The organism is Agromyces sp. CCNWLW203, from assembly GCF_036576125.1.
In the GTDB taxonomy this organism is placed as follows: domain Bacteria; phylum Actinomycetota; class Actinomycetes; order Actinomycetales; family Microbacteriaceae; genus Agromyces.
The window spans coordinates 942,930-1,055,781 of the sequence record NZ_JAZHYX010000001.1; the positions used below are offsets into that span (position 1 = coordinate 942,930).

107 protein-coding genes, 3 tRNA genes and 1 pseudogene (2 of these 111 only partly in view) are annotated in these 112,852 nt (G+C 69.9%); 49 read left to right on the forward strand and 62 right to left on the reverse strand.

Annotation, left to right across the window (positions count from 1 at the left end):
* From VPH61_RS04300 to VPH61_RS04320, 5 genes are all read right to left on the reverse strand, one after another.
* Positions 1-911 carry the 5' end (the start) of an NEW3 domain-containing protein gene (locus VPH61_RS04300; protein ID WP_332062278.1) on the reverse strand. Its footprint begins 2,164 nt before the window's first position, so only the first 911 of its 3,075 coding nucleotides appear in the window; it begins with the start codon at positions 909-911; the stop codon falls past the left edge of the window.
* 134 nt (positions 912-1,045) lie between these two features.
* The gene (locus tag VPH61_RS04305) at positions 1,046-1,864 is read right to left on the reverse strand and encodes a carbohydrate ABC transporter permease (RefSeq protein WP_332062279.1); all 819 of its coding nucleotides are present in this window, start codon (positions 1,862-1,864) and stop codon (positions 1,046-1,048) included.
* Positions 1,861-2,766, reverse strand: a complete 906-nt coding sequence (locus tag VPH61_RS04310) for a carbohydrate ABC transporter permease (RefSeq protein WP_332062280.1) — start codon at positions 2,764-2,766, stop codon at positions 1,861-1,863. Before VPH61_RS04310 ends, VPH61_RS04305 begins: the two co-directional genes overlap by 4 nt.
* Positions 2,759-4,114 (reverse strand): ABC transporter substrate-binding protein, encoded by a 1,356-nt coding sequence (locus VPH61_RS04315; protein WP_332062281.1) that lies wholly within the window; start codon positions 4,112-4,114, stop codon positions 2,759-2,761. Before VPH61_RS04315 ends, VPH61_RS04310 begins: the two co-directional genes overlap by 8 nt.
* Positions 4,111-5,214 (reverse strand): PfkB family carbohydrate kinase, encoded by a 1,104-nt coding sequence (locus tag VPH61_RS04320; RefSeq protein WP_332062282.1) that lies wholly within the window; start codon positions 5,212-5,214, stop codon positions 4,111-4,113. The genes VPH61_RS04315 and VPH61_RS04320 overlap by 4 nt, the downstream gene beginning before the upstream one ends.
* Positions 5,215-5,331: 117 nt before the next feature.
* Between VPH61_RS04320 and VPH61_RS04325 the strand changes: the two genes are divergently transcribed.
* From VPH61_RS04325 to iolD, 7 genes are all read left to right on the forward strand, one after another.
* A complete protein-coding gene (locus tag VPH61_RS04325) occupies positions 5,332-6,081 on the forward strand; it encodes a DeoR/GlpR family DNA-binding transcription regulator (RefSeq protein ID WP_332062283.1) in 750 nt (249 codons plus the stop codon).
* Positions 6,078-7,406: a 6-phospho-beta-glucosidase gene (locus VPH61_RS04330; RefSeq protein WP_332062284.1), complete on the forward strand. Its 1,329-nt coding sequence runs from the start codon at positions 6,078-6,080 to the stop codon at positions 7,404-7,406. The genes VPH61_RS04325 and VPH61_RS04330 overlap by 4 nt, the downstream gene beginning before the upstream one ends.
* 148 nt (positions 7,407-7,554) lie before the next feature.
* Positions 7,555-8,874, forward strand: a complete 1,320-nt coding sequence (locus tag VPH61_RS04335; RefSeq protein ID WP_332062285.1) for an FAD-binding oxidoreductase — start codon at positions 7,555-7,557, stop codon at positions 8,872-8,874.
* Between the two features lie 179 nt (positions 8,875-9,053).
* Positions 9,054-10,115 carry a 5-dehydro-2-deoxygluconokinase gene (gene iolC / locus VPH61_RS04340; RefSeq protein WP_332062286.1) on the forward strand — a complete coding sequence of 354 codons (1,062 nt, stop codon included), beginning with the start codon at positions 9,054-9,056 and terminating at the stop codon, positions 10,113-10,115.
* Positions 10,105-11,013 carry a class I fructose-bisphosphate aldolase gene (locus VPH61_RS04345; protein ID WP_332062287.1) on the forward strand — a complete coding sequence of 303 codons (909 nt, stop codon included), beginning with the start codon at positions 10,105-10,107 and terminating at the stop codon, positions 11,011-11,013. The genes iolC and VPH61_RS04345 overlap by 11 nt, the downstream gene beginning before the upstream one ends.
* 23 nt (positions 11,014-11,036) lie before the next feature.
* Positions 11,037-11,990 (forward strand): 5-deoxy-glucuronate isomerase, encoded by a 954-nt coding sequence (gene iolB, locus VPH61_RS04350; protein ID WP_332062288.1) that lies wholly within the window; start codon positions 11,037-11,039, stop codon positions 11,988-11,990.
* Positions 11,991-12,016: 26 nt separating this feature from the next.
* The gene (iolD, locus tag VPH61_RS04355; RefSeq protein WP_332062289.1) at positions 12,017-13,900 is read left to right on the forward strand and encodes a 3D-(3,5/4)-trihydroxycyclohexane-1,2-dione acylhydrolase (decyclizing); all 1,884 of its coding nucleotides are present in this window, start codon (positions 12,017-12,019) and stop codon (positions 13,898-13,900) included.
* Between the two features lie 20 nt (positions 13,901-13,920).
* Here the strand turns inward: iolD and VPH61_RS04360 are convergent, their stop codons facing one another.
* The 11 genes from VPH61_RS04360 to VPH61_RS04410 all read right to left on the reverse strand — a co-directional run bounded on the left by VPH61_RS04360 (position 13,921) and on the right by VPH61_RS04410 (position 26,216).
* Positions 13,921-14,682: a GntR family transcriptional regulator gene (locus VPH61_RS04360; protein ID WP_332062290.1), complete on the reverse strand. Its 762-nt coding sequence runs from the start codon at positions 14,680-14,682 to the stop codon at positions 13,921-13,923.
* Between the two features lie 55 nt (positions 14,683-14,737).
* Entirely contained in the window at positions 14,738-17,545 is a 2,808-nt protein-coding gene (locus tag VPH61_RS04365) for a hypothetical protein (RefSeq protein WP_332062531.1), read from the reverse strand.
* A 61-nt stretch (positions 17,546-17,606) separates the two neighbouring features.
* Positions 17,607-18,863, reverse strand: a complete 1,257-nt coding sequence (locus tag VPH61_RS04370; RefSeq protein ID WP_332062291.1) for a CehA/McbA family metallohydrolase — start codon at positions 18,861-18,863, stop codon at positions 17,607-17,609.
* Positions 18,864-18,867: 4 nt separating this feature from the next.
* Positions 18,868-19,941 (reverse strand): ABC transporter ATP-binding protein, encoded by a 1,074-nt coding sequence (locus tag VPH61_RS04375; RefSeq protein WP_332062292.1) that lies wholly within the window; start codon positions 19,939-19,941, stop codon positions 18,868-18,870.
* A complete protein-coding gene (locus tag VPH61_RS04380) occupies positions 19,941-20,798 on the reverse strand; it encodes a carbohydrate ABC transporter permease (RefSeq protein WP_332062293.1) in 858 nt (285 codons plus the stop codon). Before VPH61_RS04380 ends, VPH61_RS04375 begins: the two co-directional genes overlap by 1 nt.
* Complete coding sequence (locus VPH61_RS04385; RefSeq protein ID WP_332062294.1) at positions 20,795-21,727, reverse strand: carbohydrate ABC transporter permease; 933 nt, start codon at positions 21,725-21,727, stop codon at positions 20,795-20,797. The genes VPH61_RS04380 and VPH61_RS04385 overlap by 4 nt, the downstream gene beginning before the upstream one ends.
* Before the next feature lie 3 nt (positions 21,728-21,730).
* Complete coding sequence (locus VPH61_RS04390) at positions 21,731-23,140, reverse strand: extracellular solute-binding protein (RefSeq protein ID WP_332062295.1); 1,410 nt, start codon at positions 23,138-23,140, stop codon at positions 21,731-21,733.
* Positions 23,141-23,214: 74 nt separating this feature from the next.
* Positions 23,215-24,450 (reverse strand): Gfo/Idh/MocA family protein, encoded by a 1,236-nt coding sequence (locus VPH61_RS04395; protein WP_332062296.1) that lies wholly within the window; start codon positions 24,448-24,450, stop codon positions 23,215-23,217.
* The gene (locus tag VPH61_RS04400; protein ID WP_332062297.1) at positions 24,447-25,355 is read right to left on the reverse strand and encodes a TIM barrel protein; all 909 of its coding nucleotides are present in this window, start codon (positions 25,353-25,355) and stop codon (positions 24,447-24,449) included. The genes VPH61_RS04395 and VPH61_RS04400 overlap by 4 nt, the downstream gene beginning before the upstream one ends.
* Before the next feature lie 146 nt (positions 25,356-25,501).
* Complete coding sequence (locus tag VPH61_RS04405) at positions 25,502-25,789, reverse strand: DUF1905 domain-containing protein (RefSeq protein ID WP_332062298.1); 288 nt, start codon at positions 25,787-25,789, stop codon at positions 25,502-25,504.
* A 43-nt stretch (positions 25,790-25,832) separates the two neighbouring features.
* Positions 25,833-26,216 (reverse strand): DUF1761 domain-containing protein, encoded by a 384-nt coding sequence (locus VPH61_RS04410; RefSeq protein ID WP_332062299.1) that lies wholly within the window; start codon positions 26,214-26,216, stop codon positions 25,833-25,835.
* Positions 26,217-26,306: 90 nt separating this feature from the next.
* On the opposite strand from VPH61_RS04410, the gene VPH61_RS04415 reads away from it, so the two are divergent.
* The gene (locus VPH61_RS04415; protein ID WP_332062300.1) at positions 26,307-26,957 is read left to right on the forward strand and encodes a TetR/AcrR family transcriptional regulator; all 651 of its coding nucleotides are present in this window, start codon (positions 26,307-26,309) and stop codon (positions 26,955-26,957) included.
* A 30-nt stretch (positions 26,958-26,987) separates the two neighbouring features.
* On the opposite strand, the gene VPH61_RS04420 is transcribed toward VPH61_RS04415, so the two are convergent.
* On the reverse strand, positions 26,988-27,374 hold the full coding sequence (locus VPH61_RS04420) for an ArsR/SmtB family transcription factor (RefSeq protein ID WP_332062532.1): 387 nt from the start codon (positions 27,372-27,374) through the stop codon (positions 26,988-26,990).
* A 93-nt stretch (positions 27,375-27,467) separates the two neighbouring features.
* Between VPH61_RS04420 and VPH61_RS04425 the strand changes: the two genes are divergently transcribed.
* Positions 27,468-28,862: an FAD-dependent oxidoreductase gene (locus VPH61_RS04425; RefSeq protein ID WP_332062301.1), complete on the forward strand. Its 1,395-nt coding sequence runs from the start codon at positions 27,468-27,470 to the stop codon at positions 28,860-28,862.
* 84 nt (positions 28,863-28,946) lie between these two features.
* Entirely contained in the window at positions 28,947-29,870 is a 924-nt protein-coding gene (locus VPH61_RS04430; protein WP_332062302.1) for a metalloregulator ArsR/SmtB family transcription factor, read from the forward strand.
* A gap of 15 nt (positions 29,871-29,885) precedes the next feature.
* Here the strand turns inward: VPH61_RS04430 and VPH61_RS04435 are convergent, their stop codons facing one another.
* Positions 29,886-30,638 carry an aquaporin gene (locus VPH61_RS04435; protein WP_442879052.1) on the reverse strand — a complete coding sequence of 251 codons (753 nt, stop codon included), beginning with the start codon at positions 30,636-30,638 and terminating at the stop codon, positions 29,886-29,888.
* Positions 30,639-30,740: 102 nt separating this feature from the next.
* On the opposite strand from VPH61_RS04435, the gene VPH61_RS04440 reads away from it, so the two are divergent.
* Genes VPH61_RS04440 through trxB form a run of 3 tightly spaced genes read left to right on the forward strand, consistent with a single transcriptional unit; the run spans position 30,741 to position 32,829 of the window.
* Positions 30,741-31,148: an arsenate reductase ArsC gene (locus VPH61_RS04440; RefSeq protein ID WP_332062303.1), complete on the forward strand. Its 408-nt coding sequence runs from the start codon at positions 30,741-30,743 to the stop codon at positions 31,146-31,148.
* 2 nt (positions 31,149-31,150) lie between these two features.
* Complete coding sequence (locus tag VPH61_RS04445; protein WP_332062304.1) at positions 31,151-31,816, forward strand: arsenate reductase ArsC; 666 nt, start codon at positions 31,151-31,153, stop codon at positions 31,814-31,816.
* Positions 31,813-32,829 carry a thioredoxin-disulfide reductase gene (gene trxB, locus VPH61_RS04450; RefSeq protein ID WP_332062305.1) on the forward strand — a complete coding sequence of 339 codons (1,017 nt, stop codon included), beginning with the start codon at positions 31,813-31,815 and terminating at the stop codon, positions 32,827-32,829. The genes VPH61_RS04445 and trxB overlap by 4 nt, the downstream gene beginning before the upstream one ends.
* Here the strand turns inward: trxB and VPH61_RS04455 are convergent.
* Positions 32,826-34,058, reverse strand: coding sequence for an MFS transporter (locus tag VPH61_RS04455; RefSeq protein WP_332062306.1), 1,233 nt, complete (start codon positions 34,056-34,058; stop codon positions 32,826-32,828). The genes trxB and VPH61_RS04455 overlap by 4 nt on opposite strands.
* An 86-nt stretch (positions 34,059-34,144) precedes the next feature.
* The gene (locus tag VPH61_RS04460; RefSeq protein WP_332062307.1) at positions 34,145-34,846 is read right to left on the reverse strand and encodes a hypothetical protein; all 702 of its coding nucleotides are present in this window, start codon (positions 34,844-34,846) and stop codon (positions 34,145-34,147) included.
* A 67-nt stretch (positions 34,847-34,913) separates the two neighbouring features.
* Here VPH61_RS04460 and VPH61_RS04465 point away from each other — a divergent pair, with 67 nt between their 5' ends.
* Positions 34,914-35,492, forward strand: a complete 579-nt coding sequence (locus VPH61_RS04465) for a GIY-YIG nuclease family protein (RefSeq protein WP_332062308.1) — start codon at positions 34,914-34,916, stop codon at positions 35,490-35,492.
* A 102-nt stretch (positions 35,493-35,594) separates the two neighbouring features.
* Here the strand turns inward: VPH61_RS04465 and VPH61_RS04470 are convergent, their stop codons facing one another.
* From VPH61_RS04470 to VPH61_RS04490, 5 genes and pseudogenes are all read right to left on the reverse strand, one after another.
* Positions 35,595-35,963 carry a hypothetical protein gene (locus VPH61_RS04470; RefSeq protein WP_332062309.1) on the reverse strand — a complete coding sequence of 123 codons (369 nt, stop codon included), beginning with the start codon at positions 35,961-35,963 and terminating at the stop codon, positions 35,595-35,597.
* Positions 35,964-36,043: 80 nt separating this feature from the next.
* Positions 36,044-36,472: pseudogene (locus VPH61_RS04475) on the reverse strand (class I SAM-dependent methyltransferase); the annotation flags it as partial.
* 15 nt (positions 36,473-36,487) lie between these two features.
* Positions 36,488-36,712, reverse strand: coding sequence for a hypothetical protein (locus VPH61_RS04480; RefSeq protein ID WP_332062310.1), 225 nt, complete (start codon positions 36,710-36,712; stop codon positions 36,488-36,490).
* A 32-nt stretch (positions 36,713-36,744) separates the two neighbouring features.
* On the reverse strand, positions 36,745-37,173 hold the full coding sequence (locus VPH61_RS04485) for a cupin domain-containing protein (RefSeq protein ID WP_332062311.1): 429 nt from the start codon (positions 37,171-37,173) through the stop codon (positions 36,745-36,747).
* Positions 37,174-37,206: 33 nt separating this feature from the next.
* Positions 37,207-37,434, reverse strand: coding sequence for a hypothetical protein (locus tag VPH61_RS04490; RefSeq protein WP_442879053.1), 228 nt, complete (start codon positions 37,432-37,434; stop codon positions 37,207-37,209).
* A 47-nt stretch (positions 37,435-37,481) separates the two neighbouring features.
* Here VPH61_RS04490 and VPH61_RS04495 point away from each other — a divergent pair, with 47 nt between their 5' ends.
* Positions 37,482-37,985 carry a MarR family winged helix-turn-helix transcriptional regulator gene (locus VPH61_RS04495; RefSeq protein WP_332062313.1) on the forward strand — a complete coding sequence of 168 codons (504 nt, stop codon included), beginning with the start codon at positions 37,482-37,484 and terminating at the stop codon, positions 37,983-37,985.
* A gap of 30 nt (positions 37,986-38,015) precedes the next feature.
* Here the strand turns inward: VPH61_RS04495 and VPH61_RS04500 are convergent, their stop codons facing one another.
* Both VPH61_RS04500 and VPH61_RS04505 read right to left on the reverse strand, forming a co-directional pair.
* Positions 38,016-38,933: an NAD(P)-dependent oxidoreductase gene (locus VPH61_RS04500; RefSeq protein WP_332062314.1), complete on the reverse strand. Its 918-nt coding sequence runs from the start codon at positions 38,931-38,933 to the stop codon at positions 38,016-38,018.
* Between the two features lie 144 nt (positions 38,934-39,077).
* The gene (locus VPH61_RS04505; RefSeq protein ID WP_332062315.1) at positions 39,078-42,221 is read right to left on the reverse strand and encodes an efflux RND transporter permease subunit; all 3,144 of its coding nucleotides are present in this window, start codon (positions 42,219-42,221) and stop codon (positions 39,078-39,080) included.
* Between the two features lie 126 nt (positions 42,222-42,347).
* On the opposite strand from VPH61_RS04505, the gene VPH61_RS04510 reads away from it, so the two are divergent.
* Positions 42,348-42,857 carry a MarR family winged helix-turn-helix transcriptional regulator gene (locus VPH61_RS04510; RefSeq protein WP_332062316.1) on the forward strand — a complete coding sequence of 170 codons (510 nt, stop codon included), beginning with the start codon at positions 42,348-42,350 and terminating at the stop codon, positions 42,855-42,857.
* Positions 42,858-42,930: 73 nt separating this feature from the next.
* Here the strand turns inward: VPH61_RS04510 and VPH61_RS04515 are convergent, their stop codons facing one another.
* Positions 42,931-43,662 (reverse strand): alpha/beta fold hydrolase, encoded by a 732-nt coding sequence (locus tag VPH61_RS04515; protein ID WP_332062317.1) that lies wholly within the window; start codon positions 43,660-43,662, stop codon positions 42,931-42,933.
* Between the two features lie 73 nt (positions 43,663-43,735).
* On the opposite strand from VPH61_RS04515, the gene VPH61_RS04520 reads away from it, so the two are divergent.
* On the forward strand, positions 43,736-44,437 hold the full coding sequence (locus VPH61_RS04520) for a helix-turn-helix transcriptional regulator (protein WP_332062318.1): 702 nt from the start codon (positions 43,736-43,738) through the stop codon (positions 44,435-44,437).
* Between the two features lie 31 nt (positions 44,438-44,468).
* Here VPH61_RS04520 and VPH61_RS04525 read toward each other — a convergent pair whose 3' ends face one another.
* Both VPH61_RS04525 and VPH61_RS04530 read right to left on the reverse strand, forming a co-directional pair.
* Positions 44,469-45,416, reverse strand: a complete 948-nt coding sequence (locus VPH61_RS04525; RefSeq protein WP_332062319.1) for an EamA family transporter — start codon at positions 45,414-45,416, stop codon at positions 44,469-44,471.
* 30 nt (positions 45,417-45,446) lie between these two features.
* On the reverse strand, positions 45,447-47,054 hold the full coding sequence (locus tag VPH61_RS04530; protein ID WP_332062320.1) for an FAD-dependent monooxygenase: 1,608 nt from the start codon (positions 47,052-47,054) through the stop codon (positions 45,447-45,449).
* 137 nt (positions 47,055-47,191) lie between these two features.
* Between VPH61_RS04530 and VPH61_RS04535 the strand changes: the two genes are divergently transcribed.
* On the forward strand, positions 47,192-48,382 hold the full coding sequence (locus VPH61_RS04535) for an AI-2E family transporter (protein WP_332062321.1): 1,191 nt from the start codon (positions 47,192-47,194) through the stop codon (positions 48,380-48,382).
* Positions 48,383-48,446: 64 nt separating this feature from the next.
* On the opposite strand, the gene VPH61_RS04540 is transcribed toward VPH61_RS04535, so the two are convergent.
* Both VPH61_RS04540 and VPH61_RS04545 read right to left on the reverse strand, forming a co-directional pair.
* Positions 48,447-49,247, reverse strand: a complete 801-nt coding sequence (locus VPH61_RS04540; protein WP_332062322.1) for a DNA/RNA non-specific endonuclease — start codon at positions 49,245-49,247, stop codon at positions 48,447-48,449.
* 46 nt (positions 49,248-49,293) lie between these two features.
* On the reverse strand, positions 49,294-50,046 hold the full coding sequence (locus tag VPH61_RS04545; protein WP_332062323.1) for a GAP family protein: 753 nt from the start codon (positions 50,044-50,046) through the stop codon (positions 49,294-49,296).
* Between the two features lie 67 nt (positions 50,047-50,113).
* Between VPH61_RS04545 and VPH61_RS04550 the strand changes: the two genes are divergently transcribed.
* On the forward strand, positions 50,114-51,883 hold the full coding sequence (locus tag VPH61_RS04550) for a cation:proton antiporter (RefSeq protein WP_332062324.1): 1,770 nt from the start codon (positions 50,114-50,116) through the stop codon (positions 51,881-51,883).
* Between the two features lie 29 nt (positions 51,884-51,912).
* On the opposite strand, the gene VPH61_RS04555 is transcribed toward VPH61_RS04550, so the two are convergent.
* The 5 genes from VPH61_RS04555 to VPH61_RS04575 form a co-directional block, all read right to left on the reverse strand.
* A complete protein-coding gene (locus tag VPH61_RS04555; protein WP_332062325.1) occupies positions 51,913-52,851 on the reverse strand; it encodes an NAD(P)/FAD-dependent oxidoreductase in 939 nt (312 codons plus the stop codon).
* 52 nt (positions 52,852-52,903) lie between these two features.
* Positions 52,904-53,458: a TetR/AcrR family transcriptional regulator gene (locus tag VPH61_RS04560; RefSeq protein WP_332062326.1), complete on the reverse strand. Its 555-nt coding sequence runs from the start codon at positions 53,456-53,458 to the stop codon at positions 52,904-52,906.
* An 80-nt stretch (positions 53,459-53,538) separates the two neighbouring features.
* Positions 53,539-55,626 (reverse strand): YhgE/Pip domain-containing protein, encoded by a 2,088-nt coding sequence (locus VPH61_RS04565; protein WP_332062327.1) that lies wholly within the window; start codon positions 55,624-55,626, stop codon positions 53,539-53,541.
* A complete protein-coding gene (locus VPH61_RS04570; RefSeq protein ID WP_332062328.1) occupies positions 55,626-56,369 on the reverse strand; it encodes an ATP-binding cassette domain-containing protein in 744 nt (247 codons plus the stop codon). Before VPH61_RS04570 ends, VPH61_RS04565 begins: the two co-directional genes overlap by 1 nt.
* A 304-nt stretch (positions 56,370-56,673) precedes the next feature.
* Positions 56,674-57,576, reverse strand: a complete 903-nt coding sequence (locus VPH61_RS04575) for an SMP-30/gluconolactonase/LRE family protein (protein WP_332062329.1) — start codon at positions 57,574-57,576, stop codon at positions 56,674-56,676.
* Positions 57,577-57,712: 136 nt separating this feature from the next.
* Between VPH61_RS04575 and VPH61_RS04580 the strand changes: the two genes are divergently transcribed.
* Entirely contained in the window at positions 57,713-58,606 is an 894-nt protein-coding gene (locus VPH61_RS04580; protein WP_332062534.1) for a dihydrodipicolinate synthase family protein, read from the forward strand.
* Positions 58,603-59,322: an SDR family oxidoreductase gene (locus VPH61_RS04585; protein WP_332062330.1), complete on the forward strand. Its 720-nt coding sequence runs from the start codon at positions 58,603-58,605 to the stop codon at positions 59,320-59,322. The genes VPH61_RS04580 and VPH61_RS04585 overlap by 4 nt, the downstream gene beginning before the upstream one ends.
* A 109-nt stretch (positions 59,323-59,431) precedes the next feature.
* Here the strand turns inward: VPH61_RS04585 and VPH61_RS04590 are convergent, their stop codons facing one another.
* On the reverse strand, positions 59,432-63,472 hold the full coding sequence (locus tag VPH61_RS04590; RefSeq protein ID WP_332062331.1) for a golvesin C-terminal-like domain-containing protein: 4,041 nt from the start codon (positions 63,470-63,472) through the stop codon (positions 59,432-59,434).
* A 109-nt stretch (positions 63,473-63,581) separates the two neighbouring features.
* On the opposite strand from VPH61_RS04590, the gene VPH61_RS04595 reads away from it, so the two are divergent.
* Positions 63,582-64,547, forward strand: coding sequence for an acetylxylan esterase (locus VPH61_RS04595; protein ID WP_332062332.1), 966 nt, complete (start codon positions 63,582-63,584; stop codon positions 64,545-64,547).
* Between the two features lie 108 nt (positions 64,548-64,655).
* On the opposite strand, the gene VPH61_RS04600 is transcribed toward VPH61_RS04595, so the two are convergent.
* From VPH61_RS04600 to VPH61_RS04610, 3 genes are read right to left on the reverse strand one after another with little or no spacing between them, the layout of a single operon-like run.
* Positions 64,656-65,963, reverse strand: coding sequence for an extracellular solute-binding protein (locus tag VPH61_RS04600; protein WP_332062333.1), 1,308 nt, complete (start codon positions 65,961-65,963; stop codon positions 64,656-64,658).
* A 53-nt stretch (positions 65,964-66,016) separates the two neighbouring features.
* Positions 66,017-66,874: a carbohydrate ABC transporter permease gene (locus VPH61_RS04605; protein ID WP_056006939.1), complete on the reverse strand. Its 858-nt coding sequence runs from the start codon at positions 66,872-66,874 to the stop codon at positions 66,017-66,019.
* Complete coding sequence (locus tag VPH61_RS04610) at positions 66,871-67,815, reverse strand: carbohydrate ABC transporter permease (protein WP_332062334.1); 945 nt, start codon at positions 67,813-67,815, stop codon at positions 66,871-66,873. Before VPH61_RS04610 ends, VPH61_RS04605 begins: the two co-directional genes overlap by 4 nt.
* 236 nt (positions 67,816-68,051) lie before the next feature.
* Here VPH61_RS04610 and VPH61_RS04615 point away from each other — a divergent pair, with 236 nt between their 5' ends.
* The 3 genes from VPH61_RS04615 to VPH61_RS04625 all read left to right on the forward strand — a co-directional run bounded on the left by VPH61_RS04615 (position 68,052) and on the right by VPH61_RS04625 (position 71,986).
* Entirely contained in the window at positions 68,052-68,855 is an 804-nt protein-coding gene (locus VPH61_RS04615) for an IclR family transcriptional regulator (RefSeq protein ID WP_332062335.1), read from the forward strand.
* Positions 68,856-68,983: 128 nt separating this feature from the next.
* Complete coding sequence (locus VPH61_RS04620; protein WP_332062336.1) at positions 68,984-70,144, forward strand: mandelate racemase/muconate lactonizing enzyme family protein; 1,161 nt, start codon at positions 68,984-68,986, stop codon at positions 70,142-70,144.
* A 408-nt stretch (positions 70,145-70,552) separates the two neighbouring features.
* On the forward strand, positions 70,553-71,986 hold the full coding sequence (locus VPH61_RS04625; protein WP_332062337.1) for a pyridoxal phosphate-dependent decarboxylase family protein: 1,434 nt from the start codon (positions 70,553-70,555) through the stop codon (positions 71,984-71,986).
* A gap of 8 nt (positions 71,987-71,994) precedes the next feature.
* Here VPH61_RS04625 and VPH61_RS04630 read toward each other — a convergent pair whose 3' ends face one another.
* Together VPH61_RS04630 and VPH61_RS04635 are read right to left on the reverse strand one after the other, a co-directional pair.
* Positions 71,995-72,915 (reverse strand): BadF/BadG/BcrA/BcrD ATPase family protein, encoded by a 921-nt coding sequence (locus tag VPH61_RS04630; RefSeq protein ID WP_332062338.1) that lies wholly within the window; start codon positions 72,913-72,915, stop codon positions 71,995-71,997.
* Between the two features lie 53 nt (positions 72,916-72,968).
* On the reverse strand, positions 72,969-73,193 hold the full coding sequence (locus VPH61_RS04635) for a hypothetical protein (RefSeq protein ID WP_332062339.1): 225 nt from the start codon (positions 73,191-73,193) through the stop codon (positions 72,969-72,971).
* Positions 73,194-73,329: 136 nt separating this feature from the next.
* Between VPH61_RS04635 and VPH61_RS04640 the strand changes: the two genes are divergently transcribed.
* The 5 genes from VPH61_RS04640 (at position 73,330) to VPH61_RS04660 (ending at position 77,525) form a co-directional block, all read left to right on the forward strand.
* Positions 73,330-74,208: a carbohydrate kinase family protein gene (locus VPH61_RS04640; protein ID WP_332062340.1), complete on the forward strand. Its 879-nt coding sequence runs from the start codon at positions 73,330-73,332 to the stop codon at positions 74,206-74,208.
* Positions 74,209-74,299: 91 nt separating this feature from the next.
* The gene (locus VPH61_RS04645) at positions 74,300-75,097 is read left to right on the forward strand and encodes a hypothetical protein (RefSeq protein WP_332062341.1); all 798 of its coding nucleotides are present in this window, start codon (positions 74,300-74,302) and stop codon (positions 75,095-75,097) included.
* 26 nt (positions 75,098-75,123) lie between these two features.
* Entirely contained in the window at positions 75,124-75,396 is a 273-nt protein-coding gene (locus VPH61_RS04650) for an HNH endonuclease signature motif containing protein (RefSeq protein ID WP_332062342.1), read from the forward strand.
* 118 nt (positions 75,397-75,514) lie between these two features.
* On the forward strand, positions 75,515-76,723 hold the full coding sequence (locus VPH61_RS04655; protein WP_332062343.1) for a hypothetical protein: 1,209 nt from the start codon (positions 75,515-75,517) through the stop codon (positions 76,721-76,723).
* Between the two features lie 457 nt (positions 76,724-77,180).
* The gene (locus tag VPH61_RS04660; protein ID WP_332062344.1) at positions 77,181-77,525 is read left to right on the forward strand and encodes a cupin domain-containing protein; all 345 of its coding nucleotides are present in this window, start codon (positions 77,181-77,183) and stop codon (positions 77,523-77,525) included.
* Positions 77,526-77,581: 56 nt separating this feature from the next.
* Here VPH61_RS04660 and VPH61_RS04665 read toward each other — a convergent pair whose 3' ends face one another.
* Together VPH61_RS04665 and VPH61_RS04670 are read right to left on the reverse strand one after the other, a co-directional pair.
* Positions 77,582-78,373, reverse strand: coding sequence for an NADPH-dependent F420 reductase (locus VPH61_RS04665; RefSeq protein WP_332062345.1), 792 nt, complete (start codon positions 78,371-78,373; stop codon positions 77,582-77,584).
* On the reverse strand, positions 78,306-80,618 hold the full coding sequence (locus tag VPH61_RS04670) for an LLM class flavin-dependent oxidoreductase (protein ID WP_332062346.1): 2,313 nt from the start codon (positions 80,616-80,618) through the stop codon (positions 78,306-78,308). The genes VPH61_RS04665 and VPH61_RS04670 overlap by 68 nt, the downstream gene beginning before the upstream one ends.
* 99 nt (positions 80,619-80,717) lie before the next feature.
* On the opposite strand from VPH61_RS04670, the gene VPH61_RS04675 reads away from it, so the two are divergent.
* Positions 80,718-81,128, forward strand: a complete 411-nt coding sequence (locus tag VPH61_RS04675) for a winged helix-turn-helix transcriptional regulator (RefSeq protein ID WP_332062347.1) — start codon at positions 80,718-80,720, stop codon at positions 81,126-81,128.
* A gap of 7 nt (positions 81,129-81,135) precedes the next feature.
* Here the strand turns inward: VPH61_RS04675 and VPH61_RS04680 are convergent, their stop codons facing one another.
* From VPH61_RS04680 to VPH61_RS04690, 3 genes are all read right to left on the reverse strand, one after another.
* Positions 81,136-81,687 carry a hypothetical protein gene (locus VPH61_RS04680; RefSeq protein WP_332062348.1) on the reverse strand — a complete coding sequence of 184 codons (552 nt, stop codon included), beginning with the start codon at positions 81,685-81,687 and terminating at the stop codon, positions 81,136-81,138.
* Positions 81,688-81,806: 119 nt separating this feature from the next.
* A complete protein-coding gene (locus tag VPH61_RS04685) occupies positions 81,807-82,724 on the reverse strand; it encodes a DNA-3-methyladenine glycosylase family protein (protein WP_332062349.1) in 918 nt (305 codons plus the stop codon).
* A gap of 288 nt (positions 82,725-83,012) precedes the next feature.
* Complete coding sequence (locus tag VPH61_RS04690; RefSeq protein WP_332062350.1) at positions 83,013-83,591, reverse strand: TetR/AcrR family transcriptional regulator; 579 nt, start codon at positions 83,589-83,591, stop codon at positions 83,013-83,015.
* Between the two features lie 73 nt (positions 83,592-83,664).
* Between VPH61_RS04690 and VPH61_RS04695 the strand changes: the two genes are divergently transcribed.
* Positions 83,665-84,765, forward strand: a complete 1,101-nt coding sequence (locus tag VPH61_RS04695) for an SDR family NAD(P)-dependent oxidoreductase (protein ID WP_332062351.1) — start codon at positions 83,665-83,667, stop codon at positions 84,763-84,765.
* A 158-nt stretch (positions 84,766-84,923) separates the two neighbouring features.
* Entirely contained in the window at positions 84,924-85,595 is a 672-nt protein-coding gene (locus VPH61_RS04700; protein ID WP_332062352.1) for a YbaK/EbsC family protein, read from the forward strand.
* Here the strand turns inward: VPH61_RS04700 and VPH61_RS04705 are convergent.
* Complete coding sequence (locus VPH61_RS04705) at positions 85,487-85,717, reverse strand: hypothetical protein (RefSeq protein WP_332062353.1); 231 nt, start codon at positions 85,715-85,717, stop codon at positions 85,487-85,489. The two genes, VPH61_RS04700 and VPH61_RS04705, sit on opposite strands and share 109 nt — an antisense overlap.
* Positions 85,718-85,803: 86 nt before the next feature.
* On the opposite strand from VPH61_RS04705, the gene VPH61_RS04710 reads away from it, so the two are divergent.
* The 3 genes from VPH61_RS04710 (at position 85,804) to VPH61_RS04720 (ending at position 89,600) form a co-directional block, all read left to right on the forward strand.
* On the forward strand, positions 85,804-86,466 hold the full coding sequence (locus tag VPH61_RS04710) for a pentapeptide repeat-containing protein (protein ID WP_332062354.1): 663 nt from the start codon (positions 85,804-85,806) through the stop codon (positions 86,464-86,466).
* A 128-nt stretch (positions 86,467-86,594) separates the two neighbouring features.
* A complete protein-coding gene (locus VPH61_RS04715) occupies positions 86,595-89,027 on the forward strand; it encodes a glycoside hydrolase family 5 protein (RefSeq protein WP_332062355.1) in 2,433 nt (810 codons plus the stop codon).
* Positions 89,028-89,036: 9 nt separating this feature from the next.
* On the forward strand, positions 89,037-89,600 hold the full coding sequence (locus tag VPH61_RS04720) for an RNA polymerase sigma factor (protein WP_332062356.1): 564 nt from the start codon (positions 89,037-89,039) through the stop codon (positions 89,598-89,600).
* A gap of 77 nt (positions 89,601-89,677) precedes the next feature.
* On the opposite strand, the gene VPH61_RS04725 is transcribed toward VPH61_RS04720, so the two are convergent.
* Both VPH61_RS04725 and VPH61_RS04730 read right to left on the reverse strand, forming a co-directional pair.
* Positions 89,678-90,058: a YybH family protein gene (locus tag VPH61_RS04725; protein WP_332062357.1), complete on the reverse strand. Its 381-nt coding sequence runs from the start codon at positions 90,056-90,058 to the stop codon at positions 89,678-89,680.
* Positions 90,059-90,220: 162 nt separating this feature from the next.
* Positions 90,221-90,307: transfer RNA gene (locus VPH61_RS04730), tRNA-Leu, on the reverse strand.
* A gap of 565 nt (positions 90,308-90,872) precedes the next feature.
* Here VPH61_RS04730 and VPH61_RS04735 point away from each other — a divergent pair.
* The 9 genes from VPH61_RS04735 (at position 90,873) to pknB (ending at position 103,062) form a co-directional block, all read left to right on the forward strand.
* Positions 90,873-91,604 (forward strand): HAD family hydrolase, encoded by a 732-nt coding sequence (locus VPH61_RS04735; protein ID WP_332062535.1) that lies wholly within the window; start codon positions 90,873-90,875, stop codon positions 91,602-91,604.
* Positions 91,601-94,111: a glycoside hydrolase family 65 protein gene (locus tag VPH61_RS04740; RefSeq protein WP_332062358.1), complete on the forward strand. Its 2,511-nt coding sequence runs from the start codon at positions 91,601-91,603 to the stop codon at positions 94,109-94,111. The genes VPH61_RS04735 and VPH61_RS04740 overlap by 4 nt, the downstream gene beginning before the upstream one ends.
* Before the next feature lie 96 nt (positions 94,112-94,207).
* Positions 94,208-94,957, forward strand: a complete 750-nt coding sequence (locus VPH61_RS04745; protein WP_332062359.1) for a DUF3662 and FHA domain-containing protein — start codon at positions 94,208-94,210, stop codon at positions 94,955-94,957.
* Positions 94,954-95,529: an FHA domain-containing protein FhaB/FipA gene (locus tag VPH61_RS04750; RefSeq protein ID WP_332062360.1), complete on the forward strand. Its 576-nt coding sequence runs from the start codon at positions 94,954-94,956 to the stop codon at positions 95,527-95,529. The genes VPH61_RS04745 and VPH61_RS04750 overlap by 4 nt, the downstream gene beginning before the upstream one ends.
* 3 nt (positions 95,530-95,532) lie before the next feature.
* Positions 95,533-96,765: a PP2C family protein-serine/threonine phosphatase gene (locus VPH61_RS04755; RefSeq protein WP_332062361.1), complete on the forward strand. Its 1,233-nt coding sequence runs from the start codon at positions 95,533-95,535 to the stop codon at positions 96,763-96,765.
* Positions 96,766-96,778: 13 nt separating this feature from the next.
* Positions 96,779-98,176, forward strand: coding sequence for an FtsW/RodA/SpoVE family cell cycle protein (locus tag VPH61_RS04760; protein WP_332062536.1), 1,398 nt, complete (start codon positions 96,779-96,781; stop codon positions 98,174-98,176).
* On the forward strand, positions 98,173-99,627 hold the full coding sequence (locus tag VPH61_RS04765; RefSeq protein WP_332062362.1) for a peptidoglycan D,D-transpeptidase FtsI family protein: 1,455 nt from the start codon (positions 98,173-98,175) through the stop codon (positions 99,625-99,627). The genes VPH61_RS04760 and VPH61_RS04765 overlap by 4 nt, the downstream gene beginning before the upstream one ends.
* Positions 99,624-101,309, forward strand: coding sequence for a protein kinase domain-containing protein (locus VPH61_RS04770; protein ID WP_332062363.1), 1,686 nt, complete (start codon positions 99,624-99,626; stop codon positions 101,307-101,309). Before VPH61_RS04765 ends, VPH61_RS04770 begins: the two co-directional genes overlap by 4 nt.
* Before the next feature lie 58 nt (positions 101,310-101,367).
* Positions 101,368-103,062, forward strand: coding sequence for a Stk1 family PASTA domain-containing Ser/Thr kinase (pknB, locus tag VPH61_RS04775; protein WP_332062364.1), 1,695 nt, complete (start codon positions 101,368-101,370; stop codon positions 103,060-103,062).
* A 45-nt stretch (positions 103,063-103,107) separates the two neighbouring features.
* Here the strand turns inward: pknB and VPH61_RS04780 are convergent, their stop codons facing one another.
* The 3 genes from VPH61_RS04780 to VPH61_RS04790 are packed head-to-tail and all read right to left on the reverse strand — an operon-like array spanning position 103,108 to position 104,721.
* The gene (locus tag VPH61_RS04780) at positions 103,108-103,764 is read right to left on the reverse strand and encodes an anthranilate synthase component II (RefSeq protein ID WP_332062365.1); all 657 of its coding nucleotides are present in this window, start codon (positions 103,762-103,764) and stop codon (positions 103,108-103,110) included.
* A 6-nt stretch (positions 103,765-103,770) separates the two neighbouring features.
* Complete coding sequence (locus VPH61_RS04785) at positions 103,771-103,926, reverse strand: hypothetical protein (RefSeq protein ID WP_179551627.1); 156 nt, start codon at positions 103,924-103,926, stop codon at positions 103,771-103,773.
* Between the two features lie 3 nt (positions 103,927-103,929).
* Entirely contained in the window at positions 103,930-104,721 is a 792-nt protein-coding gene (locus VPH61_RS04790) for a class E sortase (RefSeq protein ID WP_332062366.1), read from the reverse strand.
* Positions 104,722-104,784: 63 nt separating this feature from the next.
* Between VPH61_RS04790 and VPH61_RS04795 the strand changes: the two genes are divergently transcribed.
* Positions 104,785-105,033, forward strand: a complete 249-nt coding sequence (locus VPH61_RS04795) for a cell division protein CrgA (RefSeq protein WP_332062537.1) — start codon at positions 104,785-104,787, stop codon at positions 105,031-105,033.
* A 256-nt stretch (positions 105,034-105,289) separates the two neighbouring features.
* On the opposite strand, the gene VPH61_RS04800 is transcribed toward VPH61_RS04795, so the two are convergent.
* Both VPH61_RS04800 and VPH61_RS04805 read right to left on the reverse strand, forming a co-directional pair.
* The gene (locus VPH61_RS04800; protein WP_332062367.1) at positions 105,290-105,955 is read right to left on the reverse strand and encodes a rhomboid family intramembrane serine protease; all 666 of its coding nucleotides are present in this window, start codon (positions 105,953-105,955) and stop codon (positions 105,290-105,292) included.
* Positions 105,956-106,148: 193 nt separating this feature from the next.
* A complete protein-coding gene (locus tag VPH61_RS04805) occupies positions 106,149-106,688 on the reverse strand; it encodes a peptidylprolyl isomerase (protein ID WP_332062368.1) in 540 nt (179 codons plus the stop codon).
* Positions 106,689-106,807: 119 nt separating this feature from the next.
* Between VPH61_RS04805 and VPH61_RS04810 the strand changes: the two genes are divergently transcribed.
* Positions 106,808-107,326: a DNA helicase gene (locus VPH61_RS04810; protein ID WP_332062369.1), complete on the forward strand. Its 519-nt coding sequence runs from the start codon at positions 106,808-106,810 to the stop codon at positions 107,324-107,326.
* A 634-nt stretch (positions 107,327-107,960) separates the two neighbouring features.
* On the forward strand, positions 107,961-108,206 hold the full coding sequence (locus VPH61_RS04815) for a hypothetical protein (RefSeq protein WP_332062370.1): 246 nt from the start codon (positions 107,961-107,963) through the stop codon (positions 108,204-108,206).
* Positions 108,207-108,403: 197 nt separating this feature from the next.
* On the opposite strand, the gene VPH61_RS04820 is transcribed toward VPH61_RS04815, so the two are convergent.
* On the reverse strand, positions 108,404-108,853 hold the full coding sequence (locus tag VPH61_RS04820; RefSeq protein WP_332062371.1) for an NUDIX hydrolase: 450 nt from the start codon (positions 108,851-108,853) through the stop codon (positions 108,404-108,406).
* 80 nt (positions 108,854-108,933) lie between these two features.
* Between VPH61_RS04820 and VPH61_RS04825 the strand changes: the two genes are divergently transcribed.
* Positions 108,934-109,332: a DUF1801 domain-containing protein gene (locus tag VPH61_RS04825; protein ID WP_332062372.1), complete on the forward strand. Its 399-nt coding sequence runs from the start codon at positions 108,934-108,936 to the stop codon at positions 109,330-109,332.
* 18 nt (positions 109,333-109,350) lie between these two features.
* Here the strand turns inward: VPH61_RS04825 and VPH61_RS04830 are convergent.
* The 5 genes from VPH61_RS04830 to gyrB all read right to left on the reverse strand — a co-directional run.
* A tRNA-Ala gene (locus tag VPH61_RS04830) sits at positions 109,351-109,423 on the reverse strand.
* Between the two features lie 46 nt (positions 109,424-109,469).
* Positions 109,470-109,543: transfer RNA gene (locus VPH61_RS04835), tRNA-Ile, on the reverse strand.
* 65 nt (positions 109,544-109,608) lie between these two features.
* Positions 109,609-110,013 (reverse strand): DUF3566 domain-containing protein, encoded by a 405-nt coding sequence (locus tag VPH61_RS04840; protein ID WP_332062373.1) that lies wholly within the window; start codon positions 110,011-110,013, stop codon positions 109,609-109,611.
* 6 nt (positions 110,014-110,019) lie between these two features.
* A complete protein-coding gene (gyrA, locus tag VPH61_RS04845) occupies positions 110,020-112,605 on the reverse strand; it encodes a DNA gyrase subunit A (protein ID WP_442879059.1) in 2,586 nt (861 codons plus the stop codon).
* A 4-nt stretch (positions 112,606-112,609) separates the two neighbouring features.
* Positions 112,610-112,852 carry the 3' portion of a DNA topoisomerase (ATP-hydrolyzing) subunit B gene (gene gyrB / locus VPH61_RS04850; protein ID WP_332062374.1) on the reverse strand. 1,776 nt of this gene lie beyond the right edge of the window, so only the last 243 of its 2,019 coding nucleotides appear in the window; its start codon lies beyond the right edge, outside the window; the stop codon is at positions 112,610-112,612.

Here is a 112,852-nt window from a genome sequence, read left to right on the forward strand (position 1 = left end):
GTGCGCGCCTGGGTGGGGTGCGCCCGTCCGCCCTCGCGGCCGACCTGTGCCCAGGTCTTCGCCGATCCGGCTTCCTGACCGGCGAGGTTGCCGTCGGCCCAGACGTAGGGCGACTCGTAGCCGGTCCAGGTGCCGACGACCGTGAAGGGGTTCGTCGCGGCGGGCACGAAGCCCGCGTTGCAGTTGGGCGCGGCGGTGCCGCCCGTGCCCGTGGTCAGGCCGCCCGCGAGGATCTTCTTGACCTGCCACGGATCCACGGCGCCGACGCCGGTGAGCTGCTCGGGGAACATGCCCGGGTCGGCTGCGGCTGCCGCGGCTTCCCAGATCATGCGACCCTGCGCGTACTGGTGGTTGCCGTGCCCGGCCGCAAGCGACGGCGTGCTGCCGACGAGGATCTCGGGCCGGGTCTCGCGGATGATGCGCACGGTGCGGCTGAGCGTCTCCTCGGCATCCCAGACCTTGGCGGTCAGCGGCGCCGAGGTGTTGTAGAAGAAGTCGACGCGATCGAGGTTGAAGATGTCGACGGTGCCGGACCGGATGTGCGAGGTACGGTCCTCGTTCTCGCGGCGGATGCCGAGATCGGGGCCGGCTTCGGGGCCGACGGAATTCGATCCGCCTTCGCCTCGGGTGGCCATGATGATGCCGCAGCGCACGCCGTACAGGTCGTTCCAGACCCCGCATGGCGTGGTGAACCCGGCGTCGTCGTCGGGGTGGGCCCAGATGCCCATGATGTCGATCTTCTCGCGGTCGGTCTCCGTTGCGATGGCGGGGTCGCCGACGTCGAACTTCAGGGCCGCATCCGGCGGTCCAGAACTGCCGTTCCCCATCGTCGCGGCGGCGGCTGTGCCTTGGCCCAGGAGTGCGGCGACGGCGATCAGCGAAGTGAGCAGGATTGCGTGATGACGTTTCATGCGGTCCTCCGTTGGACGCTCGGGACGACGGACTGCCACCCCGATCCCCTCAAGTTAGGGCAGGTTCGGTCGCGTTGCAAGCATGTTCGCTCATTTTCGCGCAAAACGAGCGCGCGTAATTGCGCGCGCATGGATCACTCGCGGACTGCGCCCTCGATCATGCCCTTGATGAAGTGGCGCTGCAGGAACACGTACAGCAGCACGACCGGGAGGGCGACCATGACCGCGCCCGCCGCGAGCAACGCCGTTCCCTGCGTGTACTGCCCTTGGAAGAACGCGAGCCCGAGCGGCGCGGTGCGCACCGCGCCGTTGGGCGACATCACGAGCGGGATGAGGAACTCGTTCCACGTCCACATGAACACGAGCAGGACGAGGGTCAGGATCGCAGGACGGCCGATCGGCACCAGCACCTGCCAGAGGATGCGCATCGAGTTGGCACCGTCGAGGCGGGCCGCTTCGATCAGCGCGAGGCTCGAGGTGCGGAAGTACGTGCGCATCCAGTACGTGCCGAAGGCGATCGACATCGCGATCTGCGGCAGCGCAACCCCCCAGACCGTATTGGTGAGCCCCAACACGCGCAGGTCGAAGTAGAGCGGCACGATGAAGGCTTCGGTCGGCACCATGATGCCGAGCAGGAAGACGTAGAAGACGAGCGTCGCCCCGCGGAATCGCATCGTACCGAGCGCGTAGCCCGCCAGGATGGAGCAGAGCACCGAGACGACGACGACGATCGTCGCGACGACCACCGAGGTCAGCATGTACTGGCCGAATCGGCCGATCTCCCATGCCTCGGGGAAGTTCTCGGGGTGGAACGCGCCGCCCTCGCGAGCTGCAGAGGCGTCCTTCGGCCCGAACGCCATGGTGACGATGACGCCGATGGGGCCGAGCACGACGAGCGCGAACCCGATGAGCACGAGATAGTTCGCGCCCCGTTCGATCGGGGAGACCTTCATTTCCTGTCTCCGATCATGTTGACGACGCCGTTGATGGCGAAGACGATGATGGTCAGCACGATGCCGACGGCGGTGGCGACGCCGACATCCCCGAGTTGGAATGCACGACGGTAGATCTCGTAGCTCGGCACCGTGGTCGACGTGCCGGGGCCGCCGCTCGTCGTCACGTAGACGAGGTCGAAGGTCTTCAGCGCGGCCACGATCGTGAGGGTGAGCGCGACGGTGATCTCGCCGCGAACGGTCGGGAGGGTGATCGCGAAGAACTCGCGCACCGGGCCGGATCCGTCGAGGCGCGCCGCCTCGTACAACTCGCGCGGCACGCGGCTCATGCCGGCCATCAGGAGCACCGTCACGAGTCCCGTGCACACCCAGGTGCCGATGAGCCCGACCGCGGGCAGGGTGAAGGTGTAGTCGCCGAGCCACGGCCGGGTCAGCGAATCGAGGCCGATGAGCCGGAGGAATCCGTTGAGGGGGCCGTCGGGGGCGTAGATCTGCCGCCAGGTCACGGCGACGACGACCATGGCGATCACCTGGGGCAGGAAGATGACGCTGCGGAAGAACCCGAGACCCCGCACCTGCGAACGCGTGAGCAGCGCGGCGAGCACGAGACCGATCACGAGGGGCAGCACCGCGTAGAAGAACACGAGCACGAGGGCGTGCCAGAACGCCTCGCGCAGGCGCTCGTCGTAGAGGATCTCGATGTAGTTGTCGAAGCCGACGAAGGTCGACTCCCCCAGCCCGTCCCACTCGAAGAGGGAGTACTGCGCCGCCCGCCCGAGCGGGAAGAGCAGGAATGCGCCGTAGATGAGCAGGGCCGGCGCGAGGTACGCCCACGCGATCCAGCCCGGTCGGGCGGAGCGCCGAGAGGCGCCCCGCCCGACCGTGGTGGTGCCGTCACTCATTGCTTGCGACGAACTCCGAGTAGTCGGCTTCCAGCGTCTCCGTGAATTGCTCGGGAGTCGCCTGACCGGCCAGGAGGTCCTGCAGCGCCTGGCCCATGGTGTCGCCGAACGTCGGCGTCGCGTAGTCGAGGTACGGCAGGAGGCTGCCGTCACCGGTGACGTCGCCGAACACCGTGAACACGTCGGCCAGCACGCCCGCGTCGGGCGCGAGCTCCGCGGTGCGGTTCACCGGCAGGTTGCCCGTCTCGGCGAGCACGTCCATCGCCTCATCGCTCGTGATGAAGTCGAGGTACGCTGCGGCCACATCGGTGTTGTCGGCCGCCGAGGTGATCGTGAAGGGCAGGCCGGTGCCACCGGTGGTCGCCGGCGTGCCGTCGCCCGTCTTCGGGATGAAGAATCCGACGTCGTCGCCCATCGCATCGCCGAGGTCGGCGGCGAGCCAGGAACCGCCGATGAGGAACACGCCGTCGCCGCCTGCGAGGGCCTGCCACGCGGCGTCGTAGTCGGTGCCGTTCACGCCGTCGTTGAAGTAGCCCGCGTCGACCCAGCCCTGAAGCGCCGTCGCAGCCTCGACGTTCTCGGGCGTGGTCCAGCTCTGGCCGGCGTTGCCGAGCCCGAGGTCGGTGATGACCTCGGCGTCGACGTCGTCGCCCTGCAGCGGGCCGAACACGTGCAATGCCGGCCACTTCTCGATGTTGCCGAGCTGCATCGGGGTCTCCCCTGCCGCCTTCGCCGCCTTCAGCGCGGCGTCGAACTCCGTCCAATCGGCGGGTACCGCGAGGCCGAGCGCCTCGAGCTTGCTCTTGGAGTAGAAGATGCCGACGACCTCGCCGACCTGCGGGAGGCCGTAGAGGCTGCCGTCGCCGAAGACCTTCGCGTCGTCGCTGTACGTCGAGTACTGCAGCACCGACGGTGAGAAGCGATCGGCCCAGCCGTAGGCCTCCGCGTAGTCGTCGAGCGGGCGAAGCTGCTCCGCCGCGACGAACTGCCCCATCGTGTTCCGGCCGTTGTTGGCCTGCACGACGTCGGGCGCGTCGGCATCGGTGAGCGCAAGGCGAAGCGTCGTCGCGAGATCGTCGAACGACTGCGAGTTGCGGTCGATCGTCACGTTCGGGTACTTCTCCATGAAGGCGGCGTTGAGCTGTTCCATCTGCTCGTTCTGGCCGCCGCGCACCTCCTGGTCCCACACGGTGAGGGTGACGTCCCCGACGCCCGAGATGTCGGTGCTGATCTCACCGGTGGGCTCGTTGTCGCCCGTGCTCCCGGTTCCCGGGGCACAGCCGGCGAGGGCGAAGACGAGCGCGGCACCTCCCAGTGCAGCAGTGCTCAGTCGGATGTTTCGCTTCATGATGTACCTCTCTTGTCGGGGAACGATGGCCGGGCTGCTGTGGCTCGGTAGTCGGCGAAGTGGAACGTGGATTCGGATCTGCGGCGACGGTCGGACGCCTCGGGCAGCACATCGGCGAGGAACGAGAACCGGGCGATGAGCTCGCGATCACCGCCCCCGCGCGTGCGCTCCCACCAGTCGGCGAGATCGCCCCAGCCGGGGGCCGCGAGCGCACCGCCGGGGTGCTCGACGGCGAGGGACGCGCACAGCGCGGCGAACGACAGGCTCTGCTCGAGCGGCCACTCGCGCAACGTGCCGAGCACGAGAGATGCGCCGAACACGTCGCCGGCGCCGGTGGCATCGCGGCCCACGGCGGGCACCGCAGGCACGATCACCTCTTCGCCGCGCGCCGAGTCGATCGCGACCGCGCCCTCGTCGCCGCGCGTCACGACGACGAGCGGCACTCGTTCGGCGAGGGCACGCGCTGCGGCAACGGCCGTCTGCGTGCGGGTGTACGCCATGGCCTCCGACTCGTTCGGCGTGAACGCGAAGCAGTCGGCGAGCGGCTGCAGGTCGGCGCCGTCCCAGCGCTCGGAGGAGTCCCAGCCGATGTCGGCGAAGATCTTGGTGCCCGCTCGCGCTGCTGCCCGCCACCAGGCGTCATCGGCGCGGTCACCGCGTGCCATCGCGCCGAGGTCGGCGAAGGTCGCCCGGGCAGCGAGCCGGTCGCCGATCAGGGCGCCGACGGGAACGGGCGACGGCTCCTCGCGCGTGATCATGCTGCGATCACCGCCCGACGCGATCGAGACGGTGACCGGAGTCGGCCAGTCGGGAGCCAGTCGAGAGGAGCTGAGGTCGATGCCCTCGTGGTCGGCGAGGAACTCCCAGCACCAGCGCCCGTAGAGGTCGTCGCCGAGCGTCGTGGCGAGCGCGGTGCCGAGGCCGAGGCGGGCGGTCGCCACAGCGAGGTTCGCGACTCCGCCCGGGCTGCTTGCAAGGGCCTCCGCGTGCACTTCCGTGCCCGGTCGCGGTACGGCGTTCAGCTCGGTGAAGATCAGATCGAAGAAGACCGGCCCGGCCAGCAGCACATCGACGACATCGTCGTCTGCGCGTTCCGTCACGGATCCTCCTCGAGTGCGATCGCATGAACGATCGTCGATGACCTTTGACTGAACATACTCTCGAATGAACGCTCTTGCGTCAATTCGTGCGCGAAGTTGACTGCTACGCTCTTCCACATGCTCACAGCAACGCGACAGGCGCACATCCTGAACTCCCTGCGCACTGACGGCGAAGTCACCGTCGAAGAGCTCGCCGAGCAGTTCGGCGTCTCGCTCTCGACCATCCGCCGTGACCTCAACACCCTCAGTGCCGAGGGCCTGCTCCGCCGCGTGCGCGGCGGCGGCAGCATCGAGCCCGACCAGATCCCATTCACCGATGTCGAACGACAGCACCATCCCGAGAAATCGCGCATCGCCGAGAAGGCCGCCGAGCTCGTGGCGGAGGGCGACGTCGTCATCATCGACATCGGCACGACGACTGCACTGCTCGCCCGCCAGTTGCGCGGCCGGCGGATCACGGTCATCACCGCGAGCCTCGCAGCCATCGACGAGCTGCGCGACGACGACGCGGTCGAGCTGATCGTGCTCGGCGGAGCAGTGCGCAAGAACTACAACTCCATGATCGGCACCCTCACCGAACAGGCGCTCGCGCAGATCCGGGCCACCACGTGCTTCCTCGGCACGAGCGGCATCCGGGCGAACGGCACCATCTCCGACACGACGGGCATGGAGGTGCCGATCAAGCTCGCGATGATCGAGTCCTCGCAGCGCACCGTCGTGCTGGCCGACGCCTCGAAGTTCCCAGGCGTCGGCGTGCTCAGCGTCTGCGGCCCCGAGCACATCTCGGCGATCGTGACGAACGACGACGCGAATGCCTCGACGCTCGAGGTGCTCCGCGAGGCCGGTGTCGAGGTGATGGTCGCGTGAAGCTCGCCATCATCGGGGGCGGCGGCTTCCGCGTCCCCCAGGTCTTCGAAGCCGTCTCCGCCGACCAGGCGCCCGTGCGCATCGACGAGCTGAGTCTCTACGACGTCTCGGAGTCCCGGCTGCAGACGATCGGTGCGATCCTCGCGAGCCTCGCCCGCGAGCGGCGCCACGTGCCGACGATCACCTTGACCACCGACCTCGAAGAGGCGCTCCGCGGCGCCGACTTCGTCTTCAGCGCCGTGCGCATCGGCGGCACCCGCGGCCGCATCCTCGACGAGAGGACGGCGCTCGAGCTCGGCGTGCTCGGCCAGGAGACGGTGGGCCCCGGCGGCCTCGCCTACGCCCTCCGCACGGTCCCGTTCATGACCCGCCTCGCCGAGACGATCCGCGATGTCGCGCCCGACGCCTGGGTGATCAACTTCACGAACCCCGCCGGCATCGTCACCGAGGCGATGCAGCGCGTGCTGGGCGACCGCGTCGTCGGCATCTGCGACACGCCCATCGGACTCATCCGTCGTGCCGCTACGGCAGTGAGCGGCACCCCCGACCGCGTCGACTTCGACTACGTGGGCCTGAATCACCTCGGGTGGCTCCGCTCGATGACCGCCGGCGGCGAAGACCTCCTGCCGAAGCTGCTCGAATCCGATCAGTCGCTCGAGAGCATCGAAGAGGCCCGCCTGATGGGATTCGACTGGGTGCGTGCGCTCGGCGCCCTGCCGAACGAGTACCTGTACTACTACTACTTCACGCGTGAGGCGACCGAACGCATCCGTTCGGCGCCGACGACCCGAGGGGAGTTCCTCGACCGCCAGCAGTCGGCGTTCTACGATGCCCCCGGCGACGACCCGCTGGCGACGTGGATGACCGCGCGCCACGAGCGCGAGTCGAGCTACATGGCCGAGAGTCGGCCCGACGACGAGGAGCGCCTCGAGTCGGATGTCGATGGCGGCGGATACCACGAGGTCGCACTCGATCTGATGGCCGCCCTCGCCACCGGCAGATCGTCGACGATGATCCTGAACGTGCGCAACAACGCGCTCGTGCCCCAGTTGCCCCAAGACGCCGTCGTCGAGGTGGGCTGCGTCGTCGACGGTGACGGCGTGCACCCCTGGCCGATCGCCCCGGTGTCGGGCGAGATGCTCGGCCTGATCACGCAGGTGAAGTCCGCCGAGCGACTCATCATCAGCGCGGTACACGAGCGGTCGCGCGAGCAGGCGTGGCGCGCGTTCGCGGCGCATCCGCTCGTCGACTCGGTCGGCGTCGCGCGTTCGCTGCTCGACCGGTACCGCGAGAACTTCCCCGAGATCGGCGCCCTGCTGCGTTGAGCCGAGCTCCTCAGTGGCACGGTGCAGGACGCCGACGCGCCTGCGTTCTGCTCGCGATATCCGGCGGTCGGCGGTGCATGCGAACGCACCGATTCAGCGGTGAGCGAGCAGCGTTCCAGATGTCGCAGGCCCCTGCCAGACTGACGAAATGTCTCTTCTCTCCGAACTGAGTGAGCGAATTCCAGGCCGGGCCCATGGTCCCGGCACGTCCGAATACGACGCCGGCCGCACCGTCTTCGCCGGCGTCGGCGAGCCCGACGCCGTCGTGCGGCCGCACACCGTCGAAGAGGTCGCAGCGGCCGTCGGCCTCGCCGCGGCGGCGGGCATGCCGATCGCCGTGCGCAGCGGCGGCCACGGCCTCCTCCCCGTCGACGGCGGCCTCGTCGTCGACCTGGCCGAGTTCACGGCGATCGAGGTCAGGGCAGACGGCGTCGTCACCGTGGGCGGCGGTGCCCGCTGGGGCGATGTCGCCGCAGTGCTCGGGCCGCACGGGCTCGGCATCAGCTCGGGTGACACCCGCGACGTCGGAGTGGGCGGCCTCGCCCTCGGCGGCGGCATCGGCTGGCTCGTGCGCGGGCACGGCCTCGCCATCGACGCGCTGCGCGAGGTAGAACTCGTCACCGCATCGGGCGAGGTGCTGACCGTGAACGAGACCTCGAATTCCGAGCTCTTCTGGGCCGTGCGCGGCGGCGGCGGCAACTTCGGCGTGGTGACGCGGTTCACCTTCCAGGCAGCGCCGGCCGACGGGCTCGTCGGCGGGCTCGTGCGATTCGACCGCTCCGACGTGCCCGCGGTGCTCCGCGCCTGGCGCGACGTCATGCGGGCCGGCCCCGACGAGCTGAACTCCTCGCTCATGCTGCTGCCGCCGTTCGGCCCCGAGATGCCCGGCGGGCCGCAGGTCGGCGTCGCACTGCAGGGCGACGAGGCGCAACTCCGCGAGCTCCTCGCCCCGCTGCTCGCGCTCCCCTCGGTCGTCGACGTGTCGCTCGCCCCGACCACCTACGGCGCGCTCCTCGAAGACGCTCCGCCCGGTCGCCCGCCGTTCCTGTTCGTCGGCGGCAACGGCTTCGTGCCCGAGGTCTCCGACGCGTTGCTCGACGCGGTCGCGGCGGCCTACGCCCGCGAGGTGCCGACCATGGTGCTGCTCCGCGCACTCGGCGGGGCGTTCTCGCGCGTCGCACCCGACGCGACGGCCATCGCCCACCGCGATGCCGAGGCGCTGCTGATCGTCAATGGCGTGCTCGCGGCCGATGCCACGCCCGAGCAGGTCGCGGCGGTGAGAGCGGGCAGCGATGCCGCCCTCGCTTCGACGAGCGGCACGTACGGCAACTTCTCGGCCGAGTACGGGCCGGAGGTGACGGCCTCGATGTACCCGCCCGCGACGCTGGCGCGTCTGCGCCGCATCAAGACGCAGGTGGACCCGGGCAACGTGTTCCGTCGGGGCCACAACATCGAACCGGCGGACTGAGCAGCGGCTGACTGAGCACGGCGAGCTGATCGCGCTTCGCCGCGCCGGTTGAGCGGATGCCGCGTGGCACGTGCCACGCGGCATCCGCTCTTTCCACGCGTCGCACTACTTTGTAAGGACATTCTGTGTAAACTGAGGGCACTCGCCCGCGGCACCGGCAGAAAGTTGTACGACGCAGTATGACCATCACGACAGCATCGCCATTCGACGTCATCACCATCGGACGCGTGGGCATCGATCTCTACCCGACGCTCGACGGCGTGCATCTCGAAGACGCCACGACCTTCACCAAGTCGGTCGGCGGCAGCGCGACGAACGTGGCGATCGCGGCGGCCCGCCACGGCCGTCGGAGCGCGGTCATCACCCGCACGGGCGACGACGCCTTCGGCCGGTACATCCGCCGGGAGCTCGAGGGCTTCGGCGTCGATCCGCGATTCGTGGGCGCCGAGCCCGACCTCCTGACTCCGCTCACCTTCTGCGAGATCTTCCCTCCCGACGACTTCCCGATCACCTTCTATCGCAAGCCGAAGGCCCCCGACCTCGAGATCACGGCCGAGAGCCTGCCGCTCGACGACATCCGCTCGGCCGCGATCTACTGGTCGACGGTCACCGGCTTGAGCGAGGAGCCGAGCCGGAGCGCGCATCACGCCGCATGGGCAGCGCGGGGCCGCCGTGCCGGCACGATCCTCGACCTCGACTACCGGCCCACGTTCTGGGGCTCAGTCGACGAGGCCCGGCGAGAGGTCTCCGCCGCACTCGAATCGGTCACCGTCGCCATCGGCAACCTCGAGGAGTGCGCGGTCGCCGTCGGCGAACGCGATCCGTACCGCGCCGCCGACGCGCTGCTCGACCGCGGGGTCGAGCTCGCCGTCGTCAAGCGCGGACCGATCGGCGTGCTCGCCAAGACGCGCGACGAGACCGTCGAGCTTCCCGCCCTTCCCGTGCAGGTCGTCAACGGCCTCGGGGCGGGTGACGGGTTCGGGGGCGCGTTCTGCCATGGCCTGCTCTCCGGCTGGCCGCTCGAGCGCATCGTGGCGTTCGCGAACGTCGCGGGCGCGATCGTGGCGACGCGCCGGGAGTGCTCGACCGCCATGCCGACGAGCGTCGAGGTGGCGCGACTGGCCCGCGAGCGCGGCCTCGGCGAGTTCGACGGGATCGAGACCGACGGCTACGAGACCACGACCGCCGGCTCATCCGGATCACGACCGTCACGCGACGAAGGAGACGCCGATGCGTTCTGAGGCCCCCCGGCGATTCCTCGACGACGAGCAGTTCGCCCGACTCCGCGATCGCCGCGCCGTCGACCCCACGGCCATCGCCGAACTGCTCGCCGCACGAACACGACGGCCGGTGCTCGGCGACAACGGCCGGCTCTTCATCATCGCCGCCGACCACCCGGCGCGCGGCGCGCTCGGCGTCGGCGACGAGTCGATGGCCATGGCCGACCGGTACGAGCTGCTCGACCGCCTCGCCCTCGCACTCAGCCGCCCCGGGGTCGACGGTGTGCTCGCGACCCCCGACATCATCGACGACCTCGCCCTGCTCGGCGCACTCGAGGGCAAGGTCGTCGTCGGGTCGATGAACCGCGGGGGGCTGCGCGGTTCGAGCTTCGAGATGGACGACCGGTTCACCGCCTACGACATCGACGGCATCGTGCGCGACCGACTCGACTTCGCGAAGGTGCTGCTGCGCATCAACCTGCAGGATCCGGGCTCGATCGCGACGATCGAGGCCTGCGCCGCAGCCGTCGCCGCCGCAGCAGCGGCCGGCGTGCCGATCATGCTCGAGCCGTTCATGAGCGCACACGGCCCCACCGGAATCGTCAACGACCTCACCGCCGATGCGGTCATCACCTCCGTCGCGATCGCGTCGGGGCTCGGCCCGAGCTCGGCCTACACATGGTTGAAACTCCCCGTCGTCGACGAGATGGAACGGGTGATGGCGGCGACGACGCTGCCGACCCTCCTCCTCGGCGGCGAGCGCGGCGGCGATCCAGAGGCCACCTACGCCGGCTGGCAGCGGGCACTCGCACTGCCCGGCGTGCGCGGGCTCGTGGTCGGGCGCACGCTCGTCTATCCTCCCGACGGCGACGTTGCACGCGCCGTCGACACCGCAGCGGCCCTCGTGCACGCGGGCTGACCGACGAGACCGAAGGAGCACCCGTGACGGATCGGACGACGGCGGCCGGCCAAGAGGCCTGGTTCCATCCCCGGGCGAGCCTCGCGAGTGACGGTTGGGAGCTCGTGGTCGACGCGTCCCTCGACGGCTGGCAGCACACCGGGCTCCGCACGGCCGACCTCGCCTCGCGGGATCTCGAGCTCCCTGCCGGCGAGGTCGAGCGACTCATCGTGCCGCTCGAGGGCGGATGCCTCGTGCAGGCGATCACCGAAGACGGCGCCGCGCACGAGGTCGAGCTCGAAGGTCGCGCCTCGGTGTTCGACGGCCCCACCGATTGCCTGTACCTGCCCCCGGGCGCGAGCGCGACGCTCAGCGGATCCGCCACCGGCCCTCGCCGTGTCGCGGTCGCCGAAGCTCCGGCGACCACGCGGCATCCGCTTCGGCGCATCGGCCGTGACGAAGTGCCCGTCGAACTCCGCGGGCGCGGACGCGCGAGCCGGCAGGTGCACGACCTCGGCACGCCATCGGTGCTCGATGCCGAGCGGCTCATCGTGTGCGAGGTCATCACGCCCGCCGGCAACTGGTCGAGCTACCCGCCGCACAAGCACGACGAGGAGCTTCCCGGCCGCGAGTCGCAACTCGAGGAGATCTACTACTTCGAGCTCGCGCCCGCCCCTGGCGCACCGGCCGTCGCCGCCGGCGCCGAAGCCGACCCGTACGCCCTCTTCGCCGCGGCATCCTCCTCGACGACCGAGATCGAGCTCGACGTCCGAGTGCGCAGCGGCGACGTCGCCCTCCTTCCCGGCGGATTCCACGGCCCTGCCGTCGCGCCGCCGACCCACGACCTGTACTACCTCAACGTCATGGCGGGGCCCGGCGATCGCGTCTGGCGCATCACCGACGAGCCCGCGCACGAGTGGGTCCGCGAGGCGTGGCTGCACGAACCCGCCGACGACCGCCTGCCCTACATCCGCACCACGAAGGGAGCTCGCCCGTGAGCCCGAACACTCCGCTGACGAGACGCATGACCGTCAGCCAGGCCCTCGTCGAGTTCCTCGCTCACCAGTGGACCGTCGACGGCGACCACCGCGAGCGCACGATCCCCGGCGTCTTCGGCATCTTCGGCCACGGCAACGTCGCCGGACTCGGGCAGGCCCTCATGGAGTCGAACGCCTCGGAGCCCGACCTGATGCCGTACTACCAGGCGCGCAACGAGCAGGCGATGGTGCACCAATCGGTGGGCTTCGCCCGCATGCGCCGCCGCCGCGCGACCTTCGCCAGCGCCGCGTCGGTCGGCCCCGGCGCCGCGAACATGCTGACGGGTGCCGCACTCGCGACGAGCAACCGGCTGCCCGCACTGCTGCTGCCGAGCGACACGTTCGCCACCCGGGTCGCCGACCCGGTGCTGCAGCAGCTCGAGCTCCCGCACGACCCGAGCCTGCAGGTCACCGACGCCTTCCGTCCGCTCTCGCGCTTCTTCGATCGTGTCGAGCGGCCCGAGCAGCTCTTCTCGATCGCACTCGGCGCCATGCGCGTCCTGACCGACCCCGCAGAGACGGGCGCGGTCACGATCGCACTGCCCGAAGACGTGCAGGCCGAGGCGCTCGACGTGCCGCTCGCCTTCCTCGCCGACCGGGAATGGCACGTGCGACGTCCGCTGCCCGAGCCCGGGCCGCTCGCTCGTGCGGTCGCCGCCATCCGCGCGGCCCGCTCGCCCATGATCGTCGCCGGCGGCGGCGTGATCTACTCGGGCGCCGAGGAGGTGCTGCGACGGCTCGTCGACGCCACCGGCATCCCGGTCGGCACCACGCAGGCCGGCGGCGGGTCCATCCCGTGGGACCACCCCGCCTCGCTCGGCGGCGTGGGTGCGACCGGCACTTCGGCGGCGAATCGATTCGCGGCGGAGGCCGATGTCGTCATCGGCATCGGCACCCGGTACAGCGACTTCACGACGGCCAGCCGCAGCGCCTTCCAAGACCCGGATGTCACGTTCGTGAACATCAACGTGGCACCGTTCGACGCCTACAAGCACGGCACGCAGCTGCCCGTGATCGCCGACGCGCGCACGGCGCTCGAGGCGCTCGAGGTCGAGCTCGCCGGCTACCGGGTGCCGGCGTCGATGTCGGAGCTCGTCGCCGCGGAGCGGCACGCATGGAACGCCGTCGTCGACACCTCGTTCGTGCCGTCCGGTCGCGACCGGCCCGCGCAGGCGGAGATCATCGGCGCCGTGCAGGCGGCGAGCGAGCCGCGCGACGTCATCGTGCAGGCTGCCGGATCCCTCCCGGGCGATCTGCACCGGCTCTGGCGAGTGCGCGACCCGCTCGGCTACCACGTGGAGTACGCGTTCTCGTGCATGGGCTACGAGATCGCCGGCGGACTCGGCGTGCGCCGCGCCGCGCCCGATCGCGACGTCATCGTCATGGTCGGCGACGGCTCGTACCTGATGCTGCACACCGAGCTCGTGACCGCGGTCGCCGAGGGCCACAAGTTGATCGTCGTGCTCGTGCAGAACCAGGGCTATGCGTCGATCGGCAATCTCTCCGAGTCAGTCGGCAGCCAGCGTTTCGGCACGAGGTACCGTCGGTACGACCCGGCGAGCCGCAACTTCCAGGGCACCGAGCCGTTGCCCGTCGATCTCGCCGCCAACGCGCGGAGCTACGGTGTCGACGTCATCGAGATCGCCCCCGGACCCGATGCCATCGCCGAGCTCAGCCGGGCAATGGCGACCGCGAAGGCGTCGCCGACCTCGACGCTCATCCACGTCGAGAGCGATCCGCTGCTCGCCGGACCCGATGGCGGCGGTTGGTGGGACGTGCCCGTGGCCGAGACCTCGGCGACGCCGAGCGTGCAGCAGGCGCGCGCGGAGTACGAGGAGGCCAGGCTGGCGCAGCGGCCGCTGCTCGGCTGAGCACGCCCGGCCTGCAGTGCTCAGCGATCGACGAGCGTGACCTCGAACGAGTAGCGGTCGGGCCGATAGCAGTGCTGCCCGAACTCCACCGCGACACCCGAGTTGTCGAAGGCGGTGCGCGTCATGGTGAGCACCGGAGCCCCCCGCGACAGGTCGAGCAGTTCCGCCTCGCGTGCGGTTGCCGCCCTGGCCCCGATGCGTTGCTTCGCGACTCGCATGGTCACCCCCCGCGCCCGCAGCAGCTGGTACAGCCCGTGCTTCTCGAGCGCGTCGCGGTCGAGATCGGTGAACTGCTCCGGCAGCACGTTGTCGAGGATCGCGAGCGGCACTCCATCGGCGCTGCGCAGCCGCTGTATGTGGAGTACGCGGCTGCCGGGGGCGAGTCCGAGCGCCTCGACGCCCGCCTCGCCCGCGGGCACGACTTCGACCGAGAGCACATGGGTCTCGGGGTTCTGACCCGAACGTTGGAGATCCTCGTAGAGGCTCGTGAGCTCGACGTTGCGCGTCACCTTGCCGTGCACGACCTGTGTGCCGATGCCGCGACGCCGCACGAGCAGGCCCTTGTCGACGAGATCCTGGATGGCGCGACGTATCGTCGGCCGTGAGAGGCCGAGCCGGGCTGCGAGGGCGACCTCGTTCTCGAGGCGCGCGCCCGCGGGCAGCGTCTGGTCGAGGATCGCCTGCTCGAGTCGACTCGCGATCTGGTAGTACAGGGGCACGGGCCCCGAGCGATCGAGGTCGAGGAACAGCTCGACGGGGAGGCGATGCTCCAACTGCGCCATTGATTCTCCAGTTGTCCGGTTGTTCTGACAGTAGAGGGTCGAGCGACCCTCAGCGTCACCCGCGATCGGGGGGCGTGTCGGCGACGCGCTGCCGGAAGGTCTCGATGCGGCTCGCCCCGATGACGGTCGTGGCGAGATCGACGTCGCGCTCCACGACATCTCCGGCGAGGTCGGTGCGATCCCAGATGCCGGATGCCGCGGCGCCGAGCACCTGCGGCTCGGCCCGGTAGTTCACGAACCGCGCCTCGACGATCGGGGTTCCCGCGGCATCCGTCGTCGTGCGGAGCGACTCGAGCACGACATCGCCCGCGACCTCGACGGCCGGGGCGGTGGGCAGCTCGGACGCCTCGGCTGCTCCGCCGGCGCCCGCGACGCCGCCGACGACAGTCGGACCGCCGCGGGTGCCGCGCGCGACTTCGGGCTCGACCCGCACCAGTTCGGCCCAGCGCGCCGCGCCCGACTCGGCCCATCCCGCCGCCGACGGCAGGATCGCGAACTCGGTCGGCACCGGGGTGCCGAGGTACTGGGCGCCGGGCACGGCGAACTCGGCGCCGGCCGGCTCGTCTCGGAGGGGGTGCACGTTCACGCTCATCATGCCGACGGCGCGCACGAGCGTGAGCGCGATCGCATCGACGCCCGAGCGCGCGTCGGCGACGATCTCGTACTCGGAGTGCTTCGTGACGATGAGGCTCGCCTGCCCCGCGTGCACGAATCGCGCGACCGGGTACGTGGGCAGCGGGAACTCGCCGACCGGCCCGCCCTCGCCGACACGGCCGCGCTCGGTCACGGCGTACTGGCCGGCCGCAGACGAACCCGGCAGTGCGGCGATGCCGGTGGGTACGAGCACTCGCAGGCGGTGGTCGGCGGCGGGGTTCACGAAGTCCATGCGCACCCGCAGCATCGGTTCGCCCTCGCGGAGCTCCAGCACGGTGTCGACCACGAGTTCGACGGAAGTCGCCGAACGCCGGTTGCGATCGACCGGGTCGAGTGCGGCGGGCACGGCGTAGCGTCGCCGCACGAGGATCCGGCCGCGGATGGGTCCGGGCTCCAGCACCGTCACCTCGACCGATGTCGGCTCGGTCACCGCCGACGTCGGGTCGACCGGCCCGTAGTTGTAGGAATCGCCTCGGTCGCCCTCGTCGACGAGTCGCAGCACGTCGGTGAGCACGGTGCCGTCGGCCGCTTCGATGCGCACGGCCCCGCGCTCGTCGACCGTCGCGGTCACTGCACGGTTCGAGAGGGAACGGGCCGACACCGTCACCGGGTCATCCGCGGCCCGGGCCGTCGCGGGGTCGAGGCTCGCGACGCCGATGCCGCCCACGTCGACGCCGACGACCGCCGTTCGGCGCGGGTCGGCGATGATCTCGACGCGCCAGATCCGCTCGCCCGAGGCATCCGAGGCGATATGGCGCTCGAGTTCCTCGGTGAACGCGGCCAGGTCGAAGTCGCCCACCGGCGCCTCGGCGACCTCGAACCGCAGCCCGTCGTCGCTGAAGCGCCACGCGTTGATCAGCTGGCCGAAGAGCTCGCGGCCGTGGATGCGGTTCAGCAGCTTCGGCAGCTCAGCCGTCGCGAGCTGCTCATCGCCGAGCACCTCGGGCAGGGCGTCGAGCAACTGCACGCCGTCGCCGAGTTCGAGCCGCTCTGGATCGTGCAGGCGGATCTCGACGTGCGCCCGCCGAGCGAAACCCGTCGGGTTCGCCACGACGTGATGGTCGGGCGTGACGGATGCCGCGAGCCGCTCCATCGTGCGCAGGATCACGCCGCGTGCGACATGGCCCGCTGTCGCGAGGCGGCTCTCGACCTCGACCGCGGTCGCGTCGACGCCGCATCCGGTGACGGAGTCGTGCGCGGTGCTCTCGACGAGCCGGTACCACGCGGTGTCGAAGAAGGCGCGATGGTCGTCGGCGCCGAAGGCGGCGTCGAGCCGCTCGGCGGTGGAGAGCCGGCGCTCGGCATCCGTCATCGCCTGCTTGAGGTTCGTACGAATCGAGAACACGCCGGGCAGGAGGTTGCCGCGGGCGTGCGAGCGGAGCTCGCCGGCGACGACCGGCAGGCCGGCGAGTGCACGATCGTCGCCCGCCGCCCACTCGGGTGCCGCCGCTCGCACGTAACCCTCGATGGTGTCCACGGTGAGCTCGATCGACCGAGCGGCGTCGTTCGCCGCGGCGACGAGCGGCATGAGGTCGGCGGGCGGCGCGCTGTGGTCGGTGCCGAGCATGCCGAGGATCGGGTCGGAGCCGTACCAGCTGCCGATCGATTGCCCGTATTCGGTGACGAGTGCGTGCAGCTGTCCCGGCAGGGCGAACAGGTCGAGGGCATTGCCGTAGCCGTCGAGCAGGTACTCGGTGCGCACGGTCGAACCGTCGGGCGCGGTCCACGCGAAGGCGTGGTGGTCGATGCGCGCCGGCACGCCGCGCCAGAGCGCCGCGTCGCGGAGGCCGAACCCGCGCAGCAGCTGCGGCATCTGGGCGGCATGACCGAACATGTCCGGCAGGTAGCCGACCCGCATCTCCGGCCCGATCCGGCGGCTCGAGCGAAGGCCGAGCTCGAGGTTGCGCACGATCGTCTCGCCGTCGCAGAGGAATTCGTCGAGCAGGATGAGGAACGGCCCGATCGCGAGCTGCCCCCGCTCGACCGCCGCGACCACCCGCTCGCGTTGCTCTGGCCGGATCTCGAGGTAGTCGTCGATCGCCGCGGCTTGGCCGTCGAGGGTGAAGCGGTACCCGGGGTTGTCCTCGAGCGTGCTGAGCAGTCGGTCGACCATGTGCACGAGACGCAGCCGGAACACGTCGTGCGGCTCGTACCACTCGCGGTCCCAGTGCGTGTGCGGCACGATCACGAGTTCGTCGGGGGCATCCATGGTCACTCCAAGCAGTGTTCGGTCGTGCGGTGTTCGGGTGGTGGGGTTCACGTGGCTCGGGCTACGCGCAGAGCGCCATGATGCGACGGTCGGCGAGTACGAGGTGGAAGGGCCCGTCGGCGGCGTCGGCCGAGAACTCCTCGCGCGACGAACGCACGGAACGTCGCCGCCCGACGCCGTCGACGAGCACCAGTCCCTCGGCGTCGACCGCCACGACCTCGTCGCCGAGCCGCACGAGGGCTGGTGCGCGCATGAGCTCGGGCATGAGCGTCGTGCCGTCGAAGCTGCTGCTGCCCGTGATCGCCGTGCGGCCGGCCCGAACGCCGTCGAGGATCGCCTCGGCCGAGGCATCCGTCGCCGCGACCCACGTCGTCGGCGTGCCGGGTCGCTGAGGTTCCTCGAGCATGTGGGTGTCGCTGCCGCCGAGCAGCGTCGCGCCCACGGGCCAGGTGCTGAGCCACGCGAAGGGCGCGGTCGAGATGAGCTCGTGGTACCAGGTCGAGTGCCAGAGCTCGACGGCCGCGGGTCGCCGGTCGAGTCGGTGCAGCCAGGAGCAGTCGCCCGAGATCGGGTGATTGATGCTCAGGATGCCCCCGCGCCGGTCGACCTCGTCGACCCAGTGCTGGGCCGGCTCTCGGAAGTCGATCCACCCGATGTCACCGAATGCGTTCGCGTGACCGCGGTGGGTGGTGACCTCCTGGCCGGGCAGGAGCGTGATGCCGTGCTTCGCGCCTTCGGCCGGCAGATGGGCGTGATGGCTCACCGTGTTGTGGTCCGTGACCGCCATGAAGTCGAGGCCGCTCGCGACGCCGAGCGCAGCGAGGCCGCCGACCGGCAAGCGCCCGTCGGAGTGGATGGTGTGGCCGTGGAAGTCACCGGCGAACCAGGTGAGGCCCGGTTCGGCCGGCAGCCGGCGATCGCTGCCACGCAGTGCGCGCGTCGCGGGTGCGGCATCCGGAACCGGCGGCACTTCGCGCGATGCCGGGATGGTGATCTCGACCTCGACCTCCACTCCTTCGGAGGGAACGCGGTGCAGCCCGAGCACGACCTTCCACTCCCCCGCCTCTGGCGCACCCGGCAGGTAGCCGGGCGTCGCGTCGTGGGGGTGGATGAGGAACTCGGTTCGAGCGCCGCCCGACCAGCCGCGCCATCCGCTCGCCCCCTCGCAACCGAGGTCGATGCCCGCGTTCGAGCCGTCGAAGCGGATGACGACCTCGAGTGAATCGGTGCCGGGCGGCACGTCGAACGGCACGTTGAGAGTGCGGTGCTCGTTCTGCGTGTCGACCGTGATGGGGATGCCACGGCGGATCGTGGTCATCTCGTCAGCCGATGCGCTGGGTCGACTGGGCATCGAAGAGCAAGGTCTTCGATGCCTGCGGCACGATCCAGCCGCGATCTCCGGGGGCCGGCTCGTGGTCCTCGGGCACGACGACCTGGAACTTGTGCCCGCCCGCGTTCACGGCGATGAGCACGCTCGCGCCGAGGTTCTCGACGACGCTCACCTCCGCCGCGATCGCACTGGGCTCATCGCTCGAGACCCAGCGCAGGTATTCGGGCCGGATGCCCCAGATGACCGCTTGCCCGTCGAGAACGAGCGATTCGGTGCCGGCCGGCACCGGCACCCGCGTCTCGCCGATGGAGATCGCGCCACCCGCGATCGTCGCCTCGACGAGGTTCATCGGATTCGAGCCGATGAAGCCGGCGACGAAGGTGTTGTTCGGCCGCTGGAACACCTCACGGGGCGTGCCGATCTGCTGGAGCTTTCCGGCCTTCATGACCGCCATGCGGTCGGCGAGCGCGAGCGCCTCGGCCTGGTCGTGCGTGACGAACACCGTCGTGACGCCGAGGTCTCGCTGCAGTTCCTTGAGGAAGGTGCGCGCCTCGAGCCGGAGCCGGGCGTCGAGGTTCGAGAGCGGCTCGTCGAGGAGCAGCACGTCCGGCCGGGTGGCGACGGCTCGGGCGAGCGCGACGCGTTGTTGCTGCCCGCCCGAGAGCTGGCCCGGACGACGCTCGATGAGGCCCTGCAACGACAGGCCGTCGCCGACCTTCTCGGCCGTCGCTCGCCGCTCGTCGCGCTTGACGTGCTTGATGCGAAGCGGGTAGGCGATGTTGTCGCCCACATCCATATGCGGGAACAGCGCGTAGTCCTGGAAGACCATCGCGACCCCGCGGGCGCCGGGCTCGGCGTTCGTGACGTCGCGGTCGCCGATGACGAGCGAACCGGCGGTGATCGCCTCGAGGCCCGCGATGGAGCGGAGCAGCGTGGTCTTGCCGCAGCCCGAGGGGCCGAGCAGTGCGAAGAACTCGCCGTCGAGGATCTCGACGTCGATCTCGTCGACGCCGCGGACGCCGCCGGGATATTCCTTGACGAGTTGAGTGGCGTTGATGCCGGCCATCAGGACTTGATACCTCCATGGAAGCGGAAACCGTAGCGACGGTTGACCACGAAATAGATGATGAGCACGGGTGCGGAGAACAGCAGCGCGAAGGTCGAGATGAGACGCAGGTCGGCCTGCCCGCTCTCGGTGTAGAAGGTGTACATGAGCACCGCGGCCGGTTGCAGGTCGGGGCTGCGGAGCAGGATGAACGGCACGAGGAAGTTGCCCCAGACCTGCACGATGGTCCAGATCGAGATGAAGGCGAGTCCCGGACGCGCGATGGGTGCGACGACGTCGCGGAGGATCCGGAACGGCCCGGCGCCGTAGAGCCTCGCCGACTCCTCGTACGACTTCGGGATCGAGTCCATGAAGTCCTTGAGGATGAAGATCACGGTCGGCAGGATGCCGCCCGCGAGCACGAGGAGTACCCCGACGTAGGAGTTGATGAGCCCGAGCTGCGTGATGATCTGGAACGTCGGCACCATGGCCGCCGTGCCCGTCACGATCGAGGAGAGCAGCAGCAGTCCGTAGAGGATGCCGTCGCGACCAGGGATACGGATGCGGCTCATCGCGTAGGCGGCGAGCGCGCCGAGCACGACGACGATCACCATCGTGCCGATGCCGAGCAGCAGCGAGTTGCCGATCGAGCGCAGCGCGTACGGGTTCTCGGCGAGACGCGCGAAGTTGTCGAGCGTCCAGTCGGGCCACGACAGCGACAGCGACGGGGTCGCGTCGAACGGTGCGAGCACGAGCCAGACCATCGGCAGGGCGAAGAGCACGCCCACGATCGTCATGATGACGGCGAAGGCGACGCGCGACAGGAAATGCCGCACGGTCGCGTTCGCCGCGACCTTCCGCACAGGGGTGGCGGTCATCGCTTGTTCCTTCCCTTCGAAACGCGCACGTAGGCGAGCGCGATGACGAGGTTGATGAGCAGCATGATGAGCGAGATCGCGGCGCCGAGGCCGAGCTGGCCGCCGGGGATCGCCGTCTCGTAGATGTACACCGAGAGGATCTCGGTCTTGCCGTTCGGTCCGCCTGCCGTCACGAGGTACGGCGTGAAGGTGTTGAACGTCCACAGCGTGATGAGCAGCGTGTTCGTGAGGATGTGCCCCTTGATGTTCGGCACGATCACGTCGCGGAGCTGCTGCCATCCCGAGGCGCCGACCATCTTGGCGCTCTCGATCTGCGATGGCGGCACCGCGCTCAGCGCCGACGAGAAGAGCTGCATCGAGAAGGCGGTGCCGACCCAGATGTTGAAGATGATGATCGACTCCATCGGGTGGTCGATCAGCCAGGCGGCGCCCTCGGTGCCGAGCAGGCCGTTGATCGTGCCCGACCGCCGGTCGAGCAGGACGAGCCAGAGGAACGAGGCGACGGATGCCGGGATGACCCAGGCCGCCAGCACGAGGCCCTCGATGAGCCCCTTGGTCCACCCGTGGATGTTGCGCACCGACCACGCGAGGCCGAAGCCGATGAGCGTCTGGCCGATGATGCCCGAGAAGAGCACGAAGATGAGCGTGAGCCAGAGGGAGTTCCAGAACGAGGGATCGGTCAGCGCCTCGACGTAGTTGTCGAAGCCGACGAACTCCGGCGACGCGGCCTGGAGGCCGGTGAGCCGGTAGTCGGTCATGCCGAGCCAGATCGTCCAGACCGCCGGGAAGAGCAGGAACAGGCCGATGATGATCAGTGCGGGTGCGACGAAGACGGTGGCCCGTGCGGTGCCGAGGCCGGCGACGTCGTCGGCCCGCCGCCGGCGGGGAGCGATCGCGCTCCCCGCCGGCGTCGTGGTGCTGGTGGTCATTCCCTAGCCGCCCGAGACCGCGTCGTCTCCGACGATGTCCTTCACCGAGTCGGCATAGGCGCTCGCGGCATCGGCCACGCTCATGCCGGAGACCACGTCGAGGGTGGCCTGCTGCAGCGCGGTCGAGACCTGCGGGTAGGCGGCGAGCGGCGGACGGTAGGCCGTGATCGGCAGCACTTCTTCGCTCACGTAGGTGAGCATCGGGTCGCCCGCGAGCATCTCGTCGTTCACGTCGGTGCGGGGCGTGATCGCCAGGGTGCCGGCGTTGCGAGCCTCGTAGGCGTCGGCCGAGTTCATGAAGGCCAGCAGCTCCCAAGCGAGTTCGGGGTGGTCGCTGTTCGGGTTGAGCACACGACCCGTGCCACCCGACATCGACACGAAGTCCTGGTCGTTGACGCCGGAGCCCGGCTTCATCGCGGGGATCTTCGTGTAGCCGACGACCTCGTCGCGGTTCGCCATCGGCGCGGTGCCGATGCCCTCTTCGGGGTTGATGACGCTCCGCCAGAAGTAATCGCCCTCGAGGAGGATGCCGATCTGGTTGGCCGCGAACAGCTGGAAGGAGGTGTCGCGCCCGGCGGCCTCCTGCTGGAGCACGGCGTCACCGAGGCCCTCGTCGACGTAGATCGTCTTGTAGAGGTCGAGCACGTCGTTCAGGCCGTCGGTGTCGCCGACCCACTTGTCGTCTTCGTAGACCTGTTCGCCCGTGCCGACGAGCATCGGCAGCAGGCCCTGCATCGTCGTCGCCTCGCCCATCGCGGTGCCCGCGTTGAGCTGGATCGGCGTGACGCCGTCGAGCTGCTTCAGCTCGCGAGCGGCGTCGAGCACGTCGTCCCAACTCTCGGGCTGCCAGTCGGCCGGAAGACCCGCCTGTTCGAAGAGGTCCTTGTTGAAGTAGAGCACGCGGCCGTCGGCACCCTGCGGCACGCCGTAGCGCTCCTCGTCGAACGAGAGCGCACTCTGCACGGCCTCGGGAATCTGCTCCCAGCCCTCCCAGCTGTCGACGGAATCTCCGCCGACCTCGGCGAGCGGCTTGATGTAGCCGGCCTCGGCGAACTCGCCGACCCAGATGCCGTCCATGCCGATGATGTCGGCGCCCTCGCCCGACTGCAGGTCGAGGGCGATCTTCGTCTTGTAGTTCTCGTCGTCGACGCCCTGGGGCTCGAATTCGACGGTCACGTCCTTGCCGTCTTCCTCCATCGCGGCCTCGAACTCAGGGATGACCCAGTCCGCGATCCAGTCGGCCTCGGCGGCGTTCTTGCCGCCGGTGATGGCGTTGGCGGTGATCGTGAGGGTCACGGGGCCCGTGTCCTCCGATGCCTCTGGTGCTTCGCCGGAGCAACCGGCGAAGACGAGTGCGCCGGCGGTCGCGACGGCGAATGCCGTCAGTGCCCTGCGCTTGCCGTGATTGATCATCTTCGACCTCTCTCTCGATGCCCCCGCCGAGCCTCGGCGGGGGTGCTGCTGGTGGTGCTCTCTTGGTGCGGTGGTCAGGCCCGCCGGTCGCCGGCGGCGCCTGCCTCCGTCGACCCGTCGAGCGGTGAGCCGATCGAATCGGCGAGGGCGCGGAGCATCCGCTGGCCGACGACGATGTCGGCGACCCCCTCTGCGACCGATGGGCCTGGCTCCGGATGCCCCGCGGCGAGTGCCGCGAACGATCGGAGCTCCTGCTCGAACGCCTCCTCCTGCATCCACCGCGTCTCGGAGCGCCGCGACCCAAGGGGTTCGGCGTTCTCGACGACGGTGAGCACCGTGGGGACGTTGAGCACGTAGGGCACCGCGAAGGTGAGGGCGATGGAGCCCGTCTCGTGGTGGAAGGTGACGGTCTCGCGGTACTCGGGGTAGCGCGGGATGAAGTGCCAGTCGATCGACCACGGCACCTCGGTGCGCTCGGCGAGGAAGCCGCCGAGGCTGAGCGAGCCGGGGAATGCCGGGCCGGTATGGCGGGCACGGTCGACCGTGCCGATGCCGCCCACGAGGGATCGAAGGAGCCCGATGTCGTGCACGATCGAGCCGAGCACGACGTTCGTGTAGAGCTTCGGAAGCGGCTCGGCGGCGTCTCCGATCGCGGTCGCGACTGTCGCGTCGGTCGCGGCGATGAGCGTGGCGAGGGTGTCGGCCGGCACGTCGGTCGGCGGGGCCGCGAGGTTCGCGAAGGCGAGCTGCGCACCGTCGGCGGGGTGCAGCACCTCGACCGTCACGGCCCGGATGTCGACCTCTGCGAGCAGGGCCCTGGCCATGGCGGACGCCGGGTCGTGCTCCTTCATGTAGCCCACCCGCACCCAGTCGGCGAGCTCGATGCCGTGCGCCGCCGCGAGATCGCGGAGCGCGTCGGTCTCGGCGAGCGAGAAGGCGAGCGGCTTCTCGGCGAGCACCCGGATTCCGGCAGCGACGAGGCGCGCGACATCCGGTGCATGCGAGCCCGCGGTCGCGAGGATTGCGCCGTCGAGGTGCAATTCGCCGGCGGCGACCGCCGCGATGAGCGCCTCGACCGAGGTGAAGGGGGCGACGCCGGCGCCGGATGCCTCGGCGACCTCTTGTGCGCGCGACGCCGAGAGGTCGACGACGGCGACGAGCTCGACGAGGTCGTGGTTGCGCCGGATGAGCGGCAGGTGCACGCTCTGGCTGATCGCGCCGAGGCCGATGACCGCGAGCCGCACGCGCTCGCGGGGACGCCCGGTCTCGTCGCCGGCGACCGGAACGGGCTGCTCGTCGAAGCCGGTCATGCGAACCACCGCCGCAGGCGCTCGCGGTTCGCGATCTGATCGGCGCGCGCCCGCGCGACGTCATCGGCGTCCTGCAGGATGACGTCCTGCTCGACGACGATCCAGCCGTCGTAACCCGAGCCGACGATCGTGTCGACGATCCGGTCGACCTCGAGGTCGCCTTCGCCGAGCGCGACGAAGACGCGTCGCTCCCAGATGTCGCGCATGGGGTCGGTCGAGCCCGCCGCCGCGGCGAGCACCGAGCGGTCGGCGTCCTTCAGGTGCACGTGATTGATGCGCTCGGCCCAACGCGGGAAGTCGGTGACGGGGTCGCCGCCGCCGACGAGCAGGTGCCCGGTGTCGAACGTCAGGTCCACATCGGTGTCGGCGAGGAACCGATCGATCTCGCGCGGCGTCTCGATGTAGGTGCTCGCGTGGTGGTGGAAGGTCGGCTCGAGACCGGCCGCGCGAGTCAGGGCGGCGGCTCGCTGCACGCGTGCGGTGAAGACCGCCCATCGCGTGTCGTCGAGCTCGAGCTCGGGGGCTCCGCCGGGATGCGCCTTCCGCTCGGGTGATCCCGAGTCGGCGAGGGTCGGCTTCGGCGCGCGGTCAGGGGCGACTGCCGCTGCCGCGGCGAACAGCTCGAGCGTCGGGGCGAGCCCGGCGAATGCTCGCTCGAAGTCGTCGTCGGTGCCCGCGAAGGGCAGGTCGACCCAGCCGCCGGCGAGCGCGAGGCCGTGGCGCTCGAGGAGTCGGGGCAATCCGAGCCGATCACCGAACAGGCCGACCGGGCCGAGATCGATGCCCTCGTAGCCCGCCTCGGCCACCCACGTCGCCAGCTGCTCTCCATCGGGCAGCGGCACGACGTCGGGGCGGGAAAGTTCGAAGACGCCATAACTGACCGGCGCGTTCGCAGTTCGGATCACCGAGAGTCCTCTCAACCGTTGGGACGCTCCTGTGCGCCTCCACGGTCAAGCGTAACTAAGTTCGGACATACTCACAACAGCACGTGAATGGTCGATTTGCTCGATGCTGCAGCACGCCGGGGCATCCGCTCACTGGTCTCGCCTCGTCACCCGAGGCGTTCGGTCAGGTGCACGGTGACCTCGTCGCCGTCGGTCTTGCCGATCGAGCGGCGCAGTTCGGCGGCGACCGGCAGCTTGTGGGTGCCGTCGCCGAGCGCCATGAACGAGCTGCGGAACTCGACCCCGTCGACCGTGCCGGCGACCTTGACGAGTCCGCGGGTGCCGAAGATGGCGGCCGAGTCGGGCAGCTTCACGCACGTCCACGTGTCTCCGGGCTGCGCCTTGCCGAGCACGGCGGTGAAGGTGATGTCGAGCGGGCCTGCCTTGCTGGTCATGATCGCCCCTTCTCTCTCGGTTTCAGACGAAACAGTTCTCGGTTCAGACGAACAGGCCGACGATGACGCCGACGAGCACGAGCTTCAGCAGCCAGTCGCCGGCGTGGAGCGCGGCGGTCGACACCGGCACCTTCTCCCATTGCACCGAGCCGGCGAGCAGCACGAGCGGCAGCGCGAAGAGCGAGAGGCCGAGCAGCACCCCCGCCCACGCGCCCGACCAGCCGGCGGCGATCATCAGGCCCGCGATGAGACCGGCGACGATGGCGCTGCGCACGAGTTCGAGCAGGATCTGCCACGGCTTCGGGCGTTCGTCGCGGGCGGTGCCGCGTTCGGCGGAGGCCGGCGGGGCCTTCGGCGCCACGATGTAGTACACGGAGCTGAGGATGAAGGCAGCCACCGCCGCGATCGCGATTCCGAGGAAGACCATCTTCCGACCCTTCAAGTTTAGTACTGCCGGGTTCTTTAGTTACACGGTAGGCGCCATGTAAAGTACTGTCAAGTACTAAATCGGAGGGTCATGGCCACGAGTGAAACACGCCGCCTCGGTCGGCCGCGTGGCACGGCCGGTGCCGCACTGCTCGACATCGCGAGGGCGCAGTTCCTCTCGAACGGCTTCGCGGGCACGACCATGGACTCGGTCGCGTCGGCCGCACGCATCTCGAAAGCCTCCCTCTACCGCGACTACCCGTCGAAGAACGAGCTGTTCGCAGCGGTGGTCGCCGACTGGGTCGAGCGCGGACGCGATGCGATGAAGCCGCACACCGACGCCCTCTCGACCGCCGACGAGCCAATCGCACAGTTGCGACAGCTCGCGGGTGTGCTGCAGCGCGGCGTGCTGTCTCCGGCGGTGCTGCAGATGCGCACCCTGGTGGCGGCCGAGGCCGCCCGCTTCCCCGCCATCGCCTCCGACTACGTCGAGCGCAGCTGGGAACGCAACATCACCGCCCTCGCGAACGCGTTCTCGGTGCTGACCCAGCGAGGCGTGCTGCACGCCGAGCCGGCGCACATCGCCGCAGAGCAGTTCACATGGCTGGTGATCGCCGTTCCGCTCAATCGACTCACGCTCGAGGGAACCGCTCGGCCGTACGACGACGCCGAGCTCGATCGCATCGCCGACGAGGCGGTGTCGACGTTCCTCGCGCGCTTCGGGCGGGAACCAGTTCGCTGACCCGTACGGCGCGCTCGGCGCGCGGCCGACTCAGACGCTGACGAGCGGTGCGGCGATCGCCTCGAGCGCGCCCGGCACCAAGCGGAAGTACGCCCACGTGCCGCGTTTCGTGCGCGAGAGGATGCCGGCCTCGGTCAGGATCTTCAGGTGGTGCGACACCGTCGGCTGGCTGAGCCCGACCGGCTCGGTGAGGTCGCACACGCACGCCTCCTGACCCTCGGATGCCGCGACGATCGAGACGAGCCGCAGGCGCACCGGGTCGGCGAGGGCTTTGAGCTTTCGAGCGAACACGTCGGCCTCGGGCGCCGTGATGGCCTCGCGAGTGAGCGGGCCGCAGCACGCCGCGGGCGCGGCGCCGGCGGCAGCGACGGCCTCCGCCTCGGCGGCGTCACGCGAGAGGAGGGGCAGCTCGATCATGGTCACGAGCACCACTCTACCCGTATATTGACATCTGTCGATATAGTCGCCACACTCGCTATATCGACAACCTTCAATGAATGAGAGACACGGATGACCCTCATCGACCTCACCGCCCCGACCACCACAGCTCCCTCACGGCTTCGGGGCCTGCCCGTCGCCATCGTCGGCGCCGGGCCGATCGGCCTCGCGGCCGCGGCGAACCTCTCCGAACGCGGCATCGACTTCGTGCTGCTCGAGGCCGGCGACCGCATCGGCGCGAGCGTCGTGCAATGGGGGCACACCCGCTTGTTCTCCCCCTGGAAGCACCTCGTCGATCCCGCCGCTGCACGCCTGCTCTCCGAGACGGGCTGGACCCCGCCTCCCGCCGATTCGCTGCCCACGGGCGCCGAGCTGGTCGAGCAGTTCCTCGCACCACTGGCTGCACTGCCGGCCATCGCCGGGCGCACACGCCTCGGCGTCGACGTCACCGACGTCACCCGCGAGGGCATGGACCGCACCCGCACCACTGGCCGGGCCCAGACGCCGTTCCTGCTGCGCGTGCGCACCGCCGACGGCGTCGAAGAGCTCACCGCCCGTGCCGTGATCGACGCCTCGGGCACCTACCTCACCCCGAACAGCCTCGGCTCCTCGGGGCTCGACCCGCTCGGGCTGCCCGAGGTCGCCGACCTCGTCAGCCACGCGCTGCCCGACGTCCTCGGTCGCGAGCGCGCCGCGTTCGCCGGCCGGCACACCGTCGTCGTCGGCGCCGGGCACTCGGCCGCCAACACGCTGCTGAAGCTCGCGACCCTGGCCGAACAGGAGCCCGGCACGCGCATCACCTGGGTCATCCGCAACGCCACGGCAGCACGGGTCACGACGTCGCCCGACGACGAACTCGCGGCGCGGGCGTCGATCGGGGCGCGTGTCGACGCGCTCGTCGACGCCGGCCGCATCGAGCTCGTCGACCGGTTCGAGATCGTGAGGCTCGCGCGCGGGTCTCGAGACGCGTCCTCCTCCGTCGGGCGCCCCTCGACCAACGCGGACGACGAGGCATCCGTCGCCCGCATCACCGGCCGTCGCGGCGACGGGCTCGAGACGATCTCGGCCGACCGCATCGTGAACGCGACGGGCTTCCGCCCGAACCTCGACATGCTCCGCGAGATCCGCCTCGAGCTCGACGACATCGTCGAGGCTCCCCGGCGACTCGCCCCGCTCATCGACCCGAACGTACACTCGTGCGGCACCGTCGAGCCGCACGGCTTCGCCGAGCTCACCCAGCCAGAGCGCGACTTCTTCATCGTGGGCATGAAGAGCTACGGGCGCGCGCCGACCTTCCTGCTCGCGACCGGGTACGAGCAGGTGCGCTCGGTGTCGGCGTGGCTCGCCGGCGACGCGGCGGCCGCCCGCAACGTCGAGCTCGTGCTGCCGGCCACGGGCGTGTGCTCGACCGGTGCGCCCGCCACGGCGGGAGCGGCGAACGAGACCAACGGGAGCTGCTGCAGCTGATCGCAGCCGATCATCCCCTGCGCCTCACTCGTCGCGCCATCACCGCAGGCCGAGCATGCCTCGGCCGCGCATAGACTTCGATCTATGGATGGCGCGGCGAGCGGTTCTTCGATCGACAACGGTGCGGCGCGCGACATCCGTCTGCTCACCGATCCGACGCGTCTGCGCATTCTCGGCGTGATGCGCGAGAGTCCAGAGGGGCGCGCGCTCGTCGGGCGGCTCGCGATCGAACTCGGGCTCACCCAGCCGACCGTCAGCCACCACGTGAAGACCCTGTTCGACGCCGGCGTGCTCGAGCGCTTCCCCGAGGGGCGCCAGGTCTGGTACTCGATCGCGCCGGGCGCGTCCGACCGGGTCGACGAGCTATTGCAGACGGATGCCGCGAGCCACGCCTCCGACGAGGTGCTCGCGCGCGTGGCATCCGACCTCGCCGACCGCTTCGCCGGGGTGTTCTCACCCGAGACGGTCGGGCGGTACGTGCGTGAGAGCCATGACCTCCTCGTCGAGCGCTCGCGCATCACGCGATATCTGCCGTCGCTCACGTCGCGGTTCGCCGCCGAGCGGCTCGAGGCGCTCGCGATGCAGCAGTCCGAGACGGGCGGCGGCCCGCCCGAGGTGCTCTTCGTCTGCGTGCAGAATGCCGGGCGATCGCAGATCGCCGCCGCGATGCTGCGGCACCTGGCCGGCGACCGCGTGCGCGTGCGATCAGCGGGTTCCGAGCCGGCGAGCGCCGTGAAGTCGACGATCGTCGCGGCGCTCGACGAGATCGGCGTGCCGATCGGCGGCGAGTTCCCGAAGCCGCTCACCGACGAGGTCGTGCGCGCCGCCGACATCGTGATCACGATGGGATGCGGCGACGCCTGCCCGGTCTACCCGGGTCGTCGATACCTCGACTGGGAGCTCGACGACCCGGCCGGGCTGCCGATCGCCCGAGTGCGCGAGATCCGCGACGAGATCGAGGGTCGCGTGCGCGGGCTGCTGGGCGAACTCGGCGTGAACGCCGGCTGACCCGAGCGATCGACGTCAGCGCGGCGCAGGGGCCAGATCGACGTCATCGCGAGCTGTGACGTCCGGCGCCGACGCGCGCGGGTGCGCCGCGTCTTCGTGCGCCGAACGCGGGAACAGCCACAGCACGACGGCCCATCCGAGGCATCCGCCGATCACCTGCGCCACCATGAACCCGGGCACCGACGTCGGGGCGATACCGGCGAAGGTGTCGGTGAACATGCGCGCGACGGTGATCGCGGGATTCGCGAAGCTCGACGAGCTCGTGAAGAAGTACGCTGCACCGATGTAGGCGCCGACGGCCGGGGCGACGGCCCGCGCCCGGCCGGTTCGCACCAACGCGAAGATGAGCACGACGAGCCCCGCTGTTGCGACGACCTCCGAGAGGAGATGGCCCGGAGTGATCCGCTCGGTGGTGCTCGACTGCACGGCCGGCAGGTCGTACATCAGGTTGGCGAGCGCGACTCCGGCGACGCACCCGGCGAACTGCGCCGGGAGGTAGCCGATCAGGTCGCGCCAGGGACGTCCGCCGAGCGCAGCGTCGACGAGCGAGACGATCGGATTGAACTGCGCACCCGAGAGCGGGGCGAAGATCATGATGAGCACGCCGAGACCGAGTGTCGTCGCGACGGCGTTCTCGAGGAGCTGCAGCCCGGTGTCGGTCGGCGACAGGCGCTGCGCGGCGATGCCCGAGCCCACCACGACGGTGGCGAGCAGGCCGCTTCCGACGAATTCTCCGGCGAGCGCCCGCGAGTCGATTCCCTGCATCATGACGTCCATCCCGTTCGATCGCCGTGTCGGCCGGAATCGACCGCGACGATAGACTAACCCATAGACGCTCATCTATGATTGGCGTGACCGAAGGAGAAACACATGTCCGCGAAGCCCACCGTCCTCTTCGTCTGCGTGCACAACGCCGGCCGCTCCCAGATCGCCGCCGGCTACCTGCAGGCCCTCGCCGGCAACCGCGTCGAGGTGCTCTCCGCCGGCTCCGAGCCGAAGGACCAGATCAATCCGGTCGCGATCGCCGCGATGGCGGAAGAGGGCATCGACATCGCCGGCAACACGCCGAAGGTCCTCACCGTCGAGGCCGTGAAGGAATCCGACGTCGTGATCACGATGGGCTGCGGCGACGCCTGCCCCATCTTCCCCGGCAAGCGCTACGAGGACTGGGAGCTCGAAGATCCGGCCGGCAAGGACATCGAGACAGTGCGACGAGTGCGCGACGACATCCGCGGCCGCGTCGAGGCGCTCATCGCCGAGATCGCCCCGGCCGCATAGCCATGACCGGCCTCGACACCGCCGGGCGACGGGGCCTGCCCGGTCTCAGCTATCCCGAGCGCTACCTGCACGATCTCTCCCTCGAGCTGACCGAGCGGTACGAGGGCACCTTCGGCGCCGAGACCGTCGAGCGGTACGTGCTGGAGTCGTACACGGCCCTGCTCCGAACGGCGACCGTCCAGGCGCACCTCGCCACTCGCGTCAGGCGCTTCGCCGCCGACCGGTTGACCGCACTGGCCCAGGCGAAGGGCGCCATCACGCAGGAGGTGCCCGAAGTGCTCTTCGTCTGCGAGCAGAACGCCGGGAGATCGCAGATGGCGGCCGTGCTCACGCACAGCATCGCCGGCGACCGCGTGCACGTGCGGTCAGCAGGCTCGATGCCGTCGGCGGAGCTCAACCCCGCGGTGGTGACCGCCCTCGAAGAACTCGGGCTCGACGTGAGCCGGGAGTTCCCGAAGCCGCTCACCGACGACGTCGTGCAGGCCGCCGATGTCGTCGTCACCATGGGCTGCGGCGACGCGTGCCCGATCTACCCGGGCAAGCGGTACCTCGACTGGACGCTCGACGACCCCGAGCGACTGACACTCGACGAGGTGCGCCGCGTCCGTGACGAGATACGCACCCGTATCGAAGAGTTGTTGCAGACCCTGGAGGGTTCCACCGCATGAGTGACCAGACCATCGAGAACGTCGTCGTCGTCGGCGCAGGCCCTTCGGGCTACACCGCGGCGCTCTACCTCGCCCGAGCGGGCCTCGCGCCCGTCGTGCTCGCCAGCTCGGTCGAGGCAGGTGGGGCCCTCGTCACGACGACGGCCGTCGAGAACTACCCCGGCTTCGCCGAGGGCATCATGGGACCCGACCTGATGGACCAGATGCGGCTGCAGGCCGAGCGCTTCGGTGCCCGCATCGTCTACGACGACGCCACCGAGGTCGAACTCACCGGCACGGTGAAGACGATCCGCACCATCAACGGCGTCGAGTACCGGGCGCACGCCGTCGTGCTCGCCACGGGTTCCGCCCACCGCAAGCTCGGCGTGGAGGGTGAAGAGCGACTCACCGGCCGCGGCGTCTCGTGGTGCGCCACGTGCGACGGCTTCTTCTTCAAGGGCAAGGACATCGCGGTCGTCGGCGGCGGCGACTCGGCGCTCGAAGAGGCGATGTTCCTCACCCGCTTCGCCGACTCGGTGACCCTCGTTCACCGTCGGGACTCGCTGCGCGCGTCGCGCATCATGCAGGAGCGCGCCTTCGCGAACCCGAAGATCCGCCCGTACTGGAACGCGGAGGTGATCGCCGTCGAGGGCGACGACGGACTCGAACGCCTCCGTCTTCGCGACACGACGACCGGTGCGGAGGCAGCGCTGGACGCGACCGGCCTCTTCATCGCGATCGGCCACGACCCGCGCAGCGAGCTCGTCGCCGGTCAGGTCGAACTCGACGATGACGGTTACGTGCAGGTGCAGCATCCGTCAACCCGGACGAATCTCGAGGGGGTGTTCGCGTGCGGCGACCTCGTCGACCGGCACTACAGGCAGGCCATCACGGCCGCCGGCACCGGCTGCGCCGCAGGCGTCGACGCCGAGCACTACCTCGCGTTGCGCGGGCTGGCCGATACGCCCGCCGGCCAGGCGGTGATCACGCCCAAGGCACCCGATGACACGGATGCCATCGAGGCCGCCGCCTAGCTCGCGCGCGCCGTGAACATCGCGACGAGCGCGAGTCCCGCCATGACCGCCGTCATCGCGGCGTAGGAGCCGACGCCCGCGGCGACGGCCGGCCCGATCGCGGGGGCGAGGGCCATCGCGATCGTGATCGGCGCGGCGAAGGCGCCGTTGATCGCACCGTAGTTGCGCGTGCCCCAGCGGTCGGCGACCGCCGACGCCTGCACGAGCGTGTACGCACCGCGCACGGCGCCGGCGACGATGCCGATCGCGATGAGCAGCCAGATCGGGCCGGGCACGAGTGCAAGTGCGGCGAGCGAGATCGCGGCGAGCGCGCAGACGATCGCGACCGGCACCCAGGGTCGCGCACCGCGCGGCAGCACGAGGAACAGCAGTCGGCCGATCACCTGCCCGGCGCCGATCAGACCGAGCGCGAGCGCCGCGAACTCGAAGGTCAGTCCCTTCTCCATGTAGAGCGGCACGGCCGCGAGCGTCGTGCTCATGAGGGCCACGCTGACCGCGATCATCGTGATCTCGAGCATCCAGAACCGGCGTGTGCGCAGCACCGACGAGACGGTGTGCGCGTGCTCGTGGTGCTCGGCGGGCCGATGCGGCCAGCGTCGCTCGAGCGACAGCAGGTGCAGCGGCACCGTCACCACGGCGAGCACCACGGCGAGCACGAGGAACGTCGCCCGCCAGTCGAGCACCGACAGCAGGCCGGCGACGATCGGGGCGAAGATCGTCGAGGCGAGTCCGCCCGCAAGGGTCAGGATCGTCATCGGAAGCTGGCGTCGTTCGCCGTAGCGCCGGGTGATCACGGTGAACGCGGCCTGGTAGAGCACGGCCGACTGCGCGATGCCGCACACGACCCACGCCGCGGCGAAGACGAAGAGATCGGGCGCCGACGCCACGCCCGCGAATCCGATCGCGCCGACGAGGGATCCGAGACTCATGACCGTGCGTGGCCCGCGGTCGTCGAGCAGCCGCCCGACGAGCACACCAGCGAGCGCCGACACCACGAGCCCGGCCGAGAACGCGGCCGTGATCGCGATGAGCGACCACCCCGTCTCGCGCGCCACCTCGGGCGCCGCGACGATCATCGCGTAATAGAGGATGCCCCAGCTGACGACCTGCCCGATCGACAGCGCGGCCAGCCGGAGCCCCTGCCGACGCTTCGGCACGAACTGCGCTTCGAGTGGGCCGTCCGGCACGGGCGACGCTTCGACGTCGTCGAGGCGGTCGGTTCGGCTCATCCCTCTCACGCTACCGCGGGGCGCGCACGACCGCTCGCGCTTGCCGTGAACCCTCGATGAACGTTCGAGGTTCGAGTGCCCGCGCCTCAGCCCGCGAAGCCGCGGAACGGGTCGTTCGCCTCGGCACGTCGTGCCCGCTCGGCGTCGGCAGCGGCCACGCCGCGGTCGAGGTCGGCCAGCAGGTCGTGGATGCGATCGTCGCGCTCGGCCTCGTAGGTCTCGTCGACCTCGATCTCGGGCCACTCGCCCCACTCGCGATCGAGGCGCGTCTCGATCGCACCCGAGACCTCCTCCCACGCCTCCTCGCGAGCTCGTTCGGCGAACGCGCTGAGGTATTCGGGGTCGTTGCGGCGCTCCCACAGTTCTTTCGCCACCGCGGCGTAGACCTGCTCGCGCCGGCGGAGGTTCGCGGCATCCGCCCGCCGGTAGTCGTGCTCGTGCGCCGACCGGCCGTCGCGTTTCGCAGCGGCGGAACGCGCCTCGCTGGTGAGCTCGGCGACCTCGTCGGCCTCCTGCACGAGTTCGTAGAGCACCTCGCGTGCGGCCGCTGCTGCACGCTCGGGCGCGAACGGCTCTTCGCCGCGCAGCGCCTCGACGATCATGCGGTTGCGGAGCGCCATGCGGCCGGCCGACTCGGCGACGAGCATGCCTTCGGCGAGCATCTCGTCGAACGTGGGCGTCGGCGCCTCGGGCAGTGCGGTGCGGTCGAACGGCTTGAACCGTTTTCGCTCGCGCTTCCGCCACAGGCGCATGCCGATCGACCTCCGAACGTCGGTGTCCGCCGCCATTCGGCGTCGGAAATCGAGCCTATCGCGGCCCCCTGTCGCGTCGGTGGTCGCGGTTAGCCTTTCCGATATGAACCGAGCGGATGCCTCAGGGCGGGCGTGCAGCATCCGCCTCGACGGCGGCCCGTGCGAGGCGCCGGTCGAGGCGGGTGCACCCCTCGACCTCTGCACACGGCACCTACTCGAGGCTTACGACTGGGTGGCGCGCGACGCCGGCGTGACCGACCTGCTCCCCGGGCCCTGCCTCGTCTGCGGCTCGAGGCTCGGGATCGTCTACCCGTCGGGCCGCATCTGCGCGATCTGCGAGTGGCGCTTCGGCGACGCGCCCGACCACGGGCTGGCCGACCCCCGAGTCGACGTCGTCTACTACCTCGGCTATCGCGACCAGATCAAGATCGGCACGTCGGGCAACCCGCGCGTGCGGTTCGCGAGCCTGCCGCACGACGAGGTGCTCGCGTTCGAACTCGGCGACCGCACGGTCGAGCAGCGCCGTCACGCGCAGTTCGCGAGGCACCGGTTCGCGGGCACCGAGTGGTTCGGCGTGCACGACGAACTGCTCGCCCACATCGCCGAGTTGCGACTCGGCGTCGCCGACCCCTGGGCGCAGTACGACCGCTGGGTGAGCCGGCGACTGGCGGCCCAGAGCTAGCCGAGCGGATGCCTCGGCGCGAGCCGGCATCGCCGGCATGTCGAGTGATCAGGGCAGCGTGGGCCGCCGGCTCGAGCGTGACGAGCGATCAGCGCGGCGCCGTCACGAGCGGTCGCCTCCGCGTGCCCGCGCCCGCACCCTGGCGACGACCGCCCACAGGAGCAGGAGCACTCCGATTCCAGTGGCGAGCGCCGCGCCGATGATCACAGCCGACTGCCATGCGGCATCCGCTGTTCCATCGCCCTCGGCCGGAGTGTTGCGCGGGGTGAACGCGTAGATGCCGATGCCGATGAGCCCGATGACGGTGAGCACCACGCCGAACGTCAGGTAGAGGCCGACGCGCGTGGGATCGGTCTCGATCGCGTCGTCCATGCGGCGCTTCGCCTCGTCGGGTCGCCGGTTCGGTCGCGCACTGTGGTCTGCACCGCGGTCTGCACTGTGATCTGCACTGCGGCGGGGTGCTTCGTCCATGTGACGAAGCTAGGTCGCGCCTGCGGGTGCCGACAGGGGGTTGACGTCGGGGATCGAGGATGGATGAGCGGTGCGTTCGGTTACGCGCCGCGGCGCGCTGACGCGACGTGGGTGCGACGTGCCACGATCGCGGCGTGCGGGCGGCGCCCGTCATCGCAGCGCGTGTGCACCTCTTCGACCACGAACCCCGCAGCCTCGAGCCGCTCGGACATCGCGGACGGCGGCCAGAAGTAGGCGGTCACGACCTTGTGCGGAAAGGGCTCGACGCTCGCGCCGTCGAAGAAGCCGACCAGCAGGCTCCCGCCGGGCGCGATGCACCGTGCGAACTCGTCGAGGGCCGCCGGCACCCGCTCGGGCTCGAGGTGGATGAGCGAGTACCACGCGAGGATTCCGCCGACCCCGGCATCGGGGACGCCGAGGTCGTCGAACGACGCCACCCTGAACGGAACCCCGGGAAACCGCTCCGATGCGCGGGCCACGAACGCGGGAGTGAGGTCGACGCCTTCGACCTCACGGCCGAGCCGTCAGAGGTGATCGGTCCAGTGCCCCGGCCCGCACCCGGCGTCGAGCACCAGCCCCTCGAGGGGTTCGGCCCATCGGGTGATGAGTTCGCGGTCGAGTTCGTGCGTATCGGCGACCGAGCCGAGCACCGAGATGTACTCCTCGGCTCGCTCGGTGTAGGCCGCCCGCACCTCGGCCATCGACAGGTCACTCGCCCCGTTCGGACGCGTCGTGAACCCCGCAGTCACCGTGGTCGTCGCCGTCGTCGTCTCGCCACCGACTACCAGGGCGACGGGCGGTCGTTGTCGCGCTGCCCGTCGTCGGGCAGGTGCGGCAGCTCGGAGCCGCCGGCGCGGATGCACAGCCAGCGCAGCTGCTCGGACCCGTCGGGAGCGCAGCGCCAGGTGCGCCAGACCCCTTGGCCTACGCGCACGACGCTGCCCGGGCCCACGTCGACGACCTCGTCGTCGAGACCCATCTGCCCGCGACCGCCGAGGAACACGTAGAGCTCCTCGACGCGCGAATGCGTGTGCCAGTAACCGGCCTCTTCACCCGGTTCGAGGGCGTTCGCGGTCATGCCGATGTACTGCATCGTCAGGTCGTGGTCGACGACCCGTCGCCCGTCGCGCGAACTCTCGGGGCGGAAGCCGCCGAAGTGCTCCCGCCACTCGTCGAGGCCGCCGATCTCCAGCACTTCGTAGTCGCTCACCTCGCCAGCGTAACGGCCGGCTCCGACACGTGGTCAGGGGCAGTGCAGTTGCGTGCGCTCGAAGGAGCGGTCGATGGTGTGACTCGACATCGGCGCACCGCAGAGCGGGCAGGCGGGAGGCGCGGCCGGCGCCGGCTCGTCGTCGTACGGGCCGAGCGGCGGCGGACCGATGTACGGCAGCAGCTTGGCGTTCAGCCGGTCGATGAAGCCGGCGTAGCCGCGCTGGGCCCCGGGTGGCGTTTCCCGCTTTCTTCGTGTCACAATCATTAGTGTACTAATGATTTGCCTCCCCGTCATACTGGAAGCCCATGAACGCCAGCAGCGCACTCCCTGAGACCGTCGATGAGACGGATGCCGCGACATCCGCCGCGCCGCCCGACGCCGACGACCTGCTCGCCCTCGAGAACCAGGTCTGCTTCGCCCTCGCCGTCGCGGCGCGCGGCGTGATCGGCGTCTACCGGCCGATCCTCGAGCCGCTCGGCCTCACGCACCCGCAGTACCTCGTCATGCTCGCCCTCTGGCAGCGGAGCCCGCGCACGGTGCGCGACCTCGGCGAGGCGCTGCAGCTCGAGCCGGCGACCCTGTCACCGCTGCTCAAGCGGCTCGAGGCGCAGGGCTACCTCACCCGCGAGCGCAGCACCCGTGACGAGCGCGCCCTCGACGTCGCGCTGACGCCGGCCGGGCGGGCGCTGCGCGAACGGGCGCTCGCCATTCCGCCGCAGGTCGTCGACCGGCTCGGCATGAGCCTCGACGAACTCGGCCGCCTCCGCGACCGGCTCACCGAGGTCATCGCGGCCGTGCAGCAGGGCTGATCCGAACTGAGCGGGCGAGCACCGCAACGCTCACGCCTCGGGATCGAACCCCGCGACGCTCCCGTCGGCGGACGCGTACTTCACGATGAGGCTCGCGTCCTTGCCGCCGAGACCTTCGGCGATCAATCGCTCGAACTGCTCGAGCGCGATGCGCGACGCCGGCATCGGCAGCCCGGCCGCTTCGCCGGCGGCGAGCGCGAACGAGAGGTCCTTCTGGGAGAGCTCGGCCGAGAAGGTCGCGTCGAAGTTGCGGTTCGCCGGACTCGTCGGCACCACGCCGGGCGCCGGATACCAGGTGCGCAGCGGCCACGACTCCCCCGACGAGACCGACGCGACCTCGAAGAACTTCGCCGGATCGAGTCCGAGCTCGGCGGCGAGCTGCGAGCCCTCGGCCACCCCGAGCAGTGAGACGAAGAGCATCAAGTTGTTCGCGAGCTTCGCGGCGATGCCCATCGTCGGGCCGCCGAGGTCGAAGACGTGCGCGGCGAGCGGCTCGACGAGCTCCGTGGCCTCGGCGACATCCGCCGGCTCACCGCCGAGCATGAAGGTGAGGGTCGCCGCCTCCGCGCCAGCGATGCCGCCCGAGACGGGCGAGTCGACGAACCTGAACCCGCGCTCGACGGATGCCTCGTGGCAGAACCTCGACGTCGCGACATCGACGGTCGAGGTGTCGAGCAGGAGCGCCGATGCCGGTGCCGCCGCCCACACTCCGTCTTCGCCGCCGTAGACCTCGCGCACGTGTTCGCTGCGCGGCAGCGAGGTGAAGACGGCGTCGACCTCGCGCACCGCCTCCTCGACGGTCGCGACGACGCGCACCCCGCGCTCGGCGGCAGCGGTGCGGGCGGCGGGCACCGGGTCGACGCCTCGCACGACGTGCCCGGCCGCGACGAGGTTGCCCGCCATCGGTCCGCCCATGTGTCCCAGACCGATCCACGCGATGGTGGCCATGGTTCCTCCCGACGCCGTCGACGCGAAGCACGCTCTCGCGTCAACGATACGTTCGGGGTCTTCGCCCGGCAATGATCGCGAGCATGCGGACAGGGAGCGGGCACCCGTGTCGGGGTACCCGCTCCCTGGTCGCGAGACCGCCGGTCAGGCGTCGGTCGCGGAGGCGAGCGGAGCGCCCGCGGCATCCGCGCGCTTGGCCTCGCCCTTCGCCGCCCGCTTCGTCTCGCGCCGCTCGCGGCGACCCTCGACGAGCAGGTACAGCACGGGCACGAGCACGAGCGTCAGCAGGGTCGACGAGATGAGCCCGCCGATCACGACGATCGCGAGGTCCTGCGAGATGAACCCGCTCGACCCGGTGACGCCGAACGCCATCGGCATGAGGGCGAAGATCGTCGCGAGCGCCGTCATGAGAATGGGGCGCAGACGCTGGCGGGCACCGTTGAAGACGGCATCGGCCACCTTCTGACCCTGCGCCCGGTACTGGTTCACGAGGTCGATGAGCACGATCGCATTCGTCACGACGATGCCGATCAGCATGAGCATGCCGATGAGCGCCGAGATGCCGAGCGGGCGGCCGGTCGCGAGCAGCAGCGCGATGGCGCCCGTCGCCGCGAACGGAATCGACACGAGCAGGATCAGGGGCTGGCGCAGCGACCGGAACGTCGCGACGAGCAGCATGAACACGATCGCGATCGCCACGAGCATCGCGAGGCCGAGCTGCTCGAACGACTCGGTCTGCGTCTCGGCGAGTCCGCCGATCTCGGCCGTGACGCCCTGCGGCAGCTCGAGCTCGGCGAGCTCCTCCTGCACCGACGCCGTCACGGCGCCCAGCTCCCCCTCATCGGGCGTGATCGAGATCGTGGCCACGAGGTCGCCCGACTGGCGGGCGATCGAGGTCGGCACGGTGACCTCCTCGACGCTCGCCACGGCCGACAGGGGCACGAAGCCGGCGGGGCTCGCGGTGCTCGGCAGCACGACCTGCTCGAGCTCGGCGATCGACTGCGGCGCGGGGGCGCCGTCGACGTAGATGCGGTACTCCTCGCCGTCGAGGCCGATCGAGCCGATCGACTGCGGCGAGAGCGTGCCCCCCACGATGCCGAGCACCTGCACCTCGGTGAGGCCGTTCTCGAGCGCGGTGGTTCGGTCGACCGTCACCTGCACGATCGGCTGCGCCGGGGCGCGGTCGCTCACGACCTCTGCGGCGTTCGGCGTGTCTTCGAGGGCGGTGAGCACGTCATCGGATGCCGCGGCGAGATCGCCCTCGTTCGCGGCCTGCACGATCACGTCGACGGTGCCGCCGAAGCCGCCCATCGCGGCCGAGTCGGCGATGCCGATGTCACCCGCGCCCTCGATCTCGGCGAGGCTCACCCGCAGCTCGTCCTGCAGCGCGAGCTGGTCGACGTCCTTCGAGGTGTTCACGATGTAGGTCGCGGTGCCGCCCGCGCCGCCGAGCATCGACATCATGCCGCCGCCCGAACCCGCGGTGAGCATGACGTCTTCGACGCCCTCGGTGCCCAGCAGCACGTCTTCGACCTGCTCGGCGCCAGCCGAGACCGTCTCGAGGTCGCTGCCGGCCGGGAACTCCTGCGTGACCATGACCATGTTCTGGCCGGTCGAGCCGAGGAAGTCGACCTTCAGGAACGGCACCATCGCGAAGGTGATGACGAGCAGCAGCACCGACGAGACGAGCGTGATCACCGGGTGCTTCTGCGTGCCGCGGAGCACCGGCGCGTAGCCGCGCTGCAGCCACCCCTTGCGCTCCTTCTCCTCGGCGGCGAGGCGGGTGGCCTCGATGTCGTCGAGGTTCTTCGGCTGCCGCAGGAACCAGTACGAGAGCACGGGCACGATCGTGAGCGAGACGAGCAGCGACGAGAGCATCGCGATCGTCACCGTGAGGGCGAACGGCGCGAAGAGCTCGCCGACCATGCCGCCGACGAGCGCGATCGGCAGGAAGACGGCGACGGTCGTGAGCGTCGACGAGGTGATCGCCCCCGCGACCTCGCGCACGGCTCCGAGGATCGCCTGCACCTTCGCCTCGCCGTAGGCGAGGTGGCGCTTGATGTTCTCGATGACGACGATCGAGTCGTCGACCACGCGGCCGATCGCGATCGTGAGCGCACCGAGGGTGAGCATGTTGAGCGAGTAGCCGCCGAGGTTCAGCCCGATGAAGGTCACGAGCACCGAGAGCGGGATCGAGATCGCCGTCACGAGCGTCGAGCGCACCGACATGAGGAAGATCAGGATGACGACGATCGCGAAGAGGAGGCCGAGCAGGCCCTCGATCGCGAGGTGCTGGATGGATTCCTCGATGAACGGCGCCTGGCTGAACACCACCGTCAGCTCGATGCCGTCGAGCTCGCTCGCGAGGTCGGCGAGCGCGTCGTCGACGGCGTGCGAGACGGCGACGACGTCGGCGCTCTGGGTCGCGACGATCGAGAGCGAGAGGGCTTCGACGCCGTTCGTGCGGGTGATCGAGGTCTGCGGCTCGGTCTCGAGGTCGACGGATGCCACGTCGCCGAGTTGCACGACGGTGCCGGGCTGCGTCGTCGACGCGAGCGGGATCTGCTGCAGCGCGTCGAGCGAGTCGATCGACTCGCCGCCCTGCACGGGCAGGAGCTGTCCGTCTTCGGTGATGCTGCCGAGCGGCATCGTGAGTCCGTTGGCCTCGAGGGCGTCGGAGATCGCCATCGGCGAGATGCCCTGCTCTGCGAGCTGCGCCTGGTCGGGAGTGATCACGACGCGCTGGGTCTCACCGCCCGAGACGGTGGCGGAACGCACGCCGTCGATGCCCTCGAGTCGGGGCGCCACGACGTCGTCGAGCGTTGCGGAGAGCTCGGCCAGCGAGACATCCGTCGCCCCTGCGGTCAGGAACATGATCGGCAGCGACGAGGTGCTGCCTGAGAGCACCTCGGGCTCGGCGTTCTCTGGGAGCGTGCCGTCGAGACCGGCGATCGCGTCGTTCAGCGACGCCGTGAACTCCTTCGCGTCGGTGCCGTAGGCGTAGGCGACGGAGACGGTCGACACCCCGCTCGACGAGCTCGCGACGACCGATTCGACGTCGTCGAGGTTCGACACGGCGTTCGAGATCGGCAGGCTCACCTGCTCGTCCATCACCTCGGGGCTTGCACCGGGCACGACCGTGACGACGGTGGTCTGCGGCAGCTCGATCGAAGGAATGAGCTCCTGCTTGAGCTGGGTCATCGAGAACAGGCCGAAGCCGGCGATGACGAGCGTCACGAGCGCGACGAGCGCCCGGTTGGCGAGGCTGAATCGGGCGAGTCTGTACATGGCCGTCCTGGGGGTCGGAGCGCGGGTCGTACCGAGGGGAATTGCTTCGTATGATACGAAGCTTCGCTTTAGGCTACGTATTCTTCCCTGTGCCGCGGCTGGGAACGCCGGGGGTACGGTGGTCGGGTGGAGAGCTTCGAGGTCGACAGCGCCGGTCAGGGCGAACTCCTCGACGAACTCCTCCGCCTGCAGGCCGCGATGGAGACCATCGTGGTGCCAGAACTCGTCGAGCCGCTGCTCTCGATCCGGCTCACGATGCAGCAGCTCAAGGTGCTCGGCATCATCCTCACCGACCCCGACGGCAGCACGGTGCAAGGGCTCTCGAAGACGCTCGGGGTCTCGCTCGCCACCATGTCGGGCATCGTCGACCGCCTGACCGGCCAGGGCATGGCCACGCGCGTCGACGACCCGAACGATCATCGGGTGCGCCGGGTGCTCGCCACCGACCGGGGCCGCGAGGTGATGCAGGAGCTGCTCGCCGCCCGGCCGCAGCTCAGCCGCCCGCCGCTCGAACGGCTCGACATCGAAGACCTCCGGGCGCTCACGCGCGGCGTGGGCGCCCTGCTCCGTGCACTGGAGGCGGAAGCGGCCGCCGCGACCGAAGCCGACGCCGACGAGCAGCGACCCGAGCGCTGACGGACCGGCAGGGTCAGCCGGATTCGGCTGACCTCTTCAGGTTGGGCTGACCCCTTCAGGTTGTCGGTGCAGTTCAGTCGTTGCGAGCAGCAGCTGACTGAACGGCTTCGGCGAGGTCGCGGGGGCGGCTCCACATCGGCCAATGCCCCGTCGGGAGGTCGATGACGTCGAGGTGCTCGAGGTTCGCGACGTCGGCGAACATGGGGTGGCCTGCTCGGACCAGCTCCATCACCTGTTCGCTCGAGATCGAGCAGCACACCAGGGTGGTCCGGACCTTTCGGCGGGCATCGTTCGTGAGCTCGACTGGCTGACGAAGTACCGGGCCCGGCTCAGGGACGGCCCGGGCCCGGAACCGCTCGAGGACCTCTGCGCTCAGGTCTTCGAGGCTCGCCTGCTGTGCAAGCTCATCGAACGACGGCAGCGGCAATTCACTCAACTCATCCGGGAAGTCGGGAGCGAAGGCACTGCCCGGCGCCACAGGGCCGGAGTCGACCCACACCACCCGGTGGACGAGCTCAGGGTGCCGGTCGAGGACGAGGCTGACGGGGGCATTCGCCCCACTGTGGGCGACGAGGACCGCGGGCCGATCTCCGTGTTGAGAAATGACGCCGAGGATCGCATCCGCTTGGTCGTCGAGGGTCTTCGCCGCACGTTCGGAATCGTCCCCGTCAAGACCAGGCAGCGTCAATGCGATTGCGCTCGCGTGGTCGGTGTTCAGGTGTTCGAGGACTTCATCCCACGCCCAAGCACCCAGCCAGTGGCCGGCGATGAGAATGATGGTCGGACTGGTCGTGGTCGTTGTCATGTCACAACTCTCACAGGCCCCATGGACAAGAGTGTGTCACTATTTATGTCATGAATTCGTCGAGGTTCGAACGGTGAAGCGAACCGAACGGCTCCATGCTCTCTCCGAGATGTTGCGACGCAGCGGCGCGCGGGGGGTCTCCGCCGAACGATTGGCGAGGGAGTTCGGCGTGTCCGTGCGAACGGTCAAGCGCGACCTCGACGGGCTCGAGAACAGCGGCGCGCCAGTCTGGTCGCGCCCAGGTCCGGGCGGTGGCTACGGATTGGCCGAAGGCGCGTCCCTGCCGCCGGTCAGCCTGTCCCCAGCGCAGGCCGTGGCGCTCATGGCGGCCGTGTCCGCTGCACCCGATGCTCCCTACGCCGACCTGGCAGCAGCCGGGATCCGGAAGATCCTGGACGTGCTCGATCCCAGAACCCGTGCACGAGCCGACGAGCTGGCCGGCCGCGTCTGGGTCAACGCGGTCCCCTCCCCCGCTTCGCGCGCGATCAGGTCGGCACTGGAGGAGGCGATGGCCGAGCAGCGAGTCGTCCGCATTCGCTACACATCGAGAGAGGGGGCCACCACTACCCGCGACGTCGAACCCGTGCTGTTCGCCTCCCCGAACGGCCAGTGGTACCTCGTTGGGTGGTGCCGACTGCGGAACGCAATGCGATGGTTCACCGTGTCGCGCATCGAGCGAGCCAGCGTGACCAAGACGGCCTGCGGCGGCCATAGCATCCACGAGGTCGGGGAACCTCCGGCGACCGCAAGACCGGTGCACGGTCGGGGCGAGTGAGGCACTCGATCAACCTCTCCCGTCAGTACGACTAGGCCATGCCCTCCGCGGTCTGCTCGAGCTGCGACTTGGGCCGTGCCCGCTGGGTGGCGAGCGCCGTGCCCGCAGCGCCGCAGACGATGACGATCGCGATCACCTCGGTGAGCGTGAACGTCTCCGAGAGTACGAGCCACCCGAACACGGCCGCGATCACGGGGCCGAAGCTCGTGACGATCGCGTAGATGCGAGGCGAGATGCGCCTCAGGATCCAGGTGTCGAGGCTGTACGGCAGCGCCGACGACAGCACGCCGACCCCGAGCAGCAGGCCGATCACCGCCCAGTCGATCGTCGCCGGATCGAAGGTCGCCACCGCGAACGGCACGAGCAGCGCGAGGCTGACGATGCTCGCGACGGTGAGCCCCTCGAGACCGGGGAGGCCGTGCGCGACCTTGCGCGTCAGCAGGATGTAGCCGGCCCAGGCCGCCGCCGCCGTGAGGGCGAGGGTCAGGCCCCACGGGTCGATGCCCGCGGCATCCGCTGCCCCCGGGTTGATCAGCAGCACGACCCCGGCGCCTGCGGCGAGCGCGCAGATCACGTCGAGCACGCGCCGCGAGCTCGCGAGGGCGATGGCGAGGGGCCCCAGGAACTCGATCGTCGCCGCGACGCCGAGGCCGAGCAGGTGCACCGACTCGTAGAAGGTGACGTTCATGATCGCGAGCACGACGCCGAGTGCGATCGCGGGCCAGAGCCGGCGCCAGGTCAGCTCGGCGCGCTTCGGGCGGTAGAAGGGGAGCACGGCGACGACCATCACGAGCTGGCGCACCGCGACGACGACGAACGAACCGACGATCGGGATCACGAGGCCCGCGAGCGACGAGCCGAAGTTGATGGAGACCTCGGTGCCGAGCTGCACTGCCGCTCCGGCGAGGCTCCGCCGACCAGCGGTGCCGCCCGCCGGGGCCGGCGTGCTCACGGGCGCGGGCGTCGTCTGGTCGGTCACCATACGACGATACGCGTCGAGCAGCGCCCTTCAGAATCCGGCGAGACGCGACCTCGCCGCGTCGAGGTCGGCACCCGTGCCGGGGGCGAGCACCTCAGCGACCACGAACCCGTCGCGGCGCACGAGGTAGACACGATCGGCACGCAGCCGCGCCCGCCGCGGCCGGCCGGTGTCGCGGGCGAAGGCGTGCGCCTCGACCCCGACGTGCGCGTCAGCCGCGAGCTCGGCGGCGATGCGGCGCACCGCCCGCTCGGGCACCCCGTAGCCGTGCACCTGCCACTGCATCGAGCGCAGTGCGGCGAAGTTCTCGCCGGCCCAGCGCAGTCGAACGCCCACCGCTCGGCTGCGGCGGGTGCCGGCGGCATCCGGAACCGCATAGCGGATGCGCGTCTGCGAGAGGTAGCCGAACACCCGGCGCCCACCGATGAGGAGCGGCGCGAGCCGCACGGCGATCGGGCCGATGAACGGCACGATGCGGCCACGCACGAAGCGCGCGGTACGCGACGCCGAGGTCACCGCGGCGAAGACTCGGTCCGTCGTCGCGACGAGCACCCTCCCGACCGGTCGCCGTTCGGCCTCGTAGCGGTCGAGCCGAGCGTCGGGCATGCCGCCGACCACGACGTCGGCGAGCGCGCAGGCGAGATCGTGCGCCTCCTGCAGCCCGGTGTTCATGCCCTGCGCGCCGACCGGCGAGTGGATGTGGGCGGCATCGCCGACGAGGAAGCACGGCCCGTCCCGGAAGCGCGCGGCGAGCCGGTGGTGCAGCCGGTACGTCGTGAACCACGCGGATGCCGCGTACCGCACGCCGAACTCGCGGTCGAGCACCCCGCGCACGAGGTCCTCTGGCAGCTCGCCGCGCTCGTCGCGGTCGCGATCGCGCACGACCCCGAGCAGGCGCGCCCGCCCCGGGCCCATCGGGAACGCGAGCAGGAAGTGCTCGGCCGTGATGCGCACGTTGATCGCGTCGCGGGCGAGGCCGGTGACGCCCGAGGCATCCGAGACGTAGAAGGTGTGCTCGTTGGTCACGCCCTCGAAGGGGATGCCGAGCGACTCCCGCACGAGCGAGTGGGCGCCGTCGGCCCCGACGCAGTAGCGGGCATGGACGGTCACGGGCCCGTCTGGGCCGGCGAGCGTCGCGGTGACGGATGCCGCGGCATCCGCTGCCCCGCTCGCCCAGTCGGCACCGACCTCGAGGCGTTCGAGGCGATGCCCCCACCGCACCCCGACCCCGAGCTCGCCGAGCGCGTCGACGAGCAGGCGTTCGTTGCGGCTCTGCTCGAACACCGTGATCTCCCGGTACGGCGTGACGCCGGAGCCGAGCGCGCGCAAGTGGATGCGCCCGAACGGCCGGCCCCGGCCCATGCCCGGCACGACGCTCGTCGCGGTCGATCGCTCGGCGAGCACGCGGTCGACGAGGCCGAGCTGGTCGTAGAGCTCCATCGAGCGGGCCTGCACGGCGAGCGCGCGGGATTCGCGTGTCGGGCCTGTCTTGCCGTCGACGACGACCGTGTCGACCCCGAGCTTCGCGAGGCACACCGCGGCCATGAGCCCGCTCGGTCCCGCCCCGACCACGAGCACGTCGGTGTCGATGCGCTCGGCGCCCGACCCGGCGCCGACTGACCTCGGGGCCCCGCCCATGCTTCAACTGTGGCACCGCGGCCGGCCGCATGCCAGACGCATTCCGAGCAATCCCGGCCGCGGCGCTCCTTCTGCGCGGCGCCCGCGCTCGCTATCGTGAGGCAGGACGCGCGCGCGCCTTGTCGATCGGAGTGCTCATGTGGTGGAACAGGAAGCGGACCGAGCCGAAGGGCGCCAGGAACGAGGCGGAGGCCGAAGCCCTCGGCGCCGACGTGCCGGGCGGAGAGCATCGCAACGCGTTCATCCTGATCGGCCTCGGCGGGGCGACCGTCGCCGCGTTCGGCATCGCCGCGATGTCTGGCATCCTCGCGCCGGTGTTCTTCGCGCTCGTGCTCACCATCTGCGTGCACCCGCTCCGGGTGTGGCTCGAAGACCACGGCGTGCCCCGCGGCATCGCGACGGGCTCGGTGATCGCCGCCGTCACGCTGCTGCTCGTCGCATTCGGCTACGCCGTGATGGTGGCGTTCGGCCAGTTCGCCACCCTGCTGCCCGAGTTCGCCGACGAGATCAAGGCCTGGGGCACCGACGTCGCGCAGTGGCTCGTCTCGATCGGCGTCAACGCCGACGAGCTGCACGCGCTCATCACCGACTTCGATCCCGGCACGGTGATCGGGTTCGTCAGCGGCCTCGTCGGCGGCCTCGCCGGCTGGACCTCGACCCTCGTCGTGCTCTTCACGATGCTGCTGCTCATGGCGATGGACGCCGGCTACCTGCCGACCCTCCTGCGCCAGCTGCGGGCGCACCGCCCGCTCGCTGCGACCTCGCTCGTGAGCTACGGCAGCAACGTGCGCCGGTACATGGTCGTCACGACCGTGCTCGGCGTCGCGCAGGGCATCGTGAACTGGATCGCGCTCATCATCATCGGCGTGCCCGGCGCGTTCATCTGGGGTCTGCTCGCGTTCCTCTGCAGCTTCATCCCGAACATCGGTTACTTCATCGCGATCATCCCGCCAATCATCTTCGGCGCCCTCGTCGGCGGCTGGCCGACGGTGATCGCGGTGATCATCGTCTACGGGCTCATCAACGCCGTGATCCAGTCGGTCATCCAGCCGCGCGTCGTCGGCAACGCGGTCGCACTGAGCCAGTCGATCACGTTCTTCTCGGTGCTGTTCTGGGCCGTCGTGATCGGCCCGATCGGTGCGATCCTCGCGATCCCGATCACCCTGCTCGTGCGCATGGTGCTCGTCGACTCGAACCCGAACTCCTTCTGGATCCGCCCGATGCTCGGCGAGCTCGGCGAGACGAAGGAGCTCATGGCCGAGTCGGATGCCGCGGCGAAGGCCGCCCGCAAGGCGAGACGCACCCCGGTCGCCCCGGCGATCGAGTAGCGCCCGACGTCTGGCCGGCGTCTGGCCGGCGTCTGGCCGGCGTCTGGCCGGCGTCTGGCCGGCGTCAGAGCATGATGTCGCCGGATGCCTCGAGCCGGCGCCACCCGGCGGCCGCGAGCGTCGGCGGCAGCACGTCGGCCGCCACGAGCTCGGGCATGACGAGGCCGGTGAGGGCCGCGACATCCGCCACCGGCACCTGGAAGGTGCGGAACGGTCCGAGCGGCGGCGCCTCGCCGGGCGGGGGTGCGACGACCTCGGTCGTGTCGACGAGCGGCGCCTGATCGACGACGAAGGCCGTCGTCGCGAGCCGGTCAGCCGTGCTCCACGCGACGACCTTCCAGAACCGCAACGGCACGCGGATGCCGCGGTACGGCGGGTCGCCCGCGGCGAGCACGGGAGCCGTGAAGACGCTGAGCCGCAGATCGTTGACCTCGGCATGCTCGAGAACGTGGTCTTCGAGGCCGAGCCACAGCTCTTTCGACTGGTTGAAGCCGGACGCCTGCGGCGCGGCGTTCGGGTAGCGGAAGGTCTCGGCGTTCGCCCGCGCCGCGACCTCTGGCGCACCCCACACGGGGTCGCGACGGCGCACGAGGTGGCCGCGATCGAAGTCGTTGCGGGCGTAGATCTCGGGGCCGGCCTGCCAGTCGGCCGGGATGCGTTCGTCGAGCCGCCAGTCGTCACCGCGCGGCAGGTCGATGAGAGATGGCCCGTCGACGTTCACGCCGGTGACCCGCGCGAGCCGCCTGCCCGTGTCGAGCACGACCGAGAAGTGGAGGTACTCGAGCTCGACGACGGCCGCGGCCTCCGCCTCCGCCACTCGCGGCATCGCTGCCGGCACTCCGAGGAACTGCGCGTCGAAACCCATGCGCCGAGTCGACCACGACCCGCCGACACCGAGCGGATGCCGCGCGTTACGACAGCCAGTCGAAGAGCTGCAGTTCGACGGCCGCCGCCCGTGCGAGCAGGAACCCGATGATGCCGACGATCCAGCCGGTCGCCTCGGCGGCGTTCTTCTCCATCCAGGCACCGAGCCGCGCAAGCGGTCGCTCCATCGCCCGCGCCGCGACGATGCGCAGGCCCAGCAGCACGAGGGCCGGCAGCACCATGACGATGCAGTATCCGACGAGCACGAGGAACCGGGTGCCCGCGTCGAACTCCGACGTCGAGAGCAGCCCGATGCCGACGAGGTACGGCAGCATCGAGGCGACCTCGACCGCAGCGGCGGCGATCGCGAGCCCCATGAGCGGCAGCAGGCTGCCGGCCTCCTCGCCGACGTCGGTGACGGCGCGCTCGCGCCAGCGGGCGAATCGACCGGGCCCCGAGCGCTTGCGCTTGCCGCCGATGAAGAAGGAGCCGATGAGCAGGGCGGCACCGACGACGAGCTGAGCCCAGAGGAATGCAGGAGTCGCGGCGAGCGTCATCAGCTGCGGCAGCACCGTGGCCGCGATCGTCAGCAGCACGACGCCGATCAGGAGGTAGAAGCCGGCGACCGTCGCGAGGTAGATGAGGATCCGGCCCGGCCGGAGCCGACCGGGCGCGAGGAGCAGCCACGTCGGGATGAGCAGGGTGCCGAAGCTCGTGGAGTCGACGAGTGCCAGTAGCGCGAGCGCGCCGAGAAGGGCGGGGCCGGTGAGGGCGACCCCGCTCAGAAGGTCCGGATCCATCCGTCCAGCCTGTCGGATGCCGCGCGCCAGCGGATCCCCCGCTCGGTGGATCCTCCAGAATGCTCACATGGACCTGCTCCTCGCGGGCGTGCTCGCGCTGCTCGCCATCGCCGCTGCGACCGCCATCTCACCGAAGCTCGGCGTGGCCGCCCCGCTGCTGCTCGTGGTCGTCGGCCTCGGCGTCGGACTGCTGCCGGTGGTGCCGGAGTTCGAGATCGACCCCGAGTGGATTCTCGCGGGCGTATTGCCTCCCCTGCTCTATTCGGCCGCGGTCTCGATGCCCGCCATGGAGTTCCGCCGCGACTTCGGTGCGATCAGTGGACTCTCGGTCGTGCTCGTGGTCATCACGGCGGTGCTGCTCGGCCTGCTGTTCGCCTGGCTGATCCCCGGCCTCGGCCTCGCCTGGGGCATCGCCCTCGGCGCGATCGTCAGCCCCACCGACGCCGTCGCGACGTCGATCGTGAAACGCCTCGGCGTCTCGCCGCGAGTGGTCGCGATGCTCGAGGGCGAGAGCCTGCTGAACGACGCCAGCGCCCTCGTGCTGCTCCGTGCGGCGATCGCGGGTGCCGCGGCATCCGTCTCGATCTGGGGCGTTGCGGGCTCGTTCGTGTACTCGATCGTCGTCGCCGCCGTCATCGGCGTCGCCGTCGGCTGGGTCAACCTGCGGGTGCGGGCTCGCATCGCCGACCCGACCGTCAACACGGTGATCTCGTTCACGATGCCCTTCCTCGCCGCGATCCCCGCCGAGCACCTCGGCGCCTCGGGCCTCGTCGCCGCCGTGGTCGCGGGGCTCGTCACGGGCCGCGGCGCGGCGCGCTACCTCAGCCCGCAGCATCGCCTGTCGGACGCCCAGAACTGGCGAACGGTCGAACTCGTGCTCGAGAGTGCGGTGTTCCTCGTGATGGGGCTCGAGCTCACCGCGATCGTCGCCGATGTCGAGGCCGCGCACGCGGGCGTCTGGTTCGCGGTCGGACTCGCGGCGATCGCGCTGACGGCGACCGTGCTGATTCGCGCCGCGTTCGTCGCCCCGCTGCTCGCCGCCCTCTCGCGCCGGGCGAGCCGAGCGGCCGCGATCAAGGGGGTCATCACCGATCGCGCCGAGGGCGGCGCGATGAAGCACCTCGAGCAGCCGGCCTTGCGCGGCGACGGGCGCCGAGCCTCGCGTCCGCCGTCGGCCGCGAGGGTCGAACGGTTCCGCACGATGTGGCGGCGGCGGGTCGCCGACATCGACTACCTGCTCGCGCAGCCGCTCGGCTGGCGCGAGGGCACGATCGTGGTGTGGGCGGGCATGCGCGGCGTCGTGACGCTCGCGGCCGCGCAGACGCTGCCGTCCGAGACGCCGAGCCGCTCCCTGCTCATCTTCATCGCCTTCCTCGTCGCAGTCGGCTCGTTGCTCGTGCAGGGAGGCACGCTGCCGTGGCTCGTGCACCGGCTGCTTCCGGCTCGCGACCCCGGCGAGAGTCGCGCAGAGCGACGCGAACTCGAGCGCGTGCTGCGCTCCGCCGCGATGGCCGAGATGGCGAACGACGACGACCCCGCAGCGCGCGCGATGGCCGAGCGCATGCGCGCAGCCTGGCAGCTCTCGAACGACGAAGGAGCGGATGAATCGGGCGACACGGATGCCTCGGCCGACTCGGGCGCCTCCGCGGCATCCGATCGCCGGATCGACCCCGAGCTGGTGCGCCTGCTGCGGCTCCGCATGATCGAGGCGGAGCGCACCGCCCTGCTCGACGCGCGCGACGACGGGGTGTTCAGCGCCGCAGCGCTGAGCGCTGCGCTCGAAGACCTCGACGCCGAGCAGATCAGCGTCGAGCTGAAGGGCACCGAGGGCGGCTGACGCCCGTGCCCCGCCCGACGATCGGCTCACTACTCGCGAGCGGAATCCTGCCGCAGCGATCGTTCGATGTCGTCGGCCGTGAGGTCGGCGTTGACGGCTCCGGCGATGAGCGACCCGGCTCCGAGCGACACGGAGACGTTCGAGCGCCGATCGACCACGTTCCCGACGGCCCAGACGTGCTCGACACTCGTGCGGCCGTCGGCGTCGACCTCCACCCAGGAGCCGTCGCCGTCATCGACGGTCCGTGCGCCGAGATCTCGCAGCAGTCGGTCGCGCGGACGCAGCGTCGTCGCCGTGAAAATCGACCCCACCTTCACCGACCGGTCGCCCAGCTCGACCGCCGCGACCCTCCCCTCGCTCGATTGCACGGCGTTCACCCGACCGCGCTCGATGCGGATGCCGCGCGCCTCCAGCGTTCGCAACGCATCCGCGCCCGGCTCGCCGACGTCGTTCGGGAAGTAGACGACCGTGTCGGCCCATTGACGCAGCTGCTGCGCCTGATCCACCCCCTGGGGTCCGGTGGCGATGACGCCGATCGTGTCGTCACGACGCTCCCACCCGTCGCAGTACGGGCACACGACGACGCCGCGACCCCACTGCTCGCGGAGGCCTGCGATCTCGGGGAGCTCGTCGCGGAGACCGGTGGCCACGATCAGCCGCCGGGCTCGCACGAGACCCGAGGGGCCGTCGACCTCGATGCCGCTCTGGCCGACGCGAGCCGTCTCGATTCGCCGGTGGGCGACGATGCCTCCGTACCGCTCGACCTCGCCGCGACCCCGTTCGAGCAGACCGGCCGGCGGCAGGCCGTCGTGGCCGAGCACCCCGTGCATGTGCTCGGCGACCCCGTTCCTCGGGTCCCCGGCGTCGAAGACGATCACGCGCCGACGCGCCCGCGCGAGCGAGAGCGCCGCGCTCAGCCCGGCGGGGCCTCCGCCCACCACCGCGACATCGAACAGTTCCGCTGTCATGCGCGTACCCTACGCGCACCCGACGACGGGCCGCCCCACCCCACGAGAGGGTTCAGCGCACGCGGAGCGTCGCGAGGATCGCGGCGGCGACCTCGTCGCGGCTGCGCTCGGGCTCGAAGACGAGCCACTCGAGGCCCGACATGAGCACCGCCCCGAAGACGCCCGACGCCATGATGCTGCTGCGTCCGGCCGCGACATCCGTCTCGTCGATCGCCTCGGCGAACACCGCGAGCGCCTCGTGCCGGAGCGCGAAGAGGGTCTGCTGCCACGCCCGGTCGGTGCGGAAGATCTCGGACGCCATGAGCCGCGCGAGCGCGGCGTTGCCCGCGACGATGTCGAGCAGCCGGATGACGAGCGCGTCGACGGCGGCCCACCCGCGCAGCTCGCCCTTCGCGCTGCGGAGGGACTCGGCGAGCGCGCCGACCCCCTCCTGCAGCATGGCCTCGAAGAGCTGGTCCTTCGAGCTGAAGTTGTAGTACAGGCTGCCCTTGGCGACGCCGGCGAGCTCGGCGACCTCGTCCATCGTCGTGCCCGTGATGCCCTTGGTGGCCGCCAGCTCGAGCGCGGCGTCGAGGATGGCGCGCTTCGTCGTGTTCGCGCGTGCCATGTCGTCTCCTCGTCGTTCGCTCGGGCTGTGCGGTCGCGGTTGCGGTCGCGGTTGCGGCGCCGGCCGTCCGGCCCGGCTGGCTAGATCGCCAGCTCGGGGTGCAGCCGGCTGACGCTCCACATGCGCTGCCTGCCGGCGCTCCAGGCGCTGATCGCGAGCGAGCCCACGAGGATGCCGCCGAGCACGAGCACCGAGAGCCACAGTCTAGAGTCCACGCCGCCGGTGATGAGCTCGCGCAGGCCGCTCACCACGTAGGAGGCGGGCATGTACGGATGCAGCCACTGGAAGAAGGCCGGCGTCGTCTCGACGGGGTAGGTGCCGCCCGACGAGCTGAGCTGCAGCATGAGCAGCACGAGGCTCACCACCCGGCCCGCGGCGGTGCCGAGCACGATGATGAACATCTGTTGCAGGGCGAGGAACGCGAGGGTCACGAGGTAGATGAACGCCGAGGTGCCGAGCCAGTACACGGGTTCGAGGCCGATGCCGTAGACCAGCACGAGCACCATGATCACGACCTGGCCGAGTCCGATCGCCATGGCGGGCAGGAACCCGGTCATGACGGCGCGGAGGCCCGTGGCCGAGGCGGCGAGCGCCCGGGTCGGCAGTGCACGGAGGATCAGCCACGTGATGAGTCCGCCGACGAAGGTCGCGAGGGCGATGAAGAACGGGGCGAATCCCTCGCCGAAGCTCTTCGACTCGTTCTGCCAGCTCTCATCGAGCTGCACCGGCGCGGACATGACGTCGGCCTTCACCTCGATGTCGGCGGTCGTGAGCTGCGGCGCCTCCTCGGCGCCCTCGCCGAGCCTGTCGGCGAGCTCGCGACTGCCGTCGGAGAGCTGCGTCGCACCCGAGGCGAGCGCGGTGCCGCCCGCGGCGAGCTCGCCCGTGCCGCTCACGAGGTCGTCGGTGCCCGAGCTGAGCCGCGCGGCACCGCTCGCGATGGTCCGAGCTCCGGATGCCGCTTCGCCCGACTTGGCCGCGAGGGTCGACGCACCGTCGCGCACCTGAGCGGCGCCGGCCGCGAGTTCGGCCGCCTTCGGCGCCCCCGCACTGAGCCCCGACGAGAGTTGATCGACCGCGCCGGCGTACTGGCCGCTGAGGCCTGCGTAGCCCTGCACCGTCGGCAAGGCGGACTGCGCCCCGCTGTTCAGCTCCCCGGCGCCCGCCGAGATCGCCTGCACTGCCGGAAGAAAGCTGCTCGCGGGCAGCTCGGGGTTCGACTGCATCTGCGCTGCGAGCGCTTCGAGCGAGCCCGACAGCTGCTGCGTGCCGGCCGCGAGGTCGCCGGTCTTCGCCGCGATGGCGGTGGCTCCATCGGCGAGGCCGTGCGCCTTCTCGGCGAGCACGACCGAGCCGCTCGCTGCGTCGTTCACCTTGCCCGAGAGTTCGACCGCGCCATCCGACACCCGGGTCGTCCCTGCCGACAGTGTGCCGGCGCCCGAAGCGAGCTGCTCGAGGCCGTCGGCGAGGGTCCCGGTGCCGTCGGCGAGCTGCACCGCACCGGCATCGAGGGTGCCGGCGCCGCTCGCGAGGTCGCCGAGGCCGACGACGAGCCGGCCCGCCCCGTCGTTCGCGGTCGCGAGACCATCGGCGAGGGTCGTCGCGCCATCCGCAGCCGAGCGGATGCCGGCGCCCGCGTCGTTCAGCCCGATGAGCATCGCGTCGGCGGTCTGCCGGCCGACCTGTTCGGCGACGGTGTCGCGCAACTGGATCATGGCCTGCTTGCCGAGCGTCGAGGCGAGAAAGCTGTTGGAGTCGTTGTAGTCGACCTCGACGGTCGCGGGCTTCGGGTCGTCGGAGCCGACCGAGACGGCACTCGCCGAGAAGTCGGCCGGGATCGTGACGGCGAAGTAGTAGTCGCCGTCGGTGACGCCGGTCGTGGCGTCCGCGGTATCCGTCACCTGCCAGTCGAGGTCGCCGCGACTCGTGAGCTCGTCGACGAGGTCGTCACCGGCGGTGATCGACTCGCCGTCGCGGCTCGCGCCGGCGTCTTCGTTCACGAGGGCGACGGGGAGGTTCTTCAACTCGTCGGTCGGCGCCCAGAACGCCCAGAGGTACAGGGCGCCGTAGATGAGGGGGATGAAGAGGAGCACGACGAGCGCGATCTTGGGCAGCGTGCCCTTGCCGAAGCGGCGCAGCTCGGTGCCGGAGGAGAGGAAGGCGAACATCAGGCGTGCTCCAGGATGAGGTCGAGGGCGTCGGGGTCGGCGGCTGCCTCGGCGGCTGCCAGAACCTCGGGCGCGGTGGTGGTGAGGTCGAAGGCGAGCGGCGCGATGCCGAGCTCCGTCCAGATGACGGTGTCGGGCGCGGCAGCGGATGCCACGACGGCGGTGCCCGCCCGCGTGATCGCGTCGAGGCGCTGCCAGAGCAGGCGCCGGGCCGCGGGCGACTGCAGCTGCTCGATCTGGTCGAAGAAGAGCACCTCGGGCTCGCTCATCATCGCGAGCGCGATGCGCAGCAGCACGGTCTGCACCTCGTCGAGGTCCCAGATGAGCGTGTCGATCGAGGGCAGCGGCACCTCGCCGAAGACGGGGGCGAGCACGCGCCGGAGCTCCGCCTCGTCGGTGCGGTGCACGATCGCCCACCAGGGAGCCAGCCAGGCGGCGCGCTCGCGGATCGCGGCGCCGACGGTGACCGACTCCTCGAGGGTGTCGATGCCCCGGAATCCCGCGATCGCGGTGGTTCGCTGCACGGGTCGCGCGCGGCGCGGCAGTTCGTAGCCGAGCGTCTCGGCGGTGCCGCTCGAGGGCTTCATGCGCCCGGCGAGCGTGAGCAGCAGGCTCGTGCGACCGCTGCCGGCCGGACCGTGCAACACGGTGAGGCCGCGGTCGGCGACGAGGTTCACGGGGCCGTAGACGGGGCCGCGCTTGGAGTGGAGGGCGAGTTCGTGCGCCCGCACGATGATCGACACGATGCATCCTTCGGATTTGTACTGACCAGTCAGTTTAGATCCGTCGCGCGGAATTGGCAACCCGGCCGGGTCGCCGGCGCCCCCGCCCCTTCACCCGCACCACCCGCACCACCCGCACCACATTTTTCAGGATGAGCGCAGGGTCGACCGTGCATTCGGCATCAACGCAGCGCTCATCCTGAAAAGTGCGCGCCCTGAGGCCCCTGAGTCCCACGAGCTCGCCTGGGTCGCCTGGGCCTGCCTGACCTCGCGTCGCAAGGTCGGCGCCGAGTGGTCAGCAGCTTCCGGTCGCCGGCGCCCCCGCCTACGCGAGAGCGCTGCCGGGCACCCGCGGCGGCACCCCGCGCCACGGGAAGGCCGGCGCACCGCCGACCTCGACCTCGACGCCGAGGAGGGCGCCGTCGGCATCGGTCGGATCCGACAGCCCGATGCTCGCCGTCGTGATCACGAGCAGGCGGTCGACGAGTGCGACGGCCGTCGGCCGCTTCGATGGGAGCTCGATCGCCTCGACGAGCACGCCGCTCGGCGAGTACCGGCGCACCTCGGCGGCATCCCAGACCGCCACCCAGAGCATGCCCTCCGCGTCGATCGCCAGGCCGTCGGGGTTGCCGCCCTCGACCCGGCACACGGTGCGCCGATTGCCGAGCGTGCCGTCGGGTGCGACGTCGAAGGCCTCGATGCTCCGGTGCGGCAGGGTGTCGATGTAGTACAGCGTCTCGCCGGTGCGATCGAAGGCGAGCCCGTTCGAGACGGTCACCCCGCCCAGCCGCTCGGTCGCCACTCCGTCGGCGTCGAAGCTCCAGAGCGAGCAGTGCGGGTCCCTCGGCATCGACTGACTGCCCACCCAGAAGCGGCCGAGCGGGTCGGCCCCGCCGTCGTTCATGTAGTCGTCGCCCGCGGCGACGTCGACCGCGATCGGCGAGACGACGCCGTCGTCGCCCACGTGCACGAAACCCTGATCGACGGCCACGGCCCACCCAGCGCCGGGCGCCTCGAGCGGCACGGGCGCGCCGATCTGCCGACCGGCGACCACGGCGCTCGTCGGCGCCACCATGCCGCCGTCGAGCCGCCCGCGGTGGAACGAGCCGGTCGCCATGTCGATCCAGCCGAGGCCGCCGTCCCGGCCGTCCCAGCGGGGCGACTCGGCCTGAACGTACCGCTCGGCGGAGATGATCTCGACGGTTCGTGAGGGCGTTGAGCGCGACATCCGTGTCTTCCTCCGGTGGTGGTGTTACCCGATATGTGGCAGGCTATCTCACAATATGAATGTCAGTTGCGAGACTGGCAGAAGCAACGACGCTGAAGTGAGGAACTGGCCGATGGCCCCGATGCTCCATGGCTTGATGCCGATTCTTGCCACCCCGTTCGATGAATCCGGTGCGCTCGACCGCGCCAGCCTCCGCCGACTGGTCGAGTTCCAGCTCGCCTCCGGCGTCGACGGCGTGGCCGTGTTCGGCATGGCGAGCGAGGGCTTCGCGCTCACCGCCGCCGAGCGACGCACCATCCTCTCCGACGTCGTCGAGCTCGTCGACGGCCGCGTGCCCGTCATCGCCGGGGTCAACGGCACCTCGACCGCGACCTCGATCGAGCAGTCGCTCATCGCCCAGGAGGGCGGCGCGGATGCGCTCATGGTGCTGCCGCCGTTCATGGTGAAGCCGCCCGCCGCGAGCCTCGTCGACTTCTACGCCGAGGTCGCCGCAGCCACCTCCCTCTCCGTTATGGTGCAGGACGCCCCCGGCGTGACCGGCGTCGCCATGGCCCCGTCGCTCATCGCCGAACTCGCCCGCCTCGACGGCGTCGACTCGGTGAAGATCGAGGCCCCCCCGACGGCGCCCAAGGTCGGCGCGGTCGTCGAGGCGATCGGCGACGCCGACTTCTCGGTGCTCGGCGGGCAGAACGCGCAGTTCTGCCTCGAGGAGTACGCGCGCGGCGCGGTCGGCACGATGCCGGCCTGCGAGTTCGCCGACCTGCTCGCCCCGATCCTCGAGCAGTTCATCACCGGGCGCGTCGACGAGGCGCGCGCCGGGTTCCGACGTATGCTCCCCCTCGTGCTGGTGGGCCTGCAGGGCGGCATCGCGTGGGCGGTGCACAAGGAGGTGCTCGTGGCGCGCGGCATCATCGACCACGCCACCGTTCGCTACCCGGCCGCCCGCCTCGACGCCGGCAGCCGCGCCGCCGTCGACCTCGTGATCGAGGAGCTCGACCTTCCGCCCCTGCCCACCGCGGTGCGCGTGTGACCCGCCGCGGGGTGCTGCTGATCGGCGGCGGCTCCGACATCGGGCTCGCGATCGCCGCGGCGTTCGCCGAGCAGGGCGACGCGATCGTCGGCGTCGGGCTCGAGGCATCCGCCGACCCCGTCTTCGAGCGGTACCTCACCGCCGACTGCAGCCGAGCGGATGCCGCGGCGCAGGCCGTCGCCGACGCCGAGCAGGCGCTCGGCCGGCTCGACGTCGTGGTGCTCGCCGCCGCCCGCATGCCCGTCGGCCGGGCCGATATCACGAGCGACGACGAGTGGAGCGGCGCCCTCGGGGCGACGCTCGACTCCGCGTTCTTCGTCGCTCGTGCCGCCTTGCCGAAACTCGCACCCGGCTCGTCGATCGTCGCCGTGACCTCGGTGAACGCCTCGCTCGCAGCACCGGGCCTGCCGGCCTACGCCGCCGCGAAGGCGGGCGTCGAGGGGCTCGTGCGGCAACTCGCGCTCGACTACGGGCCCCGCGGCATCCGGGTCAACGCCGTGGCACCGGGCAGCATCTCGGCGACCGACACCGGCGAGAGCGAGGGCTACCCGCTCGGCCGCATCGGCCGGCCCGAGGAGGTCGCCGCCGTCGTCGCGTTCCTCGGCTCCGACGCCGCCTCGTTCGTGACGGGCACGACGATCCCCGTCGACGGCGGGCTGTCGATCGCCTCCCCCGCCGCCTGGCTGAAGCCCGCGCTGCGCGACCGCTGGCTCTGAGCCCCGGTCGGGCGCCGGGCGCTGCATGCCGCCTGCCGACCGCCGCGCCACCCAATGCCGAACGCCTGCCGGCCGGTGCTCTCGCACTCGGCCGGCAGGCGTTTCTGCGTCAGTTCCCGATGCGCACGAACTGCGCGGCGCTGACCCGGTGGAACGCGGTGTTGCGCACCTCGAGGCGCACCACGCCGACGGCGCCCGCGGCGTATCGGAAGGTGCCGAGCGGGCGCCAGGCCGCTGCGCCCTCGGTCTGGTTCACGACGACCTCGGTGCTGCCGCCCTCGTGCTCGACCACGTAGGCGGCTGAGGTCGTGGTCTCCGGGTTCGTCGGGTACCACACGGAGACCCGGTACTCGCCGGGCTCCGCCAGCTGCACCTGCCAGGTCACGGTGCTCCCGACGGAGTCGACGTCGCTGTAGCGGGTGCGCGTGCCGTTCCATCCGGCCAGGCCGCTCGGGAACCAGAGCCCGGTCTCGAGGTAACCGGGCCACGGCGACTGGGTGTGGGCGATGAGTCCCTCGTCGGCGACTCGCACGAGCACGCCGCGGCGGATCGTGCCGTCGAGCCGAGCCTCGAACCGGTTCGTCGATCCCGGCGCGACGGACGCTCCGGCCGTCACCGTCCAGGTGTGCGTGAGATCCGAGCGCGGGGGCACCTCGACCACGACCTCCTTCTGGCCGATGCTCCACCCGCTCACGCCGAAGAGCGCCAGGCTGGCGCGCAACGGAGTGACGCCGGTGTTGATCACGAGAGCGGTGAGTCGCGCGGTCGCGCCGGGGCCGCTGATGATGGCGGTATCCGTCGTCAGCGACACCAGGCGGCGGCGGTCGATAACCTCGATCGCCGCCGGTCGCAGTTGCAGCGGTTCACCGGCTTCGACCGCCACGGATGCCGCGATCCGCACCTCGCCCGGCGCGGCTCCCGCCGCGACGATCGCCGCGGCTTCCACCCTGGCGGATCCCTGCGCGGGCACCGAAACGGTGGGGGCGCCGCCGTCGAGCTGCCAGCCGTCGGGCAGCGCCAGAGCCACTGCCCCGGCGAGCGGCTCGTCGGTCGGGTTGCGCACCTCCACGACGATCGGCACGCGGTCTCCGGCCGTGCTCGTGGCCTGGGCGACGACGTCTCCGGCCGCGCCGGAGCCGGCTCCGCTGATGCGGTTCGGGAGGCGCAGGGTGACCTCCTCGGTGGTCGTCGACCCGACGCTGACGGTGTAGCTGAAGTCGTCCGCCGACGACTCGACGGGAATCGTCCACTCGTAGGGATAGCCCTTGGGCTCCGCCTGCTGCACCGGGCCGTCGCCGATGCGATAGCCGAGGGTGGCCGGCTGCTCGGTGTCGATCTGCACGTAGGCGTCGTAGCCGGCCCGGCCGGGGCGCACGAGCAGCACGCCCCGGGCGAGGCCGTAGTCGGTGCCCGGGTCGGTGTCGACCTCGTGGAAGCTGTCGCGCCCGTGGTCGACGAGGTCGTCGAACGGCAGCGCGGGCCGGTCGACCGTCACGCCGCGCACGACGAGGGCGATGAGGCCGTGCCCGGGCACGCGCACCCTCAGGCGCCCGCCCGAGGCGACCTGCGTCGAACGCGTGCCGTCGGCGGCCACGACCTCGACCGCGGGAGCATCACCGCCGGTCAGCCCGGTCAGTTCGCCGGTGAGGTCGACGACGACGAACTGCGCATCGGCCGCCGAGTTCGTGAGGCTGACGTAGAGCGCATCGTTGCCGGTGCCCGCCATCCAGTTGACCAACGGGTTGTCGAGCGAGACGAGGCCCGCCGGGAAGTACGGCCACACGCCGTCCTCGCCGAAGAACGTGCCCGGGGCGTGCCCGTAGGCGAAGTACTTGAAGTACGCGAAGTCGGCCTCGAAGACGTGCGGGAAGTCGATCTGGCCGGCGCTGCGATAGAAGCTCTCGTTGATGAGGTAGTCCATCGCGAGGCCGAGCTGTGCGGGTGCGTGGTGGAAGTAGTACCCCGTGATCCCGACCGGGCCGCTCGTCGCGAAGTCGGGCTTCATCTGCGCCACCTGGAACTGGCGGCTGTAGTAGCCGGGATAGGTGGTGAACCGGCCGATCACCATGTTGTGGGCGACGTCGGCGAGCCACGGGTCACCGGCGTGGTGCGCGAGTCGCAGCAGGGCTCCGGCCCAGCACGGGTTGAAGACGTACCCGCCGCCCGGATCGGTCAGCGAGCTGGTCCCGAGCTTGAACGACGACAGCGCCTCGAAGGTGAGACCGGTCGGCGACACGTACCAGGCGGGCACGGTCTCGGGCGCGACATCCGTCACCGGATAGTCGGGCAGGGACGACCGCGACTCCCAGTCGTACTGCTGCATGACCACGTGCCCCTCGGGGACCGTGACCGTGTCATCGGGCACCGGGCGCACCGCCGTCTGCGTGACGAACCGCTGCGCCTCCCGATGCGCCCCCTCGAGAAAGACGGCCTCGCCGGTCAGCTCGAACAGCACCAGCAGGTCGACCCAGTACTTCGAGAAGCTGTAGGCGAAGCCGCCGGGCGGCTGCCCGTTGCCTCGATACGGCGTGAGGATCTCCTCCTGCACGTAGCGCCGGCCGATGAGCGTCGCCTCGGCGAGATAGGCCGGGTCGCCGGTGACCTGGTAGGTGGCCAGCGCGGTGGCGAACGGCGCCCGGCTCTGCCCGACCACGCCGGCCTTGGTGGCCTGCACTGCGAGCCGCTGGATTCCCGCGTTCCGCCCGTGGGTGAGCTGCGAGAGGGCCGCCAAGTTCACCGCGTCGGTGGGGATCCGGCCGATCCGGTACTGCGTCTTGTCGTTGTAGACCGAGCCGCCGATCACCGGCGAGTGACCGATGCCCTTCCGCGACAGCTGGTATTCGAGCGCCGGCCGGGCGCGCCGGTCGTAGAGCGTGCTGTCGGCGGTGCCGGTCAGGTAGTGCGCCGAGAGCAGCACGCCGCTGGCCGCGGTGCGCACCGCGTCCTCGTTCTCGACGTCGACGAACCCCTTGGCACGGTTCCACCACCCCGAGTACGAGGGGATGTAGTCGACCGAGTCGTCGCCGTCGGGCTCGATCGCGATGAGCTCCGTCATCGCGTGCACGGCGTCGGTCAGCGAGCGGTCGTAGACGTTGTGCCGGTAGGCCGTCAGGCCGTACTCGCGGCGGCACAGCTCGGTGTACGCGTCGTAGAGGGTGCCGATGCGCGCCGCGATGCCGAAGGCGAAGCCGCGTCGCTCTCCGGCCGCCATGGCCGTTCGAAGGCCCGGTTGCGGCGCGTAGATGCTCGGCACGACGTCGAGGCTGTCGTTGCGCAGGCTCATGCCGTACGGCTGCCGATCCGACATCAGCTGGCGTTCGTGCACGAACTCGGCCACCTCGGCTGGGAGGTACACGCCAGAGGTCACGGCGACGTCGGCGACCGCGTACTGGGTCAGCGCCATCGGCGCGAAGAGCTCCCACGCGCCGAGCGGCGCCGATCCGTCGACCACGGTGAGCGCGTGCTGGTACGAGCCGCAGAGCACCTCGTCGAGGTCGTCGAGCGATCTGGTGTCCTGGCTCTGGTAGCCCACGAGGTAGTCGCCCGCCGTCTTGGCCGTCAGCACGTAGTGCGCCTCGGGCTGGTCGCCGTCGAGCCGCCAGCGCACGACGAGTTCGACGTCGTCGGTGCTGGTGCGCAGCTCGATCGCCTGCCCGTTGAGACGTCGATACGAGGTGAACCCCAGCCAGCTCGGCTGCAACGGACCGTAGAGCTCGGGCGCGCTGCCCGAGGGCAGGGTGCCGGCCAGCACGACCCACTGCTCGTCGAAGCGGTGCTCGGGCGCGGTCAGCGACAGCCACTGCCCGTCGTGCTTGATCTCGAGGTCGCGGACGATCGTCTCGCCGCCGTCCCACCTGGCCTGGTGGAAGGTCATGCGATGGTTGCGCCCGACGAGGCGCGCGACGCGGGTGAGCGAGAGGTTCGGCTTGTCGAGTCGCCGCAACGCGTCGGCGAAGGCGCCTCCGGTGCTGCTGAACCCTGGGTCCGCCGCAGCGGTTTCGGGGTGTCCGCCGAGGACGGCCGGGAGCACGCCCGCGGCCAGGAGCAGTTGCAGTGCCGAACGCCGGCTCAACTGCCGGGGAGACGCTGCTGGGGCATCCACTGGGGAAACGTCGGGGTCGGTCGAAACGTGGTCGGCCGTTGGGCTCATCCTTGAATCCATAATTCATATGATGCAATCGATATGCGACAGTGTCAACGGTCATGCTGCCAGCGGTGCCGGTAGCGTCGATCGTGAACGCGCCAGAGAGGAACACCCGGTGACCCCGAACCGCCCAGAGGAACTGACCGAGTACTCGCTCACCGAGCTGCTCACGCCCCCCGTGCAGGCTGAGGAGGCCGCCGACTACGACGACTTCTGGCGGGGCACCTTCGATGCGTTCGGCACCGGGCCCGTCGCCTGGGAGACCGCGCGCGACCTCGACTCCACCGAGACGCACGCCGTGTCGGAGATCCGATTCGACTCGTCCGCCGGCGAGCACGCCGTCGCGTTCCTCGTGGTGCCGCACGACGCGGCCGCCGTGCAGCGCGGCCTCGTGATCGGGCACGGCTACGGCGGCCGCACCGCACCCGACCTCGAGCAGGTGCCGGCCGACACGGCCGCGATCTTCCCCGCGGCTCCTGGCACGGCGCCGAACACGGGGAGCCGCTTCCCGGCGCTCCCCGATGAGCACGTGCTCGCGGGCATCGCGCATCGCGACACGTACTCGCACCGCTTCGCGGCGGCGGACGTCTGGCGCGCCGCGACCGTACTGCTCGACGGTGCACCGGCTGCGGCCGCCGCGCTCGACTTCAGCGGCGGCAGCTTCGGCGGCGGCATCGGGGCGATGGCCCTCCCGTGGGACGCGCGGTTCCGTCGCGCCTCGCTCGACGTGCCGAGCTTCGGGCACCACGCGATCCGCCTCACCCGCCGCTGCACGGGCAGCGGCGAAGCCGTGCGACAGCACGTGCAGCGGCACCCCGAGGCGCGTTCGGTGCTCGGCTACTTCGACGCCGCGGTGGCGGCGCGTCGCATCGGCATCCCGACGCACGTGGCGGCTGCGGTGCTCGACCCCGCGGTCGACCCGCGGGGGCAGTTCGCCGTGTTCCACGCGCTGAGCGCGCCGAAGCGGCTCACCGTGCGACCGAACGGGCACCTCGATGGGCCCATCGCCGAGGTCGGCGAGCGGATGACACGCCGCGCCGCGGCCGATTTCTTCGCGCTCCCCGCCGACCGCCTGGCCTGAGCGCGGGCGATCGGCCCGCGGCATCCGTCACGAAGCGGATGCCGCGGCGCACGCCGAACGCCGGCGGCCTGCGGGTCCCTCCGCAGGCGGCCGGCGCCGGGCGATCGACTACGAGTTCGCGTCGAGCAGGTCCTGGACTTCCTTCTTCAGGGAGTTGAGGCCCGACTGCACGTCGACCTGGCCCGCGAGGATCGTCGCCACGCCGGCGCCGATCGCAGCATCGATCTGCGCGGTGACGGGCACGCGGTCCCATGCGGCACCGCGAGCGTGCTCGGAGACCTCGGTGCGGAACGTGGTCTGGTACTCGTCGGCGGCGAGCGCCGGGATCTGGTCGGCGACGGACTTCGCAGCCGGCGCGACGCCCGACTGCTCGTACTGCGCCGTCGCGGCGTCGATGTTCGTCGCGGCATAGGTGATGAAGTCGCGGCTCGTGAGCTCGCCCTCGCCGGCACTCGCGAACAGGCCTCCGCCCCAGGCGCGGTTGTACGACGGGTTGCCGTTGGCCGTGGGCCGTTCGATCGCGCTGATGTTGTCGATGATGTTCTGCGCGGCGCCGTTCGTCTTCACGAAGGTCGAGGCGAGCGGGGCGTCGTCGTAGAGGGCCGCTCGCCCGCTCGCGAACAGGATGCGCGCGTCGCTGCGAGCCACGTTCGCCTGGGTGAGGCCGTCGTCCTGCAGGGCCTTGTACCAGGTGATGGCCTCGACGCTCTCCTTGTCGCCGATCGTGCACTCGAAGTCGTCGGTGACGACCGGGCTGCCCCAGCCCCACATCCAGTGCGCGGCATCCTTCAGGTCGGGGTTCTTCGTGACCGCCGCGTAGGGGATCAGCGAGGAGTCCTGCGACTTGATCTTCTCGAGCGCGGTCGCGAACTGCTCGACCGTCATGCCCGACTTGATGCCGACGCTCTTGGCGATCTCGCCGTTCGTGATGATGCCGATGCCCGACGCAGTGAGCGGCAGCACGAGGAGCTTGCCGCCCATCGTGTACGAGTCGAGCACGCCCTGCGGGATGCCGAGCCCCTTGGCGAGGTCGGTGAGGTCGGCGAGCACGTCCATCGGCGTCAGCACCTGCCATCCGCCCGACTGGCCGACGCCCATGAGCTTGCCCGAGCGGCCGGTGAGTGCGAGCTGCGTCGCCGCCTGGTCGTAGGGGTAGATGACGGGCGAGACGGTGACGCCCTCCTCGGCGGAGAAGTCCTTGAGGATGGCCTCCCATGCGGGCTTCAGCGCCTCCTCGCCGAGCGAGTTGCCGTAGAAGTTGATCGTCTTGGCCTTGGTCGCGGCGTTGGCGCCGGCACTGGCGCCCGGCGCGGCCGGGGTGGCGCAGCCGGCGAGCGCGAGCGCGCCCAGTGCGGCGAAGGCCGTACCGCCGCCGATGAAGGCGCGGCGGCTGAGCTGCGAGGTCGAGAGGTTCATGTGGACTGCTCCTTCGTCGGAATGTGTGTTCGGTGCGGTGCGGTGGATCACGGCTACCCCTTCACGGCCCCCGACGCGAGGCCGGAGACGAAGTAGCGCTGGAGGAGGATGAAGATGATGGCGAGCGGCAACGAGGTGATGAGGGATGCCGCCATGAGTGCCGGCCAGTCGGCCGTGCCCTCGCGGATGAAGGCCTGGGTGAGGCCGGCGGGCAGTGTCTGCTTGTCGGGCCCCGCGAGCGTGAGCGCGAAGAGCAGGTCGCTCCAGCCGCGCATGAAGGCGAACATCGCCGCCGTGATGAGGCCGGGCACCACGAGCGGGAAGACGATCTGGAACATCGTCGCGATGCGCGAGAGGCCGTCGACCTTCGCCGCCTCGAGGATGTCGTCGGGCAGGCCGTCGATGATGCCCTTCAGGAGGAACACCACGAGCGGCAGGGTGAACGTCGTGAACGAGATGATGAGCGCCGTGTAGGTGTAGAGCAGGCCGGCGGAACTCAGCATCAGGTACAGCGAGATCAGGAGCAGCGCACCGGGGATCAGCTGCCCGATGAGGAACATGAACATGATCGCGTTGCGCCCGCGGTAGCGGAACTTCGAGAGCGAGTAGGCCATGATGCCGCCCACGAGCACGGAGAGTACGGCCGTGCCCGTCGAGACGATGAAGCTGTTCGCGAGGGCCTGGAGCAGTGCGTCGTTCTGGAAGAACCCGATGAAGTTGTCGAGCGTCGGGTCGACCGGGAAGAGCGGCCGATCGAGAGCGAACACCGCCTCCTTCTTCATGAACGCCGTCGACGTCAGCCAGTAGATCGGCAGGAGGCCGAAGAGGGCGAGCAGGATGAGCCCGAGGCGCCCGGGGATCGACAGTCTCGGGCGGATGATCGCCTCTCCGATGTCGCGGCCGTGACTCATCGCTTCTCCAGACGTCGGTTGAGCAGCAGGTATGCGCTCGAGATGATCGCGAGCAGGATGAGCCAGAGCACGCCCATGGCGGATGCCTTGCCGAGCTCGTAGCTGCCGAACGCGAGTTGATAGAGGCTGACGGCGAGCGTCGTGGTCGAGTCTCCGGGGCCGCCTCCCGTCATCACGAAGATCGTGTCGAAGTTGCCGAAGTTGTAGATGAACTCGAGCGTCGCGACGAGGGCGACGGGGCCGACGATGTGCGGGAACGAGATGTAGCGGAAGCGCTGCGAACGGGTGGCCCCGTCGATCGTCGCGGCCTCGAGCTGCTCGGCCGGCAGGGTCTGCAGCACCGAGAGGGCGACGACCATGATCCAGGGGAACGAGTGCCACGTCTTCGCGATCACGACGGCCGCCATCGCACCGGTGGGGTTGCCGAGCATGCTCACCTCGGGCAGGCCCACCATGGTCAGCAAGTGGTTCAGCACGCCGTAGCTGTCGTTGAAGATCCACGCCCAGAGGAAGGAGACCACGACGCCGGGCAGGAGCCACGGCAGCATGAGCGTGCCGCGCAGGATGTTGCGACCGCGGAGGCGTGCGTTCAAGAGCACGGCGAGCGCGACGCCGAGCAGCACGGGGAAGATCGTCGCGAGCGTCGCGAAGGTGAGCGTCGTGCCGAGCCGCGCCATGAACTCGCCGAAGATCGCGACGTAGTTGTCGAAGCCGACGAAGGTGCGATCGGGCGTGAGCAGCGACTGGTCGTAGAGGCTCGTGCCGATGCTGGAGACGAGCGGATAGATCGCGATCACGAGGAAGAGCAGGACCGCGGGGAGTGCGATCATGAATCCGAAGGTGCGATCCTTCGCGCCGAGGGTCGAACGCCGCCCGGATCGCGGCCCGGTCGGCTCGGTCGCCTCGCGTGTCGCGGGTCGTTCGAGGATGGCTTGCTGCATTGCGTTCACTTCCCGAGAGATGGCGACCCCTCATCAGGGCCCCTGTGCGTCGTCGTCACAAGTGGTCAACGCTGACGTGCGGCCAGTAAACCACAATGCGGATTCGAAATCCACAAAATGCATAACTCACCCATATTTGGATTGCTTCAGCCGATTCCGGTTACTACACTGACGGCAACGGCGCAGCCCGAGCGGGTAAGCAACGACGCGCGGCAACTGCATGAGAAGGAGTCCCGATGGCATCGGAATCGGTCGGCGGCACACAGACCGTCGAACGGGCTATGTCCCTGCTCGCGTGTTTCACCGAGGAGGCCGGCGAGCTGCGGGTGTCGGAGCTCTGCGCGCTCACGGGGCTCGGACAGTCGACCGTCTCGCGCATGATGTCGGCGCTCGACCGCATGCGGTTCGTCGTGCAGGACGACCGGACCGGCCTCTACCGGCTCGGCCCTGCAGCGGTCTCGCTCGGCACGATCGCCCTCAACGGCTCCCCGATCTTCCGAGCGTCGCGCCAGATCGCCCAGAACCTCGCGCACCGGCTCGGCATCGGCGTGAACGTCGCGGAGCGGAGCGGCTTCACCTTCACCTATCTCTGCAACTTCGAGGGCGCGCTCGCCCCGAAGTCGTTCGCGATGGCGGGCCGCACCGCCCCGTTGCACGCCACCGGGCTCGGCAAGGCGCTGCTGTCGGGCATGCCGTCCGAACTCGTCGACGAGTACTTCGCGAACACGCCCCAGCGGTTCACCCCGCACACGATCGTCGACCGCGACGCCATGGAGGTCGCCCTCGAGGAGACCCGCAGCCGCGGCTACGCCACGGAGATCGAGGAGCTCGCCTTCGGGCGGGCCTGCATCGCGGCACCCGTTCGCAACCGCGCCGGCGAGATCGTCGCGGGCCTCTCCGCGAGCGGCCCGCTCTCGGTGCTCGACCTGCAGGCGCCCCACCAGGAGATCGCGCTGCAGGTGATCGAGGCCGCCGATGAGATCTCCGTCGCCCTCGGCTACAGCCCCTCCCACTCCGCGACGGCGTACGCGTCGCTCTGAGCCTCGCTCTGGGCCTCGCTCTGAGCCTCCCGCCGCGACGGCGCTCGCGGCCACCCGTCACCCACACTGAACCCCACGCCGCGGCATCCGTCGACGGCACTCGACCACTCACGTCACCGGAGACCCTAGTGAAAATCGCGCGCGTCCAGACCTTCCCCCTCTTCATCTCGAAGGAGGATGCCGACGACTCCTACGCGGGCGAGGCGGCGGTCGAGCACCGCGGCTACATGATCAGGCCGCCGTGGCGCAGCCTCTACTCCCCCGGCTACGAGACCCTCATCGTGAAGATCGAGACCGACGACGGCCTGGTGGGCTGGGGCGAGGGACTCGCCCCCGTCGCCCCCGAGGTCGCCGCGGCGATCGTCGACCACCTGCTCACCCCGCTCATCCTCGGAGAGGACCCGCGTTCGGTGCGCACGCTCTGGCACCGGATGTCGGAGTCGATGCGCGAACGCGGACACCTGACCGGCCACCAGGCCGACGCGATGGCCGCCGTCGACATCGCGCTGTGGGACCTCTGGGGCAAGGCGACCGGCCTCTCCGTCTCCGAACTCGCAGGCGGGCGGTTCGCCGAGGTACTGCCGACCTACGTGTCGGGCGTGCGCGGCGCCGACGACGCCGAGATCGCCGAGAAGACCGCGGTGCTCGTCGAAGCGGGCGTGCGCCGGTTCAAGATGCACCTCGGCACCGACCTCCGCACCGACCTCGCGACCTACGACGCCGTGCGCGGCGCGCACCCCGACCTGCAGGTCGCCCTCGACGCGCACTGGAGCTACCGCCTCGGCGAGGCGAAGGCCCTCGGGCGCGAGCTCGACGAGCGCCACGCCTGGTTCTTCGAGGCGCCGCTCGCCCCCGAAGACGTCGAGGGCCACCGCGACCTCGCCGCATCCATCGACACTCCCGTCGCCATCGGCGAGGCGATGCGCAGCCGCTTCGAGTTCACCGATTGGCTGAGCCGGCGAGCCGTCGGCCTCACGCAGCCCGACATCGGGCGCACGGGCATCACCGAGGGCCTCGCGATCGCGGCCGTCGCCGACGCCTTCCACGCGCAGGTGGCACCGCACCACTCGGCGGCATTCGGCATCGCGATGGCCGCCGGCCTGCACGTCGCAGCGAGCTCGCCGTCGCTGCTCGCGTTCGAATACCAGCCGCTCACCCTGCCGGTCGCGAACCGGATTCTCACGACCCCGCTCGAGGTCGCGCCGAACGGCGATTTCACGGTGCCGACCGGCCCGGGCCTCGGCGTGAGCGTCGACGAGGACTTCGTGCAGGAGTTCGTGCGCCGCTGAGCCGCACAGGCGGGGCGCCCGGCCGAGCGGCCCGCCCGCGCACTTCTGGTCGCGTCGATCGCCATCCGTGCCCGCACGATGGTCCTTCGGAACGTCGGCGCACGTGAAGCGGTATTTCTCAGGATGAGTGCAGTGTTGCCTGCACATACGATGCCGAGGCGCCGCTAATCCTGAAAACGTGCGGCCCGGGCGTGCCCTCGAGCCCGATCGCCCGACCGGGCGTCTGCCGCGACATGCAGCCGGGGTTGCGTGGGCAGCTTGCTCCATTGCGTTCGAGCGTCGATTTCAGCAGGAAAGCGGCGCGCCACGCAGGATTCGTGACGCTTTTTTGCAGTCGCGTCGAGTTGTGTGAAACTTTCCCGTGGCCCGCCGGCGTACCGGCTCGGCCGAGCCGAAAGGGACCTCCGGATGCACCGCACTGAACTCGACCCCGACGCGAACGCGCCGCGCGACCCCGCGACGCGCATGCACTCGACGTCCGACGAGACCTCGCATCTCGTCGACCTCGTGCTCGGCTACTCGCGCCGCCGCATCCTGAGCGACGACACGCCGCTCGACAAGCCCGTCTCCGAGTCCGAGCTGCGCCGACTCGCGGGCCGCACGATCGACGAGCAGGGCATCGGAGCGGCTCGCGCCCTCGCGCTCTTCGAGCACGTGCTCGCGCCCGCCTGCATCACGACCGACCATCCGCAGTACCTCTCCTTCATCCCGACGGCGCCGACGAAGGCCGCGACCGCCTTCGACCTCGTGGTCTCGGCGAGCGCCCTCTACGGCGGCTCCTGGCTCGAGGGCGCGGGCGCGGTCTACGCCGAGAACGAGGTGCTCTCCTGGCTCGGCCGCGAGTTCGGCCTGCCAGCCGGCTCGGGCGGCGTCTTCGTGCAGGGCGGCACACTCGGCAACCTCTCGGCCCTCGTCGCGGCGCGCGAGCACGCTCGCGGCCGATTGAGCGACGGCGCAGCGGATGCCGCGGTGCCCGCGCCGCCCGGCGGCCGCTGGAAGATCGTGTGCAGCGCAGAGGCGCACTCCTCGATCGCCTCGGCCGCCCGCGTCATGGACGTCGACGTGGTGCCCGTGAAGCCGGCCGGCGACGGCATGCTGCGCGGCGACGACGTGCGCTCCGCGCTCGAGGAGCACGGGGCATCCGTCTTCGCCGTCGTCGCGACGGCCGGCTCGACGAACTTCGGCATCGTCGACGACCTCGCCTCGATCGCGGCGCTGAAGCGCGACTTCGAGTTCTGGTTCCACGTCGACGGGGCCTACGGTCTCGCGGGCATGCTCTCGCCGCTCGCACGCGCCCGCTTCGCGGGCGTCGAGCACGCCGACTCGGTGATCGTCGACCCCCACAAGTGGCTCTTCGCCCCCTTCGACGCGTGCGCCCTCATCTACCGCGACCCCGAGCAGGGCCGCCGTGCGCACACCCAGCACGCCGAGTACCTCGACACCCTCACCGAGGGCGGCGACTGGAGCCCGTCGGACTACGCGGCCCACCTCACGCGCCGGGCGCGCGGCCTGCCGCTCTGGTTCTCGCTCGCGACCTACGGCGGCACGGCGTACCGCGAAGCGATCTCGAGCTCGATCGCGCTGGCGCAGCAGGTCGCCGACGAGATCGAGCGACGCGAGGGGCTCAGCCTCGTGCGGTCGCCCCAACTGTCGGTCGTGGTGTTCGAGCGCGACGGCTGGACGAAGGGCGACTACGACGCGTGGTCGGCGCGGCTCCTCGACGAGCAGCGCGCCTTCGTGACGCCGAGCTCGCACGGCGGCCGGCCGAACACCCGCTTCGCGATCGTGAACCCGAACACGACGTTCGAGCACCTCGTGGCGATCCTCGACACGATGGGCTGATCGGGCCCTCAGACCCGCGCGACCGCGATGTGCGCCGCGAGCGCGCTCGTCGGCGCGACGTCGGCGAGCGCCGCGGCGCCGTCGAGCGGGTGCGCGTCGCCGAGCCTGATCTCGGCATCGGGCATCGCGGCCCGCACCGCAGCCACGAACTCCCGCCCGAGCACGTCCCCGAGGAACAGCCCGCCGACGCCGCGCACCTGGGCGCCGGCGGCATCCGATTCACCGACCCGGCGAAGTCCGGCGAACGCGGATGCCGCGAGCTCACGCGCCCCCGCGATGACGATCTGGTCGGCGACGCCGTCACCGGCTGCGGCGGCATTCGCGACGGCACGGGCGTACGACGCGACGCGACGCACGCGGTCGGAGTCGGCCTGCAGCTCGATGTAGGCGGCCTCGAGGTCGGGAAAGTCGGCGCGCACGACGTCGGTCAGCGCCGTCGCGACCCCGCGCCCGTCGTGGGCGCGCATGACGGCGTCGAGCGCCGCTCGCCCGAGCCAGTAGCCGCTTCCGGCGTCGCCCATGATGTGGCCCCAGCCGTCGACTCGAGCGATGTCGTCGGCGCCGACCGCGAGGGTGACGACGCCGGTGCCGGCCGCGACGACGACCCCGCGCTCGTCGCCGAGCGCACCGAGGTAGGCCGTGATCGAGTCGTGGGCGAGGTGCACGCTGCGCGCGCCGATCGGAGCCGCGGCGGCGAGCAGGTAGCCGGCGTCGGCCTCGTCGTCCGTCAGCCCCGAGACCCCCAGCCCGACGCGTGCGGCGGTGCGACCGCCCTCGTGCGCCTGCTCGATGATGCGCGCGAGTTGCGGCAGCAGCGGCAGGTCGGTGCGGATGCCGGGGGCCGACCATTCACCCGAGCCCGAGGCATCCGTGTGCCTGACCTTGATGCCCGACTGGCCGGCGTCGATCGCGAGGGTGCTCGAAGTCACGGCTGCGACGCTACCAGTCGGGGTGCCATCGAGCGGATGCGGCGGAGTCGCACCTACGCCGTGGGCGGATCCGACGAAACCGAGTCGCCGCCCGCCAACGCCTCGGCGAGCAGGAGCTCGGTCTGCACCGTTCGCCAGCGAGCGTGGGCCTTGAGCGCCTTCGCGGCCGAGAGGAGCAGCACGATGAAGCAGCCGATGACGGCGAGCAGCGCCAGGGCGAAGAGCACCCAGACGATCGGATACATCCAGGAGATGTTGAAGCTCACCACGTCATACATCCCTCGACCGTAGTGGCCATCGTGGGTCGGGCCGCCTCGCGCGCGCAACTGTGGAAAACTCGCGCGACGGCGCGACCGACATCAGGCCGCCTCGCATCGCGGAACAGGCCGCGCGCCGCCACTACGCTGGCGAACCATGAGCGCACCCATCGTCGTCTCGGGCCCGGCCGCCTGGAACCGCATCGTCTACCTCGAGCACCTGCCGGAGCCGGTGCCGCACATGCAGTTCGCGCTCGACGACTACGAGACGATCGGCGGCACCTCAGCAGGCAAGGCGCTCGGGCTCGCGACCCTGGGCCGTCCCGTGCTGCTGCACACCCTCATCGGCGACGACGACGAGGGGCGCCGCGTGCGGGGCGCCCTCGAGGCATCCGGTGTCGCCATCGCGAGCCTCGCCTCCGCGCGCACCGAGAGCCACCTGAACCTCATGACCCGGCAGGGCGAGCGGGTCTCGCTCTACCTGAGCGCGCCGGCCGATCCGGGAACGCCGCCGTCGACGGAACTCGCGCAGGCGATGCGGGATGCCCCGGCGATCGTGCTCGATCTCTCGGAGCGTTCCCGCGGACTCATCGGCGCGGCGCGCGCCACCGGCCGGCCGATCTGGACGGACATCCACGACTACGACGGCACGGCCGACTTCCACCGCCCGTTCATCACGGCCGCCGACTGGATCTTCATGAACGCCGACCGCATCGGCGGCGACCCACGACCGTTCATGGAGCAGTGCGTGCGCGGCGGGGCATCCGTCGTCGTCTGCACGCTCGGGGCGCAGGGCGCGATCGCGATCAGCGCCGGCGACCACGGGCGGATGCTCCGGTCCGAGGTCGCGGCCGTGCCCGTCGAGGTGCTCGACACCAACGGGGCCGGCGACGCCTTCATGTCCGGAGTGCTCGACGCGCACCTCGACGGCGTGCCGCTCGACGAGGCGCTCGAGGCCGGCGCGCGGCATGCCGCGACCGTGCTCACGACGCGGCACCTGCATCCCGTGCTCGACGGGCTGCTCGGGCTCGGCTGAGTCTTCCTTCCTGCGGGCCGCGGACCCGAGTTCCCGAGTTGACCTTGTGCTGCTTGCTACATTTGGGCGAGTTGCGTCGGGAAGGGGCCCCATGGAACAGCGGTCAACGGACGGGTACATCTTCTTGGGTACGGCGGTCCGATATCTGATGGACATGAAGCCTGGCTTCACTGTCTACGGCGACGCGCACGTACTCTTCAATATCAACAGCCTTGAGCACATGCTCGACGCGTACGAGTTCTATGTGACTTCACGCGTGGGTTACGCGTTGTTCAAAGTCCGCGACGAACTTGCGAAGGATCTTGCTGATCACGAAGGCGATGACGAGTGGATTGGCCAGCGTGGACTAACAGACAACGAGACCACTCGCATCGTCAATGCGGCCGGTATCTTGCGAGAGACGCTTCTCGCAGAATCAAAGGGCAAGGTCGCCTTCATCGCGTCGGACAAGCGCTACACAGTTGCCAAACTCATTACTGATGTTGGGTCGCTCATGGGCCCGGGTGTTTACGAATCCATGCCCGACTTGGCGCGTTACGACTTCGAGGAGGGTGGCAAAGCCCTCGCATACGATCTGCCGACCGCTGCGGGCTTTCATATCCTGCGAGGCACCGAGGCCGTACTGCGCGACTTCTACTGTCGCGTTGTCCGCCGTGATCGAATCAATGAGCCACGAATGTGGGCGGCGATGATCAGCCACATGAGAGGCAAGCGGAATGCTCCAGCCAATCTTCTCCTAGACAACCTGGACAGCTTGCGGTCGAACTTTCGAAATCCGACCCAACATCCAGAAAAGACCTACGACCAAGATGAGGTGCAAGACCTCTTGGCCCTGGCCATCGACTCAATCAACCGAATGGTTCGGCATCTCGCGGATAGGTCGCTCTAACAGGTCGAATTGCGTCTGATGGGGCAATGCCTTGCGACGAACCGATCTCGATGCGGGCGGTCGAACAGCACGCGAGCGCGAGCGGCATCCAGCGTGTCACGCTCGGCGCCAACGGGCGGGTCGTCGGCATCGGCGCCCCGAACGGTGCTTCACCCGCGCAGCGCCGCGCCCTCGCCGCCCGCGCCGGCGGTTGCATCATCCCCGTGTGCGACACCCCGACGTGGGCAACCGACGTGCACCAAGTCCTCCCGTGGCGGAACGGCGGTGCCACGCACGCCGACAACAGCGCTCGCCGTTAGTACATCCTCTGTAGCACGCTCTCCGGGCGGAGTATTAGCGCCGGTCCATTCCTGAACACCATGGCGCATGGTACTTTCAGCGCACGTGGTAGGGGGGCCAATGACTAAATCGTCCGTGTTGGATGAGATCGACCGCGAGATCGAAGAACAGAAGGCTCCCATCGCGTACGTGGGGCGAGTGGGAATACTCTTCTTTGCGCTTCCCGCGCGTGATCACGGTCATACAAGCGTGCCCACACCCAACGAGTTCTATGACCAGCTTGTTGCACAGCTCACGAGTGATGCTCGCGTAAAAGAGTTGCGCGCGCCATCGTCGGGTGAGAACGAGCTCCGCCCGGAGTCGTTCTCAGCTGCGGGGTGGCGCCAGGGGCGGACAGACGGAAAACCGGATGGGCCGCACCTTCACATTCACGTTGCGTCCTTCCGAACGCCAATCCTCATGGCGATCAACGTTCCGCAGCGTCTCCAACCCCAGGATCGGGGCGAACGAGGAATTCCGGCCGAAGAGTACTGGGTCGCTTGGGACGGCGTCCAACTTCTCGTGCTCTGGGACCGAAACGCGACTGAGCACTCTCTGGGCTACTACGGTGGCTTCGCGGCCATGGAGATTATCTCGGACGCCTTGGATGAGCTTGGGCTTTCGCCGCGTAATCAACCGTGCGGCCCCTACTGTAAGTACCCCTTCGCACACCAAGACCTCCTTGTCGCTCCGGCCGCGGACACGTCGAAGGTCCGGCTGCGTGAAGAGGGCCGGTTCACCGTAAGAATCGACTGTCCGTCCGAACCGGACGTGCTCGAACTCGCCCATCGGCTCTCGAGATCCTTCTCACTTACCGTCAACACCTTCGCAAAGATGCGTAGCTTCGGCGATTCTGTTTCGGGAACGGAGATAAAAGCGCGCCGCGAACTCGCCGACCTGCTGCAACATCAATACGAGATCGCTAGGACAGCGGCAGAGCCTTTCATCCGGTCGATCCGCCTGCGGTGGAAGAATCGTGGGCTACGTCGCAAGATGTCGAAAGGCGTTGCGAGGCTCTGGATGCACCTGGCAACAATCGAGCGAAATCAGCGTCACTGCATCGAAGGCAGGTACATCTACGACACAAGCGCGCAGCGTCAGGGCATAGGCCTCATCTTCAAGACGGAGTACCCGCAGTTTTTGAACAGCATCGACACCCTTGAGATCGACACACTCCGCGCGACAGTTGAGCAGCTTTCGATGCGCGTTGACACCCGAATAATCGCTGTCGCGACGATCGCGGGGGCAATGTCGGGTGCACTCGTCGGTGCACTCGTGACGCTCTTGAGGCCGTCTGGTGCGGCTTGACCTGACTGCAGTAGCTCGGGAGCCCTGTAGCGCTGAGGTCGGCAAACGTGCACCCCGTCAGGGGGTGAACGCACGACAGGTTAGTGCCTTGCTCGTGGTGCTGATGAGCGTCGATGGTCTCGGGTTGATTGGATCGATCTCGGTTGAGGGCGAGTCCCAGTGTCAGCCCGCTCGTCGTGCCGCTGCGCTCGCCCGTCGGCGCGCTGGACCCAGCGGCACCGCCCCTGTCGCCTGAATGCCGGGCGGCCGAGTGGCTGGGTAGCCCGAGCGACTGTCCAAGCAGTTGGGGCGCCTGATTCTCCTCGCGTCCGCGCTTGAGCGCCAGTGGGTGGGCGCCCGAGCGTCCGAACGCCTGAGGAACGGGTGGCGCACTCGCGACGACTCGCGCATGCGGTCGCGAGGCGCCGGGTGTACCGTGTGCGCGAAAGTCGTGTGCCTGCCGAGTGAGGAGCGCAGCATGGTTCTGATGCATCAGCGCGACGGCGTGGCCGAAGACGATGTCTACTGGCACGAGTCGATCGAGGGCGCCTCGATCGGCTCCGAGGTCTCGCTCATCCTCACCTACAGCTCGAAGGTCGGCTCGGGCCCGCGACTGCACCGGCATCCCTATTCCGAGACGTTCGTCATCCGGCACGGGCGCGCACTGTTCACCGTCGGCGACGAACAGCTCGAGGCGGTCGGAGGCCAGGTGCTCGTCGTGCCGGCGCAGACGCCGCACAAGTTCGTGATCATCGGGCCCGAGGCCATGATCTCGACGCACATCCACGCGAGCCCGACCTTCATCACCGACTGGCTCGAGTAACGGCCTCGACAGGCGCGACCCTCAGATGAGTGCGGGCCGAGCCTGCCCAAGCCGGGTCAGGCCGCGAGCAGCCGCTCCGCCCGCGCGAGGTTCGCCAGGAGCTCCTCACGGTTCTGCGGCGTGACGTACGCCGGCTGGTCGCGCTCGGCGCGCCAGCTCTCGGCGAGCGTGCCGATGACGACGGCGTCGAACCCGAGGTCGTCGAGGAGGTCGGCGACGAGCGCGGCGGCCTCGTCGAAGTCGCTCGCGGTCGACAGTGCCCGGCGCCCGGGGGTTCCGGCGGGAGTGCCGTCGGTGAGGAGCGCCGCTGCGGCGATGTTGTTGAAGCCCTTCGCGACCTTCGACTCGGGCAGGTGCGCCTGCAGCAGCCCCGAGACCGTCGCCTCGCCGGAATCGAGCGAGGCGATGCGGCCGTCGCGCTCCCAGTAGTAGTTGTTCGTGTCGATCACGACCTTGCCGGCGAGCGGCGCCACGGGGATGTCGCGATAGGCCTTCAGCGGCACGGACACGATGACGAACTCGCCGGCCTCGGCGGCCTCGGTCACCGTGCCGGCCGTCGCGTTCGGGCCGAGTTCGGCCACGAGTTCGGAGAGCGTCTCGGGGCCGCGCGAGTTCGCGATGGTCACCCGGTGGCCGAGCTCGACGAGGCGCCGTGCGAGAGTGCCGCCGATGTTGCCGGCGCCGATGATTCCGATGTCAGTTGGTGCGAGGTTCGTCATGCTCGGATGCAACGCACGCGCCGACATTTGATTCCGGAGAATCCGAAGGTGACGAATCAGGTCACGCCGGCTGGATGTTCGTGTTGTCGCGGAACAGGTTGCCCGGATCGACCTCGCGCTTGATCGCACGCAGCCGCTCGAGCGTCGCGGGCGGGTAGGCCGCCGCGACGGTCGCAGGCCCCACCTCGGTCTCGAAGCTCACGTAGGCGCCGGAGAAGTGCGGCGCCATGAGCTCGTTCCAGCGCTCACTCGTCCGGTGGCGACTCGACCCGAACGCGACGACCGAGAACTCGGCCGAGCGGTGGGCGAAGGCCGTCGCGTCGGCCGGCACGTCGTGCACGGCGCCGCCGACTGCGCGCAGCTGGAAGAAGTAGCTCGCCCCGCTCGCGATGAAGCGGGCGGCGTCGGCCGCGAACTCCGGCGTGATGCGGCCGATGATGCCGGTGCGCGCGGTCGGCTCACCCTCGGCGCCGTGGCTGCCGTCGGCGGCGTTCGCCATGATCGACTCGTACGTCGTGAGCCGCACGTCCTGCCCGACGAGCGGCGCGGCCTCGGCGAGCGGCTGCAGCCGGGCGATGACAGTGTCGGGGTCGTCGGAGTCGATCACGGCCATGACCCGGGCGACCGGCGGTTCGCCCGGGCGACTTCCGCCCATGATCAGGAAGCTCGTGACATCGCGCGGCGAATCCACGACCCAGTCGCCCCAGGCCTGCAGGAACCCGGCGGTGTCGCTCGCGTCGAACGCGAGCTGCGCGAAGCCGAGCTGGCCGACCTCGTCGACCTCGAACTCGAACGCCGTGACGATGCCGACGTTCGCCCCGGCGCCGCGCACAGCCCAGAAGAGATCGGGATGCTGCGAGGCATCCGCTCGCACGATGCTGCCGTCGGCCAGCACCATCTCGACGGCGCGCACATGGTCGATCGTGAGGCCGTGCTCGCGTACGAGCCAGCCGATGCCGCCCGCCGTCGCGAGTCCGCCGACGCCCACTCCCCCGTAGTCGCCCGACGAGAGCGCCCAGCTGTGCGGTGCGAGGAACGCCGCGACGTCCTGCCAGCGCGCACCCGCCCCGACGCGCACGAGCCGCTTCGCCTCGTCGAGCACCTCCATCGCGTTCAGCCGCGAGAGGTCGATGACGATGCCGCCGTCGTTCGTCGAGCGTCCGCTGATGCCGTGGCCGCCGCTGCGCACGCCGAGCGGCACGTCGGGGTTCCCGCGCGCGAAGTCGACCGCGTCGGCGACCTGGGCCGCGTCGGCCGGGCGCAGCACGAGGCCGGGAGCGCCGCCCCGCATGTACGTCGACTTGACGCGCACGTAGCCGGCGTCGCCGGGCTCGACGGCGTCGGCGGCGAGCGGTGCGGGCACCGCGTCGTAGTCGATGCCGTCGCGCCGCTTCGCGCGCACGGAGGCACTCCGCACCACCCTGCTCCCTGAGCCTGTCGAAGGGCTGGCAGACAGCGAGATCGAGTCGGGGGATGCCGCGGCATCCGCTGTTCGCAGCTCTCGTGCGACCGCTTCGCGCAGGGCCGGCGCGACCTCCTCGGCGAAGTGCACGATCGTGCCGGGGTCGTCGCTCGCGAGGATGAACGTGCCTACGCCGTCGTCGACGGCGTAGGGCAGCAGGTCGTCGACCCACTGCGCGGCCGAGCCGTTCAGGAACCCGCCGCCGCCCCCGAATCGGCCGCCGATGTTCACGAGGCGCCGGATCTCGCGGGGATCGCGACCGGCCGCGATCGCAGCCTCGTCGATGCGGGCGTTACCCGCCGCGTAGTCGCCGGGCTGCATGTAGCCGAGCGAGGGCAGCCAGCCGTCGCCCTTGCGGCCGATGAGCCGGAGCATGCGGGGCTTCAGCGCGCCGATGATGATCGGGATGTTGTGCGCCGGCGCGGGCCCGCGCTTCGCGCCGTCGACCCGGTAATAGGTGCCGTCGAGCTGGAAGCGCGCGTGTTCGCCCTGGTCCCAGATGCCGCGGATGACGTCGATGCCCTCGGAGAGCGCGTCGACCGCCTGCCCCGGCGTGAGCTTGCGGCCGCCCATCGCATCGATCGCGTCCCAGAACCCTCCGGCGCCGAGGCCGAGCTCGAAGCGCCCGCCCGAGAGCAGGTCGAGGCTCGCGGCGGCGCGCGCGAGCACGGCCGGGGGCCGCAGTGGCAGGTTCGCGACGTTGGCGGCGACGTGGATGCACGCGGTGCGCGCGGCGACCCAGGTGAGCAGGGTCTGCGTGTCGTGGAACGCCGGCTGGTAGGGGTGATCCTGGAACGTGACGAGGTCGTACCCCGACGCCTCGCTGAGTTCGGCGAGGCGCACGGCGAACTGCGGCGGATCGTTCTTCGGCGTGATGAAGGTGCCGAACTGCAGTTCGTGGCCGTAGTGCATGGTGCTCCGATCGATCGCGGGCGCACACGCACGCTGCGCCACCCTGCCATCCTGCAGCACAGTCGACGCGGGCGCACGACACGGGTAAGCTACTTACCTATGGTTAGTGATGACGAAGCGGATGCCGCGGCGGTCGCGCGGCTCGATGAGCGACGTGCCCGCCTGCACGACCTCGGCCACATCGACGAGGCGGAGTGCCGGCGCTTCCAGAGCACGGTCGAGTTCGCGGGGCGCAAGTGGAACGCCGCGATCCTCCTCGCGGGCGTGCGCGGGGCCCGCCGCTTCTCGGAGTACCGCGGCACGGTCACGGGCATCTCCGACCGGCTGCTCGCCGCACGCCTCAAGGAGCTCGAAGACGAGGGCATCCTCGAGCGGCACGTGCAGGCGACGACGCCGGTGACGATCACCTATACGCCGAGCACGACGGGGCTGCAGCTGATCGAATTGCTGCAACCACTCGTCGAGTGGGGTCGGGCCCGGCCGGCCGAGACGGAGCGCTCGGCCGGCTGAGCGCCGACTACTTCTGGTCGGACGCCGGAGCGGCCTCGCCCGCAGCAGGTGCTGCGTCGGCGGGAGCTGCGTCGGCAACGGGCGCGGCAACGGGCTCCTCGACGACCGCGGTCTCTTCGACGACGACCTCATCGGCGACGGCGGGCGCCTCGGCGACCGGGGCGACGGCGGCAGCCGCAGCGGCCTCGGCCTCGGCCTCGGCCTCGGCGCGGTCGAACTCGGCCTCGGCACGGTCGAGCTCGGCCTCGAAGGCGGCATCCTCGGCGGCGACGAGCGCAGCGGCCTCCGCCGACGCGATTCGAGCACTCCGGCCGAGCGCGTGCACCGCGAGGGCGATGACGACGGCGAGTGCGCCGACGGCGAGCAGCAGACCTGCAATCGTCGTGTTCGACTGCGCGCCGAGCAGGCCGGCGACATCCTGCGAGCCCGCGGTGTAGAGCTCGACCTGGGCGGCGGTCGACGAACTCAGGAGCCAGTAGCCCCCGCCGATCAGGGCCACTGCCGCGACCCAGAGCAGGATCAGCGGCACGTTGACCTTGGAGCTGGCGGTTGTATTCACGATGTAGGTGTCCTTCGCAATCGGGAGAAGCCGGGTCGGCCTCACAGCACGGTAATTGCTGAGCCTATGCGTGTCCTATGCACCAGGGGAACATCCACTCGACGGCCGCACGAGGCCGATCAGATCGAGCGATGGTCGACGAAGGCCATGCGCGGCCCCCGTCTCGGCCGCCCCCGCACTCCCGCCGCGCCGAGCAGCCGCACGACGCGATACCGGTGGCCGCGCCACGGATCGAGCGTCTCGAGCATCTCGTCGTCGGTCATGTCGCGCCCGGCGAGCGCATGCCCGACGTAGTTGGAGAGGTGGTAGTCGCCGACCGAGAGCGCGTCGGCGTCGCCGAGGGCACGCTGGGCGACCTCGGCGATCGTCCACGGGCCGACGCCCGGCATGAGGGAGAGGCGAGCCGCGGCATCCGCTGGGCTCATCTCGACGACGGCCTCGAGCTTGTCGGCGTACCCCGCCGCATTCGCCAGCGTGCGCGCCCGCTTCGGGTCGACGCCCGCCCGGTGCCACTCCCAGCTCGGGATGGTGCGCCAGACCTCGGGCGACGGCACCACGCGCATCGGCCGCGGCGTCGGGCCGGGGGCCGGGTCGCCGAACGTCGTCAGCAATCGCCGCCACGACTCGTGTGCCTGCAGGGTGATGACCTTCTGCTCGAGGATCGACGCGGCGAGGGCCTCGAAGACCTGCGCGGTCCGCGGAATGCGCAGGCCCGGGTTGCGCCGGTGCGCGTCGTCGATCAACGGCAGCAGCGGTTCGAACTCCGACGGGTCGTCGGCGTCGCCGAGCAGTTCGGGCGCCTGTGCGACCGCCGCCCCTGCGCCCGGGCCCCACGCCTCGCAGCGCAGGGTCTCGGCATCGGGCTGGGTCAGGCGCAGGGTCGCGTCGCCATCGGCGGTGCGCGACGTGCGCCAGACGGCGCCGCTCGCATCGAACAGGAACGCCGGGTCGCCGCCGCCGCGCCGCAGCGAGCCGAGCGTCTGCCGCAGGTCGGTCGGATACCTCGGCCGCCATCTGAGGGCATGGTCGGCGATCACGGCTCCAGTGTGCCCCACGCACCTGACAGTCGCCGTGCTCGCGGGTTGAGGAGCGAGCGCCAGCGAGTGTCTCGAAACCTGCCTGCCGATCGGCGAAGTCGCGGCCATCGTCACGGCGACTGCACGGCGCACCGCCGAAGACGGCGACGACGAAGTCAGCAGCGACGAAGCGGATGCCGCGGCCGCCACCGCCGACACGGGCGCCGAGGCATCCGTCACCGCCTGAAGCCTCGCTCGCTCAGTCACTGACCCGCGGGCTCACTGCCTCGCTGGTCTGCGAGCGCCGCCTCAGCGCGGTTCGAACGCGGCGTGGAAGATCGCCCAAGCTCGCCGGGCGGCCGGGCGGCGCTCGTCTGCGCCCGTGCGCGCGAGCAGGTCGGCGAGCATCGAGACGGCGAGGAGCACGTCGGCGTCTTCGACGGTGTCGGCGATGCGCCCCGCCGCGCGTTCGCGCGCGACGACCGCCCCGACGACGGCCGCGAGTCGTGCACCGAGATGGGCCACCCGCTCGTCGTGCTGGTGCTGCCAGATGAGGTCGACGAGCGCCGTCGACGCGACGGCCTGCCCGATGATCGCCTCGAGCAGGTCGTCGAGGGTCGCGTTCTCGGGCTCGACGGCGGCCTCGAGTTCGTCGATGTTCTCGTCGAAGACCGCGACCGCGAGCGAGAGGCGGTCGGGGAAGTGACGGTAGAGGCTGCCCTGCCCGACACCGGCCTTCTTGGCGATCGCGTTGAACGGTCCCTGAAGGCCGTCGACGGCGAAGACCTCGCGCGCGGCGGCGATGATCGCGCGGCGATTGCCGGGACCGGCGCTCGGCCCGCGATTGGCCCTGCGGCCCTCGGAAGTTCCCGTCCCACGTTCAGGCACGAGTGCTACCTTACTACCGGACAAGGATGTCCGGTATGGCTTCGCACCACATCGAAGAGAAGGAAGCACCACCATGAGCACCCCCAAGACCCTCTCGGGCGACGACTCGATCAAGACCTGGCTCGAGCACCCCGTCGGCGGCCCGATCCTCCGCGACCTGCTCGCGCAGGCCGGCCAGGATGCCGACGTCATGCGCCCCGTGCAGCGCCTCGCCATCAAGCGGCTCATCAAGCTCAGCAAGGGCCAGTTCAGCCAGGAGATGGTCGACCAGCTCGTCGCGCGTGCGGCGGCCGGCGACGTGCCGACGGGTGCAGCGGATGCCGCCGCCCAGGCGCCGGCGTCCGCTCCTGCGACGACCGGAGCCGGGGCCGAGGCCGGCGCTGCCGACACCGCAGCCTCGATCGAGCGCCCCGAATGGGTCGAGCGCCTCGACCAGGGCCGCTTCGCCGGCAAGACGGTCATCGTCACCGGCGCCGGCTCGGGCATCGGCCGGGCCACCGCCTCGCGCGTCACCCGTGAGGGCGGCCGGGTCATCGCCGTCGACGTCTCGCAGGAGCGCCTCGACGACTTCGCCGCCGAGCACGCCGGCGCCGAGATCGTGACCCTCGTGGCCGACATCACCGACGACGCCAAGGTCGCCGAGATCGTCGCCGCGGCCGGCGACCGCATCGACGGCCTCGCGAACATCGCCGGCATCATGGACGACATGACGCCGATCGGCGAGCTCACCGACGCCGTCTGGCAGCGCGTGTTCTCGGTCAACGTCGACGGCACCATGAAGCTCATGCGCGCCGTCGTGCCTGCGATGGTCGCCCGCGGCACCGGCTCGATCGTGAACACCGCCTCCGAAGCCGCGCTTCGCGGATCCGCCGCCGGCGTCGCCTACACGGCGTCGAAGCACGCCGTCGTCGGCCTCACGAAGTCGACGGCGTTCATGTACGGCCCGAGCGGCCTGCGCGTCAACGCGGTCGCCCCCGGCGCGACGATCACGAACATCGAGGCGAAGTTCGCCTCGCCGCTCGGCGCCGAGCGCGTGCAGCTCGCGATGACGATCCTTCCGGATGCCGCCGAGGCCGAGGCCCTCGCCGCGTCGATCACCTTCCTCCTGAGCGACGACGGCGTGAACATCAACGGTGTGGTGCTCGCGAGCGACGGCGGCTGGTCGGCGGCATAGTCGGCGCCGGGGCACCCGTCGTCTGACGTGTCTCGGTGATGTGAAATTCAGGAGATCCCGCACGATGGCCCGCCCAGGGACCTCATCTTGCGGGATCTCCTGAATACTCTCGATGTCGCTCGCGGGGCGTCCAGGCGGCAGGCGAGTACGCTGCTCGGATGCGCTTCGGAACGCTCGACTTCACGCCCGCCGCCGACTCCCCCGACCTGCTCGCGGCTTCCACGGCGGCCGCGATCGACGCGATGCCGGCAGCGGATGCCTCGACGGTGCTGGTCGCCGCGATCGACCCCGGTCTCGCCGACACGGCCGCCTTCTGCGAGCACTACGAGATCTCGATGGGCGACGGCGCGAACTGTGTGATCGTGCAGGCCCGACGGGGCGAGCGCACTTGGTACGCCGCGTGCCTCGTGCGCGGCGCCGACCGGCTCGACGTGAACGGCGCCGTGCGCCGGCACCTCGACGCGCGCAAGCTCTCGTTCGCCTCGATGGACGCCGCGGTCGAGCTCACTGCCATGCAGTACGGCGGCATCACGCCGATCGGCCTGCCCGCCGACTGGCCGATCCTCGTCGACCAGTCCGTCGCGGCGCACGAGCGACTCATCGTCGTAGCGGCATCCGCGGATCGAAGCTGCTCGTCTCGGGTGCGCTGCTCGCAAGCCTGCCGAATGCCGAGGTGCTTCCGATCGCACAGCCGAGGGCGTAGGCGCCCTCTGGAGCCCACTCAGTCGCGCGCCGCAGCCTTGCTCCGTCGAGGCCGCAGCGCGACGAGCAGCGTCGTGACCGAACCACCGACCGCGACGAGGAGCGCCGCGACGGCGACACCGAGATAGCGCCACTCGGACGCCTCGCTGTACGAGAACGTGTCGGCCCAGTCGAGGCCGAGGCGCACGATGACGGCGCCGATCACCCAGCTCAGCACGATGCCGCCGATGATCACGAGGGTGCGACGCATCCACTCATCGTAGGAGCCGGCGGTGTCGGCGCCGGGGGTTAGCCTCGATGCGGCCCGCGGTCACGGGTCGCGCAGATGGAGGACGCATGCCGAGAGAGACCGGGCCCAAGCCGCCGCGCATCGACGAGATCCGGCTGGTCGACCTCGTCGAGCGCGAGATCGGCGAGCTCGCGGGCGGTGACCGGGTCGAGGGGCGGCGCTACCGCGGCGGCGGCCTCGGCGGACGCGACCTCACGGGGGTCGCCATCGGCGAGTCCGAGCTCGTCGGGGTGTTCGCCCATGACGCGCTGCTCCGCGGCGCCGTGATCACCGAGACCGTGATCGAGCGGCTCGAGGCGCCGGTGCTGCGCGCACCGCGTGCGACGCTCCGCGACGTGCTCGTCTCGGGCTCGCGCATCGGTTCCGTCGAGTTCTACGACAACCGCTGGGAGTCGGTGCGTTTCGTCGGCTGCAAGCTCGGCTTCGTGAATCTGCGCGGAGCCGAGATCCGCGACATCCGCTTCACCGACTGCACCATCGAAGAACTCGACCTCGGCAACGCCAAAGCCCAGCGGGTCGCGTTCGAGCAGTGCGACGTGCGCTCGCTCGACGTGACGGGTGCCAGGCTCAGCGACGTCGACCTGCGCGGCCTCGACCTCGCCGCGATCAGCGGTATCGACGGGCTTCGGGGCGCCACGATGGACGGCATGCAGGTCGCGCTGCTCGCGACGACGCTCGCGAACCACGTGGGCATCCGCGTCGTGGACTGACCTCGCACGCGGGTTGCGCGCATCGATGCGGTGTCGTGATCGAACGGCCCTTCCGCGGGTCTTCGGCGGCAGCTAGTGTGGGCCGAACTGGGTCAGGCGACCCAGTTCGACGGACAGCGAGGTTCCCGATGCACGACGCCCCCACGACGCATCCCGACGATCAGGCGGAGCGCACGACCCCAGTGTCAGCCGGTGCTCGCCGCACCGCTCGTCGCCCCCTCGTCGCCGTCATCGCGATGCTCGGCCTGATCGTGGTCCAGGCCGTCGCCGACCCGACGGGACTGCTGGCTCTTGTCGGCTGGTCGGGGGCGATTCCGCAGGCGAGTGCCGGTATGTGGCCGTTCGCGCCCTACCTGGTGTTCGTGCCCGTGGTGCTCGGCGTGGTGTGGTGGGCGGCGGTGCGCGCCGGCGACCGGTTCTGGACCCTCGCGGCGGGCGTCGTGCTGGCGGTGCTCCTCGCCCAGGCCGCGGCCTGCTTCGTCATGACGTGGGACCTCGCGGTCGCCGCGTGGGCCGCCGGCTTCGTGACGGCGAAGGCCGTGCCCGCGGCGCTCATCGTCGCAGCGCTCGCACGCTGGCTCGGGGGCCCGACGACGCGCCGGTCGTTCGAACACGGTTCGATCTGGCCCGCCGCAGTGATCATCGCCGTCGTCGCACCGCTCCTCGCGGGCCTCTGGTGGACGGGCGCCGTCTACGCGGTCGGCATCCCGGTGGCACGTCTCGACCGCGGCATCCCCTCGATGCTCGTCGCGGTGGTGCTGATCGCCGGGGCGACCGCCCTGTGCCTGCGCTGGATGCGGGCGCGCGTGCCCGGCGTACTCGGCGGCTGGCTCGCCGCGCTCCTCGCCGGCGGTCTCGTCGGCCTCGTGCAGGCCGTCGTCGCCCTGGTCGTCGACGGCGGCTTCGCCGGCGACATCTGGCCGCTGATGGCGGCCTACGTGACGGTCGCCGACGGGCTCGCGTTCGGCGCCTGTCTCGGCTGGATCGTCGGGGTGAGCGCCGTCGTCTTCGACCGCGTTCATGCCGGGCGCACGGCCCGGGCCGAACAGGCCCCCGAGCTCGTGGCCGCTGCAGTCGCGGTGCTGGCAGTGGGTGCGATCGGCGCGACCCTCGCCGTACCGAGCGCCGAAGCCGCCTCCGCAGAGGCCGGTGCCGCCGGCGCTGCGGTCTCGCCCCCCGAGGGCTTCCTCCGTGCCGAGGGCTCGATCATCACCGACGACGCCGGCAACCAGGTGCTGCTGCGGGGCGCGAACGTCAACCAGCTCGTCGACTTCTACCAGCACCAGCCCGACGTGCCCGCGACGCGGCCGCTGACCGAGAACGACTACGCGGGTATGGCCGAATACGGGTTCAACGTCGTGCGACTGAACCTCTCGTGGTCAGCGCTCGAGCCCGAGCGCGGCACGCTCGACCCCAAGTACCTCGCGAAGATCGAGGAGGCGGTGGGCTGGGGCGCGGAGCACGGCATCTACACCGTGCTCGACATGCATCAGGACGGCTGGTGGAACGGCCCGACCGAAGAAGGCACCGTGTGCCGCCCCGGCACCGAGGAGATGTGGGGCTACGACGGCGCACCCGAGTGGGCGACGATCACCGACGGCGCGCCGCGCTGCCAGTTCACCGGGCGCGACATCTCCCCCGCCGGCGACCGTGCGTTCCAGAACTTCTACTTCGACACCGACGGGGTGCAGACCGCGTTCGCCGAGACCTGGGGTGAGCTCGCCGCCGAGTTCGCCGACGAGCCGATGGTCGCGGGCTTCGACCTGATCAATGAGCCGGGCTTCGGCGAGACGGCGCCCGTGACGACGTCGCACCAGCTCGGCAGGTTCTACGACCGGGCGATCGACGAGATCCGCGAGGCCGGTGCCCAGCAGATCGTGTTCTTCGAGCCGAGCATCCTCTGGTCTGGCCTCGGATTCGACACCGGCCCGACCCCCGGCTTCACCGACGACGACAACATCGTCTTCTCGCCGCACCTCTACGCCGAATCGATCACGATGGACCGAGACCTCGGCATCCCGCCGATCGTCAGCATCGAGCGCCAGTTCGCGCTCGCGCAGCGCGTCGCCGACCTCTACGACGCCCCCCTGTGGTCGGGCGAGTACGGCTACTGGGGCGAGGACGACGACGTGCTCGCCCGCATGAACCGCTACGCCGACGAAGAAGACGAGCGCAGGCTCGGCAGCGCGTACTGGGTCTGGAAGCAGGCCTGCGGTGACCCGCAGAACGGCATCGGCCCCTTCGGCAATGCGCTCATGATGCAGGAGTGCGAGACCGGCGGCGACGCGCCGCCCAAATCGGAACTCCTCGAGATCCTGAGCCGCGCGTACCCGCAGTCGGCTCCGGGCATGCTGACGTCGCTCGAAGCTGAGGGCGCCGCCGTCGATCTCGCCGGAACGACCCCCGACCGCAGCTGCGACCTCGCGGTGTGGGTCCCCGGCGGCTCCGAGCCCGACGTCGAGGTCACTGGCATCACGAAGGTCGAATCGACCGAAGTGCCGGGCGGATGGATCGTGACGGGCTGTGCCGACGGCGACTACACGTTGACGACCAACGGCTAGCCTCGAGGCATGACCTTCGAGCCGGCGCCGAGCGGGCGCGACCGCCGAGACGACGGCCGCCGCGCCTCGCTCACCGCGATGATCGCGGCGGAGCCCGACCGGCTCCGGCGGCGCAGCATCTCGCTCGGCGTCGCGCCCGATGACGCAGAGGATGTCGCGCAGACGGCGCTGCTCCGGGCCTGGCGATCGATCGAGCAACTGCACGCGCCGGAGCCCGGCCAGATGTGCTCGTGGCTCGACACCATCGCCAGGAATGCAGCGGCCGACCTCGCCCGCCAGCGGGCACGTCGCCCGGTGGCGGCGCTCGACGATGACGCCCCCGACCTGGCCGCCGGAACGAGCGTCGCCGGCGACGTCGAACTGCGGGTGATTCTCGACGGCGCTCTCGGTGCGATCAGAGGCCTTCCCGATTCCCTCCGCGAGCCGTTGCTCCTCAGCGTCGTCGACGAACTCTCGGCTCCCGAGATCGCCGAACGGCTCGAGATCTCGCCCGCCGCGGCGCGCCAGCGCATCTCCCGCGCACGGAAGTCCCTCGCCGAGTGCCGGGAATCCGGCATGTCCGAAGCATCCTGACACTCGCCGGCGACGAGACCCCGACGGGAAGACCGGCCCTGTTCCCCCAGCGGCCGGCCCTCCCGTGGTCATGTCGCTCAGGCGGTGCCGAACGGGTTGTCGACGGCGTAGCGCCATCCGTGCTGCTCGTCGTGGACCGCGACGTCGGCGGTGGTGCCGGCCAGCGCGATCTCGGAGCCGTCGGGTCCGGTGCCCGTGATCGTCCAGTCGGCGATCGCGAGACCGGTGCGGCCGCTCTGGAACACGTGACGGACCGTCATCGTGATCGGCAGGTTCAGGCCGAGGAACTGCTCGAGCGCGCCGCGCACGCCCTCCGTGCCCTGCACGGGCTGACCGGGCGCGGGCACGAACACGACGTCGTCGACGTTCAGCGCCATCAGACCATCGAGGTCGCGCGCGTTGAACCGGTCGGCGAACGCGAGGTTGAGCTGGTCGAGTGAGGTGACAGGGGTCGCCATGACGCGCCTTTCTTCGTGAGGCCCGCCTGTTGCCGGCCCCTCTAGAGAAAGACGCCGCAGCGCCCGAGGTGTGACACGCGTATGCGACCGCCCTGCGCCTGGGCTCTGCGCCGCAAACGAAAACGGCCCGGAGTCTCATGGAGACCCGGACCGTTCGATAGGTGGTGCGCGAGGGGGGACTTGAACCCCCACACCCTTGCGAGTACTGGCACCTGAAGCCAGCGCGTCTGCCAATTCCGCCACTCGCGCACGTGTGGTCGCACTCTCGTGCGTCCAACCACGAGAGACTAACATCTCGCGCCCGGCAAAGCCATTCGAGGGCAGCGGATGCCTCACGCCGCACGCTGAGTCACAGGATGTACGCCGCGACACGCCGACGGCTTACGGCGTGTCGCACGATCGATCCTGCGACTCAGCGATCCCAAGCCGGGGTGCACGCCACAACGGTGGCGGCGAGCGGCGCGCCGCCGACCCTCCACGGTTCCTCCGAGTCCTGCTCGCACCTCGCGCTCCCCCACCACCCGGGAATAGCATCGATCAGCGGGTTCCGTTGCCCCGACCGTTGCGACGAAAGGACCGCAGTTTGACTTCCCCCAGCGAGTCCACGCACGCGCATGACCGCGCTGCTGCCGACACTTCCCCCAGCGAGTCCACGCACGCGCATGACCGCGCTGCTGCCGACACCTCCCCCAGCGAGTCCACGCACGCGCATGACCGCGCTGCTGCCGACAACTCCCCCAGCGAGTCCACGCACGCGCATGACCGCGCTGCTGCCGACACCTCCCCCAGCGCGTCCACCCGGACTCTCCGCGGCATCCGTGCCTATCTCTTCGACCTCGACGGCGTGCTGACGCCGACGGCGACGGTGCACATGCACGCGTGGGCCCGCCTCTTCACGCCGTACCTCGAGCAGCACGGCGCCGCTCCGTACACCGAGGCCGACTACTTCTCGTACATCGACGGCAAGCCCCGCTACGACGGCGTGCGCAGCCTCCTCGAGAGCCGCGGCATCCGCGTGCCCGAGGGCGACGTGACCGACGCGCCGTCCGAAGACACCGTGCACGGGCTCGGCAACCGCAAGAACGAGGCCTTCAACGAGACGCTGGCTGAAGAGGGCGTCGAGGCGTATCCGGCGAGCGTGGCCTTCCTCGACGCGGTGCAGGCGAGCGGATGCCTCATGGCCGTCGTCTCGAGTTCGAAGAACGCCCCCTCGGTGCTGGCCGCCGCGGGGCTCGCCGATCGCTTCGAAGTCGTCGTCGACGGGGCGGTCGCCGCGCGCGACGGCATTCCCGGCAAGCCGGCCCCCGACACCTTCGAGCGCGCGGCCGAACTGCTGGGCGTGCCGACCGAGGCCTGCGCCGTCGTCGAAGACGCCGAATCGGGCGTGACCGCCGGCGCGACCGGCGAGTTCGGCATCGTGATCGGCGTCGACCGGGGCGTCGGGCGTGAAGCGCTCGAGGCGCTCGGCGCCGACCTCGTGGTCGACGAGCTCGACGAGCTGATCCCCCTCCTGCCCGCCACCACCCCCCGAGAGGAACGCGAATGAGGTTCGCCGACCACGACCCGCTGAACCGCACACGCTTCCCCATCGACGAATGGGCGCTCGTGGAGACCGAGTTCGGCGACGCCGACATGGGCCGCACCGAGACGATCTTCGCGGTCGGCAACGGGTACCTCGGCCTTCGCGGCAACGTCGAGGAGGGCCGCGACGGCCACATGCACGGCACCTTCGTGAACGGCTTCCACGAGACGTGGCCGATCCGTCACGCCGAAGAGGCGTTCGGCTTCGCCCGGGTGGGCCAGACCATCGTGAACGCGCCCGACGCGAAGGTGATCCGCCTCTACGTCGACGACGAGCCTCTCGTGCTCACCATCGCGGAGCTCCTCTCCTATGAGCGCCGGCTCGACTTCAGGCTCGGTGCCCTCAGCCGCTCGATCGTCTGGCGCACCCCGTCGGGCAAGCGCGTGCTCATCACGAGCCGGCGCATGGTGAGCTTCACCGACCGTCACCTCGCGGTGCTCGACTACGAGGTCGAGCTGCTCGACGCCGATGCGGCGGTGACGATCTCGAGCCAGATCCTGAACCGCCAAGACGGGCGCGACGAGTACCGCTCGGGCGTGCCCGAGGCGGTCGGCAGCTTCGACCCGCGCAAGGCCGAGATGTTCAACGAACGCGTCATGCAGCCGAGGGTGAAGCGGGCCGAGGGCGGGCGGTACATGCTCGGCTACCAGACGACGAACTCGGGCATGACGATCGCGGTCGGCGCCGAGCACCGCATCACGACCGAGAACCAGTTCACCGAGTCGAGCTCCATCGGCGACGACCTCGCGAAGCACATCTACCGGGTGCACGCCAAGCAGGGCAAGCCCATCCGCGTGACGAAGACGATCAGCTATCACACGGCCCGGTCGGTGCCGACGCGCGAACTCGTCGACCGCTGCGACCGCACGCTCGATCGTGCCGCCGAACTCGGCGTGGCCGAGTTGTTCGCGCAGCAGCGCGCGTGGCTCGACGACTACTGGGCAAGGTCCGATGTCGAGATCGAGGGCCAGGCCGCGATCCAGCAGGCGACCCGGTGGAACCTGTTCCAGCTTGCGCAGGCCACGGCGCGCACCGACGGCGACGGCGTCGCCGCGAAGGGCGTGAGCGGCTCGGGCTACGGCGGTCACTACTTCTGGGACACCGAGGTCTACGTGATGCCGTTCCTCAGCTACACGGCACCGGTCGTCGCGCGCAACGTGCTGCGATTCAGGCAGCGGATGCTTCCTGCCGCCCGCGCCCGGGCGCTCGAGCTGAACCAGCTCGGGGCCCTGTTCCCGTGGCGCACGATCAACGGACAGGAGTCGAGCGCGTACTATGCGGCCGGCACCGCGCAGTACCACATCGACGCCGACATCTCCTATGCGCTGAACCAGTACGTGCGCGCCACCGGCGACCAGGACTTCCTCGCCCGCGGCGCGATCGACATCCTCGTCGAGACCGCTCGCATGTGGGAAGACCTGGGGTTCTGGCGCTCGAACGCCGACGACGTGTTCCACATCCACGGGGTCACGGGGCCCGACGAGTACACGACCGTCGTCAACGACAACCTGTATACGAACGTGATGGCGCGGGCGAACCTGGCCGCCGCGGCATCCGCTGTCGATGACCTGCAACTGCTCGACCCGGTGGCGTACGAGCGTCTCGTCGAGCGGCTCTCGGTGACACCGGCCGAGGTCGCGAGCTGGCGGCGGGCGGCGTTCCACATGCACATCCCGTTCGATGCGCAGCTCGGCATCCATCCCCAAGACAGCGCCTTCCTCCAGAAGGAGCTGTGGGACCTCGAGGCCACCCCCGACGACCGGCGCCCGCTCCTCTTGCACTACCACCCGCTCGTCATCTACCGCTTCCAGGTGCTGAAGCAGGCCGACGTCGTGCTCGCCCTGTACCTGCAGGGCGACCGCTTCTCGACCGAGGCCAAACGCGCCAACTTCGAGTACTACGACCCGCTGACGACGGGCGACTCGACGCTGTCGGCGGTCGTGCAGTCGATCGTCGCGGCCGAGGTGGGTTACCACGAGCTCGCGATGCGGTACTTCCGCTCCGCGCTCTTCGTCGACCTCGCCGACCTGCACAACAACACGGCCGACGGCGTGCACGTCGCCTCGACCGGCGGGGTGTGGAGCGCGCTCGTGTCGGGATTCGGCGGCTTCCGCGACCACAACGGGGTGTTCACGTTCGACCCGCGCCTGCCCGACGGCTGGCAGCGCCTGACGTTCCGCGTCACGCTTCGCGGCACGCGGGTACGGGTGACGCTCGACTCCGACGCGATCTCCTTCGCCGTCGAAGACGGCATCGAGGCGCGGGTCCGAGTGCGCGGCGTCGAGACGATCGTGAGTTCCGAAGCGGATGTCTCGGTGCCGCTCGACGGCCAGGGTCCCCGTCTCTACGGGGCGCCGACGATGCGGGATGTCACGGGCTCGCGCCGCGCCGACGGAAGCCTGCTCACGGCGTCGATCCCGACCCTGTCGCTCGACGTCGACGAAGCCGACTCGACGATCCAGATCGACTGATCACGAGTCTTCCCAGCCCTTCGGGCTACCATGTCACAAGTCGCGGGGCGTCGATCAGCAACGACGGCCTCGGTGCGAATCTGGAGCGGGAGACCTGTGGGCCTACTGGACAACTTCGAGAAAGGTCTCGAGCGAGCCGTCAACGGCGCGTTCGCGAAGACCTTCCGCTCGGGGCTGCAACCCGTCGAGATCACCTCAGCCCTGAAGCGGGAGATCGACACGAAGGCGGCCGTCGTCTCGCGCGACCGCGTGCTCGTGCCGAACAGCTTCGTCGTGCGCATGTCGCCTGAAGACCACGCGCGCATGTCGGGCCTCGGGCCGGCGCTCATCGACGAGCTCGTCGATCTCGTGCAGAAGCACGCGGCGAGCCAGCACTTCCAGTTCGCGGGCGGCATCACGCTCTCGCTGCACGCCGATCCCGGCCTCGCCGTCGGCATGGTCCAGGTCGACTCGCAGAACGTGAAGGGCCAGGTCGCCTGGACCCCGGTGCTCGACGTGAACGGCAAGCGCTACCCGATCATGAAGGGCCGCACCGTCATCGGCCGCGGCAGCGAGGCCGACATCACGCTCGACGACTCCGGTGCCTCGCGCCGCCATGCCGAGGTGCAGTGGGACGGCAGCCGGGCGCGAGTGCGCGACCTCGGCTCGACGAACGGCACGCAGCTGAACGGCTCCCCGGTCAAGGACGCGATCCTCGAACCCGACTCGGTCATCGGCATCGGCCGCTCCCGCATCACCTTCCGCGTGCTGGCGCAGGCCTCGAGCGCGGGTCCGAGCTCGCGCGGCCGCACCGACCCGGCCACCGAGCGTCACGACATGGGCGGGTTCTGGGGGCCCGGCGAATGAGCGAACTCACCCTCCTCGTGCTCCAGCTCGGCTTCCTCGTGCTGCTCTGGGTGTTCATCTTCGCGATCGTCTATGCGCTCCGCAGCGACCTGTTCGGCCAGCGCGTGCGCAAGATGCGGCCCGAGGCGGCCGCTGCGGCGGGCGCCGGTGCAGCGGCAGCGCCCGTCGCGGCCTCCGCGTTCCCGAGCACCCCGGTGGCGGCGGCGGCACCCGCAGCACCGACCGCTCCGGTCGCGCACTCGTCGAGCGGCGGCGGCTCGGGTGAGCTCGCGTCGAGTGAGAACGCGACGCGGCTCGTCATCACGAGCGGCACGAAGAACGGCGCGGAGTTCCCACTCGGCCACGACGAGATCACGATCGGCCGGTCGAGCGACTCGGCGATCATCATCCGCGACGACTACACCTCGACCCACCACGCGCGGCTCATGCAGTGGAACGGTCGCTGGATGCTGCAGGACCTCGACTCGACCAACGGCACCTTCCTCAACGGCTCCCGAGTGACCGTGCCCACCCCGATCCCGCTCGGAGCCACCGTGAAGGTCGGAGCGACGACGTTCGAGCTGCGGCGGTAGCCCATGGCGAACATCAAGGCGAGCGCCGCGGTCTCGCATGTGGGGCGAATCCGCTCGAACAACCAGGACTCCGGGTATGCGGGGCGGCGGCTGTTCGTCGTGGCCGACGGCATGGGTGGCCACGCGGGCGGCGACGTCGCGAGCGCGATCGCCACGCGGCGCATCGCCGAGGCCGACGTCGACTACGACAACACGGCCGAGGCATCGGCCTCCCTCGAAGGCGCCCTGATCGCGGCCAATCGGCAGCTCGCGGCTACCGTCGCCGATCACTCCGAGCTGACGGGCATGGGCACGACCGTGAGCGCCGTGCTGCTCGTCGGCGACCGCGTCGTCATCTCGCACATCGGCGACTCCCGCATCTACCTGCTGCGCTCGGGTGAGCTCAGCCAGATCTCGACCGACCACACCTTCGTGCAGCGCCTCGTCGATGCGGGCCGCATCACCGCCGAGGAAGCGATGGTGCACCCGCGCCGGTCGGTGCTCATGCGCGTGCTCGGCGACGTCGAGGCCTCCCCTGAGATCGACGCGCTCGTGCTCGACACCCGTGACGGCGACCGCTGGATGCTCTGCTCCGACGGACTCTCGGGTGTCGCCTCCTTCGACGACATCCACGACATCATGTCGACCGACGCCGGCGCCAAGCAGGTCGCCGATCGGCTCGTGAAGGCATCCCTCGACGGCGGTGCTCCCGACAACGTCACCGTCGTGATCCTCGACATCGGCGAACCGCCGGCCCCTGCGACGCCGCCGCTCATCGTCGGGTCGGCGGCGGCACCGCCGGCGTTCGGCCAGGCGTCCGAGCCAGTGCGGCCGCGCGGCATCCGCTTGACGCCCTTCCGCCCGCACCCCGTTCAAGAGACGCACTTCGAGCCCGACTCCGAGGACTTCTTCGACGAGATCATCGAGGAGGACGCGCGTCGCCGTCGCCGTCGCCGCTGGGTGTGGGGCTTCTGGATCGTGCTGCTGATCGGCGCGATCGTGGCGACGTTCACGCTCGGCTACCAGTGGACGCAGACCCGGTTCTACGTGGGCGAGTCGAACGGCCGGGTCGCCATCTACCAGGGCATCCAGCAGAACCTCGGGCCGATCTCGCTGCACGAGCTGTTCACCGAGACCGAGCTCGACGTCGCCGAGCTCCGCACCTACGACCAGCAGCGGGTCCAGCAGACGATCAGCGCGGGCTCCTATGCGGAGGCGTACCGCATCGTGCAGCGTTTGGAGGAATCCCTTGAGTGACTCCTCCCGTTCCCTGAGCCAGGCGAAGAACCCCGAGCTGACGGGCACGCCGCCCGAGGGCATCCGGCGCATCCGGATTCCCCAGAAGTTGCGCAACCTCGAGTTCTGGCTGCTGCTCGTGGCGTGCTTCATCAACGCCGCGGCGATCCTCCTCGTGCAGCTCGGCGCGCTCGGCCGCATCGACACGCAGCTCGTACTGCTCGGCGCCGGCCTCTCGCTCCTCGTGTTCGGGCTGCACATCGTGATGCGCTTCGTGGCGCGCGACGCCGACCCGTTCCTGCTGCCGATCGCGACGGTGCTGAACGGCATCGGCATCGCGATGATCTACCGCATCGACATCGCGGAGGGCGACTCGGGTTGGGAGAGCGCCGCGGTCAGGCAGATCGTGTGGAGCGCCATCGCGATCATCTGCGCGATCGCGACGATCCTGATCATCCGCAACCACCGGGTGCTGTTCCGCTACACCTACCTCGCCGGGCTCGCGGCGATCGTCCTGCTGCTGCTCCCCCTCGTGCCGGGTCTCGGCCGCGAGGTCTACGGGGCCCGCGTGTGGATCGGATTCGGCGACATCGCGACCTTCCAGCCAGGTGAGATCGCGAAGATCGCGCTGGCCGTCTTCTTCGCCGGCTACCTCGTGCGCAACCGCGACTCGCTCTCGATGGTCGGCACGAAGTTCCTCGGCATGCGGTTCCCGCGGGCGCGCGACCTCGGGCCGCTCCTCATCGTGTGGGCGCTGTCGATGGCGGTCATCGTCTTCCAGCGCGATCTCGGCACCGCCCTCCTCTACTTCGGACTCTTCCTCGTGATGCTCTACGTCGCGACGAGTCGGCTGTCGTGGGTCGTGCTCGGGCTGAGCCTCTTCATCGGCGGCGCCATCGTGGCGAGCCAGACGCTCGACTACGTCGGCAACCGCTTCGCGAACTGGCTCGACCCGTTCAGCGCCGACCGCTTCGACGCCGAGATCGGCGGCAGCTACCAGCTCGTGCAGGGCCTGTTCGGCCTCGCCAACGGCGGCCTCATCGGCACCGGCTGGGGCCAGGGCCGGCCAGACCTCACTCCCGTGCCGCAGAGCGACTACATCATCGCGAGCCTCGGCGAGGAGCTCGGCCTCGCCGGCGTCTTCGCGATCCTCGCGCTCTACCTGCTGTTCGTGGCTCGAGGGTTCCGCATCGGCTTCGCGGGCCAAGACGACTTCGGCAAGCTACTCGGCGTCGGGCTCGCGTTCGTCGTCGCGCTGCAGGTCTTCATCGTCGTCGGCGGCGTGACCCGGGTCATCCCCCTCACGGGCCTGACGACGCCGTTCCTGGCAGCCGGTGGTTCCTCGCTCGTCGCGAACTGGATCATCGTGGCGCTGCTACTGAGACTCTCCGACACGGTACGCAACCATCCGAGGCTGGTGATCGACGGATGAATCGAGAACTCAAGCGCGTCTCCATCGTCGCGTTCCTCATGTTCCTGACGCTGCTCGTCTCGACGACGATCATCCAGTACGTGCAGGCCGAGGCCCTCGCAGCCGACCCGCGCAACTCGCGCACGCTCTACGAGAGCTACTCGATCGAGCGCGGGCCGATCCTCGTCGGCGGCGAGCCGATCGCGTACTCGCAGCCGTCCGACGACGACTACAAGTTCCAGCGCGTCTACGCGAACGGGCCGCTGTACGCGCCGATCACCGGCTTCATCCCCGTGAACGGCGAGGCCACGGGCCTCGAGCGATCGCTCAACGACTACCTGAGCGGTCAGTCGTCGAGCCAGTTCTTCGACTCGCTCAACCGCCTGATCTCCGGGCAAGACCCCATGGGCGCCTCCGTCGAGGTGGCCATCGACCCGGTCGCGCAGCAGGCCGCGTGGGACGCGCTCGGCGACTACTCGGGCGCCGTCATCGTGACCGAGCCCTCCACCGGTCGCATCATCGCGATGGTGACGAAGCCCACGTACGACCCCAACACCCTCGCCGTGCACAACTCGGCCGAGGTCACGGCGACCTACGAGGGCCTCCTCGCCGACCCTGCCGACCCGCTCTTCAACCGCGCGACGGGCGGCGACATGAACCCGCCCGGCTCGGTGTTCAAGCTCGTGACGGTCGCTGCGGCGCTCGAGTCGGGCAACTACACGCCCGACAGCCAGCTGCCGAACCCGAGCTCCTTCACCCTGCCGGGCACCGACTCGGTCGTGCGCAATACCGAGGGCGGCAACTGCGGCGGCGGCGCGACCGTCAGCATCGCGACCGCACTGCGGCTCTCGTGCAACATCCCGTTCGCAGAACTCGGCATCGAGCTCGGCGACGCCGCCATTCGCGAGCAGGCCGAGAAGTTCGGATTCAACCACGAGTTCTTCATCCCGACGATCACCGAGCCGAGCGTCTACCCGCGGGCACTCGACGACGCGCAGACGGCACTGACCGCATTCGGCCAGTACGAGGTGCGCGCGACCCCCATGCAGATGGCGATGGTGTCGGCCGCGATCGCCAACGGCGGCATCGTCATGAACCCGAACCTGGTCGACCAGATCACGGCGCCCGACTTCACCCCGCTGCAGGAGTTCGAGGGCGAGCAGTTCGGTCGCGCGATCAGCGAGGAGACGGCGAACACGATGGTCGGCATGATGGTCAACGGCGTCGAGAACGGGGCCGCGAGTAATGCAAGAATAGACGGCGTCAGCGTGGCCGGTAAAACGGGTACAGCGGAGAACGGAGAGAGTGACCCCTACACTCTCTGGTTCACCGGTTTTGCCCCCGCCGACAATCCTCAGTATGCGATCACAGTGCTCGTTGAGGATGGCGGGGGACTTGGCCAGGAGGGGTACGGCAATCTCATCGCCGCACCCGTCGCAAAGCAGGTACTAGAGGCGGTGCTGAACAAATGAGACCGAGCGCAGGGCTCACCTTCGGGGGGCGCTACGAACTGCAGTCCCGCATCGCGATCGGCGGGATGGGCGAGGTGTGGCAGGCCACCGACCTCGTCATCGGTCGCCAGGTCGCGATCAAGATCTTGAAAGACGAGTACCTGGGCGACCCGGGCTTCCTCGAGCGCTTCCGCGCCGAGGCCCGGCACGCCGCACTCGTCAACCACGAGGGCATCGCCAACGTCTTCGACTACGGCGAGGAGGACGGCAGCGCCTACCTCGTCATGGAGCTCGTGCCCGGCGAGGCGCTGTCGACGATCCTCGAGCGTGAGCACGTGCTCTCGACCGACAAGGTGCTCGACATCGTCGCGCAGACGGCTGCGGCCCTGCAGGCCGCCCACGCCGCCGGCCTCGTGCACCGCGACATCAAGCCCGGCAACCTGCTCATCACGCCCGACGGCCGCGTCAAGATCACCGACTTCGGCATCGCGCGCATCGCCGACCAGGTGCCACTGACGGCCACCGGCCAGGTCATGGGCACGGTGCAGTACCTCTCGCCCGAGCAGGCGTCTGGTCACCCGGCTTCGCCGACCACCGACATCTACTCGCTCGGCATCGTCGCTTACGAGGCCCTCGCCGGCCGCCGGCCGTTCACGGGCGAGTCGCAGGTCGCGATCGCGATGGCGCAGATCAACGAGACGCCGCCAGACCTGCCGGTCACGGTCTCCGAGCCGGTGCGCAACCTGGTCTACGGATGCATCGCCAAGAACCCGGCCGACCGGCCGCAGTCCGCCGCGCACCTGGCCCGCGCCGCCACGGCGCTCCGCCGGGGCGACGTGCAGGCCGCCGCGGCCGCCGTGCCGGCCGTGCTCGGTGCCGCCGGTGCCACGGCCGCGACGATGCTCATGCCGGCAGCCGGTGCCACCGCGGCCACGACGGTGATGCCGTCGGCCGCGGGCGCTCCGATCGACGGTGAAGAGCCGGTCGACGAGAAGAAGAAGCGCAGTCCGTGGACCTGGCCGCTCATCGTGCTCATCGCGCTGCTCGCGATCGTGCTGATCGGCACGATCATCGCGCTGGCACTGAACGGCGGCGAGAAGGAGTCTCCCTCGACGCCGCCCACCACGCCACCGTCGAAGACGGCGACGACTCCGCCTCCGCCGCCGCCCACCACCGAGGCCCCCACGAACGCCCAGGTCAACCGTGAGGACTACCTCGGTCTCACGGTCGACGAGGCGAGCGCGAAGCTCGGTGCCCTCGGCATGGTCGCGAACGCCGTCGAGGGCAACCCCGGCGCGAACGCCGATGAGGCCGGCCGGGTGTACGACGTCAACCCGACGGGCAACATGAAGATCGGCTCCGAGGTGACGATCACGTACTACGCCGCCCCCGAGACGCCGAGCGCACCGACGTCGGCACCGACCGCGAACCCGAATCCGTTCACGCCGTCGTCCGACCCCAACGCGAAGGTGCCCGTCACCATCTCGTGGACCGCGCAGCAGTGCCCCTCCGGGCAGGAGCTGACCGGTTATTCGGTGCAGGTCACGGGCGACGCGACCGCGCCGGGTCCGGTTCCGGCCGGCACGACGACGGCGCAGGTCATGGCCGGCCAGCAGGACTTCCAGGTGACCTACCTGTACTTCTGCGGCCCGGTGAGCTCGCCGACCTCGCCGCCGCTGACGGTGACCGTCGAAGACAACTGACCAGTAGCGACGATCCGACGAGAACCGTCGAACACGAGAGAGGGCATGGAGCTGCACGGTGAACGATGAAGGACGAGTACTCGCGGGTCGATACCGCGTCGGTGCTCTCATCGGGCGCGGCGGCATGTCCGATGTGCACGTCGGCACCGACACCCGACTGGGGCGCCAGGTCGCGATCAAGCTGCTGAAGCCGCAGCTCGCGACCGACCCCGCGTTCCGCATGCGATTCCGTCAGGAGGCGCAGTCGGCTGCCCGCATGGCGCACCCGACGATCGTGCGTGTCTTCGACGCCGGTGAAGAGACCGTCGTCGACGGGTCGGGCCAGGAAGTGCAGCTGCCCTTCATCGTCATGGAGTTCGTCGAGGGCCGCCTGCTCAAGGACATCATCCACGACGGTCCGCTCGAGGCATCCGCTGCCGTGCGCGTCATCGACGGCGTGCTGACGGCACTCGAGTACTCGCACCGCGCGGGAGTCGTGCACCGCGACATCAAGCCCGGCAACATCATGATCACGACCACCGGTCAGGTGAAGGTCATGGACTTCGGCATCGCGCGCGCCGTCTCGGACTCGTCGACGACCGTGGCGCAGACCACGGCGATCCTCGGCACCGCCTCGTACTTCTCGCCTGAGCAGGCGAAGGGCGAGACGGTCGATGCCCGCACCGACCTATACTCCACGGGTGTCGTGCTCTTCGAGATGCTGACCGGCCGGCCGCCGTTCCGCGGCGACACCCCGGTGGCCGTGGCGTACCAGCACGTGAGCGAGCGCCCGGTCAAGCCGAGCGTCATCAACCCGAAGGTGTCGCCGGCCCTCGACTCGGTCGTGCTGCACGCTCTCGCGAAGAACCGCGACCAGCGCTACCAGACGGCCGCCGAGTTCCGGGCCGACGTCGACACCGCGGCATCAGGTCGCGTGCCGGTGCACCGCGAACCCGATCAGGCCACGATGCTCTTCGGGGCACCGACCGGTTCGCTCTCGAGCTCCGAGCTCGCCCTGCGCCAGCTCGCCGAAGACGAGACCATGACCCGCACGCAGCGCCGCCCGCCGGCGATCTGGATCTGGTCGGGCATCATCGGCGTCATCGTCATCGTCATCGCCGTCATGTACTGGGCGTTCAATCTGGAGCCGACGGCCGAGCTGCCGCCCAACGTCAGGGAGATCCCCGTACTCACGGGGAGCACCTATGAAGAGGCGGTCGACGCACTGCAAGAGCTGGGGCTCCCGGCGACCCCGGTCGAGAAGACCGACGAGACCGTTCCGGCGGGCCAGGTGATCGGCACCGACCCGCCTGCCGGCGAGAAGGTCGACAACGGCACCGCCGTGACCGTGTTCGTCTCGACGGGCCGCGAGGCGGTCGCCGTGCCGGATCTGCGGAACAAGACCCTCGAGCAGGCGAAGGCCGATCTCACGGCGCTCGGTCTGATAGCGGGCGTCGAGACCAGGGAACCGTCGCCGACGGTGCCCGGCGATACCGTGCTCGGCACCGCGCCCGAGGCAGGAGCCTCGGTCGAGGTCGGCTCGACCGTCGACTTCCGCATCTCGAGCGGCATGGTGACGCTGACCGACGTGACGGGTCAGACCCTCGAAGCCGCGACCTCGTACCTCGCGGCCGAGAACCTGCAGCTCACGGCCGTTCCGAAGCCCGACGCGTCGTGCAAGGCGGAACCGGGTTCACCGGTCACCAAGCAGTCGCTGGCGCCCGGAGACGTGCCGCAGCACTCCACGGTCGAGCTCACCTACTGCGCGGGCTGACCCACCCGTGGGTTGAGGAGGCCGTCTACGGCCGTCTCGAAACCCCTAGCCCGCCGTCGCCCGCACGAGCGGGCTGAGTCCCACGGCGCGTTCGCGCGCCTCGGGCAGGCCGGCGACCGCGAGCCAGTTGCCGAGCATGCGGTAGCCGCCCTCGGTCAAGACCGACTCGGGGTGGAACTGCACGCCGAAGATCGGCGCGCTCTCGTGCCGCAGGCCCATGATGACCCCGCCCTGTGTGCGACTCGTGACGATGAGTTCGGCCGGCACGGTGTCGTCGACGACAGCGAGTGAGTGATACCGCGTCGCCGTGAACGGCTGCGGCACACCGTCGTAGAAGTCGCTGTCGTCGTGCGTGATGAGCGAGGTCTTGCCGTGCATGAGTTCTTCGGCGTTGGTGACGACCGCGCCGAATGCCTCGGCGATCGCCTGGTGGCCGAGGCAGACGCCGAGGATGGGCTGCCCCGATGCGAGGGCGGCCTCGACGATCGGGATCGACACACCGGCATCCGACGGCTTGCCAGGCCCTGGCGAGATGAGCACGGCGTCGTACTCGGCGATGCGCGTGGGCACGTCGGCGACGTCGAAGGAGTCGTTGCGCACGACCTCGGTCTCGGCGCCGAGCTCTTGCAGGTACCCGTTCAGCGTGTAGACGAAGCTGTCGTAGTTGTCGACGACGAGCACCCGGGTGCGGGCGTGTTCCATGTCAGCTCACTCCACCGTGACGTTGATCGGGTTCAGGATGCCGTCGACCCACGGGAACACCCACGTGAACAGGGCGAACACGACGGCTGCGACGAGCAGCAGCATGAGGATGATGCGCAGCCACACGGGGCCGGGCAGCACTCTCCAGAGTGCACCGTACATGGCTCAGCTCCCCCAGGTTGCGACGATGGACGCGATCTCGGCCGGGGCTCCGGCGGAGGCCGGCTGCCATGACTCGAGCACGCCGTAGGCGATGATGCGTTCGGCGGTCGAGTAGAGCGGATTGCAGCTCGTGAGCGTGACGATGCGGTCGGTCGGCGCGAGATCGGGGTGGTGCGGCACCGGTGCCAGCACGTCGACCGTCTCGGGCGTCACGTACTCGAAGTCGCGGAACCGGTACGTGTACCAGCCGTCCTTCGTCTGGATGTAGATCGCATCGCCGAGCTGCAGCTGCTCGATCTCGTGCATACCGCCGCCGTAGGCACTGCGGTGCGCGGCGATCGCGAAGTTGCCGACCTCGCCGGGTCGCTGGGTCTGCGGGTAGTGGCCGACCCCGAGGTCGAAGCTGTTCAGCACGTCGAGCCCGTAGCCCTCGGCGATGTTGCGCTGCGAGTCCTCGCCGAAGCGCGGCACGTACATGACCGCGAACGCCTCGCCGTCAGCGAGCTCGCTCGTGTTGACCACAGGCTCGCCGTAGTCCGCCGGGTCGGGCGGGGGTGTGGTGCCCTGCGTCTCACTCGCCTGCTGCTGCCACTCGCTGCTGAGTTCGGAGGCCGCGGACGACTGCTGGCCGGCCATGATGGCGTCGTTCCACCAGAGCTGCCAGCCGAGGAAGAGCAGGATGAGCGCACCGGCCGTGAGCAGCAGTTCTCCGAGCACGCCGACCACGCTGACGCGAGGGCGCCGACGCTCCGAGGAACGGCGTGCGCGCCGCCCATCGGCCTGGATCTCGGACATGAGGGCGATTCTAGTCGGGGTGGCAGTGAACCGAATGTGTTCACGGGCCTTCCCTCGGCTAGAATCACCCGCATGGCACGTACGAAATCATCGAAGCCCGCGCGCGCAGAACAGGCGAGCGGCGAAGAGGCTCCGAACCCGGTGTGGTTCAAGCCCGTCATGTTCGGCTTCATGCTCGTCGGGCTCGCCTGGATCATCGTGTTCTACGTGAGCCAGGGCGCGTTCCCCGTCGCCGACCTCGGCTCGTGGAACATCCTGATCGGCTTCGGCATCGCCTTCATCGGCTTCCTCATGACCACACGCTGGCGCTAGCCGGCGCACACACGCGCAGAAGAGGGGCGGATGCTGCGGCATCCGCCCCTCTGTCGTTGTCGCTGTTCCGCACGATCGTGAGCGGTCTACCTGCCGCTTCGATGCAGAGTTCTCCACGGGGTGTGGAGAACTCCGAGGCCTCGTGTCCCCCGTAATGACGACAATTACACGGGTGTAACTCTCCCCAGCTGTGGAGAGGGCTGTGGATAACTTCGAATGGTGTCAGGCGATCCACCGCGTCGGCGACTCACGCGCGTCAGACGATCGGGAAGAAGAGATAGCGCAGGCTCAGCAGCACGAGCACCGCACCCACGGCGATGAGCAGCCACATCTGCAGGCGCTGCTGCGACCGCTTGCGGGTCTCGACGAGGATGAAGCCGATGAGCGCACCGGCGGCGAGACCGCCGAGGTGCGCCTGCCAGGCCACGTTCATGCCGGGGATGAACCCGATCACGAGGTTGATGCCGAGCAGCACGAACAGTTGCGTCGCCTGACCGCCCATTCGGCGTTGGATGACGAGGAACGCGCCCATGAGACCGAAGATGGCGCCGGATGCCCCGACGACCGGCACGTTCGGCGGGGCGAGCCAGAGCACGCCCACCGACCCGGCGAAGCCCGCCAGGAGGTAGAGCGAGAGGTAGCGCCACCGGCCGAGCAGCCCCTCGAGCAGTTGCCCGAAGATCCACAGGGTGTACATGTTCAGCAGCAGGTGCAGGATGCTCCCGTGCGCGAACACCGACGTCACCATGCGCCACGGCTCAAGCGCGCCGGGGTGCGAATAGAAGCCCGCGTACCGGATCGCACCGGTGACCCCGAGGCCCGGAATCATCTGCAGGAGGTACACCGCCACCGAGATGCCGATGAGGGCATACGTGACCACCGGGGCACCGCGACCGGCCGCCGAGCGCATGCGCGTCAGCACGGCCGGCTTCGTTCGCGGCGCGCTCGCGCGCTGCTCACGCATGCACTCGGGGCAGATGACCCCGACCGGAGCCTGAGTCTGGCACTCGGGGCAGATCGTGCGCCCGCACCGCTGGCAGAGGATATAGCTCTGCCGATCGGGATGCCGGTAACAGAAGTTCGCCCGATCAGGCCCCGAGCCGCTCACCCGCGGGTCAGACCTGCTCGACGGTGATGCTCTCGATGACGACGTCTTCGAGGGGCTTGTCACGACCGTCGGTGGCGACGGCGCCGAGACGGTCGACGACAGCGCGGCTCGCCTCGTCGTTCACCTTGCCGAAGATCGAGTGCTTGCCCTGCAGCCACGTCGTGGGGCCGGTGGTGATGAAGAACTGCGAACCGTTGGTGCCGCGGCCCATCTGGATGCCGGCGTTGGCCATGGCGAGCACGTAGGGCTCGGTGAAGTCGAGCTCCGAGTTGATCTCGTCGTCGAACTGGTAGCCGGGGCCGCCGACGCCCTGACCGAGGGGGTCGCCGCCCTGGATCATGAAGCCGGGGATGATGCGGTGGAAGATGACGCCGTTGTAAAGGGGCGCGGTGGACTTCTCGCCGGTGGCGGGGTGGGTCCATTCGATCTCGCCCGTGGCGAGGCCGACGAAGTTCTTGACCGTCTTCGGGGCGTGGTCGCCGTAGAGGTCGACCTTGATCGGTCCGTGGTTGGTGTTGAGCGTCGCGACTGCAGTAGGAATCGGCATCCTCATATTCTGTCACGGGTGGATTCGTCAAGCCGCATGCCGTATTCGGACTCCCACCTCGCTTCCAGCCGTTTCGGTGGCAAGATGGAGTGGTTCGCTGCACATCGATGGAGGTCGACATGAGCCTGTCACGCAAGCGCCGGAAGGAACTCAAGCGACTGCAGAGCAACGCTGGGGAACTCTGGGAGAACCAGCAGCACGTGCTCGAGCACGCCAACGCCGTCGCACGCGAGGCCAGCCGTCAACTCGGCCACCTCACGCGCGAAGAGGTCGTGCCTCGCGTTCGCACCGGGTACGAGAGTTATGTGCGTCCCAACGTCCAACGGGCCGGATCCGTCGCCCGCGTCGCCGGTGACACCGTGGAGCGCACGGTCGGCAACGCGCTCGGTTCCGTGCTCTCGATCGGCGACATCGCCAACGACGCTCGAGTGCGCCGCGCCATCGAGCGCGTCTCGCCGCGCGCGGCCGAGGTCGTCAAACAGAAGAACGGCCCGGGCTTCGGCACCTACCTCGCGATCGGCGCCGGCATCGTCGCCGCCGCGGGCGTCGCCTACGCCGTCTGGCAGACGTTCCGCGCCGACGACGAACTCTGGGTCGCCGACGACGAGCCGACGCCTGGAGCGTCGACGACGGCCTGACCCGTCCGCACGACTCCCCGATGGCCCCGCCTGTTTCCAGGCGGGGCCATCGTCGTCTCCGGGCGCTTCCGGTCGGTGCCGGTCAGTGCTGACCCTGAATCTCGAGCAATCTGTGAATTCACCTTGCGGTCGACGTGAGAATCCCGCTAATGTCAGAAACCGTTGTCGAACACGCAATCCAGCAGAGGAGTTGATACCCATGATGAAGCACATCTTCACGCCAGCATTTACTGCGGCCTACACGGGAGTCCTCCTCGCGTCTCGGGCCTGCTAGCAGTTCGCCTCGACGTCACGCGCGTTCGCGCCTGATCGTCACCTCCGCCCCTCGGGCGTGACCCTGCGGCTCGTGCCGCTCATCCGTTCAGCGACCTCGTCGCCGGCCGTCTTGCGAGACGAGCGGATGCCACGGCTCACGCCCCGCCCGCGGAGGCGCGCCTCGCACTCGTCATGAGTGCTCGCGCGCCACCACGCCCGGATGCGACCACGCCCGCCGTTCCTTCGGCGCCCGCGCTGCGACATCCGGAGTCACGTCGGTTCGTTCCCGCTCGATATCGATCGGATCGGCCGCTGCATCACCCGCACCACCCAGCAACACCCGCACCACCCATCGCACAACACACCAGAAGGAATCACCGTGAATACGAGCACCATGACCGCCGGCCGTACCGTTCAGGTACAGGCCGTCACCGCTGACGCACGACAGCTCAGCGACCGCATCGCACGCCGTGCCGCCCATGCGCTCCTCGCGTGGAGCCGTCGTCGCGACGCGCAGCGCACGCACTCGGCCACCGCCGAGCGCCGCTGGAACGAACAGGCCGCAGCACGCCTGCAGGCCGATGAGTTCCGCCGCATCACCCTGATGGCACAGCCGCTGATCTGAGCCACCATGCACACCATCGACAGCACCACCTCAGCCAGGCCCCCGCGGGTCGGCGTCGCAGCATCAGCGCTGCAGCCGGCCAGCGGGGAGCTCGGCCACCCGCGGCCGTGTCGCGAACGGTTCGGCCACGTAGCCGGAACGTCGGCGACACGGCCGCGGGTGCACCGCGCAGCGCGCAGCGAGCCTCGAACCGGATCCTACGCTCGCGCCGACGGCGGCACGCCATCGGCCGGCTCGGCCGCGTTCAGTCGCAGGGCGATGTCGAGCAGGCTCACGCGCTTCAGGCTCGGCACCTCCTCGAGGTCGAACCAGCGGGCCTCGTCGCTCGATCCGTCGACCTCGTTGCGCAGCTCGCCGCCGATCACGCTGGCCCGATAGACGACGCGCATCGCGTAGAGCGGCGCAGCGCCCGTGTGGCGCTTCGACGTCGGCACGACCATGGTGTCGATACCGAGCAGCCGGTCGACGGATGCCTCGTACCCCGTCTCCTCGAGAATCTCCCGGCGCGCAGCCGCGACCGGGTGCTCGGCACCCTCGATGCCGCCGCCGGGCAAGGTCCATCCGGAGCGGCCGTGCTCGTTCCAATGGGAGAGCAGAATCCGGCCATCGCGAACGATGACCCCGTACGCAGCGATGCGGATGTCCATCAGCACACTGTAGCGGTGGCATCGACGCGCGAGCCCGGCGCGGCTAGGGTCGAGGCACCGAGTGAACGGAGCGGCACACGATGACCGATGCATCCGACATGATCGCGGCATCGCCCGAAGTCGATCGCTTCCTCGACGGTCTCCCGCCCGAGCAGGCGGAGCCGCTCGCACGCCTCCGCAACGGAATCCGGGCGGCGGCGCCAGGCGGCACCATCGAGAACATCAAGTGGAACGGCCCGAACTACGCACTCGACGGCACCGACCGCGTCACCATCGGCATCGACCCTCGGGGCAAGGTGCGCATCGTCATGCACCGCGGGGTGCAGGTCGTCGACGCCGACGGCTTCAGCTTCGACGATGACACCGGGCTCGTGCGCTGGGCCGCGGCTGATCGCGGGGTGATCACGCTGCCGCTCGACGACGTCGACGTGCAGCGGGAGTCGATCGTCGCCTTGATCGAGCGATGGCTGCGAATCTGACGAGGTGAAGGGAAACTGTGGAGCCTAGGAGATTCGAACTCCTGACATCCTGCTTGCAAAGCAGGCGCTCTACCAACTGAGCTAAGGCCCCGAGCGGATGCCGCGGCATCCGTTTACTTCATATGGAATTGTCACTGTGGGGATACGAGGACTTGAACCTCGGACCTCTTCGTTATCAGCGAAGCGCTCTAACCGCCTGAGCTATATCCCCGAATTTCGGCCAGAGGAAAGACTACCGGACGTGGCAGGAATCTCCGAATCGGGCCGAGAATCGCGTCAGTTGTTCGTGAATCCGACGAGGATGCCGCCCGTGATCTTGACGCTGAGGTTGTAGAGCACCGCGACGATGGCGCCGAGCGCGGTCGTGACGACGAGGTTCAGAAGCGCCGCGACGACCGCGAAGCCCATGACGTTGCCGAGCGAGAGGATCGACGTCAGGTCGCCGCCGGCTCCTGCCACGTCTTGCACGAGTTCGTTGACCTTGCCGAAGATGCCGGTCGAGTTCAACACCGTGTAGATGAGGAACGTGGCGACGATGCTGACGACCGCGAGGCACACGGCGACGAGGAACGACAGCTTCACCGCCGACCAGAAGTCGATGTAGACGAGCCGAAGGCGCACCTGCTTGGCAGGGGTCTTGCGGTTCGACTTGCGGGCCAGCTTCTCTGCGACGCTACTCATGTAGGGTTACTCCTCTCGCGCGGGCTCGGCCGCTTCGGACTCGGCGGCCTCCTCCACGAGATTCCGTTCGGAATTCTTCGCGATGGCGATGATCCTGTCGTCGTTCGCGAACTTCGCGAACACGACGCCCATCGTGTCCCTGCCTTTGGCGGGAACCTCGGCGACGTCAGAGCGTACCACCTTGCCACTGGCAAGAACCACAAGCACCTCGTCGTCGTGACCGACGATGAGAGCTCCGGCGAGGTCGCCTCGATCCTCACTCAGCTTGGCCACCTTGATGCCGAGACCGCCGCGGTTCTGCAGGCGGTACTGGCCCACGGCGGTGCGCTTGGCGTACCCGCCCTCGGTGACGACGAAGACGTATCGGGCCTCGTCGTCGCCCGCGTTCGCCTCGACGTCGTCGTCGTCCGCACCATCGGTGAGGGATGCGGAAACCACGGATGCCTCGAGCAACTGATCGCCCGCGCGGAACGACATGCCCTTCACGCCCGAGGTCGAGCGACCCATGGGCCGGAGCGCCTCATCGGTCGCCTCGAAGCGCAGGGACATGCCCTTCTTCGAGACGAGGAGGATCTCATCGTGCTCGTCTGCGAGCATCGCCGAGACGAGTTCGTCGCCCTCGCGCAGGTTGATCGCGATGACGCCGCGCGAGCGGTTGGTGTCGTAGGCCGTCAGCTCCGTCTTCTTGACGAGGCCCTCGCGCGTGGCCAGCACGAGGTACTGGGCCACGCTGTAGTCGCGGATGTCGAGGATCTCGGCAATCTGCTCGTCGGGCTGCATCTCGAGCAGGTTCGCGACGTGCTGGCCCTTCGCGTCGCGGCCGGCCTCCTGGATCTCGTACGCCTTCGCCCGGTAGACGCGGCCCATGTTCGTGAAGAACAGCAGCCAGTGATGCGTCGTCGTGACGAAGAAGTGCTCGACGACGTCGTCTGCGCGCAGCTGCGCGCCCTTGACGCCCTTGCCGCCACGGTGCTGCGAACGGTAGTTGTCGCTGCGCGTGCGCTTGACGTAGCCGCCTCGCGTGACCGTGACCACCATCTCCTCTTCGGGGATGAGGTCTTCGACCGACATGTCGCCGTCGTAGCCCGGCATGATGTGCGTGCGTCGCTCGTCGCCGTACTTCGCGACGATCTCGGCGAGCTCTTCGGAGACGATAGTGCGCTGACGCTCGGGCGAGGCGAGGATCGACTCGTAGTCGGCGATCTTCTCGGCGAGCTCTTCGGCCTCCTCGTTGATCTTCTGGCGCTCGAGCGCGGCGAGACGTCGCAGCTGCATCGCGAGGATCGCGTCGGCCTGAAGGTCGTCGATGTCGAGGAGGTCCTTGAGGCCGTCTCGTGCGACGTCGACCGTGGCCGACGCGCGGATGAGCGCGATCACCTCGTCGAGCGCGTCGAGCGCCTTGAGGTACGCGCGCAGGATGTGCATGCGCGCCTCGGCCTCGCGCAGCAGGAACTGCGTGCGGCGCACGATCACTTCGATCTGGTGGTCGACCCAGTGGGCGATGAATCCATCGATCGAGAGGGTTCGCGGAATGCCGTCGACGATCGCGAGCATGTTCGCACCGAAGTTGTCTTGCAACTGCGTGTGCTTGTACAGGTTGTTCAGCACGACCTTCGCGACCGCGTCGCGCTTCAGCACGATCACGAGGCGCTGGCCGGTGCGGCCGGAGGTCTCGTCGCGGATGTCGGCGATGCCGCCGACCTTGCCGTCCTTCACGAGGTCGGCGATCTTGATCGCGAGGTTGTCGGGGTTGACCTGGTACGGCAGCTCGGTGATGACGAGGCAGGTGCGCCCCTGCAGCTCCTCGACCGAGACGACGGCACGCATCGTGATCGAGCCGCGCCCCGTGCGGTACGCGTCGTTGATGCCCTTGACGCCGAGGATCTGCGCGCCGGTCGGGAAGTCGGGCCCCTTGATGCGCTGGATCAGCGCCTCCTGCAGCTCCTCGCGCGAAGCTTCGGGGTGCTCGAGGTACCACTGGGCGCCGGAGGCCACTTCGCGCAGGTTGTGCGGCGGGATGTTCGTCGCCATGCCGACGGCGATGCCGACCGAGCCGTTGACGAGCAGGTTCGGGAACCGAGCCGGCAGGATCGCCGGCTCCTGCGTGCGACCGTCGTAGTTGTCTTGGAAGTCGACGGTCTCCTTCTCGATGTCGCGCACCATCTCGAGCGCGAGCGGAGCCATCTTGGTCTCCGTGTATCGAGGGGCGGCCGCGCCGTCGTTGCCGGGCGAGCCGAAGTTGCCCTGGCCGAGTGCGAGCGGGTAGCGCAGGCTCCACGGCTGCACGAGGCGCACGAGGGCGTCGTAGATCGCCGTGTCGCCGTGCGGGTGGAACTGGCCCATGACGTCGCCGACGACGCGGGCGCACTTCGAGAACGCGCGGTCGGGGCGGTAGCCGCCGTCGTACATCGCGTAGATGACGCGGCGGTGCACGGGCTTCAGGCCGTCGCGCACGTCGGGCAGCGCACGCCCGACGATGACGCTCATCGCGTAGTCGAGGTACGAGCGCTGCATCTCGAGCTGCAGGTCGACCTGGTCGATCTTGCCGTGGATGCCGGGGCCCTCGACGATGTCGTCTCCGCCGGGGTTGATCACATCAGATGTCAAGGAAACGCACGTCCTTCGCGTTCTTCTGGATGAAGTTGCGGCGGCTCTCGACGTCTTCGCCCATCAGGGTGGAGAAGATCTCGTCGGCGGCGGCCGCGTCGTCCATGGTGACCTGCAGCAGCGTGCGGGTCTCGGGGTTCATCGTGGTCTCCCACAGCTCTTGGTGGTTCATCTCGCCGAGACCCTTGTAGCGCTGCACGCCGTTGTCTTTCGGGATGCGCTTGCCGGCGGC

Excerpts from the sequence above, each read along its gene's own strand:
- VPH61_RS04460 (WP_332062307.1), bottom strand. The coding sequence starts at position 34,846 with ATGGCGGCGGACACCGACGTTCGGAGGTCGATCGGCATGCGCCTGTGG.
- VPH61_RS04410 (WP_332062299.1), bottom strand. The coding sequence starts at position 26,216 with ATGGTCTTCCTCGGAATCGCGATCGCGGCGGTGGCTGCCTTCATCCTC.
- VPH61_RS04700 (WP_332062352.1), top strand. The coding sequence starts at position 84,924 with ATGCGCTTCGGAACGCTCGACTTCACGCCCGCCGCCGACTCCCCCGAC.
- VPH61_RS04540 (WP_332062322.1), bottom strand. The coding sequence starts at position 49,247 with ATGGGTTTCGACGCGCAGTTCCTCGGAGTGCCGGCAGCGATGCCGCGA.
- VPH61_RS04335 (WP_332062285.1), top strand. The coding sequence starts at position 7,555 with ATGTCTCTTCTCTCCGAACTGAGTGAGCGAATTCCAGGCCGGGCCCAT.
- VPH61_RS04780 (WP_332062365.1), bottom strand. The coding sequence starts at position 103,764 with ATGGAACACGCCCGCACCCGGGTGCTCGTCGTCGACAACTACGACAGC.
- VPH61_RS04495 (WP_332062313.1), top strand. The coding sequence starts at position 37,482 with ATGAACGCCAGCAGCGCACTCCCTGAGACCGTCGATGAGACGGATGCC.
- VPH61_RS04440 (WP_332062303.1), top strand. The coding sequence starts at position 30,741 with ATGTCCGCGAAGCCCACCGTCCTCTTCGTCTGCGTGCACAACGCCGGC.
- VPH61_RS04765 (WP_332062362.1), top strand. The coding sequence starts at position 98,173 with ATGAATCGAGAACTCAAGCGCGTCTCCATCGTCGCGTTCCTCATGTTC.
- VPH61_RS04395 (WP_332062296.1), bottom strand. The coding sequence starts at position 24,450 with ATGACCGGCTTCGACGAGCAGCCCGTTCCGGTCGCCGGCGACGAGACC.
- VPH61_RS04660 (WP_332062344.1), top strand. The coding sequence starts at position 77,181 with ATGGTTCTGATGCATCAGCGCGACGGCGTGGCCGAAGACGATGTCTAC.
- VPH61_RS04550 (WP_332062324.1), top strand. The coding sequence starts at position 50,114 with ATGGACCTGCTCCTCGCGGGCGTGCTCGCGCTGCTCGCCATCGCCGCT.
- VPH61_RS04600 (WP_332062333.1), bottom strand. The coding sequence starts at position 65,963 with ATGAACCTCTCGACCTCGCAGCTCAGCCGCCGCGCCTTCATCGGCGGC.
- VPH61_RS04455 (WP_332062306.1), bottom strand. The coding sequence starts at position 34,058 with ATGAGCCGAACCGACCGCCTCGACGACGTCGAAGCGTCGCCCGTGCCG.
- VPH61_RS04420 (WP_332062532.1), bottom strand. The coding sequence starts at position 27,374 with ATGATCGAGCTGCCCCTCCTCTCGCGTGACGCCGCCGAGGCGGAGGCC.
- VPH61_RS04740 (WP_332062358.1), top strand. The coding sequence starts at position 91,601 with ATGAGGTTCGCCGACCACGACCCGCTGAACCGCACACGCTTCCCCATC.
- VPH61_RS04315 (WP_332062281.1), bottom strand. The coding sequence starts at position 4,114 with ATGAAGCGAAACATCCGACTGAGCACTGCTGCACTGGGAGGTGCCGCG.
- trxB (WP_332062305.1), top strand. The coding sequence starts at position 31,813 with ATGAGTGACCAGACCATCGAGAACGTCGTCGTCGTCGGCGCAGGCCCT.
- VPH61_RS04560 (WP_332062326.1), bottom strand. The coding sequence starts at position 53,458 with ATGGCACGCGCGAACACGACGAAGCGCGCCATCCTCGACGCCGCGCTC.
- VPH61_RS04590 (WP_332062331.1), bottom strand. The coding sequence starts at position 63,472 with ATGAGCCCAACGGCCGACCACGTTTCGACCGACCCCGACGTTTCCCCA.
- VPH61_RS04710 (WP_332062354.1), top strand. The coding sequence starts at position 85,804 with ATGCCGAGAGAGACCGGGCCCAAGCCGCCGCGCATCGACGAGATCCGG.
- VPH61_RS04405 (WP_332062298.1), bottom strand. The coding sequence starts at position 25,789 with ATGACCAGCAAGGCAGGCCCGCTCGACATCACCTTCACCGCCGTGCTC.
- VPH61_RS04365 (WP_332062531.1), bottom strand. The coding sequence starts at position 17,545 with ATGGATGCCCCCGACGAACTCGTGATCGTGCCGCACACGCACTGGGAC.
- iolD (WP_332062289.1), top strand. The coding sequence starts at position 12,017 with ATGACCGTCAGCCAGGCCCTCGTCGAGTTCCTCGCTCACCAGTGGACC.
- VPH61_RS04650 (WP_332062342.1), top strand. The coding sequence starts at position 75,124 with ATGCCTTGCGACGAACCGATCTCGATGCGGGCGGTCGAACAGCACGCG.
- VPH61_RS04535 (WP_332062321.1), top strand. The coding sequence starts at position 47,192 with ATGTGGTGGAACAGGAAGCGGACCGAGCCGAAGGGCGCCAGGAACGAG.
- VPH61_RS04565 (WP_332062327.1), bottom strand. The coding sequence starts at position 55,626 with ATGTTCGCCTTCCTCTCCTCCGGCACCGAGCTGCGCCGCTTCGGCAAG.
- VPH61_RS04445 (WP_332062304.1), top strand. The coding sequence starts at position 31,151 with ATGACCGGCCTCGACACCGCCGGGCGACGGGGCCTGCCCGGTCTCAGC.
- VPH61_RS04675 (WP_332062347.1), top strand. The coding sequence starts at position 80,718 with ATGGTTAGTGATGACGAAGCGGATGCCGCGGCGGTCGCGCGGCTCGAT.
- iolC (WP_332062286.1), top strand. The coding sequence starts at position 9,054 with ATGACCATCACGACAGCATCGCCATTCGACGTCATCACCATCGGACGC.
- VPH61_RS04820 (WP_332062371.1), bottom strand. The coding sequence starts at position 108,853 with ATGGACATCCGCATCGCTGCGTACGGGGTCATCGTTCGCGATGGCCGG.
- VPH61_RS04720 (WP_332062356.1), top strand. The coding sequence starts at position 89,037 with ATGACCTTCGAGCCGGCGCCGAGCGGGCGCGACCGCCGAGACGACGGC.
- VPH61_RS04515 (WP_332062317.1), bottom strand. The coding sequence starts at position 43,662 with ATGACAACGACCACGACCAGTCCGACCATCATTCTCATCGCCGGCCAC.
- VPH61_RS04305 (WP_332062279.1), bottom strand. The coding sequence starts at position 1,864 with ATGAAGGTCTCCCCGATCGAACGGGGCGCGAACTATCTCGTGCTCATC.
- VPH61_RS04415 (WP_332062300.1), top strand. The coding sequence starts at position 26,307 with ATGGCCACGAGTGAAACACGCCGCCTCGGTCGGCCGCGTGGCACGGCC.
- VPH61_RS04575 (WP_332062329.1), bottom strand. The coding sequence starts at position 57,576 with ATGTCGCGCTCAACGCCCTCACGAACCGTCGAGATCATCTCCGCCGAG.
- VPH61_RS04310 (WP_332062280.1), bottom strand. The coding sequence starts at position 2,766 with ATGAGTGACGGCACCACCACGGTCGGGCGGGGCGCCTCTCGGCGCTCC.
- VPH61_RS04390 (WP_332062295.1), bottom strand. The coding sequence starts at position 23,140 with ATGATCAATCACGGCAAGCGCAGGGCACTGACGGCATTCGCCGTCGCG.
- VPH61_RS04435 (WP_442879052.1), bottom strand. The coding sequence starts at position 30,638 with ATGATGCAGGGAATCGACTCGCGGGCGCTCGCCGGAGAATTCGTCGGA.
- VPH61_RS04430 (WP_332062302.1), top strand. The coding sequence starts at position 28,947 with ATGGATGGCGCGGCGAGCGGTTCTTCGATCGACAACGGTGCGGCGCGC.
- VPH61_RS04790 (WP_332062366.1), bottom strand. The coding sequence starts at position 104,721 with ATGTCCGAGATCCAGGCCGATGGGCGGCGCGCACGCCGTTCCTCGGAG.
- VPH61_RS04715 (WP_332062355.1), top strand. The coding sequence starts at position 86,595 with ATGCACGACGCCCCCACGACGCATCCCGACGATCAGGCGGAGCGCACG.
- VPH61_RS04545 (WP_332062323.1), bottom strand. The coding sequence starts at position 50,046 with ATGGATCCGGACCTTCTGAGCGGGGTCGCCCTCACCGGCCCCGCCCTT.
- VPH61_RS04805 (WP_332062368.1), bottom strand. The coding sequence starts at position 106,688 with ATGCCGATTCCTACTGCAGTCGCGACGCTCAACACCAACCACGGACCG.
- VPH61_RS04725 (WP_332062357.1), bottom strand. The coding sequence starts at position 90,058 with ATGGCGACCCCTGTCACCTCACTCGACCAGCTCAACCTCGCGTTCGCC.
- VPH61_RS04470 (WP_332062309.1), bottom strand. The coding sequence starts at position 35,963 with ATGGACGAAGCACCCCGCCGCAGTGCAGATCACAGTGCAGACCGCGGT.
- VPH61_RS04695 (WP_332062351.1), top strand. The coding sequence starts at position 83,665 with ATGAGCACCCCCAAGACCCTCTCGGGCGACGACTCGATCAAGACCTGG.
- VPH61_RS04770 (WP_332062363.1), top strand. The coding sequence starts at position 99,624 with ATGAGACCGAGCGCAGGGCTCACCTTCGGGGGGCGCTACGAACTGCAG.
- VPH61_RS04500 (WP_332062314.1), bottom strand. The coding sequence starts at position 38,933 with ATGGCCACCATCGCGTGGATCGGTCTGGGACACATGGGCGGACCGATG.
- VPH61_RS04425 (WP_332062301.1), top strand. The coding sequence starts at position 27,468 with ATGACCCTCATCGACCTCACCGCCCCGACCACCACAGCTCCCTCACGG.
- VPH61_RS04705 (WP_332062353.1), bottom strand. The coding sequence starts at position 85,717 with ATGCGTCGCACCCTCGTGATCATCGGCGGCATCGTGCTGAGCTGGGTG.
- VPH61_RS04530 (WP_332062320.1), bottom strand. The coding sequence starts at position 47,054 with ATGGGCGGGGCCCCGAGGTCAGTCGGCGCCGGGTCGGGCGCCGAGCGC.
- VPH61_RS04840 (WP_332062373.1), bottom strand. The coding sequence starts at position 110,013 with ATGAGTAGCGTCGCAGAGAAGCTGGCCCGCAAGTCGAACCGCAAGACC.
- VPH61_RS04380 (WP_332062293.1), bottom strand. The coding sequence starts at position 20,798 with ATGACCGCCACCCCTGTGCGGAAGGTCGCGGCGAACGCGACCGTGCGG.
- VPH61_RS04605 (WP_056006939.1), bottom strand. The coding sequence starts at position 66,874 with ATGAGTCACGGCCGCGACATCGGAGAGGCGATCATCCGCCCGAGACTG.
- VPH61_RS04370 (WP_332062291.1), bottom strand. The coding sequence starts at position 18,863 with ATGACCACGATCCGCCGTGGCATCCCCATCACGGTCGACACGCAGAAC.
- VPH61_RS04465 (WP_332062308.1), top strand. The coding sequence starts at position 34,914 with ATGAACCGAGCGGATGCCTCAGGGCGGGCGTGCAGCATCCGCCTCGAC.
- VPH61_RS04625 (WP_332062337.1), top strand. The coding sequence starts at position 70,553 with ATGCACCGCACTGAACTCGACCCCGACGCGAACGCGCCGCGCGACCCC.
- VPH61_RS04750 (WP_332062360.1), top strand. The coding sequence starts at position 94,954 with ATGAGCGAACTCACCCTCCTCGTGCTCCAGCTCGGCTTCCTCGTGCTG.
- VPH61_RS04505 (WP_332062315.1), bottom strand. The coding sequence starts at position 42,221 with ATGTACAGACTCGCCCGATTCAGCCTCGCCAACCGGGCGCTCGTCGCG.
- VPH61_RS04555 (WP_332062325.1), bottom strand. The coding sequence starts at position 52,851 with ATGACAGCGGAACTGTTCGATGTCGCGGTGGTGGGCGGAGGCCCCGCC.
- VPH61_RS04345 (WP_332062287.1), top strand. The coding sequence starts at position 10,105 with ATGCGTTCTGAGGCCCCCCGGCGATTCCTCGACGACGAGCAGTTCGCC.
- VPH61_RS04670 (WP_332062346.1), bottom strand. The coding sequence starts at position 80,618 with ATGCACTACGGCCACGAACTGCAGTTCGGCACCTTCATCACGCCGAAG.
- VPH61_RS04610 (WP_332062334.1), bottom strand. The coding sequence starts at position 67,815 with ATGCAGCAAGCCATCCTCGAACGACCCGCGACACGCGAGGCGACCGAG.
- VPH61_RS04645 (WP_332062341.1), top strand. The coding sequence starts at position 74,300 with ATGGAACAGCGGTCAACGGACGGGTACATCTTCTTGGGTACGGCGGTC.
- VPH61_RS04755 (WP_332062361.1), top strand. The coding sequence starts at position 95,533 with ATGGCGAACATCAAGGCGAGCGCCGCGGTCTCGCATGTGGGGCGAATC.
- VPH61_RS04375 (WP_332062292.1), bottom strand. The coding sequence starts at position 19,941 with ATGGCCGGCATCAACGCCACTCAACTCGTCAAGGAATATCCCGGCGGC.
- VPH61_RS04810 (WP_332062369.1), top strand. The coding sequence starts at position 106,808 with ATGAGCCTGTCACGCAAGCGCCGGAAGGAACTCAAGCGACTGCAGAGC.
- VPH61_RS04325 (WP_332062283.1), top strand. The coding sequence starts at position 5,332 with ATGCTCACAGCAACGCGACAGGCGCACATCCTGAACTCCCTGCGCACT.
- VPH61_RS04825 (WP_332062372.1), top strand. The coding sequence starts at position 108,934 with ATGACCGATGCATCCGACATGATCGCGGCATCGCCCGAAGTCGATCGC.
- VPH61_RS04615 (WP_332062335.1), top strand. The coding sequence starts at position 68,052 with ATGGCATCGGAATCGGTCGGCGGCACACAGACCGTCGAACGGGCTATG.
- VPH61_RS04785 (WP_179551627.1), bottom strand. The coding sequence starts at position 103,926 with ATGTACGGTGCACTCTGGAGAGTGCTGCCCGGCCCCGTGTGGCTGCGC.
- VPH61_RS04385 (WP_332062294.1), bottom strand. The coding sequence starts at position 21,727 with ATGACCACCAGCACCACGACGCCGGCGGGGAGCGCGATCGCTCCCCGC.
- VPH61_RS04635 (WP_332062339.1), bottom strand. The coding sequence starts at position 73,193 with ATGTATGACGTGGTGAGCTTCAACATCTCCTGGATGTATCCGATCGTC.
- VPH61_RS04580 (WP_332062534.1), top strand. The coding sequence starts at position 57,713 with ATGCCGATTCTTGCCACCCCGTTCGATGAATCCGGTGCGCTCGACCGC.
- VPH61_RS04360 (WP_332062290.1), bottom strand. The coding sequence starts at position 14,682 with ATGGCGCAGTTGGAGCATCGCCTCCCCGTCGAGCTGTTCCTCGACCTC.
- VPH61_RS04640 (WP_332062340.1), top strand. The coding sequence starts at position 73,330 with ATGAGCGCACCCATCGTCGTCTCGGGCCCGGCCGCCTGGAACCGCATC.